The organism is Methylobacillus gramineus (assembly GCF_020532675.1).
Taxonomy (GTDB): Bacteria; Pseudomonadota; Gammaproteobacteria; order Burkholderiales; family Methylophilaceae; genus Methylobacillus; species Methylobacillus gramineus.
In genome coordinates this window covers 865,072-980,414 of sequence record NZ_JAJAVE010000001.1, presented here as the reverse complement: position 1 = coordinate 980,414, position 115,343 = coordinate 865,072, and the positions used below count along the sequence as shown (strand labels likewise).

Annotated in this window: 109 protein-coding genes, 5 tRNA genes and 1 pseudogene (2 of these 115 only partly in view); 70 read left to right on the top strand and 45 right to left on the bottom strand. The window is 48.4% G+C overall.

From position 1 onward, the window contains the following. From LG201_RS04560 to LG201_RS04545, 4 genes are all read right to left on the bottom strand, one after another. A protein-coding gene (locus LG201_RS04560) for an efflux RND transporter permease subunit (protein WP_226770977.1) crosses the window boundary here: on the bottom strand, nucleotides 1-2,238 show its 5' portion. Its footprint begins 882 nt before the window's first position; only the first 2,238 of its 3,120 coding nucleotides appear in the window; the start codon lies at nucleotides 2,236-2,238; its stop codon lies beyond the left edge, outside the window. Nucleotides 2,239-2,256: 18 nt separating this feature from the next. Further along, nucleotides 2,257-3,315: an efflux RND transporter periplasmic adaptor subunit gene (locus LG201_RS04555; protein WP_226770976.1), complete on the bottom strand. Its 1,059-nt coding sequence runs from the start codon at nucleotides 3,313-3,315 to the stop codon at nucleotides 2,257-2,259. Continuing rightward, the gene (locus tag LG201_RS04550; RefSeq protein WP_226770975.1) at nucleotides 3,308-4,630 is read right to left on the bottom strand and encodes a TolC family protein; all 1,323 of its coding nucleotides are present in this window, start codon (nucleotides 4,628-4,630) and stop codon (nucleotides 3,308-3,310) included. The genes LG201_RS04555 and LG201_RS04550 overlap by 8 nt, the downstream gene beginning before the upstream one ends. A 423-nt stretch (nucleotides 4,631-5,053) precedes the next feature. After that, on the bottom strand, nucleotides 5,054-5,302 hold the full coding sequence (locus tag LG201_RS04545; RefSeq protein WP_226770974.1) for a hypothetical protein: 249 nt from the start codon (nucleotides 5,300-5,302) through the stop codon (nucleotides 5,054-5,056). Between the two features lie 578 nt (nucleotides 5,303-5,880). On the opposite strand from LG201_RS04545, the gene LG201_RS04540 reads away from it, so the two are divergent. Beyond that, nucleotides 5,881-6,687, top strand: a complete 807-nt coding sequence (locus tag LG201_RS04540; protein ID WP_226770973.1) for a PEP-CTERM sorting domain-containing protein — start codon at nucleotides 5,881-5,883, stop codon at nucleotides 6,685-6,687. 317 nt (nucleotides 6,688-7,004) lie between these two features. Here the strand turns inward: LG201_RS04540 and LG201_RS04535 are convergent, their stop codons facing one another. The 12 genes and pseudogenes from LG201_RS04535 to glgX all read right to left on the bottom strand — a co-directional run bounded on the left by LG201_RS04535 (nucleotide 7,005) and on the right by glgX (nucleotide 14,448). Continuing rightward, nucleotides 7,005-7,178 (bottom strand): hypothetical protein, encoded by a 174-nt coding sequence (locus LG201_RS04535; RefSeq protein WP_226770972.1) that lies wholly within the window; start codon nucleotides 7,176-7,178, stop codon nucleotides 7,005-7,007. Between the two features lie 431 nt (nucleotides 7,179-7,609). Beyond that, nucleotides 7,610-7,738 (bottom strand): hypothetical protein, encoded by a 129-nt coding sequence (locus LG201_RS14360; RefSeq protein WP_264193264.1) that lies wholly within the window; start codon nucleotides 7,736-7,738, stop codon nucleotides 7,610-7,612. After that, nucleotides 7,726-8,097: pseudogene (locus tag LG201_RS04530) on the bottom strand (glycoside hydrolase family protein); the annotation flags it as partial. The pseudogene LG201_RS04530 and the gene LG201_RS14360, both read right to left, overlap by 13 nt. A gap of 73 nt (nucleotides 8,098-8,170) precedes the next feature. Continuing rightward, nucleotides 8,171-8,503, bottom strand: a complete 333-nt coding sequence (locus LG201_RS04525) for a hypothetical protein (RefSeq protein WP_226770971.1) — start codon at nucleotides 8,501-8,503, stop codon at nucleotides 8,171-8,173. Between the two features lie 86 nt (nucleotides 8,504-8,589). After that, on the bottom strand, nucleotides 8,590-9,159 hold the full coding sequence (locus LG201_RS04520; protein WP_226770970.1) for a PEP-CTERM sorting domain-containing protein: 570 nt from the start codon (nucleotides 9,157-9,159) through the stop codon (nucleotides 8,590-8,592). Nucleotides 9,160-9,163: 4 nt separating this feature from the next. Then, nucleotides 9,164-9,694 carry a PEP-CTERM sorting domain-containing protein gene (locus tag LG201_RS04515; protein ID WP_226770969.1) on the bottom strand — a complete coding sequence of 177 codons (531 nt, stop codon included), beginning with the start codon at nucleotides 9,692-9,694 and terminating at the stop codon, nucleotides 9,164-9,166. Between the two features lie 14 nt (nucleotides 9,695-9,708). Further along, nucleotides 9,709-9,810, bottom strand: a complete 102-nt coding sequence (locus LG201_RS14470) for a PEP-CTERM sorting domain-containing protein (RefSeq protein WP_226771924.1) — start codon at nucleotides 9,808-9,810, stop codon at nucleotides 9,709-9,711. A gap of 733 nt (nucleotides 9,811-10,543) precedes the next feature. Continuing rightward, nucleotides 10,544-11,119: a hypothetical protein gene (locus LG201_RS04505; protein WP_226770968.1), complete on the bottom strand. Its 576-nt coding sequence runs from the start codon at nucleotides 11,117-11,119 to the stop codon at nucleotides 10,544-10,546. 219 nt (nucleotides 11,120-11,338) lie between these two features. Continuing rightward, nucleotides 11,339-11,497: a hypothetical protein gene (locus tag LG201_RS04500; protein WP_226770967.1), complete on the bottom strand. Its 159-nt coding sequence runs from the start codon at nucleotides 11,495-11,497 to the stop codon at nucleotides 11,339-11,341. A 180-nt stretch (nucleotides 11,498-11,677) separates the two neighbouring features. Beyond that, a tRNA-Leu gene (locus LG201_RS04495) sits at nucleotides 11,678-11,762 on the bottom strand. A gap of 224 nt (nucleotides 11,763-11,986) precedes the next feature. Further along, nucleotides 11,987-12,283 carry a hypothetical protein gene (locus LG201_RS04490; protein ID WP_226770966.1) on the bottom strand — a complete coding sequence of 99 codons (297 nt, stop codon included), beginning with the start codon at nucleotides 12,281-12,283 and terminating at the stop codon, nucleotides 11,987-11,989. A gap of 98 nt (nucleotides 12,284-12,381) precedes the next feature. After that, the gene (gene glgX / locus LG201_RS04485) at nucleotides 12,382-14,448 is read right to left on the bottom strand and encodes a glycogen debranching protein GlgX (protein ID WP_226770965.1); all 2,067 of its coding nucleotides are present in this window, start codon (nucleotides 14,446-14,448) and stop codon (nucleotides 12,382-12,384) included. Between the two features lie 250 nt (nucleotides 14,449-14,698). Here glgX and LG201_RS04480 point away from each other — a divergent pair, with 250 nt between their 5' ends. The 10 genes from LG201_RS04480 to LG201_RS04435 all read left to right on the top strand — a co-directional run bounded on the left by LG201_RS04480 (nucleotide 14,699) and on the right by LG201_RS04435 (nucleotide 24,271). Next, nucleotides 14,699-14,983: a hypothetical protein gene (locus LG201_RS04480; protein WP_226770964.1), complete on the top strand. Its 285-nt coding sequence runs from the start codon at nucleotides 14,699-14,701 to the stop codon at nucleotides 14,981-14,983. A 134-nt stretch (nucleotides 14,984-15,117) separates the two neighbouring features. Then, nucleotides 15,118-15,321: a cold-shock protein gene (locus tag LG201_RS04475; protein WP_226770963.1), complete on the top strand. Its 204-nt coding sequence runs from the start codon at nucleotides 15,118-15,120 to the stop codon at nucleotides 15,319-15,321. A gap of 395 nt (nucleotides 15,322-15,716) precedes the next feature. Further along, complete coding sequence (gene tig, locus LG201_RS04470; RefSeq protein ID WP_226770962.1) at nucleotides 15,717-17,021, top strand: trigger factor; 1,305 nt, start codon at nucleotides 15,717-15,719, stop codon at nucleotides 17,019-17,021. Continuing rightward, nucleotides 17,021-17,665, top strand: a complete 645-nt coding sequence (clpP, locus tag LG201_RS04465) for an ATP-dependent Clp endopeptidase proteolytic subunit ClpP (protein ID WP_226770961.1) — start codon at nucleotides 17,021-17,023, stop codon at nucleotides 17,663-17,665. The genes tig and clpP overlap by 1 nt, the downstream gene beginning before the upstream one ends. A 40-nt stretch (nucleotides 17,666-17,705) precedes the next feature. Next, on the top strand, nucleotides 17,706-18,971 hold the full coding sequence (gene clpX, locus LG201_RS04460) for an ATP-dependent Clp protease ATP-binding subunit ClpX (protein ID WP_226770960.1): 1,266 nt from the start codon (nucleotides 17,706-17,708) through the stop codon (nucleotides 18,969-18,971). Nucleotides 18,972-19,111: 140 nt separating this feature from the next. Beyond that, a complete protein-coding gene (gene lon, locus LG201_RS04455) occupies nucleotides 19,112-21,550 on the top strand; it encodes an endopeptidase La (RefSeq protein WP_226770959.1) in 2,439 nt (812 codons plus the stop codon). 118 nt (nucleotides 21,551-21,668) lie between these two features. Beyond that, nucleotides 21,669-21,941 (top strand): HU family DNA-binding protein, encoded by a 273-nt coding sequence (locus LG201_RS04450; protein ID WP_226770958.1) that lies wholly within the window; start codon nucleotides 21,669-21,671, stop codon nucleotides 21,939-21,941. Nucleotides 21,942-21,961: 20 nt separating this feature from the next. After that, a tRNA-Val gene (locus LG201_RS04445) sits at nucleotides 21,962-22,037 on the top strand. Nucleotides 22,038-22,086: 49 nt separating this feature from the next. Continuing rightward, nucleotides 22,087-22,163 (top strand) — tRNA-Asp (locus LG201_RS04440). Nucleotides 22,164-22,378: 215 nt separating this feature from the next. Beyond that, a complete protein-coding gene (locus LG201_RS04435) occupies nucleotides 22,379-24,271 on the top strand; it encodes a SurA N-terminal domain-containing protein (protein WP_226770957.1) in 1,893 nt (630 codons plus the stop codon). Nucleotides 24,272-24,393: 122 nt separating this feature from the next. Here the strand turns inward: LG201_RS04435 and LG201_RS04430 are convergent, their stop codons facing one another. The 6 genes from LG201_RS04430 to gloB all read right to left on the bottom strand — a co-directional run bounded on the left by LG201_RS04430 (nucleotide 24,394) and on the right by gloB (nucleotide 31,223). After that, the gene (locus LG201_RS04430; protein ID WP_226770956.1) at nucleotides 24,394-25,179 is read right to left on the bottom strand and encodes an enoyl-ACP reductase FabI; all 786 of its coding nucleotides are present in this window, start codon (nucleotides 25,177-25,179) and stop codon (nucleotides 24,394-24,396) included. Between the two features lie 62 nt (nucleotides 25,180-25,241). Next, nucleotides 25,242-26,066, bottom strand: coding sequence for an ABC transporter permease (locus tag LG201_RS04425; protein WP_226770955.1), 825 nt, complete (start codon nucleotides 26,064-26,066; stop codon nucleotides 25,242-25,244). Continuing rightward, on the bottom strand, nucleotides 26,063-27,082 hold the full coding sequence (locus LG201_RS04420) for an ABC transporter permease (protein WP_226770954.1): 1,020 nt from the start codon (nucleotides 27,080-27,082) through the stop codon (nucleotides 26,063-26,065). Before LG201_RS04420 ends, LG201_RS04425 begins: the two co-directional genes overlap by 4 nt. A 5-nt stretch (nucleotides 27,083-27,087) precedes the next feature. Further along, nucleotides 27,088-28,743, bottom strand: a complete 1,656-nt coding sequence (locus LG201_RS04415; protein WP_226771923.1) for a peptide-binding protein — start codon at nucleotides 28,741-28,743, stop codon at nucleotides 27,088-27,090. 11 nt (nucleotides 28,744-28,754) lie between these two features. Continuing rightward, entirely contained in the window at nucleotides 28,755-30,353 is a 1,599-nt protein-coding gene (locus LG201_RS04410) for a lytic transglycosylase (RefSeq protein WP_226770953.1), read from the bottom strand. A 114-nt stretch (nucleotides 30,354-30,467) separates the two neighbouring features. Continuing rightward, the gene (gene gloB, locus LG201_RS04405; protein ID WP_226770952.1) at nucleotides 30,468-31,223 is read right to left on the bottom strand and encodes a hydroxyacylglutathione hydrolase; all 756 of its coding nucleotides are present in this window, start codon (nucleotides 31,221-31,223) and stop codon (nucleotides 30,468-30,470) included. Nucleotides 31,224-31,284: 61 nt separating this feature from the next. Here gloB and LG201_RS04400 point away from each other — a divergent pair, with 61 nt between their 5' ends. Genes LG201_RS04400 through dnaQ form a run of 3 tightly spaced genes read left to right on the top strand, consistent with a single transcriptional unit; the run spans nucleotide 31,285 to nucleotide 33,157 of the window. Beyond that, on the top strand, nucleotides 31,285-32,010 hold the full coding sequence (locus LG201_RS04400; RefSeq protein ID WP_226770951.1) for a class I SAM-dependent methyltransferase: 726 nt from the start codon (nucleotides 31,285-31,287) through the stop codon (nucleotides 32,008-32,010). After that, nucleotides 32,000-32,455 (top strand): ribonuclease HI, encoded by a 456-nt coding sequence (gene rnhA / locus LG201_RS04395; RefSeq protein ID WP_226770950.1) that lies wholly within the window; start codon nucleotides 32,000-32,002, stop codon nucleotides 32,453-32,455. The genes LG201_RS04400 and rnhA overlap by 11 nt, the downstream gene beginning before the upstream one ends. Nucleotides 32,456-32,464: 9 nt before the next feature. Then, the gene (dnaQ, locus tag LG201_RS04390) at nucleotides 32,465-33,157 is read left to right on the top strand and encodes a DNA polymerase III subunit epsilon (protein ID WP_226770949.1); all 693 of its coding nucleotides are present in this window, start codon (nucleotides 32,465-32,467) and stop codon (nucleotides 33,155-33,157) included. Nucleotides 33,158-33,185: 28 nt separating this feature from the next. On the opposite strand, the gene queD is transcribed toward dnaQ, so the two are convergent. Genes queD through LG201_RS04370 form a run of 4 tightly spaced genes read right to left on the bottom strand, consistent with a single transcriptional unit; the run spans nucleotide 33,186 to nucleotide 36,720 of the window. Beyond that, a complete protein-coding gene (queD, locus tag LG201_RS04385) occupies nucleotides 33,186-33,626 on the bottom strand; it encodes a 6-carboxytetrahydropterin synthase QueD (protein ID WP_226770948.1) in 441 nt (146 codons plus the stop codon). Nucleotides 33,627-33,671: 45 nt separating this feature from the next. Then, a complete protein-coding gene (locus tag LG201_RS04380; RefSeq protein WP_226770947.1) occupies nucleotides 33,672-34,595 on the bottom strand; it encodes a histone deacetylase family protein in 924 nt (307 codons plus the stop codon). Further along, nucleotides 34,592-35,464, bottom strand: a complete 873-nt coding sequence (rsgA, locus tag LG201_RS04375; protein ID WP_264193263.1) for a ribosome small subunit-dependent GTPase A — start codon at nucleotides 35,462-35,464, stop codon at nucleotides 34,592-34,594. The genes LG201_RS04380 and rsgA overlap by 4 nt, the downstream gene beginning before the upstream one ends. A gap of 2 nt (nucleotides 35,465-35,466) precedes the next feature. After that, the gene (locus tag LG201_RS04370; protein WP_226771921.1) at nucleotides 35,467-36,720 is read right to left on the bottom strand and encodes a M48 family metallopeptidase; all 1,254 of its coding nucleotides are present in this window, start codon (nucleotides 36,718-36,720) and stop codon (nucleotides 35,467-35,469) included. A 103-nt stretch (nucleotides 36,721-36,823) separates the two neighbouring features. Between LG201_RS04370 and orn the strand changes: the two genes are divergently transcribed. Then, nucleotides 36,824-37,372, top strand: a complete 549-nt coding sequence (gene orn / locus LG201_RS04365; RefSeq protein ID WP_226770946.1) for an oligoribonuclease — start codon at nucleotides 36,824-36,826, stop codon at nucleotides 37,370-37,372. Between the two features lie 309 nt (nucleotides 37,373-37,681). Here orn and glgA read toward each other — a convergent pair whose 3' ends face one another. Further along, nucleotides 37,682-39,133, bottom strand: a complete 1,452-nt coding sequence (gene glgA, locus LG201_RS04360) for a glycogen synthase GlgA (protein ID WP_226770945.1) — start codon at nucleotides 39,131-39,133, stop codon at nucleotides 37,682-37,684. 169 nt (nucleotides 39,134-39,302) lie between these two features. Between glgA and crcB the strand changes: the two genes are divergently transcribed. Continuing rightward, nucleotides 39,303-39,686 (top strand): fluoride efflux transporter CrcB, encoded by a 384-nt coding sequence (crcB, locus tag LG201_RS04355; RefSeq protein ID WP_226770944.1) that lies wholly within the window; start codon nucleotides 39,303-39,305, stop codon nucleotides 39,684-39,686. On the opposite strand, the gene LG201_RS04350 is transcribed toward crcB, so the two are convergent. Genes LG201_RS04350 through hpnC form a run of 4 tightly spaced genes read right to left on the bottom strand, consistent with a single transcriptional unit; the run spans nucleotide 39,683 to nucleotide 43,117 of the window. Beyond that, entirely contained in the window at nucleotides 39,683-40,096 is a 414-nt protein-coding gene (locus LG201_RS04350) for a phage holin family protein (RefSeq protein ID WP_226770943.1), read from the bottom strand. The genes crcB and LG201_RS04350 overlap by 4 nt on opposite strands. 17 nt (nucleotides 40,097-40,113) lie before the next feature. Then, the gene (gene hpnE / locus LG201_RS04345; protein ID WP_226770942.1) at nucleotides 40,114-41,430 is read right to left on the bottom strand and encodes a hydroxysqualene dehydroxylase HpnE; all 1,317 of its coding nucleotides are present in this window, start codon (nucleotides 41,428-41,430) and stop codon (nucleotides 40,114-40,116) included. Further along, nucleotides 41,415-42,251, bottom strand: coding sequence for a presqualene diphosphate synthase HpnD (gene hpnD, locus LG201_RS04340; RefSeq protein ID WP_226770941.1), 837 nt, complete (start codon nucleotides 42,249-42,251; stop codon nucleotides 41,415-41,417). Before hpnD ends, hpnE begins: the two co-directional genes overlap by 16 nt. Next, the gene (hpnC, locus tag LG201_RS04335; RefSeq protein ID WP_226770940.1) at nucleotides 42,248-43,117 is read right to left on the bottom strand and encodes a squalene synthase HpnC; all 870 of its coding nucleotides are present in this window, start codon (nucleotides 43,115-43,117) and stop codon (nucleotides 42,248-42,250) included. Before hpnC ends, hpnD begins: the two co-directional genes overlap by 4 nt. A gap of 99 nt (nucleotides 43,118-43,216) precedes the next feature. Here hpnC and LG201_RS04330 point away from each other — a divergent pair, with 99 nt between their 5' ends. The 12 genes from LG201_RS04330 (at nucleotide 43,217) to LG201_RS04275 (ending at nucleotide 54,826) form a co-directional block, all read left to right on the top strand. After that, on the top strand, nucleotides 43,217-43,963 hold the full coding sequence (locus tag LG201_RS04330) for an S-methyl-5'-thioinosine phosphorylase (protein WP_226770939.1): 747 nt from the start codon (nucleotides 43,217-43,219) through the stop codon (nucleotides 43,961-43,963). Beyond that, nucleotides 43,953-44,486, top strand: coding sequence for a peptide deformylase (gene def / locus LG201_RS04325; protein WP_226770938.1), 534 nt, complete (start codon nucleotides 43,953-43,955; stop codon nucleotides 44,484-44,486). The genes LG201_RS04330 and def overlap by 11 nt, the downstream gene beginning before the upstream one ends. A gap of 54 nt (nucleotides 44,487-44,540) precedes the next feature. Continuing rightward, a tRNA-Ser gene (locus tag LG201_RS04320) sits at nucleotides 44,541-44,628 on the top strand. A 206-nt stretch (nucleotides 44,629-44,834) separates the two neighbouring features. After that, nucleotides 44,835-46,115 carry a tyrosine-type recombinase/integrase gene (locus tag LG201_RS04315; RefSeq protein WP_226770937.1) on the top strand — a complete coding sequence of 427 codons (1,281 nt, stop codon included), beginning with the start codon at nucleotides 44,835-44,837 and terminating at the stop codon, nucleotides 46,113-46,115. A 242-nt stretch (nucleotides 46,116-46,357) separates the two neighbouring features. Beyond that, on the top strand, nucleotides 46,358-46,714 hold the full coding sequence (locus tag LG201_RS04310) for a helix-turn-helix domain-containing protein (protein WP_226770936.1): 357 nt from the start codon (nucleotides 46,358-46,360) through the stop codon (nucleotides 46,712-46,714). A 36-nt stretch (nucleotides 46,715-46,750) separates the two neighbouring features. Continuing rightward, a complete protein-coding gene (locus tag LG201_RS04305) occupies nucleotides 46,751-47,224 on the top strand; it encodes a BRCT domain-containing protein (RefSeq protein WP_226770935.1) in 474 nt (157 codons plus the stop codon). Between the two features lie 96 nt (nucleotides 47,225-47,320). Further along, nucleotides 47,321-48,583 (top strand): hypothetical protein, encoded by a 1,263-nt coding sequence (locus tag LG201_RS04300; protein WP_226770934.1) that lies wholly within the window; start codon nucleotides 47,321-47,323, stop codon nucleotides 48,581-48,583. 126 nt (nucleotides 48,584-48,709) lie between these two features. Beyond that, nucleotides 48,710-49,150: a hypothetical protein gene (locus tag LG201_RS04295; RefSeq protein ID WP_226770933.1), complete on the top strand. Its 441-nt coding sequence runs from the start codon at nucleotides 48,710-48,712 to the stop codon at nucleotides 49,148-49,150. Between the two features lie 104 nt (nucleotides 49,151-49,254). Continuing rightward, nucleotides 49,255-50,298 (top strand): nucleoid-associated protein, encoded by a 1,044-nt coding sequence (locus tag LG201_RS04290; protein ID WP_226770932.1) that lies wholly within the window; start codon nucleotides 49,255-49,257, stop codon nucleotides 50,296-50,298. 5 nt (nucleotides 50,299-50,303) lie between these two features. After that, complete coding sequence (locus LG201_RS04285) at nucleotides 50,304-51,476, top strand: hypothetical protein (RefSeq protein ID WP_226770931.1); 1,173 nt, start codon at nucleotides 50,304-50,306, stop codon at nucleotides 51,474-51,476. 219 nt (nucleotides 51,477-51,695) lie between these two features. Then, nucleotides 51,696-53,378, top strand: a complete 1,683-nt coding sequence (locus LG201_RS04280) for a glycoside hydrolase family protein (RefSeq protein ID WP_226770930.1) — start codon at nucleotides 51,696-51,698, stop codon at nucleotides 53,376-53,378. A gap of 1,055 nt (nucleotides 53,379-54,433) precedes the next feature. After that, nucleotides 54,434-54,826: a hypothetical protein gene (locus LG201_RS04275; protein ID WP_226770929.1), complete on the top strand. Its 393-nt coding sequence runs from the start codon at nucleotides 54,434-54,436 to the stop codon at nucleotides 54,824-54,826. A gap of 30 nt (nucleotides 54,827-54,856) precedes the next feature. Here LG201_RS04275 and LG201_RS04270 read toward each other — a convergent pair whose 3' ends face one another. After that, complete coding sequence (locus LG201_RS04270; RefSeq protein WP_226770928.1) at nucleotides 54,857-55,390, bottom strand: acyloxyacyl hydrolase; 534 nt, start codon at nucleotides 55,388-55,390, stop codon at nucleotides 54,857-54,859. 156 nt (nucleotides 55,391-55,546) lie between these two features. After that, the gene (locus LG201_RS04265; protein WP_226770927.1) at nucleotides 55,547-55,882 is read right to left on the bottom strand and encodes a hypothetical protein; all 336 of its coding nucleotides are present in this window, start codon (nucleotides 55,880-55,882) and stop codon (nucleotides 55,547-55,549) included. Nucleotides 55,883-56,198: 316 nt separating this feature from the next. On the opposite strand from LG201_RS04265, the gene LG201_RS04260 reads away from it, so the two are divergent. Beyond that, nucleotides 56,199-56,750 (top strand): NAD(P)H-dependent oxidoreductase, encoded by a 552-nt coding sequence (locus tag LG201_RS04260; RefSeq protein WP_226770926.1) that lies wholly within the window; start codon nucleotides 56,199-56,201, stop codon nucleotides 56,748-56,750. 57 nt (nucleotides 56,751-56,807) lie between these two features. On the opposite strand, the gene LG201_RS04255 is transcribed toward LG201_RS04260, so the two are convergent. Beyond that, entirely contained in the window at nucleotides 56,808-57,944 is a 1,137-nt protein-coding gene (locus LG201_RS04255; protein WP_226770925.1) for a sigma-54 interaction domain-containing protein, read from the bottom strand. Nucleotides 57,945-58,374: 430 nt separating this feature from the next. Between LG201_RS04255 and LG201_RS04250 the strand changes: the two genes are divergently transcribed. The 12 genes from LG201_RS04250 (at nucleotide 58,375) to LG201_RS04195 (ending at nucleotide 71,073) form a co-directional block, all read left to right on the top strand. Further along, a complete protein-coding gene (locus LG201_RS04250) occupies nucleotides 58,375-59,106 on the top strand; it encodes a class II aldolase/adducin family protein (RefSeq protein ID WP_226771920.1) in 732 nt (243 codons plus the stop codon). 13 nt (nucleotides 59,107-59,119) lie between these two features. Continuing rightward, the gene (locus LG201_RS04245; protein ID WP_226770924.1) at nucleotides 59,120-60,181 is read left to right on the top strand and encodes an ABC transporter substrate-binding protein; all 1,062 of its coding nucleotides are present in this window, start codon (nucleotides 59,120-59,122) and stop codon (nucleotides 60,179-60,181) included. Nucleotides 60,182-60,359: 178 nt separating this feature from the next. Further along, a complete protein-coding gene (locus LG201_RS04240) occupies nucleotides 60,360-61,433 on the top strand; it encodes an ABC transporter substrate-binding protein (RefSeq protein WP_226770923.1) in 1,074 nt (357 codons plus the stop codon). A 1-nt stretch (nucleotide 61,434) separates the two neighbouring features. Further along, nucleotides 61,435-62,481, top strand: a complete 1,047-nt coding sequence (locus LG201_RS04235; RefSeq protein WP_226770922.1) for an ABC transporter substrate-binding protein — start codon at nucleotides 61,435-61,437, stop codon at nucleotides 62,479-62,481. 331 nt (nucleotides 62,482-62,812) lie between these two features. Then, nucleotides 62,813-63,652 carry an ABC transporter ATP-binding protein gene (locus LG201_RS04230; protein WP_226770921.1) on the top strand — a complete coding sequence of 280 codons (840 nt, stop codon included), beginning with the start codon at nucleotides 62,813-62,815 and terminating at the stop codon, nucleotides 63,650-63,652. A 37-nt stretch (nucleotides 63,653-63,689) separates the two neighbouring features. Beyond that, a complete protein-coding gene (locus LG201_RS04225) occupies nucleotides 63,690-64,508 on the top strand; it encodes an energy transducer TonB (RefSeq protein ID WP_226770920.1) in 819 nt (272 codons plus the stop codon). A 46-nt stretch (nucleotides 64,509-64,554) separates the two neighbouring features. After that, nucleotides 64,555-65,292: a MotA/TolQ/ExbB proton channel family protein gene (locus LG201_RS04220; RefSeq protein WP_226770919.1), complete on the top strand. Its 738-nt coding sequence runs from the start codon at nucleotides 64,555-64,557 to the stop codon at nucleotides 65,290-65,292. Further along, the gene (locus tag LG201_RS04215; RefSeq protein WP_226770918.1) at nucleotides 65,292-65,699 is read left to right on the top strand and encodes an ExbD/TolR family protein; all 408 of its coding nucleotides are present in this window, start codon (nucleotides 65,292-65,294) and stop codon (nucleotides 65,697-65,699) included. The genes LG201_RS04220 and LG201_RS04215 overlap by 1 nt, the downstream gene beginning before the upstream one ends. A 54-nt stretch (nucleotides 65,700-65,753) precedes the next feature. Continuing rightward, on the top strand, nucleotides 65,754-66,563 hold the full coding sequence (locus LG201_RS04210; RefSeq protein WP_226770917.1) for an ABC transporter permease: 810 nt from the start codon (nucleotides 65,754-65,756) through the stop codon (nucleotides 66,561-66,563). A gap of 5 nt (nucleotides 66,564-66,568) precedes the next feature. Then, the gene (locus LG201_RS04205) at nucleotides 66,569-67,351 is read left to right on the top strand and encodes an ABC transporter permease (RefSeq protein WP_226770916.1); all 783 of its coding nucleotides are present in this window, start codon (nucleotides 66,569-66,571) and stop codon (nucleotides 67,349-67,351) included. Between the two features lie 109 nt (nucleotides 67,352-67,460). Continuing rightward, nucleotides 67,461-69,245: an ABC transporter ATP-binding protein gene (locus LG201_RS04200; RefSeq protein WP_226770915.1), complete on the top strand. Its 1,785-nt coding sequence runs from the start codon at nucleotides 67,461-67,463 to the stop codon at nucleotides 69,243-69,245. Next, the gene (locus tag LG201_RS04195; protein WP_226770914.1) at nucleotides 69,232-71,073 is read left to right on the top strand and encodes an ABC transporter ATP-binding protein; all 1,842 of its coding nucleotides are present in this window, start codon (nucleotides 69,232-69,234) and stop codon (nucleotides 71,071-71,073) included. Before LG201_RS04200 ends, LG201_RS04195 begins: the two co-directional genes overlap by 14 nt. A gap of 15 nt (nucleotides 71,074-71,088) precedes the next feature. Here LG201_RS04195 and LG201_RS04190 read toward each other — a convergent pair whose 3' ends face one another. Next, entirely contained in the window at nucleotides 71,089-72,477 is a 1,389-nt protein-coding gene (locus tag LG201_RS04190) for an exonuclease domain-containing protein (RefSeq protein WP_226770913.1), read from the bottom strand. 275 nt (nucleotides 72,478-72,752) lie between these two features. On the opposite strand from LG201_RS04190, the gene LG201_RS04185 reads away from it, so the two are divergent. Then, a tRNA-Asn gene (locus tag LG201_RS04185) sits at nucleotides 72,753-72,828 on the top strand. 546 nt (nucleotides 72,829-73,374) lie between these two features. On the opposite strand, the gene LG201_RS04180 is transcribed toward LG201_RS04185, so the two are convergent. The 5 genes from LG201_RS04180 to LG201_RS04160 all read right to left on the bottom strand — a co-directional run bounded on the left by LG201_RS04180 (nucleotide 73,375) and on the right by LG201_RS04160 (nucleotide 81,547). Further along, nucleotides 73,375-74,016 carry a peroxiredoxin gene (locus LG201_RS04180; protein ID WP_226770912.1) on the bottom strand — a complete coding sequence of 214 codons (642 nt, stop codon included), beginning with the start codon at nucleotides 74,014-74,016 and terminating at the stop codon, nucleotides 73,375-73,377. A gap of 141 nt (nucleotides 74,017-74,157) precedes the next feature. After that, nucleotides 74,158-75,189 (bottom strand): ABC transporter substrate-binding protein, encoded by a 1,032-nt coding sequence (locus LG201_RS04175; protein ID WP_226770911.1) that lies wholly within the window; start codon nucleotides 75,187-75,189, stop codon nucleotides 74,158-74,160. A gap of 253 nt (nucleotides 75,190-75,442) precedes the next feature. Then, a complete protein-coding gene (locus LG201_RS04170) occupies nucleotides 75,443-77,293 on the bottom strand; it encodes an ABC transporter ATP-binding protein (RefSeq protein ID WP_226770910.1) in 1,851 nt (616 codons plus the stop codon). Then, nucleotides 77,283-79,067, bottom strand: a complete 1,785-nt coding sequence (locus tag LG201_RS04165; RefSeq protein ID WP_226770909.1) for an ABC transporter ATP-binding protein — start codon at nucleotides 79,065-79,067, stop codon at nucleotides 77,283-77,285. The genes LG201_RS04170 and LG201_RS04165 overlap by 11 nt, the downstream gene beginning before the upstream one ends. Nucleotides 79,068-79,168: 101 nt before the next feature. Then, entirely contained in the window at nucleotides 79,169-81,547 is a 2,379-nt protein-coding gene (locus LG201_RS04160) for a TonB-dependent receptor (RefSeq protein WP_226770908.1), read from the bottom strand. 61 nt (nucleotides 81,548-81,608) lie between these two features. On the opposite strand from LG201_RS04160, the gene LG201_RS04155 reads away from it, so the two are divergent. The 9 genes from LG201_RS04155 (at nucleotide 81,609) to LG201_RS04115 (ending at nucleotide 91,561) form a co-directional block, all read left to right on the top strand. Beyond that, nucleotides 81,609-81,788, top strand: a complete 180-nt coding sequence (locus LG201_RS04155; RefSeq protein WP_226770907.1) for a hypothetical protein — start codon at nucleotides 81,609-81,611, stop codon at nucleotides 81,786-81,788. A 377-nt stretch (nucleotides 81,789-82,165) separates the two neighbouring features. Next, complete coding sequence (locus LG201_RS04150; RefSeq protein WP_226770906.1) at nucleotides 82,166-82,855, top strand: class II aldolase/adducin family protein; 690 nt, start codon at nucleotides 82,166-82,168, stop codon at nucleotides 82,853-82,855. Nucleotides 82,856-82,918: 63 nt separating this feature from the next. Next, the gene (locus tag LG201_RS04145) at nucleotides 82,919-84,244 is read left to right on the top strand and encodes an LLM class flavin-dependent oxidoreductase (RefSeq protein ID WP_226770905.1); all 1,326 of its coding nucleotides are present in this window, start codon (nucleotides 82,919-82,921) and stop codon (nucleotides 84,242-84,244) included. Nucleotides 84,245-84,255: 11 nt separating this feature from the next. Further along, the gene (locus LG201_RS04140; RefSeq protein ID WP_226770904.1) at nucleotides 84,256-84,897 is read left to right on the top strand and encodes an HAD family hydrolase; all 642 of its coding nucleotides are present in this window, start codon (nucleotides 84,256-84,258) and stop codon (nucleotides 84,895-84,897) included. A 337-nt stretch (nucleotides 84,898-85,234) separates the two neighbouring features. Continuing rightward, nucleotides 85,235-85,846: a nitroreductase family protein gene (locus tag LG201_RS04135; protein WP_226770903.1), complete on the top strand. Its 612-nt coding sequence runs from the start codon at nucleotides 85,235-85,237 to the stop codon at nucleotides 85,844-85,846. 479 nt (nucleotides 85,847-86,325) lie between these two features. Continuing rightward, nucleotides 86,326-87,387, top strand: a complete 1,062-nt coding sequence (locus LG201_RS04130; RefSeq protein WP_226770902.1) for an LLM class flavin-dependent oxidoreductase — start codon at nucleotides 86,326-86,328, stop codon at nucleotides 87,385-87,387. Nucleotides 87,388-87,404: 17 nt separating this feature from the next. Further along, on the top strand, nucleotides 87,405-88,574 hold the full coding sequence (locus tag LG201_RS04125; RefSeq protein ID WP_226770901.1) for an LLM class flavin-dependent oxidoreductase: 1,170 nt from the start codon (nucleotides 87,405-87,407) through the stop codon (nucleotides 88,572-88,574). Between the two features lie 157 nt (nucleotides 88,575-88,731). Then, a complete protein-coding gene (locus LG201_RS04120; protein WP_226770900.1) occupies nucleotides 88,732-90,537 on the top strand; it encodes an ABC transporter ATP-binding protein in 1,806 nt (601 codons plus the stop codon). A 1-nt stretch (nucleotide 90,538) separates the two neighbouring features. Continuing rightward, nucleotides 90,539-91,561 carry a D-alanine--D-alanine ligase family protein gene (locus tag LG201_RS04115; RefSeq protein ID WP_226770899.1) on the top strand — a complete coding sequence of 341 codons (1,023 nt, stop codon included), beginning with the start codon at nucleotides 90,539-90,541 and terminating at the stop codon, nucleotides 91,559-91,561. A 131-nt stretch (nucleotides 91,562-91,692) separates the two neighbouring features. Here the strand turns inward: LG201_RS04115 and LG201_RS04110 are convergent, their stop codons facing one another. Next, the gene (locus tag LG201_RS04110) at nucleotides 91,693-93,957 is read right to left on the bottom strand and encodes a TonB-dependent receptor (protein WP_226770898.1); all 2,265 of its coding nucleotides are present in this window, start codon (nucleotides 93,955-93,957) and stop codon (nucleotides 91,693-91,695) included. A 421-nt stretch (nucleotides 93,958-94,378) separates the two neighbouring features. Between LG201_RS04110 and LG201_RS04105 the strand changes: the two genes are divergently transcribed. Together LG201_RS04105 and LG201_RS04100 are read left to right on the top strand one after the other, a co-directional pair. Then, complete coding sequence (locus tag LG201_RS04105) at nucleotides 94,379-94,834, top strand: hypothetical protein (protein ID WP_226771959.1); 456 nt, start codon at nucleotides 94,379-94,381, stop codon at nucleotides 94,832-94,834. Continuing rightward, nucleotides 94,729-95,595 (top strand): alpha/beta fold hydrolase, encoded by an 867-nt coding sequence (locus tag LG201_RS04100; protein ID WP_226771919.1) that lies wholly within the window; start codon nucleotides 94,729-94,731, stop codon nucleotides 95,593-95,595. The genes LG201_RS04105 and LG201_RS04100 overlap by 106 nt, the downstream gene beginning before the upstream one ends. Before the next feature lie 84 nt (nucleotides 95,596-95,679). Here the strand turns inward: LG201_RS04100 and LG201_RS04095 are convergent, their stop codons facing one another. Together LG201_RS04095 and LG201_RS04090 are read right to left on the bottom strand one after the other, a co-directional pair. Then, nucleotides 95,680-96,423 carry a dienelactone hydrolase family protein gene (locus LG201_RS04095; protein WP_226770897.1) on the bottom strand — a complete coding sequence of 248 codons (744 nt, stop codon included), beginning with the start codon at nucleotides 96,421-96,423 and terminating at the stop codon, nucleotides 95,680-95,682. After that, nucleotides 96,424-97,077, bottom strand: a complete 654-nt coding sequence (locus LG201_RS04090; RefSeq protein ID WP_226770896.1) for a glutathione S-transferase family protein — start codon at nucleotides 97,075-97,077, stop codon at nucleotides 96,424-96,426. Nucleotides 97,078-97,340: 263 nt separating this feature from the next. Between LG201_RS04090 and LG201_RS04085 the strand changes: the two genes are divergently transcribed. Beyond that, a complete protein-coding gene (locus LG201_RS04085; protein WP_226770895.1) occupies nucleotides 97,341-97,616 on the top strand; it encodes a cupin domain-containing protein in 276 nt (91 codons plus the stop codon). Between the two features lie 114 nt (nucleotides 97,617-97,730). Here LG201_RS04085 and LG201_RS04080 read toward each other — a convergent pair whose 3' ends face one another. Both LG201_RS04080 and map read right to left on the bottom strand, forming a co-directional pair. Next, nucleotides 97,731-100,313, bottom strand: coding sequence for a [protein-PII] uridylyltransferase (locus LG201_RS04080; protein ID WP_226770894.1), 2,583 nt, complete (start codon nucleotides 100,311-100,313; stop codon nucleotides 97,731-97,733). Nucleotides 100,314-100,320: 7 nt separating this feature from the next. Next, a complete protein-coding gene (map, locus tag LG201_RS04075; RefSeq protein ID WP_226770893.1) occupies nucleotides 100,321-101,133 on the bottom strand; it encodes a type I methionyl aminopeptidase in 813 nt (270 codons plus the stop codon). Nucleotides 101,134-101,185: 52 nt separating this feature from the next. Between map and LG201_RS04070 the strand changes: the two genes are divergently transcribed. The 16 genes from LG201_RS04070 to rnhB form a co-directional block, all read left to right on the top strand. Continuing rightward, on the top strand, nucleotides 101,186-101,335 hold the full coding sequence (locus LG201_RS04070) for a hypothetical protein (RefSeq protein ID WP_226770892.1): 150 nt from the start codon (nucleotides 101,186-101,188) through the stop codon (nucleotides 101,333-101,335). 19 nt (nucleotides 101,336-101,354) lie between these two features. After that, nucleotides 101,355-102,104 carry a 30S ribosomal protein S2 gene (rpsB, locus tag LG201_RS04065; RefSeq protein WP_226770891.1) on the top strand — a complete coding sequence of 250 codons (750 nt, stop codon included), beginning with the start codon at nucleotides 101,355-101,357 and terminating at the stop codon, nucleotides 102,102-102,104. 86 nt (nucleotides 102,105-102,190) lie between these two features. Then, on the top strand, nucleotides 102,191-103,066 hold the full coding sequence (tsf, locus tag LG201_RS04060; RefSeq protein ID WP_226770890.1) for a translation elongation factor Ts: 876 nt from the start codon (nucleotides 102,191-102,193) through the stop codon (nucleotides 103,064-103,066). A 102-nt stretch (nucleotides 103,067-103,168) separates the two neighbouring features. Next, entirely contained in the window at nucleotides 103,169-103,885 is a 717-nt protein-coding gene (pyrH, locus tag LG201_RS04055) for a UMP kinase (protein ID WP_226770889.1), read from the top strand. Between the two features lie 32 nt (nucleotides 103,886-103,917). Beyond that, on the top strand, nucleotides 103,918-104,475 hold the full coding sequence (gene frr, locus LG201_RS04050; RefSeq protein ID WP_226770888.1) for a ribosome recycling factor: 558 nt from the start codon (nucleotides 103,918-103,920) through the stop codon (nucleotides 104,473-104,475). 57 nt (nucleotides 104,476-104,532) lie between these two features. Further along, entirely contained in the window at nucleotides 104,533-105,285 is a 753-nt protein-coding gene (locus LG201_RS04045; protein ID WP_226770887.1) for an isoprenyl transferase, read from the top strand. Between the two features lie 2 nt (nucleotides 105,286-105,287). Beyond that, on the top strand, nucleotides 105,288-106,115 hold the full coding sequence (locus LG201_RS04040) for a phosphatidate cytidylyltransferase (protein ID WP_226770886.1): 828 nt from the start codon (nucleotides 105,288-105,290) through the stop codon (nucleotides 106,113-106,115). A gap of 8 nt (nucleotides 106,116-106,123) precedes the next feature. Further along, nucleotides 106,124-107,302: a 1-deoxy-D-xylulose-5-phosphate reductoisomerase gene (gene ispC / locus LG201_RS04035; RefSeq protein WP_226771918.1), complete on the top strand. Its 1,179-nt coding sequence runs from the start codon at nucleotides 106,124-106,126 to the stop codon at nucleotides 107,300-107,302. Then, complete coding sequence (rseP, locus tag LG201_RS04030; protein ID WP_226770885.1) at nucleotides 107,296-108,669, top strand: RIP metalloprotease RseP; 1,374 nt, start codon at nucleotides 107,296-107,298, stop codon at nucleotides 108,667-108,669. The genes ispC and rseP overlap by 7 nt, the downstream gene beginning before the upstream one ends. Before the next feature lie 17 nt (nucleotides 108,670-108,686). Next, nucleotides 108,687-111,017: an outer membrane protein assembly factor BamA gene (gene bamA / locus LG201_RS04025; protein ID WP_404809710.1), complete on the top strand. Its 2,331-nt coding sequence runs from the start codon at nucleotides 108,687-108,689 to the stop codon at nucleotides 111,015-111,017. Nucleotides 111,018-111,079: 62 nt separating this feature from the next. Beyond that, entirely contained in the window at nucleotides 111,080-111,583 is a 504-nt protein-coding gene (locus tag LG201_RS04020; RefSeq protein WP_226770883.1) for an OmpH family outer membrane protein, read from the top strand. 22 nt (nucleotides 111,584-111,605) lie between these two features. Beyond that, nucleotides 111,606-112,679 (top strand): UDP-3-O-(3-hydroxymyristoyl)glucosamine N-acyltransferase, encoded by a 1,074-nt coding sequence (gene lpxD, locus LG201_RS04015; RefSeq protein ID WP_226770882.1) that lies wholly within the window; start codon nucleotides 111,606-111,608, stop codon nucleotides 112,677-112,679. Between the two features lie 25 nt (nucleotides 112,680-112,704). Then, on the top strand, nucleotides 112,705-113,166 hold the full coding sequence (fabZ, locus tag LG201_RS04010; RefSeq protein WP_226770881.1) for a 3-hydroxyacyl-ACP dehydratase FabZ: 462 nt from the start codon (nucleotides 112,705-112,707) through the stop codon (nucleotides 113,164-113,166). Between the two features lie 2 nt (nucleotides 113,167-113,168). Then, nucleotides 113,169-113,951 (top strand): acyl-ACP--UDP-N-acetylglucosamine O-acyltransferase, encoded by a 783-nt coding sequence (gene lpxA, locus LG201_RS04005; protein WP_226770880.1) that lies wholly within the window; start codon nucleotides 113,169-113,171, stop codon nucleotides 113,949-113,951. A 14-nt stretch (nucleotides 113,952-113,965) separates the two neighbouring features. After that, the gene (gene lpxB / locus LG201_RS04000) at nucleotides 113,966-115,102 is read left to right on the top strand and encodes a lipid-A-disaccharide synthase (RefSeq protein WP_226770879.1); all 1,137 of its coding nucleotides are present in this window, start codon (nucleotides 113,966-113,968) and stop codon (nucleotides 115,100-115,102) included. After that, on the top strand, nucleotides 115,099-115,343 hold the beginning of the coding sequence (gene rnhB, locus LG201_RS03995; RefSeq protein ID WP_226770878.1) for a ribonuclease HII. It continues 331 nt past the right edge of the window; the window shows 245 of its 576 coding nt (coding positions 1-245); it begins with the start codon at nucleotides 115,099-115,101; the stop codon falls past the right edge of the window. The genes lpxB and rnhB overlap by 4 nt, the downstream gene beginning before the upstream one ends.

Below are 115,343 nucleotides of genomic sequence, written 5' to 3'. Positions count from 1 at the left end.
ATCCAGCACATCCGTCGGATGCAGGCCAAATTGCAGCATGCGTTCTGGCAGTAGCCGGATCACCAGTTGTGGTGTGCCTGGGGGTGATTGCACCGTGACATCGGTTGCGCCATTCGTGCCAGCCAGCACAGCGGCAATCGCCTGCGCATCTTTATTCAGCCCATCCATGTCCCGTCCATAAATATTGATGACCAGGGAGGCGGCGTATCCGGAGATCGTCTCTTCTATGCGTTCGGTGAGGAAGGTGTTGATAGCAAAGTTGACACCGACGAATCCAGGATAGCCGGGGCCATCGTCATCCATGCCAGACAGCTTTTCCCGGATTTCCTCCAGGATACGTCGTTGTTCAGCGCCTGGCAGGGTGCCTGTCTCGATTTCAAACTCGCTGTAATGTGTGCCAAACGTATCAGCGCCATTGGGAGCTCGGCCTACCCATTGAGCGACTGAGCGAACGCCATCTATGCTGCGGATGACTTCAGTCACTTTTTTGCCGATACGCAGTGACTCCTGCTCCGATGTTCCAGGGACAGCGGTCATATGCATGATGTAATGACCTTCATACAGGCTGGGGATGAACTGCGTCTTGAAGAGTGGGATGGTGGTCAGTCCCAGCGCAATCAGCAGCATGGTAAGTCCGAGGATGATCTTGAAATGGGATTCAATCTTGCGCAGGCAGCGTACATAGTGGCGTTTGATAAAATGGATCAACGGGGAGTCTGCCGTTTTAAGGCTGCTGGATGCGCCAAGTAACAGGTGGCAGAGTGCAGGTGTTAATGTCAGGGCGACGACCAGTGATGCCATGATGGCACTGATATAGGCAATCCCGAGCGGGGCAAACAGTTTGCCAGCCACTCCGCTGATGCTGAGTAGGGGCAGGAATACCAGTACAACGATAAACGTGGCATATACCACCGAGCTGCGAACCTCTAATGAGGCCTCAATGACGACCTGATGCAAAGGTTTGGGGTAGGCGGATGTGCGATTTTCCCTGATACGCCGGAAAATGTTTTCTGAGTCGATGATGGCGTCATCGACTACCTCTCCCAATGCAATCGCAAGCCCGCCCAGCACCATGATGTTGAGACCCATGCCAAAGTACTGCAGTACCAGGATGGCGGAAAGTAATGATAGCGGGATAGCCGTCACCGAAATCAATGCTGCCCGTGCGTTAAACAGGAACAGGAACAATACGGCAATCACTAGCACTGAACCAATCAGGATATCGGTCTGAACACTATTGATGGCAGTTTCAATAAAGTTGGAGGGGCGGAAAAGCTGTGGATGCAGCTTGATTTCCTTGGCATCCAGTATGGGCCCCAATTCTTTCAGTGCCGCTTCCACTGCCTGGGTCACGCCGTCAGTATTGGCGCCGAGCTGGGATTGCACAGACAGGTAGATACCGGTTTTTCCATTAATGGCAGCAGCGCTGATGGAAGGCGCTGCACCTTCCACCACGCGGCCTATGTCAGACAGGCGCAAGGTCTGGCCTTGTGCGTGCAAGAGGGTGGTACGCTCAAGCTGTGCTGGTGTCAGCGACTGGCCTTCCGTATTAATAATAATGCGCTGGTTATTGTTTTCAATAAAACCACCACCACGAATGCCGGTGTCGCGACTGACAGCATCCACCACCTGTTGCAAGGACAGGTTGTATCTGACCAGCTTGGCCGGATCAACCTGTACCTGCAGCTGGCGCACTTCGCCACCGAATACATTGACATCTGCGACCCCTTGTACTGCCATCAAGTGAGGCTTGATTGACCAATCCACCAGCGTGCGCAGCTCTTTCAATGTACGCACTTCTGAGGTCAGCCCAATGCCTAATACAGTGCTGGCAGAGGAGGTGAGCGGGGTGATATTGGGCACAATCCCAGCAGGAAGCTGGCTAGCCAGGGTCGTCAGGCGTTCGGCCACCACCTGGCGATTACGGTAGACATCGCTGCCCTGATCAAACACCACCGTAATGACAGATAACCCCGGGATAGATTGGGAGCGGATGGTATCAATGCCGATGGTGCCTGCAATGCTGTTTTCTATGGGCTGGGTTACCAGGGACTCGACCAGTTCTGCAGACAGCCCGGGGGATTCGGTCTGGATTACCAGTTGTGTTGGGGCAAATTCAGGGAACACATCCAGATGACTGTGTTCGACCTTATACAAGCCATAGATGACAATAACGCAGGCGAGGGCAATGATGACCCCGCTGAAACGCACAGAAAAACGGATCAGGCCTTCCATCATGACTGACTACTCCCGGCCCTAATCATCGTTTTCATTCTTGATCTGGTACTTGAATTCCTCTGAGAGCAGGAGTTGGGCGCCATTGGTCACGATAGTGCTGCCGACTGTGGGGCTATGCTGGTTAAACCAACCATTGCCACTCTCGATGTCGGTGCTGATGGGCTCACGCACAAAGTGGTCTGCACCTGCTTTGCGGTATACCCAGGCCTTGCCGCCATACCAGACAACAGCGCTCTGCGGCACAATCACTCCACTCCTTGTGCCCGTGGTCTTCAGGCTTTGGATACTTAAACGCATACCCGCCCGCAAATGCGTGGCACCGGCACTATAGAAATAGGTTTTGCCTTGCAGGGTGGGGTCTGCTTGCGGTGAGATGGCAATAAAAGAGGCATTGACAGGTGCTAAGCCACTCCCAATAGGGGACACTTGTAATGTCTCACCGGTGTGCGGATCTGGCTGATCAAAGGGCAGGGTGATACGTAGTAACACCTGTTTATAATCAAGTAGCTGTTTCACTGCTTCAGAGGGTGTACGTTCACTGGCTTCCTTGCTCAGTGCCTCACCCCACTGTTGGCGCATGGTGTACTTGAGATTGCTGACATTGGTCTCAGCTGCCAGTAATTTTGCTTGGTCAGTTTTATAGCTGGCCTCTGCTGCAATCAGCATTCGATCCGAAATATTGTGGTCATCCTCATTCAGCTTTGCCAGGCGCTGATAATCATTTTGACTGTTTGCCAGCGCTGCCTGAGCCACCGCAACCTCGCTCAATGCGGCCATATAGCGCGTGCGCAGGTCAATCAAGCTATCTATGCTGATCACCGTGCCTAATCCTTCCAGGCTGCCCTGATGTTTAACCTGGGTGAGGACTTGGGTGTGGATATCACTTTGCTGCTGGGTTTCTGCACTCACGGTAATAGTCGTGGCGCCATTGTCTGTGTGCACCCTGACTGGGCTTTCAATTTCTTCTTCACGATTGTGTTCATCAAATTCGTCCTTGCTGAACAGCACCAATAGCCAGAGCAGCACGACAATGATGCAGGCCTGGATAATGATGACGGCGGTGGTCTTTTTATTCATTGCGCGATGCTCTCCCTGAGGCATGTTTTCTGGCTGCCTGCTCTAAATCGGCAGGCATGCTGTCCAGGTTTTCCAGCGGTAGCTGCATACTATCCTCCAGTGCTGCGGCAGCGCGTTGAACCTGATACTCGGATGCAAGCAGGTTCTGGAGAGCCAGTACACTTTCCAGTTGATTGGTGGTGAACTCAAGCCGGTCCGCAAAGCCATTTTCAAAGCGTTTTTTTGTCTGGGCTGCTTGTGTGAGTTGATCGTTATAAAGCCGTCTTGCCTGCTCCAATGCATTGATCGATGTGTCATACCGCGTTCTGGCGCTGTCCATATTGGCTATCACCTTTGCCTGCAAAGCCTCGAATTGCGCTGCTTCGGTGTCACGCAATGCTTGTGCCTGGGCAATCGGGCCTTGATTCCTATGCATCACGCTGAGAATCGAGGAAATGCCCAGCGACCAGATATGGAAGCCTTCTTCATAGCTGTAAGAGGGAATCAGGTTGATATCGGGATATTGCTTGGCTATTTCCAGGCGCACCCGGGCTTCACTGGCAGAATAGCGTGCCAGTGAAGCCCGGATGTCGAGCCGGTTAAGCAGTGCAGCATCCTGTATTTGTGTATCCCGCATGCTGGCGGTATCAAGAGGATGAGCCGCCAGTAGCAGTGATTGCTGGTTTTCTATCTGCAAGGGAAGTTGTTCAAATTTATCCAGCGGCAGCCCCACATTGCTCGCAAGCGCGGACATTAATTCGCGGATACGGCCTTGCTCCGTAACGAGGACTTGCTGCGATTTTTGCCACTGTAAGCGTGCATTGCTTAATTCAACACTGGAGATCATGCCCGCATCCAGCCGTTGCTTGAGCATGGCCACAATTGCATCGCGCAGCTTTGTTTCTTCTTGCAGCGTCGATAAGGTCTGTATGGCTGCGTTGTAGTCAATCCAGCTGAGGAATAGACGCGAACGTATATTCCAGATGGATTGACCGATACTGATTTTTGCAGCTTCGGACAGATTGTTCGCCTGGTCTAGCCTGGCTTGTCTTTTACCTGCGGTTTCGATGGGAATGCTGAGGCTTAAGCTGTAAACATTGCGTCCTTCAGGATCTTCACTGCGCCCCAGACTGCCAGAGGCACCAGGGTTGGGGCGTTGACCTGCAGTCGTGATGTCGGCCATGGCCTGACCAAGTTGGGCTCTGGCCACATCCAGCTCAGGATGAAAATAGAAGGAGCCTAGGGTTAACTCTCGCAAACCCCATTGTCTGATGGGATGCTCGTAACCCTGGGCATACAGATATTCCCGAAATTGGCTGCTATCAGGATTATGCATCCTGAAATTGACAACTCCTTCTTGAGCAGCCAAGGGCTGGGGACGATAAGTCTGATAGCCGCATCCCGTAGCAATAACGCTACAACAGGCAACATACATCCACAGCGCGGGCATTAATTTTTTTGTTTGCATTCCGCCGCCATAATTCACTCCATCCGCGATAGTACAGCCAGCCATGGTTGTCAGCAATCATCCTGAATACATGGATGAAGCGGATCTACCTGCTAGCGGAGGGATCCGCTAAAGAGTAGAAATAGATCGAAAACTGGGACGCTATGAGGGAGTAATTGTTAGATGCGATAAACGACCATATTTTGGCAATAAGGGCCGTCTAATCAAGGTGTATGCAGAACCTGAAAATTAATTCAGTTGAGATCTGATCCAGCAATTAAATCAATGTAAGAGGTATTGCTTGATCAGGATTTAGTTGGCAATAACGGCTTGCACTGAGTCCAGTGCATCCTGCAGGGTTTCTTCTGAGAGTGCATTGATGCTGCTTGCCAATAACTCGGCGGCTTGCTCAGTGCCGGCAGGCAAGGCATGACTGTCAAGTTCTGCAATCAGTCCTGTCGCTGCTCCAGTCACCTTAAGCAGTGCATAACGCTCCCGCATCAGAATTTCCACTTCAGAGCGCAACATGTTGATTTCGTCCTGATTGATCGTGCTGTGCATAATGACTTTCTTAATTAAGCTTGGAATACGTAATGCATATTGGCCATGTTCGATGGCTGTGTCAAATACGTGTAGCGATGATGATTGCTTATCAAAGCACCAAGTACTTATAAAAATATTTGGTGCGAAAGGAGAGACACAATACACCAGTAAGCATGCATCTGAAATAGATTATTCGCGTAAAAAAATATGAATATCAATGGTTTTGGCAGAGTATTCTGCCACTCTCAAGCAATCAGGTTGCTTGGATGATGCCCATTATAGTGCATTGATCAAGCAATGAAATAAACGTTTGAAAATCCTTTCTGTAATTAGAAAACACACATCCCCCTACAATGACTCATTCTTACTGATCAGCGCTTTGTGCTTGTGTTGGTTGCTTCGCTGTTGAAGGCTTCTGTTGTGGTTGCTTGGACATATTGAGTGGACTACTTATCTTGAGTCTCCAGCCTGTCTAAAAATTGGTGATTTTTATTGCTTCATTAGTCTATTCGGACTACATCAGACAGATATTAATCTATTGATTTAAAGAACATAATTATCGTGCAATACATCTAAAACCCCCTTGGGAGATAATTATGAAAATGCATCAATTAGCATTGGCTCCATTACTTCTTTCTTCGTCTTTAGTAATGGCAGCGCCCTCGACCTTCAACTCCACCAATGTCGATATCACATTCGATATTGATAATTTCGTTTTTGAAGTTGAAGCGCCTTACTTAACGACCCTGCCCAGCACCATCGCAACCGTCAACAGCATCAATAATGGTTTGGAATTAGATTTTGGGTACAACTTCCAAGTGTCGGCAAGCGGTGGCAATTTTTACACGGAAACGCACAACGGTTATTTCAGTGTCCCTTTCAGCTTCACTGCACAAGCCGGATACAAGATCGAAAGTTATACCATCACCTATTCAGGAACGTACTCGCTTTCTAATGTGGGTAGTGTCCAAGCCGGGGATTCAGGAAACTCGTTTTACATGAGTGAGTACCTTGGCCCAGGTGCATACAATCAAACATTTTCTGTGCCTGGCAATGTAGACGGTGAATTTTTACCCGGTGTTTTTGGAAATATCGCGGCAACTGGTGATTACACCTATATTCAAGTGCAAGTAGGTACTGAATTACAGTTCTCGCATTATGAAGACATCCTGATTGGCTGTGATTCAGAAGGTAATAACTGTGAGTATTATCAAGCGCCGGTATATGTAGAGGTGCCCATTTATATGGATCAAGGCGTCGTTGGAGAAGCAAGCCTGACTTTAAGCTCGATCAAAGTAGTCGCCAATGTTACTGCAGTACCTGAAGCAGATACTTACGCATTACTGCTTGCAGGTTTGGGCGTGATTGGTGTGATGGCCAGACGTCGCAGAATTATCAACTAAAGAAGTGTTCATCAGTTCAAGAACCCGCTCCGGCGGGTTTTTTATTGCCTGCTACTTCAGCTAAAGATATATCTTAATATGAATGAACTATTGTTACATTGGCCCTATTACTGTGTAATTGAACCACTGCTTCATTTGAGGTAGGTGTTAAGGTTATATCAACACGAGATTTACCTTCAGCGCTATCCTCCTGGGTGGCGCTTTTTCTTTACCTGCTTTCCTGGCGCATCAGAAGGCATGAACAAGGACTGGCAAATGTGCCGAGCTTTCAAGAGTCTTAACTACCCCACTAAATGAGCTGCTCAATCAGTAAATTATTACTCTTCTACATATCCAATTTGAAGTTGGAGCTCATCTGCCTCTTGCCCTTCTTCTCTGGAAAGCAATATTGATGCGACTTTAGTCCCAGACTTATTTTCATAGTCTTTGATCAGTGCTCTTAGTTTGTCGTGGAACTCAAAAGCTGGATTTTGTGAGTTACTTTCAGACATATCCTAAATCCTCAGTAGTAATATCAAACAGAGTTTATCTCATATTAGTCACAAACACACATCTCCCCTGCAGCGACTCAACCTTATCAATCAGCGCATTATGCTTGATGCTGTTGGCATTTCAGGTTTCGTAGTTTGTTGCTGCGTTGTTGAGGACTTCTGTTGTTGTGACTTCGACGGGTTGAGCGGTGTAAGCTTCTCTGGTCTTTCCAGCAGGCTCTGATCTATATAAATCGGCACCCGCGATTGCATCGTTCCACACGCGCACAGCATTGTCGTCAAAACACACGCGATGATCATGCGCATCATTGATCCTTTCTCTTATGGTCCGGTAAACAATCCTGGTCTGCTGCAGCTGCTCTTGTTTCTTGGTCTCGATTTTGACGAATTCTACAGTGAGCTTCTGAGCGGTTTTTAAATCAGTCTTGATGCTACGCTTCCTGACTTATAGTTTTCCAGCCACGCACCTGCCAGCCACTGGCGAACCCAGCGGCATAAAACACCAGGCTAGCTATCGCCCATACTTTCCATGAGGTAGCAAACTGAATCAGCTTAGACATAACTGCCTTTCTGCCTCAAGACGATTGGTCAAGCCCGGCAGCTCAACATACCCCCCCGCAATCTTGGATTTATTCCAGCGTGGTAATTGATTGCAGGCCGCAATGATATTTCCCGCCTTCAGGTGACGGGCCGCAGTGGATTGTTTGGTGTTGCAGGCAATGGTTGGCCCCATGTTGTAAACCGCATCAGCAAATGCAGCCAGTGGTCGTTCAGGCAAACTAGGTATGCAACGATCCACCTGTTCAATCGCGGCCATCATGTCCCGGTCTAACCGAAACTTGCATTCTTCTAGGGTGTAATAGCGTGCCGTCCTCACGTCGGTGGTGCTGCCATAACAGACCGTGAGTATCCCGGGTGGGTCGTAATAGGCTTAATGACGTAAGCCCTCAGCTGGAATGGCTAGACTGACAGCCAGGATTAAAGCTCTATTTTTAAGATTCATAGGGAGCCTCCATCACTTTTAATTCAGGCGATGGATAAAAGTAGGGATGCTGCCCCTCTGCCGCTTGACGTCGATACTTCTGCCGATCAGCAATTTCACTTAACTCAGCCTCAAGCTTTTGCACCACCAAGGCATGTTCCCTGCGCTTAAGGACTGCGCCAAATATCCCACCCCCGACGCCCAAAGCAATACCAACAATTACCCCCCAATCATTGAGTGTCAGGCCTGTGAAAAATGATATAAACGATCCCAGTACGGTGGATATTTCACTAGCTTTCTTAACTGTTTCTGGGTTTGCCAGATGCTCCGTCAAACTACTCATGCTTCCCCCGAAAGTGAAAAACCCGCCGAAGCGGGCAATAAAAAAGCCACCCGAAGGTGGCTTGATCTCAGTACTTCATAAAATTTTTAGCTAGTCTTGCGGCGGCGACTGGCTGCATATCCCAGAACACCTAAACCTAGGCCGAGCATGGCGTAAGTTGAGGGTTCTGGGACTGCAACTGTTATCCTTTCCCAACGCCCTCCAATTGAATCTTCAATGATCGGCCCATAGTAATCTTGATATGTTCTAAAATTTGATGGACTTATAGACCAACCTACAACCTCACCATCTAAAAAATCCCAATAGTTATCTTTGTTCCAAAATGCAATGTACCACTCATCCCATGTAAAGTTTTCATGACGCTGAGGATTGATATATGTCATTCCAGAGGAAGGATAAAGACCATCCCAATAACCAACTCCACCAATGATGATATTGCTTGGAACTGGAGTGTAAGCACCATAAAGGTAATCAAAACGATCTCGTGTCATCATTGTGCCTGTGAAATCACTTGGAATAATGCCTATACTTAAATAGGGTGAGATGCGAATTCCAGTACCAGGGTCAGGAATGTAACGCCAGAATTCCTTCGCCTGTGAAATTGTGCTCGTGCATAACATTGCCATAAGAATTATTACTTGGATTAATGACTTCATTTTGCTAGTCCCTTGTAGATGAATTCCTAGACAATCTCAGTCCCATCAGGCCCAAGCCTAAACCCAGCATTGCATAAGATGATGGCTCTGGTACTTGTGCTATGACCCAAGAACCACCTATAGAAGAGTCAAATTTCACACCATAGGATGTTTTATAATCCCAAGCATAAACAGACCAGTTCACTATTTCACCACCAACAAAATCCCAATAGTTATCAGCACCCCACAAGACCACATTGTTATAAGAAATTTGAATGCTAATATTTGATGCAGGATTGATGTATTTGAAGTTTTCCCAATTTGAAGCATGGGCTACATCGCCAACTGCGACTCCTTCAGGAGGAGTAGTACCAAATAATTCATAGGCGCCATATAACTCATAAAGCCTTCCGGTAAAATTCTCAGGTGCCCGAATACTTATGTTTGATATCTCTATTCCACTACCATGTGGGGCAACATAACTATAAAGCGCAGCAGAGGCATTAAAAGAGATGGCTAACATGGCCATTACAAGTAATAATTTTAGAAATTTCATATTATGTCCATGAGTTATTTGATTGGTTTTTTTCTAACGGAGAAAGCAGTAAAGATTAGCCCCAGCCCGAGTAGGGCGTACTCTGAAGGCTCAGGTACAGCAACAGGAACCCACATGCCATTGTCGAGGTTTTCGCCCATCGTTGATATAACACCCCACCATGTCTGCTGAAAGCGTTTACGCGCCAATACTCCAAAACACCATCTGTGAACCAAAAGAACGTTTCCTCCCATCCAACTATAATATCCTCGGCAGAAATACTTACATAGTAACCTCCGGGCGCAAGATCTTCATAAGTTAAGCCTGATGATGACCATATAGGAGTTACGAAGATATCCGATGGAACCGGAAGACCGTTGTAGTGCCGGTTTATATAATATTGATCAACTATTCCACCAGTATAGTTGTCAGGGACCTTGAAGGTGATTGTTCCAATGATAGAGAGTAAAGGATTGGTCGAAACAAATTGAAAATTTGTCGCAAATGCTGAGGAACTGATTGAGCTCTCCAGCACTATAGTCCATATAGAATAGCCTTCATGATTCCTCCCAAAATTATTAATAGGTATGTTCTGAGAACATAAAATTATTAACATTGATAGTGCATCTTTATTCTATTCCGCATTTCATAAAAACACTTTAGTCCATTCGCCCTAATAAATGTTTGAATTAATTAGATAACTAGAGACCTTGCGCCCACCTACGCCAAAGTTTTACATCAAGATTCCCCGCTTCTCGCTCTTGAGCCAAGGTGTCGATGAGCTGACGCCAGAACGCTTGAGGTGGCGTGGTTGCACTTGATGAAACTGAATGCCCGTAGGTAAATGCTGCATCACTCCTGACTTTTAGTTTACCGATGACGGTGGCTACTGCAGATGCCCCCGACCACAGGTAAAGTCAAGAGTAAATCCGGTGGCAAAGGCGTGCCCTGTGCTAACGTTGTAAGCAGTAAGGTATTAGGAGTGAACGTCGCTCCACCACCTCCCCATACGCCCTGAGTTGAGCGTCCAGAAATATATCCAAGCTCCTCGCGGTAAGCCCTTGCCACCCGCATGTTGGCACGGTCAGTTAGCCAGAATGTGTCTTGATTCCACACATTCAGCCTCGCTGAACGCCTGTCCCACTTACCCCATTTGGAGATATTGGCAGCAATAGTTGCCGACCCTTCAGTCAGACAGCCTGCTACAGTAGTCCGGGAACCAGTCCCGACTTGCCCAGCATCACGGTTAGCCAATTCGAAAAGACCCGTATCCAACATTTTGGTAAGCTGGGCCGTTGTCATTTTCCCCACCCCACCTATGTCACCTGGTGTCACGTGTGAACGTAGCAGGAATTTGATGATACTGAAGCAGAGGGAAAAGCTCTGTGTAGTATCTAAACCGTCGAAAGTCAAGATGGAAGTTGGGCGCGCCTTCTGATTAAGCATCACATCGCTTAGTGTAATTGCCGTTCCGGTTTGCCCAGCGGCATTACGCCATAGGATACGAAGATGGGTAATCCCGCTCCAATCTCCCGGAGAAGTGCCTATGACGGCCCAATCATCTCCAGCCGGATTAAGGTTATGGAGGCCAGTTCGACGTAACGACAGGTTGGCAGAGGCCGCCGATATCAGGTATTGAAAATTCCAACAATTGGCCTACAGTTTTTAAGGGGCATCCTTCTTGCCAGAAGCCAAATCACGGGTGATATCCATGCTCCAGGCTTGGGCTTCAGCTTTGCTGGTGAAGGCCTTGGACTTGCGCTTGTATTCCACCATGACTTCAGCGCGCCATGTGCCTTCTTTGGTTTTTCTTATGGATGCCACCGTGCCCCCTGATTCATATTTTCAGCATAAATAAACGCGTAATTCTGCGTAACACGATGTGGTATAACACACCGGAGCCGCATGAAATCAGGACACTTGGAAAGGCCGATTCGCCCCCGTTTTTTTTGGTTTAAGCCTTGATTCTATTGGGATTTATTGCGATTTTTGCACCAAATAGTATGGTGCGAAAGGAGAGACTCGAACTCTCACGCCTTGCGGCGCTGGAACCTAAATCCAGTGCGTCTACCAATTCCGCCACTTTCGCTTTACCACTCTCTGGCGAGAGCTGCTCCAAAACAGTTGCTGTTCGGGAAAGGTGCGCATTATAGCCCACTCCTTACCCCTACGAAAAGCCTATTTGAGAAACTTTTAGTAAATTACCTAATAGCGGATTTGTAAGTCATTTAGACAGCCAAGGCTCGTGTAGGGTAGGCCAGTGGTCATTTTAAGATACAGTCTATTGCCAGACTGTTTTGATAAGTGCTTTTACTAATATGAAGACGGCTGGGTGTGGTCAAAATCAGGCTCAGTGCTGGCGTTGTGCAATAACAGCAGCTTTTTCCCCAGATCAGTCAGCCGCAGCATTGACACCTTTTCGATTTGTGATGGATGGTTGCCAGATGTGCTCACTATAAACCATGGCTGGCTGATGAGGCCCTGTTTATGGGCTTGTTGCAGGCAGATGACATCTACCTGGAATTGGACCATGTCTGCATCAATATTGCGTGGTTGAAATGTGGTTTCGCCTTTATCGATTCTTTGCAGGATTTCTAATATTTTTTGCATGTTTAACTCCAATCTGTGGCTTTCAACGCCATTTGATTTGCTACCTTGATATGGATGGCTAGGTTTCTTACTGGTGTGTGCGGTTAGATCAGGGTCCATCATGGGATCAGGTTTCCCTCATACACATAGACTGACCTGGGTTCAAGCTGGAGGGTGTCATGCTCGATATTGGGCAGTGGGTTGAGTGAGGTGTTGATCAGGAGTTTCCAGTCATAGGTGTCGCAATAGGGAATTTTCGCCGGAATAGGTACATGTGAGGCGTTGAGAAATACCAATACGGCTGCCTCATTCTTGTTTGGAGGTACGAACTTCACGGCCATGGCTTTGTTGCTAGGGTTGTTCCATTCTTCATTGGTCATGTTGTCGCCATTGGCATTGAACCAGGCCACATCAGAATTTCCATGCTCATTGAGCTTCCCGGTGAGAAACTCTGCGCGCGCGATAGCGTTATGGCTTTTTCGCAGGTTGGCCAACATGCCGACAAACTCGATCAGTGAATCATCCGCCTTTTCCCAGTTAACCCAGCCAAGTGGGTTGTCCTGGCAATAGGTATTGTTGTTCCCTTGCTGAGTGTTGTTCAGCTCATCACCGGCCAGCAGCATGGGAATGCCTTGTGATAGAAAAAGGGTGGCAAGGAAATTCCTTTTTTGCTGAGCTCGCAAGGCAATGATGTCTTCATCATCGGTTTCTCCTTCATGGCCACAATTCCAGCTGCGATTATCGTTGGCACCATCCTCACTGTTTTCGCCATTGGCTTCGTTATGTTTCTCGTTGAATGACACCAGGTCGTGCAAAGTAAATCCGTCATGCGCCGTTACAAAGTTGACACTGGACCACGGGCGTCGATGTTGTTCGTTAAAAAGGTCACTGGAGGCGGCAAAGCGGCTGGCAAATGTTGATAGCATGCCGTCCTTTCCTGCCCAGAAGTCACGTGTCACATCCCGATAGTCCCCATTCCATTCAGAAAATCCGGGCGGGAATGAGCCCAGCTGAAATCCACCAGGGCCAACATCCCAAGGCTCCGCAATCAACTTGCACCGTGTGAGTACTGGATCCTGCAACATGGCATGGAAGAGGGAGTGGTCGCGGTTAAAACCGTGTTCGTTTCTGCCCAATGTCAATGCCAGATCAAAGCGGAAGCCATCAATCCCATAGACAGAGGCCCACAAACGCAAGCTGTCCATAATCATTTGCAATACTTTGGGGTGCGAAGTGTTGAGCGCGTTGCCACAACCGGTCAGATTGTCGTAATAGCGAGGATTTCCCGGTAGCTCTTTGTAGTAACTGAGATTATCTATGCCTTTCCAGCAAATGGTTGGTCCCAGATGGTTACCTTCACAGGTGTGGTTGTAGACCACGTCGAGAATCACCTCTATCCCGGCTGCATGTAGCGTATCCACCGTTTTGGCAATTTCTTCAAGCTCACCAGAGCACAGGTATCCTGGTTCTGGTGCAAAATAGGAAAGGGTATTGTAGCCCCAGTAGTTGGAAAGGTTTTTTTCCAGCAAGTGCCTATCCTGGGTAAACGCATGAATAGGCATGAGTTCTATCGCGGTGATGCCAATTTTCTGTAAATGACTAATCAGCGCAGAGTCACTCAATGCTGCAAATGTGCCTCGGATGTCGTTGGGAATCAACGGATGCTGCATAGTCAGCCCTTTGACGTGGGCCTCGTAGATAATGGTTTTGGGCCAGCGAATATCGGGCTTTGCAAGCTTGACTAGCGTTTCTGGTGCCACCACAACAGCTTTTGGCATGAATTGGGCGCTGTCTCGTTCATCCATATGAAGGTCGGCATCTGGAGAGTCACTAATGGTATAGCCATACAGTGCGTCATTCCAGTTAATGGAGCCCGACAGCTTTCTGGCGTAAGGATCTAACAGTAATTTGTGGGCATTAAATCGCTGCCCTTCTTCCGGAGCCCATAGCCCATCAACCCGGTATCCATAAAGTTGCCCGGGTTTTACTGTCCCCACATAACCATGCCAGACCCCATTAGTACATTCTCGCAATTGAATGCGATCAGTTTCCGAGGTGCCATGCTGATCAAACAAGCAAAGCGTGACACTGGCAGCATGGTCTGAGAACAGCGCAAAGTTGGTCCCCTTGCCATCAAAATAGGCCCCTCTTGGATATGGTCTACCTTCTTTCAGGATATGGGTCATATCAGAACTCTTTTACTGTTAAGCATGAGTACGAATTTAGTTAAAAACTTACTGAGCTCCTATCAGTGGCAACAGATTTTTAATGTAAGAGGGCACTGACAGTTTCTTCTTGAAATCATATTAATGTTGATGAGATTCAGAGCGAAAGAAGGGATTTCCTACAGTAATTTCAATTGATTACCTACATCTGACCAGGAAAAAGTCACTTACTGTAAGGGTTCGCTTTCTAATATTTTTAAAGGAGAAAGTTATGCCTAAGTTTGTTCTTATTCTTACCGGTGCCTTGCTGGCAGGAGCATCAACCTGCATTTTTGCTGACCCTGTTGCAGATGCGCCTCCAGCACACAAGCAGAAGACACAGGTGCCAGATTCTACTTCTAATGGCAACTACCTTGAGCCTCAGGAAAAAGGGGCTGATTCTAAGCATGATAAAAAACATGAAAAGGATGTTGGAACGACACCATCCAATAGTCAAAAGGGAGAGCGTTTCAAGAAAGAGCCCAATGACGGTGGCACTGATCTTAAACAGAAGTAATGATTAGCCTATTGCTTGCGGCAATCCTTTGATGAGGTTGCTTGCAGGCTGTAGTGCATGACATTGCCCCAGAATTCTAATTGATGATGACATGGGTTGCGATTAACTGATTAGATTAATGAAGGAGAGTGGAAATGGCCTTAGGCACAGTGAAGTGGTTCAATGATTCAAAAGGATTTGGGTTTATCTCTCCCGATGATGGCAGTGATGATTTGTTTGCCCATTTTTCTGAGATTCAATCTGAAGGATATAAAAGCTTGAATGAAAATGATCGTGTCAACTTTGAAATTACCACCACGCCAAAAGGCAAGCAGGCATCAAATATACAAAAGGCCTGAACTCACGCTCTGCATTGCCTGGGGAATTGTTTATTCCCCAGGTTCTATCTCTAATTTATCCTCAGTTCCGCCTTTCTTCCAAGGGCTTATTTACACCCTGTCATCGCTTTAGCTATCAGAAATTGAATCAATTTTTATTTCAAGATGAGGCGATCGTCATCATGGGCTTGTTTTGCCGATTATTTTTTGCATCAGCTATGATAAAATCATCTACTAATATTCAAGATGACAATCTGAACCTTTAACGAGGGGGTTGGATCGAATGGTGGCAGGAAATTTAGTTGGATTTCCATAACCTGTTAATTTTCAATAACTTGATGTTGGGATGCTCCATGTTGTTTATGCTTGGAGTCGCTGGATCCCCATCAATATTCACGATTTAAGGACTACAGCAGATGCAAGCAACCGTTGAAACCATCAGCAATCTTGAGCGCCGTATGACGGTTTCAGTACCAGTGCAATCACTGGAAGAAGAAGTGGCTCAACGCATTAACCGCATGGCACGCACAGTCAAGTTGCCAGGCTTCCGTCCAGGTAAAGTGCCTTTGGGCATGGTGCGCCAACAATATGGCGCCCAGGTGCGTAACGAAGTATTGTCTGATGCGGTTGAGCGTAGCTTTAATGATGCGGTAGAGCAAAATAAGCTACGGGTAGCGGGTTATCCTAATATTGAGCACAAACCATATGCTGAAGCGGATGACAAGATTGAGTATATTGCAACATTCGAAGTGTTCCCTGAGGTTGCTATCGCTGATCTGAGTAAAATCAAGATCGAGCGTCCAGTACTTGAACTCGGTGAAGCTGATGTCAAGAAGACTATCGATGTATTGTTGCGTCAGCGCGCTACATTCGAAGCTGTGAAGCGTGCTTCCAAAAAGGGTGACAAACTCAATATCAGTCTGATTGCCTCTATTGATGGTGCTGAAGTTGAGCGTACTGATGCGAATGGTTTGGACCTAGTGATCGGCGAAGGTGGTCGTTTCCCTGCGTTTGAGGATGAGTTGACAGGTAACAAGGTTGGCAGCAACAAGGTATTTGAGGTTGCTTACCCTGAAGGCCATAAACCAGAGCAGTTGGCTGGAAAAACCGTCAGCTATGATGTGACTTTCAATACGGTTGAGCAGGCAAAACTGCCAGAATTTGACGCTGATTTTGCACGTGGTTTAGGCGTGGAAGACGGTGATGTTGAGAAAATGCGTGAGGAAATCAAGGGTAGCCTCAAGCAGGAAGTAGAAAAACGCGTACGAGCCAAGCTCAAAGAGCAGGCATTCCAGGCATTGCTGGATAACAGCACGCTCGACGTGCCAAAAGCATTTATCAATGCAGAAATTGGCCGCCTTATCCAAGCAACAGAAAACAACCTGAAACAGCGTGGCGTGGACCTGTCCAATGTCAATCTGGAGCCAGCATTGTTTGAAGAGCAAGCCCAGCGCAACGCGAGTTTGCGCCTGATTCTATCTGAGCTGGTGAATGCCAATGACTTGCAAGCAAATGCACAGCAAGTACGTGCCATGGTAGATGTGTTTGCCCAAAGCTTTGAGCGCCCAGCTGATGTGGTGACTTGGTATTACGCAGATGTAAAACGTCTGGATGAGCCAGCAGCGCTGGCAACCGAAGAAAATATTGTGGAATGGGTACTGAAGTCTGCGAAGGTTGCAGACAAGAAAGTCAAATTCGACGACCTGATGGGAAATGCCTAATGATCATAAATAGCCATGCTACTGCACAAAGCCAGTTCGAGCCCCAGGGTCTTGGATATATCCCCATGGTGGTCGAGCAGAGCGGCCGTGGTGAACGCTCTTATGATATTTATTCGCGTTTGCTTAAAGAGCGCATCATTTTCCTGGTAGGCCCAGTCAATGATGCCACTGCCAATCTGGTCGTAGCCCAGTTGTTGTTCTTGGAAGCGGAAAATCCAGACAAGGATATCTCTTTCTACATCAACTCTCCTGGCGGTTCAGTGACTGCAGGTATGGCTATTTATGACACCATGCAGTTCATTAAGTCGGATGTCAGTACATTGTGCATAGGTCAGGCTGCGAGCATGGGCGCGCTGTTGCTAACCGCAGGCGCAAAGGGCAAGCGGTTCTGCCTCCCCAACTCCCGCGTCATGATTCATCAACCACTTGGTGGATTCCAGGGCCAGGCTTCGGATATCGAGATTCATGCCAAGGAAATCCTATATCTGCGTGAAAAGCTTAATCTCATTTTGGCCAGCCATACCGGTCAGTCTGTAGATAAAATCGCCAATGATACAGACCGTGATAACTTCATGAGCGCTGAGCAGTCGGTTGCTTATGGTTTGGTCGATAAGCTTATTGCCAGACATGGCGATGCCGCATAAGATAGTACGCACAGACTTAGTTAATATTTAGGATAGCTTGATGACTACAAAAGCCGAGGGCGAAAAACTACTGTATTGCTCGTTTTGCGGCAAAAGTCAGCATGAAGTCAGGAAGCTGATTGCTGGCCCATCCGTCTTTATTTGCGATGAGTGCGTTGATTTATGCAATGACATCATTCGTGAAGAAATTCAGGATGAGAATGGCCTTAAACCCAAGAGTGGCAAGTTGCCGACTCCCAAGGAAATTTGCGCTATTCTTGATCAGTATGTGATTGGTCAGACCCAAGCCAAAAAAAACCTGGCAGTCGCTGTCTACAACCATTACAAACGTCTGGATCAAAGCACCAATAAGGACGATGTTGAAATCGCCAAGAGTAATATTCTGGTAATTGGCCCGACTGGTTCAGGCAAGACATTGCTGGCCCAGACCCTGGCGCGATTACTGGATGTGCCTTTTGTCATGGCAGATGCCACGACGCTGACAGAAGCTGGATACGTAGGTGAGGACGTCGAGAACATCATGCAGAAATTGCTGCAGAAGTGCGACTATGACGTAGAAAAAGCACAGCGTGGCATTGTCTATATTGATGAAATCGACAAGATATCCCGCAAGTCTGACAATCCTTCCATTACTCGAGATGTATCGGGTGAAGGTGTGCAGCAGGCCTTGCTCAAATTGATTGAGGGGACTGTCGCCTCGGTGCCGCCTCAGGGTGGTCGCAAGCACCCCAATCAAGAGTTTGTGCAGTTGGATACGACCAATATCCTCTTTATTTGTGGTGGTGCATTTGATGGCCTGGACAGGGTTATTCGTCGCCGCTCAGAGAAGGGTGGGATTGGTTTCGGTGCTGAGGTCAAGAGTAAGGATGATGCGCGGGCGATTGGTGAGGTGTTGCGAGATGTTGAGCCAGAAGATCTGATCAAGTTTGGCCTGATCCCTGAATTCGTTGGTCGTTTGCCAGCTATTGCGACGCTTGAGTCCTTGGATGAAGCTGCGCTGGTGACTATTCTGGTCCAGCCAAAAAATGCACTGACAAAGCAATACACCAAGCTGTTCAAGATGGAAGGTGTGGATCTTGAGTTTAGAGAAGCCGCCTTGAATCTGATCGCGAAAAAAGCACTTGAGCGTAAAACGGGTGCGCGTGGTCTAAGATCCATCATGGAGCATTCCTTGCTGGACATTATGTATGATTTGCCGTCATTACCTAATCTGAGCAAGGTGGTCGTCGATGAAGGTGTCATTCGTGGCGACGCGCCTCCGTTATTGATTTATGCAGATGAGCCCAGGCTCGAAACTGCAAGCTAAATCAAATTAAAAAAGGCTGCTTTGCAGCCTTTTTTATGTGAGAATTTATCCACTGGTACTTGAAGCGCCAGTGGGTAGTCCCCATAGATATAGAAAGCATTTGGCATGTTGCCAGCTGCTGCCAACCTTAAGGTTTTTCCATGACAGAACAATCTCTACCGGCTTTCTCCCAGGAATCTGGCTTGTTGCCATTATTACCTTTGCGAGATGTAGTGGTTTATCCGCATCTTGTTATTCCTTTGTTTGTCGGTCGCGAAAAATCAGTTAAAGCTCTGGAGCTTGCCTCCGAGCAGGACAAGCAAATCTTGCTGGTGGCGCAGAAGTCTCCTAACAAGGATGAGCCCGACGCAGAGGATTTGTACGATGTAGGTACTGTGGCGACTGTGTTGCAAATGTTGAAGCTGCCAGATGGCACGGTTAAAGTGCTGGTGGAAGGCTTGCATCGCGCCAGGGTCTTGGAGTTTGTTGAAACTGAAGAGTGTTTCGCAGCAAAATCGGAAAAAATTGATAGTCCTGCCGGTGACGATAGCCAGACGCAGGCTTTGATGCGTACTGTGTTCACCCAGTTTGACCAGTACGTTAAACTGAATAAAAAAATTCCACCAGAGATCCTCACTTCTTTGGCGACCATCGATGATGCTGGCCGTCTGGCCGATACCATCACTGCGCACCTCACATTAAAGCTGGAAGAAAAGCAGAAAATTCTGGAAATGTTCAGCGTTTCCCAACGCCTGGAGCACCTATTAAGCCTGCTTGAAGCCGAGATTGATATCCTGCAGGTAGAGAAGCGCATCCGTGGCAGAGTCAAGCGCCAGATGGAAAAGAGCCAGCGCGAGTATTATCTCAACGAGCAAGTGAAGGCGATCCAGAAAGAGCTCGGCGAGCAAGATGAGAATGCCGATATTGATGAGCTGGAAAAACGTATCAGTGAGGCGCGTATGCCAAAAGATGCACTGGCCAAAGCGCATTCAGAGCTGAAAAAACTCAAGATGATGTCGCCTATGTCAGCTGAAGCGACTGTGGTGCGTAATTACATCGAAACACTGGTGGGTTTGCCTTGGAGAAAAAAGACCAAGATCAGCCGTGATTTGGGCATTGCTGAAGATATTCTGGATGCAGACCATTTTGGTCTTGAAAAGGTGAAGGAGCGGATTGTTGAGTATCTCGCTGTACAACAGCGTGTGGATAAGCTCAAGGCGCCGATCCTTTGTCTGGTGGGCCCTCCTGGCGTAGGCAAGACTTCTCTCGGTCAGAGCATTGCCAAGGCGGTTAACCGCAAGTTTGTGCGTGTGGCGCTTGGTGGCGTGCGCGATGAATCTGAAATCAGAGGTCATCGCCGCACTTATATCGGTTCCATGCCAGGCAAGATATTGCAAAGCATGAATAAGGTTGGCGTTAGAAATCCTTTGTTCCTGCTTGATGAGGTCGACAAAATGGGACAGGATTTCCGCGGTGATCCTTCTTCCGCGCTGCTGGAGGTGTTGGACCCAGAGCAAAACCATACTTTTGTCGATCATTATGTCGAGGTTGAGTATGATTTGTCGGATGTGATGTTTGTGGCAACTGCTAATTCGCTGAATATCCCAGGCCCTTTACTGGATCGTATGGAGGTGATTCGTCTGGCTGGATACACCGAAGACGAAAAGGTGAATATTGCCATGCGGTATTTGCTGCCTAAGCAGTTGAAAACGCATGGCTTGAAAGAGACAGAAATCAGCATCACCGAGGCAACGATTCGGGATGTGGTGCGCTATTACACGCGTGAAGCCGGTGTGCGTAGTCTTGATCGGGAAATTTCCAAGATCTGCCGCAAAGTGGTGAAGGAAATTCTAACGACTAAGGCGAAGTCAGCCACGGCCTCTGCGCGTAAAATTACCGTAGCGCCCAAGAATCTGGATAAGTACCTAGGGGTACAACGCTTTGATTACGGCGTTGCAGCCAAGGATAACCAGGTGGGGCAGGTGACTGGCCTGGCTTGGACTGAGGTGGGTGGAGAGTTGTTGACGATTGAGTCTGTATTGTTGCCTGGCAAGGGTAAGGTTATTACAACTGGTAAGCTTGGTGAAGTGATGCAGGAATCGATACAGGCTGCCATGAGTGTCGTACGTAGCCGAGCCAAGCGCTTGGGGATTGTCGAAGACTTCTACGAAAAGAATGATATCCATATCCACTTGCCAGAGGGGGCTACGCCTAAAGATGGTCCAAGTGCGGGTATTGCCATTTCGACCGCCTTGGTCTCTGTGTTGAGTAATATCCCTGTACGCTCAGATGTGGCGATGACCGGTGAAATTACATTGCGTGGAGAAGTCTTGCCTATCGGTGGCCTGAAAGAGAAGTTATTGGCAGCTCATCGCGGTGGAATCAAGACCGTGTTAATCCCTGAGCAAAACGTGAAAGACCTGACAGATATCCCGGAAAATATCAAAAATCACCTTGATATTCATCCTGTTAAGTGGATAGATGACGTGTTGGAGCTTGCGTTAGAACGCATGCCAAAAGCCGACGATGGAGAGGTTGCGGTGGCCGAAGTTGAACCCAAGGCTAAAACGACTAAATCCTCATCTGTGACTAAACATTGAGTTAGATCGCTTCAGCTAGGCGGGAAAAGCTTGACATGAGCTTTTCCCGCTTGATATAAAGCAGAGCACAGGGTCTTTTCGCCCCTGTTTCTAAAACAATGTCGAAAGGGGATTACAGGTGAACAAGTCTGAATTGATTGATCAAATTGCTAAAGCTGCTGGTATTTCCAAAGCTGCTGCAGGTCGTTCTTTAGATGCAACAACTGCTGCAATCACTAAAGCTCTGAAAAAGGGTGATCTTGTCACTCTGATTGGCTTTGGTACCTTTTATGTCGGTAAGCGTGCTGCACGTAATGGTCGTAATCCTCGCACTGGCGCCACTATCAAGATCAAGGCTGCCAATTCTCCTAAATTTAGGGCTGGTAAAGCGCTCAAGGATGCTGTAAACTAGCGGTCTTCGTTGGTTAGGCAGGGTGCTTAGCTCAGTTGGTAGAGCGTCGCCCTTACAAGGCGAATGTCGGCGGTTCGACCCCGTCAGCACCCACCAAATTGCCAGCGAAAGTCGTTGAGTTTTGGAGAAAGCAACGCGAAGTTTAGGAGTGGTAGTTCAGTTGGTTAGAATACCGGCCTGTCACGCCGGGGGTCGCGGGTTCGAGTCCCGTCCACTCCGCCAAGAAAAAAGCGAACCTCAGGGTTCGCTTTTTTGCTTTTAGCGATCAATTTCTGCAGTTACCCAAAAAAATCCCTTATTTTAATTGAATACCTGTTTCAATAGGATGCCTTGGTATGTCGTCGATTGTGAATATGGTATATTCAAGGGTTAGGTTTACTCATTATTGAGTGACTGGTAGATTTTCCCGATATTGAAAATAAATAAGGCTTATCGTTATGTTGGAAGCAATTCGTGATCGTTCAAAAGGGTGGCTGGCGAAGGTAATCTTGGCTGCTATCACTGTCCCCTTTGCACTGGTAGGCGTTGACAGCTATTTGCGGGATGCAGGCTCTAACGTTGCCGTGGCAACCGTCAATGGTGACTCGATTACCGTACAGGAATATGGCAATGCGCTACAAAACCTGCGTAATCGTCTGCAAAGCCAAGGTAAAGTGGATCCATCAGTGATTGATGGTCCTGAAATCAAGCAGGCAGTGGTTGACCAGCTGATTGCAGATCGATTGCTTGCTGCGGAAATAAAGCGTGCCAACTTTGTGGTGAGTGATGAACAGCTTGCCCATACGATTACCAGCGAACCCGAGTTCCAGCAGGATGGCAAATTTTCCCAGCAGCTTTACGATCAGTTCCTGGCCGAGCGCCGTCGTACCCCTTCACAGTTTGAGGGCGATATCCGCAACGATCTGTTGAGCTTGCAAGCACGTGAAGGGCTGTCTGTATTGGCATTCGTGCCTACTGCAGTGGTGAATCATGCGATTGAGGTGGAGCATCAATCTCGCGAAGTCAGCGTTTCTGAAATCAAAACAGCAGATTTTATTGCGCAGGCTAGTGTGACGCCTGAAGAGGTTAAAGCCTATTACACCGAGCATCAGGATAAGTTCAAGGTGCCTGCGCAGGTGAAGTTGGACTTTGTATTGTTATCTGCCAATGCATTGATCTCAGGCCAGCAAGTCTCTGATGATGAGGCCAAGGATTACTATGCGCAGAATGCTGCGCAGTTCCAGGGTGATGAACAGCGCCGTGCCAGCCATATCCTGATTGGCTTTGGCGTGAGTCCTACACCAGAAGCCAAGCAACAAGCCAAAGCTAAGGCGGCTGAGGTATTAGCCTTGGTGAAGAAAAATCCTGAGCAGTTTGAAGCATTGGCTAAACAGTATTCACAAGATCCTAGCTCCAAAGATAAAGGGGGCGATCTTGGCCTGTTTGGTCCTGGTGCCATGGTAAAGCCATTTGAAGATGCCGTCTTTTCTATGAAGCCAGGCACGATCACTGATTTGGTCGAGTCAGACTTTGGTTATCACATTATCAAGCTGACAGAAATTAAAGGCAGTGGACAATCTTTTGATGAGGTTAAAGGCCAGATTCGCGCCGAATTGCTCTATCAAAAAGCGCTGGCAAAATTTTCTGAGCAGGCGGAAAACTTCAGCAATATGGTGTACGAACAGGCTGATAGCCTGGAGCCTGCAGCCAAGGCATTTGGTATGCAAGTGCAAACCAGTGGCTGGTTAAGTCGTGCAGATGGTGCCAAGTTCTTCAAGAACGATAAATTGATGGACATGGTGTTCAGTGATGAGGTGCTGAAGGACAAGCGCAATACTGAAGCCATTGAAGTTTCACCTAACAATTTGTTATCAGCACGTGTTGCAGAATATAAACCTGCTGCTGCTCGTACTTTTGATGAGGTGAAGGCTGCGATTGAGGATTTTCTCAAGCAGGAAAAAGGTACCAAGCTGGCGCGTGAAAAGGGCGAAGCTGCGCTTGCAAGTTTGCGGGAAGGCAAAGCCATTACATTGGATTGGACTCCACCTGTGACGGTTGACCGTAAGAACCCACAAAGCCTGACCGATCTTTCAGTGTCTACAGCATTTAAGGCAAATGCTAGCAAGTTGCCTGCTTATGCTGGTGTGTCAGACAAGAATGGTTATTTAGTGGTCAAAGTCAGTGCTGTAAATGCGGTTGCTGATAGTGATGAAGCAAAAGCCAGTGCCAAGGCTGACCTTCAAGCTGCGATGACGGCTGAATATAGAAGTGCCTATATCAAATCGCTTAAGCAGAAGAGCAAAATCAAGATCAACAACCAGTTGCTGGATGCCGACCAGGCAAATCCCTAATCAAGGATTTAGCTCCCGTCATCATTAAGCGGCGGTGTGATTGATAAAAAAGGCAGTTGGAATTTCCAACTGCCTTTTTATTTGCTTACGAACATCTCAATCAGAAGTCTGCGGCTTGAATGCTAGTCTATGGTGCCCACTGCGGTGATATTCATGCCGCCATCCACATAAGTGATTTCCCCAGTGATGCCTGAGGCCAAGTCACTGCAAAGAAAAGCGGCGGCATTCCCGACTTCTTCAATCGAGACATTTCTGCGTAGTGGGGCATGTTTTTCGTTAAAGCGCATCAGGTCGTCGAAGCCGGTAATTCCAGAGGCTGCCAAGGTGCGGATGGGACCCGCTGATACAGCATTGACACGTATGCCTTTAGGTCCCAGGCTTTGCGCCATATAGCGTAGATTAGCTTCCAGGCTGGCTTTGGCAACTCCCATGACGTTGTAGTTGGGCAGGGTACGTTCTGCCCCTAGGTAACTGACGGTGAGCAAGCTGGCATTGCGTCCTGCTAGCATTGGCACGGCAGCCTTGGCCAAGGCTGCAAAACTGTAGGAACTAATATCATGGGCAATGTGAAAATTTTCGCGCGTGACGCTCTCTAGGTAGTCTCCTGCCAGTGCGGCCTTAGGTACAAACGCGACCGAGTGTACCAAGACGTCGAAGCTATTCCAGTGTTGCGCCAATGAAGTGAATAGGGTGGCAATCTGATCATCGCTGCCAACATCGCAAGGCAGGACTATCTTGGAGCCAAGATTTGCAGCCAGGCTGCTAATCCTGTCCTGCAGTTTCTCTTTCTGGAAGGTAAAAGCGAGCTCAGCTCCTTCACGCTTCATGGCGGCGGCAATGCCATAGGCAATTGAATGCTCACTGAGCATGCCGACAATCAATGCACGTTTGCCAGAAAGAAATCCCATAGGTTTTTTCCTTACACGTTAAAAGTTTGAGCTGGGCTTACGCGTTTAGTAGGCTTGGCGGATTATCGATTGCGCGATGAGCGCGGATCAAAGACATCTCTCAGCCCCTCGCCAAATAGATTGTATCCTAGTACCGTAATCAGGATTGCCAAGCCAGGAAACAGGGATAGCCACCAGGCAAATTGAATATATTCCTTGCCATCAGTCAGGATATTGCCCCACGATGCCTGGGGTGCTTGTACGCCCAAGCCAAGAAAGCTGAGGCCTGACTCTATCAATACCGCACTCGCGACACCCAGTACTGAGCTGACAATAATGGGCGTCATGCTGTTAGGTAATAGGTGTTTGAAAATCAGTCGATTGTCATTGGCTCCCAGTGTTTCTGAAGCCATGACGAATTCACGATTACGTAAACTGAGGAACTCCGCACGTACCAGCCGTGTGACGCCCATCCACGAAGTGAGGCCAATGACGATCATGATGTTCAAGATAGACGGCGTGAGGAATGCAATGACCGCCAGGATCAGGAAGAAAGTGGGAATGGACAGCATGACGTCTACTGTGCGCATAATCACCATATCCACCCAGCCACGGTAATAGCCTGATATTGCCCCGAGTATGATGCCGATAAATGTGGCAATCCCTACAGCCACCAGTCCTACCAGCAAGGAAATACGGGCGCCGTAAAGCATGCGTGAAAAAACGTCGCGACCCAGTCCATCGGTGCCCATCAGATGGGCGGCGCTAGGCTCCAGCAAAATGGCTTTAACGTCTATCGCATCAGGATCGAAAGGTGCGATCAATGGCGCAAACAATGCCAACAGGAAAATCAGGCTGATGATAATGAATCCTGATAATGCTAATGGGTTGGACAATGCGCGCTTCATTGCATGACTCCACGGCGTACACGCGGATCGGCCCACGCATAAGCCACATCAGCCAGCAGGTTGCCTAACAGTGTTAATGCTGATCCTATGGTGAGTATGCCCATGATGACGGGAAAGTCGCGCATCAGCACCGCGTCGTAAAACAGCTTGCCCATCCCGGGGATAGCAAATATCGATTCTGCGATCACTGAGCCTCCAATCAGGCCTGGAATAGACAGGCCAAGAATGGTGATGAGTGGCAAGAGGGCATTGCGTAGCGCGTGGCCATATACCACGGTATTTTCTGGCAGGCCTTTGGCACGAGCGGTGACGATATAGTCTTGATGTAGCACGTCCAGCATGCCGTTTCGCACAAATAAAGAAATACCGGCTAGACCACTCAATCCGGAAATAAGGACGGGCAGGGTCAAATGTTTCAGAGTATCCAGTGTGTAGGCAAACCAGTTCATGGCATCTGCGCCCTGACTGTGCAGGCCGGAGATCGGCAGCCAGTCATGCACCACCCCTGTCCAGTACATCAGTAATAGTGCTAGCCAAAACCCGGGAATTGCGAACCCTATAAACACAAAGAGGGTGATTGCCCGGTCTGGCGCCCGATTTTGCGTCAACGCGGATATTACGCCCAGTGGTAGAGCAATCACGAGTATGAGAGCCAAGCTCAGTACATTGATGAGCAGAGTGATGGGCAAGGCTTCTTCAATCATGCCTGGCGTCACATTGCCGTCTTTATCCTTGGTTTGCAAAAACACCGGACGTTGATGGGAGGCAAAGGAGGTACCGAAATCCAGTTTGACCATGCGTTCTAGCCATAAGCCATACTGGACAATGACCGGTTTATCCAGATGATAGATTTCACGCAGTTTTTGTCTGGATTCTTCACTGGCTTTGGGATCAAAGCCAGCCTCAGTGGTGGTGATGTCTCCCGGTGCCAGGTGAATGATGAGGAATGAGACCAGGCTGATGCCAATCAGCAGGGGAATCATCCAGAACAGGCGCTTGAGTAAATAGTTAAGCATATCGTTTACTGACTGATCTCTGTGCGTCGCAAGGGTTGGGGAATGTACCAATCCTGAGAATTGTGGCCGATACCTGCAGGCGGCGCAGGATTATCTATGCCTTTGATGCGTTTGTGGATGGCAGGCAGCCCGTAACCGGCAAACAAGTAAACAATCGGGCTTTCTTCCTGCAAAATCTGGGCAAATTCATGATAAATCTTCATGCGTTTGTCAGGGTCAAGTTCCATACGCCCCTTTTCCAGCAGGCGATCCACGCGTGGGTTGTTGTAGCCGATAAAGTTGAACTGACCAGGTGCTTGTTGTGAGGAGTGCCATATGCTGTATTGGTCAGGGTCTATGGCCAGGCTCCAGCCGAGAACGACCATATCGAAGTCACCGGTCTTGATGAAGCGACCAATGAAGCTGGCCCATTCCAGCACGCGAATCCTGACATCGATGCCGACTTCCTTCAGGCGACGCTGGATCAGGACTGCGCTCATTTCACGTTGCTTGTTCTGGTTGGTGAGGATTTCAAACGAGAGCGGTTTGCCATTGCGCTCGAGCACACCATCTCCATTACGAGGCTTAAAGCCAGCCTGACGGAGCAGCTCTTTAGCTTTTCCCGGGTCGTAGGCGTAAGGTGTCAGGTCTGGATTCGTCCAGCGCGTACCTGGTTTGTAGGGAGATGATACCGGTTCACCCAGGCCGAGCAGCACGCCGTCTATCAACTCTTGCTTATTGATCGCATAGTTAATGGCCTTACGCACACGGATATCGTCAAAAGGCTTGTGTTTGAGGTTGAAGCCCAGATAGGTGTAACTATTGCCCAGCTCCTTGTATAAACCAAACTTCTGTTCCAGTTCCGGACGCGCAGGGAAAATGCGGGCATATTGCACCGGGTTGAGCGTCATGGTGTCTATATTGTTGGCCATGAGCTCAAGAAATTGCGAGGCTTCATCTGGAATAAAACGACTGACCAGGCGTTCTATCCTGGCAGGCCCTTGGGATGAAAGGGAGTTACGGACGAGAGATATCTGCTCACCACTGCGCCATTTCTCCAGCTTGTAGTAATGACTCCCGGTCGGGTTGCGTGCAAACGGCGTGTTATTGATGTCTTGACCTTGCAGTAAATGCTTGGGAAGTATTTGCAGGCCTGCCCAGGAGTTGATGGCTGGCGCATATGGCTCGGCATAGCTGACCTTGAAGGTGCGGGCATCAGGTGTTTCCGCACGTATCACTAATTTGTAGTCTGAGCCATAAGGGGTGCGGGTTTTATCATCGGTCACCAGCTTCCAGGTAAACAGGATATCAGCACTGGTCAATGGCTTGCCATCAGCCCACTTGAGGTTGGGTTTTAGTTTGAAGGTAATGGTTTTCTGGTCCGGGGACACCTGCCAGGACTCCGCCAACTCCCCTTCAAACTCCAGGTTCTTGTCAAAACGCAGCAGGCTGCTGAAAATGTTCTGAGCCACTGCTGAAGCAGCGGCTTCTCCTGCAATCATGGTGATCAGTCCACTCGGTTCTCCGCGAGTGGCATCTATCATGGTGCCGCCATCCTCTGGTGGGTATTCAGCGTTAAAGTCTACAGTGTTACCAGAGGGAGTTTTGCTGCATGCTGCCAGCAGAGCACTGACCAGCAGTAAGGAATGGAACAGTGCGGATTGTTTGATTAAATTGTGCATCATTGAGGATCTTAAGCCTCGTCAGGCGATGAGACCGTCAATTTGTTGCCAGGCGTGATATGTGTGCCTGTCAGTTTATTCCAGCGCTTCAGGTCCTTGCTCTGCACGTCAAATTTGCGTGCAATGCTGTCCAGTGTGTCGCCGCGCTTCACGACATAATGATTTTTTACGGTTTTCTTGCTGTTCGTGGAGCTTGAGCTTGCTAGCTTCGGGTTGTTAGAACTATTAATCACTAGCGTCTGGCCTGCTTTTAGTGTGCTGGATTTCAAGCCGTTGACGGCCATGAGTTGTTGCGCTGTCAGGCCATAGCGCTTGGCAATCAAGTAGATGCTCTCACCACTTTTGACCGTATATTTGATGTTGCTGGCTGTGGCTGTGGACGGACTGGTTAAGTCGATTTGTCTATGGTCGGCGACGGCAATCACCGCATCCGTGTCAGCATCTAGCTTGACAGGAACCAGGATGGGCATATTGCTCTTAATGACCTGTTTGCTGGCTGTCAGCCCATTAATATCGACTAATTTAGTTTGATCTATACCAAACCTGCGCGCGATGTTATCCATGCGCTCGCCGCGTTTGGCATGATAGGTTTGCCAGCTGACCAACGGTTTGTCATAGACCGACAAGTTACTATTGAAGGTTTCAGCGGCGGAAATCGGCAATAGAATTTCATGCACGCTGCCTGAGGCTGTGAGGACAGGCCGGTTGTATTCAGGGTTGAGCGAGGTGAACTCTTCGTATGAGACTTCGGCAAGTTCAGCCGCCACTCTGGCATCTATCTGTTGAGGCGCTGTGACTTTTGTGAAGTAAGGCCGGTTGGGAATGGTCTGGATGTTCAGTCCATAACGCTGCGGATTGGTCATGATGTTCTTCACGGCCTGCAGCTTGGGCACATAGTTACGGGTTTCGTCAGAGAGTTCCAGACTTTGGTAATCCGTGGGCAAGCCACGCGCACGATTGCGCTCAATAGCGCGACCAACAGTGCCTTCCCCGGCATTATAGGCAGCAAGGGCAAGATCCCAGGTACCGAACATCACATACAGTTTTTGCAGATAGTTGAGTGCGGCGTTGGTGGCGGCGCGGACATCACGGCGATTGTCTGTCCACCAATCCTGCTTTAAACCAAAATTTTTGCCAGTCGAAGGAATGAATTGCCAGATGCCGGACGCGCTGCTGCGAGAGAGCGCCTGCGGATTGAAAGCGCTTTCAATCATTGGCAGCAGGGCGATCTCGGTTGGCATGCCACGCTTCTGTACTTCCTCAACAATATGGTAGAGATAGCGCTGGCTACGATCGACCATGCGCTTCATGTAGTCAGGGCGGGAGGAGTACCAGGCTTCGTGGGTACTGGTATATGGCGATTGCAATTCCTGCATGCCATAACCATCCTTGATGCGATGCCACAGGTCAAAAGCAACCAGTTCAGGATCGTTCGCAGGTCGGTTGCCTATGGCGATGCTGTCAGGCAAGTAGTGGGCGACAGCGTCGCTGGGATAATCTCCGAGAATGACGATTTCATCGCCGGCCACATTGGTGTCGGCAAGCACTGCGGGAGTGGCAAAAACAGGGGAGGCCAGCAATACCAGCTTCAGCAGGGACTTCACAGTCATTCGTACTTCTCGGATGGCTTTACAGTGCTAGGATAGTAGCGAATCAATGAACAGAGCGTCAAGTCTATGACCTAAATAAAGACGTCACTTGAAATAGTGTGACTATATAAATGATTAAAAATGATTTCTCATTTGACGAATGGCGCTGAATACTGCGACAGGATCCTGGCTTAGGCTAGCGGATGCTAACTGAATTTGCGGCTGGTTGCAGCGTAAAAATGGGTTGGTTGCCAGTTCCAGTGCCAGGGTGGATGGCACTGTGGGCTGGCCTTGTGTCCTGGTTTCCGCGGCCTCAAGCTGTCGTTTGACCAATGCCGCATTGTCAGGCTCTAGTGTCATGGCGAATTTAAGATTGTGTTCGGTATATTCATGCGCGCAATACACTTTGGTTTCAATGGGTAAGCTGGCCAGTTTTTGCAACGAGGTATACATCTGTTGAGGACTCCCTTCAAATAGCCGGCCACAGCCTGCACCAAACAAAGTATCACCACAAAACAGCACGTGCTGAGCATAATAAGCTACATGACCCAGGGTGTGTCCCGGCACTTCGATCACCTCTAACTGCAGGCCAAGCGTACTGAGGGTCACGATATCTCCGGCTTTTACCGCCTGGTGATGAAAGTGATACTGTTCCTTGGCGGGAGCATAGACCTTGGCATTAGGGGCATATTCCAAGAGTGCCTCAACCCCGCCTATATGATCTGCATGATGATGCGTGATCAGGATGGCATCTAACTGGAGCGAGACTGATGAGAGGGCTGTAATCACTGGTGCTGCATCACCAGGATCCACCACTGCTGCATGATGGTTATGATGCAGCAGCCATAGATAGTTGTCCTCAAAGGCAGGAATAGGGATAATTTCTAGCATGCTAATATCTATTCGGCGTTTTCTTTGTTTATCTGAAGAATCATTTGTTTTTGAGGTCTGAATGTCAATAGACAATCTACAGCAATGGCTGACGACTCCACTGGGAATATACCTTCAGGAGCAGGAGCAGGTATTATTTGATCAGGCAGTGCATGATATTTTTGGATTTAATGCCATGCAGTTTGGCATGCTCGAAATGAATTTACTGCATAACTCCCGTATTCCCTATAAATTCAATGCGGGCATATCAGCGGGTGCCCTGCAATGCGAATCCCATAAACTGCCCTTGCCTGAGAGCACGCTGGATTTGATTCTCATGCCTCATACGCTGGATTTTAGCGAACATCCCCATCAGACCTTGCGCGAGGCGGCACGTGTGATGGTGCCTGAGGGACATATCATTATCAGTGGGTTTAATCCCTTGAGTAGCTGGGGCATCAGGCGCTTGGCCAGTGAAAGCGGTACTTATCCATGGGACGCCAATTTCTTGAGTCTGATGCGCGTCAAAGATTGGCTGGCATTGCTGGATTTTGAAATCGTGGATTCGAGCATGACCTGCCATATGCCTCCTTTTAAAAGCGCTTCTTGGTTGGGGCGCTATAGCATGGTGGAGCGGCTGGGTGCAAGATTGTGGCCCATGATGGGAGGAGTATACTTCGTCGTCGCTAAAAAACGCGTGCTGGGCATGCGCTTGATCAAGCCCGCCTGGAAGGGATCTCGGCTTAAGGCCAATCTGCTGCCCACACCGACACAAAGAACGGATACACAAAAACAGCATGAACAATAGTTATATCGAGATATACGCCGATGGGGCATGTAAAGGTAACCCAGGCCCTGGTGGCTGGGGAGCATGGCTGGCTTTTGACGGACATGAAAAAGAACTGTTCGGTGGTGAGTTACTGACCACGAATAATCGGATGGAGTTAACGGCTGTCATACGTGCACTCGAAGCGCTCAAACGCCAGTGTGATGTCAAGATTTTCACCGATTCAGTGTATGTGCAAAAAGGCATTACAGAGTGGGTACATGGCTGGAAAACCCGTGGCTGGCGTACCAGCGATAAAAAACCAGTGAAAAATGTGGATTTATGGCAGCAATTGGACACCCTGGTGCAACAGCACAAGATTGAATGGATATGGGTCAAGGGCCATGCTGGAAATGCAGGAAATGAGCGTGCAGATGGCCTGGCTAATAAAGGCGTGGATCAGGTGCTAGGTAAGGCGATTGTTTAAAGGACAATAATGAGGCAGATATTTCTTGATACTGAAACTACCGGGCTTTACCACGCGCAAGGCCATCGCATTATTGAAATTGCCGGGGTGGAGTTAATCAATCGTCGCCTGACGAATAATCATTTCCATATCTATCTGAACCCTGACCGGGAAATTGATGCTGCTGCGCAGGAAGTGCATGGAATTACACTGGAATTTCTGCAGGACAAGCCGCGTTTTTCGGATATTGCAGACGAATTCCTGAGTTTCGTTGATGGCGCTGATCTCATCATCCACAACGCGCCTTTTGATATCGGTTTTCTGAATGCAGAGCTGGGCAGGATAGATCGACGCAATATAGAACATAGCGTACAGGAGATTATTGATACGCTGAAAATGGCCAAGGAAATGCGGCCTGGACAGAGAAACAACCTGGATGCGCTCTGCCGTCACTTTGGCATAGATAACTCCACCCGAACCTTGCACGGTGCCTTGCTCGATGCTGAGCTGCTGGCCGATGTCTATATGGCGATGACCCGTGGCCAGGAAAGCCTGATGATAGACATGCTGGATGGATCAGGGGCGGATATGCAGGGGGGGGAGGTGGTGTTGCAACGCACCAAGCCATTGGTGGTATTGGCTGCGGATCAGGTGGAGCAGGATGCCCATGAGCAGTATCTGCAAGCCCTGACCAAAGGCGGCGCTTGTGTCTGGACGCAATAGCATTAAATTCTCTAGAGCGGTTTCTAAATTAGCCTAATGCATCTGCCCAGCTATTAGGCGTTTCATACAAGCGCACACGTTCCAGCTTGAGGTGAGTGCCATAAGTATCATGGTATTCCGCCTTGAGTATGCGGAATGCTTCTGCTGCCATGTTTTCTGCCGTAGGCACAGTGTTGAAGACCACCGTCTTGTGATCCGGCAGGCTTTGCAAAAATTGCAGTACTTGTGTATCTCCCTGATACACCAGGAAGGCATGATCCCATACTTCCACCACAGCACGCTTGGCGATGGCTTTTACGTCTGAAAAGTCCATGACCATGCCATTATCTGAAGCACCTTCTTGCTGGATGATATCGCCAGACAGGGTAATTTCCATAGCATAGCGATGACCATGCAGGTTACGGCATTGACTCTTGTGACTGGGGATACGATGACCGGCATCGAACTCTAGGCGGGTGGTGATTTGCATGGCGCGATTATATCAGTAAAGCCTCAATGCTTAATCAGGCCTGCTTCAAATGCCTGCAAGGGTAAGGATATGCATGCTGGCACTTTCTGCGAGTGCCGGCAGGTGATAACCACCTTCCAGCAATGACACGACTCGATGCTTTGAGTAGCGACCTGCCGCGTCCATAATAAATTTCGTCATCCAGGCATAGTCTTCTACCGTCAGACCAAGTTTTGCCAGAGGGTCGTTCTGATGGGCATCAAAACCAGCGGAAACAAAGATCAACTCCGGTTTGAAGCGCTTGAGTGCCGGCGCAAAATTCTCTATTACCGCCTGGCGGAAAACGATGCCATCACTATTGGCGGCGATTGGCACATTGATCATGCGATCAGTACGCGTTTCCGCACCTCGATGTGGATAGAACGGGTGCTGGAACGTGGAACACAGCATCACTCTCTCATCATCCTTGAATATATCCTCAGTGCCATCACCGTGATGCACATCAAAGTCAATAATGGCAACGCGTTTCAGTTGATGGGCGGACAGTGCATGAGCAACACCTGCGGCAACATGATTGAATATGCAAAAGCCCGCAGCGTTTGCCTTGCCAGCATGATGCCCGGGAGGGCGCACGCAGCAGAAAGCATTGTCAGCCTTCTTGTCAATGACCAGGTCAGTGGCCAGAATGGCTGCGCCCGTAGCATGCAAGCAGGCCTGGAGTGACATGGGGCCCATAGACGTGTCAGGGTCCAGCCTCACCGTGCCTGCCAACGGGGAAATGTGACGGATATGCTGGATATAAGAGGCGCTATGTACCCGTAGAAGCTGTGCGTCAGTAGCTAACGGGGCTTCATGACGCTGTAGTTTTGGCAGTATGTGCTGATGCGCCAGTGCATTCATTATGGCGGTGATTCTGGCGGGCGACTCTGGGTGTTTCCCATCCATGACGTGAAGCAGGGTATCGGGATGGGATACCAGGGCAGTCTTCACTGCATTTCCAGCCTTAGTTGCTGGTAATAAGCCAAACGACGCGCCGGAATGTGGGTATCTGTGACCGCCTGCTGTAATGCACAATCCGGCTCTTTAAGATGACGGCAGTTGTTGAAGCGGCATTTCCCCAGGAAAGGACGAAATTCGACAAATGCATGTTCCAGTTGGTCTGCATTCAGGTGATGCAGGCCAAACTCTTGTAGCCCTGGTGAATCTATCAGTTGACTATCGGCATCCAGGTGATACAGGTGCGCCGCTGTCGTGGTGTGCTTGCCGCTATCAAGTACCGTGGACACCTCTTGTGTGCGCACTTGCTGATCTGGCAGCAGGGCATTGACGATGGTGGATTTCCCCATGCCAGATTGCCCCACTAATACACTGGTCTGCGCATGTAACCAGGGCTTGAGCGGTGAGATATCCTGTCGCGCTGATAAAGGCTGGATGATATAGCCGAGCTTGGCGTAATCCTGCAAACGCGCTAACACCTCAGAGTTATCGCCAATATCGCATTTATTGAGCACGATCACAGCGCGAATGCCAGCCGCTTCTGCAGCAATCAGGCAGCGGTTGAGCAGCTCTTCATAAAAACTGGGCGTGGTCGCCAGCACAATCACTACCTGCGTGACGTTGGAAGCCAGCATTTTGCTGCGGAAGCTGTTGCTGCGGTACAGCAGGCTTTGTCTGGGCTTGAGTTTCTCCACCACCCCTTCACTGGTATCCGTGAGCTTGATCTCCACACGATCTCCACATGCAAGATCGGTTTTCTTACCGCGTGTTACACAGCTGATCTGTCTGCCATCTTCCAGCTCGACCCCGTAGCGCTTACCGTAGGAAGCAACTACGAGGCCATTTAATAATTGGGTAGACAAAATCAGCGGGCGGTAAATGCGGCTAGCTTGGCAATGCGGATGCTGGCTGGCGGATGTGAATCATAAAATGCCGAGTGCAGCGGATCTGGAGTCAGGGTAGATGCATTATCGCGGTATAGCTTGACCAGGGCCTCCACCAGATAGCGGGCATCTGCGTTCTTGGCGGCATAAGCATCTGCCTCGAATTCATTCTTGCGAGAATAGCCAGCCAATAATGGACGTAGCAGGAACAGGAACACCGGGCTGACGAGAAGGAATAGCAGCAAAGCCATATAGTCACTAGTTTGTGTGACCCCTAGTCCAGCATAAAACCATTCTTGTTGCGCCAACCAGCCCAGGACTGCTAGACCGACAAAGCTCACCAGGAACATGAGGGCTATGCGCTTGATGACGTGCTTGTGTTTGAAATGACCCAGTTCATGAGCAAGTACGGCCTCAATTTCATCGGTATCCAGGCGCTCAAGTAAGGTATCGAAGAATACGACACGCTTGCTGGCACCGAACCCCGTAAAGTAAGCATTGCCATGGCTGCTGCGTGTAGAGCCATCCATGACAAATAATCCTTGAGATTTGAAGCCACATTTTGTCAGCAGGGCTTCTATACGTGATTTCAGTGATTCATCCGCCAATGGGGAAAATTTATTGAATAAAGGCGCAATGAAAGTGGGGTAGATGGCCAGCATCAGCAGATTGAATGCGCTCCATACTATCCAGAGGTAAAGCCACCAGTAATCGCCAGCGCCTTGCATGAGCCACAGTGCGGCGAACAGCAGGGGAGCACCAAGCAGGAAGCCCACAATGCTGTGCTTGATCATATCGAGAAAATACATCGATGGGGTCATCTTGTTAAAGCCGAAATGCTGGTCAACGACAAAAGTACGATAGTAATCAAACGGCAGATCGATCAAGCTGCTGACTAACAGCGCGCTGAGTATGACCAATGCGCCTCGTAGGATGTCGTGTTGTGGCAATACATCGCGCCAGATATCGTCAATCAGTTGCAGGCCTCCCCCTATTGTCAGTGCCGCCAGCAGTAAAGCCTGGACTGCTGTTTCCAGCAAGGCTGTGCGGGTTTTGGCTGAGGAGTAGTCCGCGGCTTTCTTGTGCGCGTCCAGGCTGATGCTGGTACTGAATGCAGGTGGTACCTGGTTGCGATGCGATTGAATGTAACTCACATGGCGACGACCCAGCCAGATACGGATGGCTGTAGTCAGTACGAGTAATGATACAAAGAGGATAGTGAGGTTGGAAGCCATCATTTTGATTGTTTTAAGTTAGAATGTTGTGTTTATTTTGAAGCATTAAGCGGTGGAAGGTTCACCTAACTTTGCATGCAATCACATTTTAATGGAAATCATTATGTCACAACACAACGACAACCTCATATGGCTGGATATGGAAATGAGCGGTTTGCTACCAGATAGTGACCGTATTTTGGAGCTGGCCGTTGTTGTCACCGATGCTGAACTCAATGTTCTGGCAGAGTCACCAGTGCTGGTAGTGCATCAGTCGGATGCGGTGCTAGATGGGATGGATGCCTGGAATAAGGGTACTCATGGTCGTTCAGGCCTAATTGACAAGGTCAAGGCTTCGACATTGGATGAGGCCGCTGCCTCTGCAAAGATGATAGAGTTTCTTAAAGAGTTCGTGCCTTCAGGCAAGTCACCGATGTGTGGTAATTCCATTTGCCAGGATAGACGCTTCATGGCGCGGTATATGCCTGAGCTTGAATCTTATTTCCATTATCGCAATCTGGATGTGAGCGTGTTCAAAGAGCTAGCTAGGCGCTGGCGGCCTACGCTGATTGCAGGCTTCAAGAAGAGCAGCAAACACGAAGCGTTGGCAGATATCTATGAATCCATTGATGAGCTTAAGTATTATCGCGAGCATTTCATCCGTTTGGAGTAAACCTGGTTGGCTGGCTTTTTCAGCTTGAGCCAGCCGATTTTTGCAGGAATTGCAGGCAAAAAAACGGGTGCGATGAACGCACCCATAAGGGAGGAGAAGTATAGCTTTGGAGAAAGCTCGCATATAAATAAGCAGTATTTATGCCATTTATATTCGTTAAGTATCATATTAGGCATCAAGTGTTACTGAATTATTGCTGGAGCCAGAGAAATGGTTAGCAAACTGTTAAAAAAATGTAACAGTTTGCATGCGCAGGGAAATTGATTACGCGAGAAACAGCCAAGTTGAATAACCTGGCTGTTGAGAAGTTTAGTTAATCAGTTGTTGATATAGATTGAGATAGGCCTGGGCGCTGGTGTTCCAGCTCAGGTCACGTCGCATGCCATTACGCTGGATTTTTCTCCACGCCCTGGGATCGTGATAGTACATAAGCGCCCGTTCAACCGCCTGCAACAATGATTGCGGGTTCGCTGACTTCAGCACAAAACCAGTAGAGGTGTTGTTTTTCATGCTGCTGGCGTTGCTGTCATGCACCGAGTCCGCGAGCCCGCCCGTGCGGGTCACGATGGGAGGGGTCCCGTAGCGCAAGCCATACATCTGGTTGAGGCCGCAAGGTTCAAAGCGGGAAGGCATGATAAACATATCAGCGCCTGCCATGATTTGATGCGAGAGGGGCTCTTTGTAGCCTATGGTCACGCTGACCTGGCGTGGGTAGCGCGACGCCAATGAGCGAAAACCTTGTTCCATTTGCGCCTCCCCGTTGCCCAGTACGGCAATCTGGCAGTTCTGTGCCACCAGCTTACCCGCAATTTCCAGAAAAATATCGAGGCCTTTCTGATGGGTCAGCCTACTGACCACGCCTAGTAGCGGCTTGTGGGCAGTGGCTTCCAGCCCCAATTGCACCTGTAATGCCTTTTTGACAATTTTCTTGTCTGCCAAGTGGTCAATATTGTAGGTCTTCGCCAGGTAAGGATCGGTTGCAGGATTCCATTCCTGCATTTCTATTCCGTTTAATATGCCATGGATCTCATGGCCGCGGCTTTCCAGCAGGCCTTGCATGCCAAAGCCGAATTCCTCGGTCTGGATTTCCTCGGCATAGGTGGGACTGACTGTAGTAATGCTGTCAGCGTAATAAATGCCGCCTTTGAGAAATGACATCTGCCCATAGTATTCCAATCCATTGATCTGGTAGCTCACGTCAGGCAAGCCAAGGCGCCTCACCCATTCCGCAGGGTAACTGCCTTGAAAAGCAAGGTTATGGATGCTCATCATGGATTTGGCTTGAGCTGCATCAGAGTGGTGCAGAAATGCGGGGGTAAGCCCACTTTGCCAATCATTACAGTGCACCACATCCGGTATCCAGTCCTGAATAGGGCTATAGCTGCAGCCCAGTATGGCACCCACTTTGGAGAGGATGCCAAAGCGCAGGGGATTATCTTCCCACTCCTGGCCCTGCGTGTTGCTGTAGGGCCCACCAGGGCGATCATACAGGGGCGGGCAGTCGATCGCGATCACTTCAACCCCGGTATCAGGCATGATGCCCAGAATGAGCTTGGCTGTGCCCACTTCTGGCAGATATTGCAAGGTGGTGAGCAGGCGCTTTTCCTGAAGCTTTTGCAATACAGACGGGTAGCCGGGTAATAAGATGCGAATGTCCACATCCAGATCACGCAGGGCAGCAGGCAATGAGCCGCTGACATCGGCCAGTCCCCCAGTCTTGATCAAGGGGTAGGCTTCAGAGCTGACAAAAAGGATACGCAAGGTTGGCGGTCTTTATTGGTTAGGATTGATCAAATGGAGTATTGGTCTTTGTACCATGCGTTGCAAATCACATGCCATCTAAACCAGTAGCTAATATTTGCCTCTGCTTGGCTAGTAAATCATACTCACGGCATTCAGCATATCAAATAACAGTGATACGGAGTATGACATGGCCTGGGGTGGATTTATTGCAGTAGGGCTGGGAGCGGCAATAGGAGCCTGGGCACGCTGGGGGTTGGGTGTACTTATGAATGCGGCATGGCCTTTATTGCCGCTTGGTACCTTGCTGGCCAACCTAATTGGTGGTTATCTGATCGGCCTGGTCATGGGCATTGTGCTCACAGGTACAGTATTGTCACCAGAAGCGCGCCTCTTTCTGGTCACAGGTTTTTTGGGTGGCCTGACGACCTTCTCGACCTTCTCCGCCGAAGCCACTGAGTTATTGTTCCGCGGTGAGTATGGATGGGCCGCTACCCATATATTGACGCACCTGTTTGGCTCATTGCTATTGACTTGGCTGGGAGTGCTGACGGTGCAGTATGTTCGAGGCTAGATGGAAATTGTATTGGGATTGTTGTTAAGCGGGAAGAATTCCAGTGCGATGCCTTGGCTGGGTAACATCCATTCGATCAGAAAGCCGATGATGGCAATCACGATACTGGCAAAAAATGCTGTCCAGAAACCGGAAAGTTCAAAGCCCTTGATCAGTTTGGCAACGAGCATGATCATCAGGGCATTGATAACCAAGGCAAAAAATCCAAAGGTCACCAGGGTTAATGGGAAGGTCAGTATCAGCAACAAGGGCCTGATAATGGCATTCACAAAGCCTAGTGCCAGGGCGGAAAATAATAGAGACAGGCGGGATGAAAATTTGATCCCACTAAATAATAGACTGGTGAGCCAGAGTGAAACACTCATGATGGCCCAGTGTAAAATGAAGTCGTAAATATCGCCTGTAATCATAGGTATATCCATGGTATCTAAAGTGAGTTGATAAATTTTCCTGCCGCAGAAAATCCACTGCGGATAGCGCCTTCAATCGTCGACGGGTAATCCTGTAAGGTATTTCCACTACTCACATAATCACCTGCCAGTAACAACCCTGGGATGCTGGTTAGTTGCGCTGGTCTTTGCAGATTGCTAGTGCAGGCAAAGGTGGCACGTTTCTCTGCAACCACCTTGTGCCATAAGAGATTGTTTAATTGTGGGTAGAGTTGTTCTATTTCCTCTGCGACACCAATTGCCAGCTGTTCCTGTGTCAGGCCCTGGTGGCGCCCTTCGGCGCTGATAACGACGGCGATCAGTCCATGTTGTCCATAAAGCTGGCCACGGTCGAATATCCACTGTCCCAGTTGATGACTCAGCCCTGTCATCGGTTTATCCAGCTTAATGTGGGCAGGGTATTGCAGGTAAATAGTGTAGATAGGCTGATATTTCAGTGCCTGACACTTTTCAACGCTGTCAGCAACGCTGGGAAGATCGGCCAGCAATGGCGCCACGCGGAAAGGTGAAGTGGCCACAATGATGTGCTTATATGCCTTTCGGATGTCTGCGACCTGGAGATACAGTTCCTTATTTTGCTGGCTAATGCATTCTATTGGCGCGCTGAGACTTACTTGCCCGCCATGCGCCAGAATGTAGCTAGCAGCAGGATCTGCCAGCATGGTGCTCAGGTCCAGCCTTGGCAACAGCATGTCACTGTCTGACTTGGCGCGGGCAAAGCTGTCTCGCAGCACATTCAGGAAAATTTGGGCACTGGCAGTGGATACAGGCGTGTTAAGTGCCGCCAGGCATAGCGGTTCCCAGAGCATGGAGATCAGGCGTGCTGGCTGGTCTGCGAGTAAGGCTTGCAGTGGCATATCCTGTTCAAGGGTAAATTTCTGCAGGCGTAGCCTTGCCATCAGCCTGATCGCCGCAAGGCGTTCGGAGAGGCTCAAGCCTTGTGCGCGTAATAGTCCGGCCAGGATATGCAGTGGTGCGGGCAGGTATGAGCTGGCACGTAAAGAAAACTCATCCTGCATGTTCAGTTCAAGTGGCAGTCGCAACAGGGCCTGATCTAGCTGCACCTCACAGGTCTCAAGTAGCTGGAGAGTAGCGCTGTATGCACCCAGGAGTATGTGTTGCCCATTGTCCAGGGTTTGACCTTGCCACTGGATGCCACGCGCCCGCCCGCCCAATTGATGGCTGGATTCAAACAGGTTAACCCTGATGCCAGCTTTACTGAGAGCAACTCCTGCTGCCAGCCCCGCACAGCCGCCGCCTATGACGGCGACATTAGGAGTTAATTGCGTACCCATGTAATCCAGGCCAGCCAAAGCTTGCGCAGAGGAGTCAGTGATACGCGGGCATTGAGTACCACTTGGATGTTATCTGCCTTGATTTCCTTGAGCAGGGTGCGGTAGATGGCGGACATGATCAGCCCGGTGCGTTGAGGCTTGCGATCTTCATCGGGAAGCTCGGCAAAAGCCTTGTCGTAATAACTTTCAGCACGGCTGGCCTGAAACTCAAGCAATTGCCGCATATTGTCGGACTCACGCCCGTGCAGGATGTCATCTTCCGTGACACCAAATTTTTCCAGCTCATCTATAGGCAGGTAAATGCGCCCACGTCTGGCATCTTCTCCCACATCACGCGTGATGTTCGTCAACTGGAAAGCCATGCCTAAATCGAGCGCGTACTGCAACGTTTGAGGCTTGCTATAACCAAAGATGGAGGCGGATAAGAGGCCAACCACGCTGGCAACACGATAGCAGTAGAGCTCCAGTTCCGTAAAATCACGATAGCGGTTTTGTTCCAAATCCATCTGCATGCCGTCAATGATTTCGATCAAGTGCTGTTGTTGCAGTCCATATTGTTTAATAGGGCCTTGCAATGCCTTGCTGACAGGATGTTGTGGTTGGCCAGCATAGAGCCTGGCAATTTCAGTGCGCCACCATTCAAGCTTGGTGCGGGCGACATTGAAATCCTGTACCTCATCTGCAATATCATCGACCTCACGACAAAAGGCATACAGCGCGGTAATGGCTTCGCGTTTTGGCTTAGGAAGAAATAAGAAGCTATAGTAAAAGCTTGAGCCGCTCGCAGCAGCTTTCTTCTGGCAATATTCTTGTGGAGTCATTTTTTGCTCACTGCCCGATAAAGCATGTAAGCCCAGTCTCTTGGAGTAAGTACTGGGCGCTGGTGAAATACATCGCCATGGCTGCGATGAAGTTTGTGCAGAATACGTTCGCCTCCAGCGATAATTGACCGCATTTCCAGCCCGATGCGACCAGGCAAAATCAAGCCGAGTGGGGCCCCGGATTGAAGTAGACGTCGAGTGCGATTGATCTGGAACTCCATAAAGAGGCTCCAGGTACCCGCACTTTTTTTATCCGCAATCTGCCGTGCTATTTGTTCTTCGGTGATTTTGTATTTCAGCATTTCATCTTGCGGGAAATAAATCCTGTCTTTGCGATAATCGATTTCTACATCCTGCAAAAAGTTGATGAGTTGCAGTGAGGTACAAATCGCATCAGACAAGCCGAGGTTTCTTGGCGTGGCTGCCTTGTATAGATGCAGCAGGAGCCTACCCACCGGGTTCGCAGAACGTCTGCAATAGTCTATTACCTGGCCAAAGTCGGCATAACGCGCTTTGACAACATCCTGGCTAAAGGCAGAAAGCAGATCATAAAATGGTTCCAATGGTAGCTGGCGCTCTTTTATCATGGCCTGCAATGCCTTGAAAAGTTCGGTGTCAGGCGATTGCTCATGTTTAATCTTGTCTAGTTGCAGACGAAATGCTTGCAGCATTTCAAGCCGTTGTTCAGGGCTAAAGTCTCCCTCATCAGCAAAATCATCTGCTTGGCGTGCAAATGAATAAATCAGGCCGATAGGCTCACGCAGATGCTTGGGTAGCAGAAAGGAGGCGACCGGAAAGTTTTCATAATGCGATTTGGCCAGGGCCATGCTTGCATCAATGGCGGCTTGGGGGTTTGAAGTAGTCATAAGCGGGCTAAAGTATGCCATAAAACACTTGTAGCCGTGCTTTGTGGCAAGCGAAGATTGTTGCGCTACAATGTGGCGGTTAGAAACAGTGGAGTTTTCATGCTAGGCATTATTGGTGGTACAGGGCTGACCAAGCTGGCCAATCTGAAGATCAAGCGGAGGCAAATTATCCGCACCCCTTATGGCGAGCCTTCGGGCCCGCTCATCTTTGGCGATATTTGTGGCCATGAGATTATTTTTCTGCCACGGCATGGTCATGGACATACCATCCCGCCACATGTGGTGAACTATCGTGCCAACATCTGGGCCCTACACTCAGAGGGCGTGCGCGACATTGTTTCAGTGGCGACTGTAGGCGGTATCCATGCTGATCTTGGCCCCGGTACTATCGTGGTGCCAGATCAGATCATTGATTACACACAGGCCAGAAAGAATACCTTTTACGATGGCGGGGACTTGCCGGTCAAGCATATCGACTTCACTGAGCCCTATAGCGCCAAATTACGTTCTTTATGTCTTGATGCGGGAAAACAGACAGAGGAACCGTTGTTCGATGGTGGTGTATACGCTTGCGTACAAGGACCAAGGCTGGAAACCGCCGCCGAGATTAACCGCCTGGAACGTGATGGCGCCACAATCGTCGGAATGACCGGTATGCCTGAAGCTGCACTGGCAAGAGAGTTGGATCTCAGCTATGCCGCGATTTGCCCGGTTGCCAACCATGCTGCTGGGCGTGGGTCCAGCCAGCATGGTATACGCTATGAAGAGATGGGTGAAGTGCTCAATGAAACCATGCAACGTGTACGTAACTTGATAGAAAGGGTGGTGGTGGGACATGCCTGTTAGACCCGTCTTGAAAATGGGTGACCCGATATTGCTGCAAAAAGCAGCGCCCGTCACAGAGTTTGATAGCCCTGAGCTGCATGCCCTCATCCAGGACATGGAGGACACCATGGCCCATATGAATGGTGCAGGGATTGCAGCACCGCAAATTGGGGTCAGCCTGAGGGTGGTCATTTTTGGCGTAGGTAAAAATCCACGGTATCCCGATGCCGATCAGGTGCCTTACACCGTGTTGATCAATCCTACACTTACTCCTGTGGGTGAAAATCTGGAGGATGGCTGGGAAGGTTGCCTATCCGTGCCAGGCATGCGGGGCGTAGTGCCACGATATGAGCGGCTACATTACACAGGGTTTGATCAGTACGGACAGCCGATTGATAGATTAGTCAGTGGCTTCCATGCGAGAGTCGTGCAACACGAGTGTGATCATCTAGATGGCGTACTTTATCCCATGCGTATCCGTGACTTAGCTCAATTTGGCTTCACGGATGTATTATTTCCTGGCATGGTAGTGGAAGATGATTAATTTCTTGTGCTAGAATGTCGTCCTTTCGGTGATCTGAAGCCGAAAGTTCTGAACGGAAGTGTGGCCGAGTGGTTGAAGGCACCAGTCTTGAAAACTGGCGATCCGAAAGGGTTCGTGAGTTCGAATCTCACCGCTTCCGCCAAATACATGTTCGTAGGCGTTCGTCTAGGTCCAAAAATCCCCCAGTTGGTTACACAAGTTATTAATCCCATGTATATTTTTGCCTTGGCGCGTCTGTAGCCGTTCGCAGGCGTTCGGGACAAACCGGGTGCAAAGTGGGGTATAAAAAACGACATTTACCCCACCCTTGGGTATTTTTTACCCCACCCATCAATAAAGAATAACAAAATGGGTAAGGTATTAACTGATGTTGTCTGTCGCACTGCAACCAGCAACGACAGGCCACTTCGTAAGATTGCAGATGGGGGAGGGTTGTTTCTGTGGGTGTATGCCAACGGTAACAAGAGCTTTCGCTTTCGCTATAAATTCCACGGAAAAGAAAAGTCACTGACTATTGGGACATACCCCGGTGTCACGTTGTTGGCAGCGCGGCGCAAGACGCTGGAGGCCGCTGAAAAACTAGCTGAAGGTATAGATCCATCCGCAGCTAAAAAACTCGCCTCAATTGAGCGCAAGATCGAATCGCTCAATACATTTGAGCTGGTTGCCTGGGAATGGTATGAAAAACAGGTGGCGAGCTGGGCGCCTTCTCATGGGACTGACGTACGGCGCAGGATCCAGACCAATATCATTCCATTCATTGGCGATCGTCCGATCGCACAGATCACCGGTCCTGAACTGCTGGCCATGATCAGTAAAATGGAAAAGCGCGGCGCATTTGACCTGGCGCATCGGGTTTTGGGTGTATGTGGTCAGATTTTCCGCTATGGCATTGCAACCGGTCGATGTGCTTTTGACCTGTCAGCAGCTCTTAAGGGGGCTTTGACACCCCACACCGCCAAGAATCAGAATGCAATCCGCCCGCAGCGGGTGCCAATCTTGATGCAGAGCATTGCCAAATATCACCTCACTGGAGATTACAAGACACAGCTGGGCCTGCAATTACTCGCTCATACATTCTTGCGCACCACGGAATTGCTTGCTGGGGAGTGGTCGGAGATCGATTTCGATAGGAATATATGGTCTATTCCAGCAGAGCGGATGAAAGCCAACCAGGATCACCTGGTGCCGATGTCCAAACAAGTGATACAGATCATGGTCGAGCTTAAAAAACTGTCAGGTCTGAGCAAGTACATATTGCCGGGCAGGAATATCATGGTACCTGTCAGCAACAACACCTTGCTGTTTGCCCTCTACCGCATGGGGTATAAAGGCAAGATGACCGGCCATGGTTTCAGGTCAGTGGCATCAACGATATTGAATGAATCTGGCTTCAAATCCGATGTGATCGAAAAGCAGCTTGCACATACCGAGAAAAACAAAGTGAGGCGGGCTTATAACCGGGCTGAGTATTGGCCTGAGAGGCAGGTGATGATGCAATGGTGGTCGGATTACCTGGAGGCAGCTGAAAAAAGAGAAAGGCTAGACTGTTTTCACGGCCGAGGAATAAAAAGAGGTGCCGCTCGGGGAGGATACGGCACCTTGAGGATCAGCAAGGGAGGACGCTGATTTAAGGGACTTCATAACAAGGGGGAGACCCGCCTTATATGCAGAATAGGCGAGGGCTGAATTGGTTAAATCATGCTTACTACAAATGGCCTCATGGTGCTGAAGTTCAGCAGCAGGTAACCGCAGACCGATTTGTCTGCGCACCACACCATTTGCATTACGTTTGCGCCTTGCAGTCATCGCCTATATTCTTCTAGTTGGTTACACAATGAGTGCATTATGAAAACAATTATTTATTTTCTATGTCAACTATTAAAGACAACTTTTATTTGCGGTTGCGCGAAGAGCGTGGGCGATTATCTTTTTCTCAAGCCCTTATTGCCGAAAAATGTCTAGTAAGCCGTGTAATTTGGGGAAAGTATGAAAGTGGTACCTCATTACCTGGCGCAGACGTACTAATGAAATTGGCTGAAGTAGGGGCGGATATCGTCTATTTGCTGACAGGAAGCAGAGCTGATATTGCAAATAAAAGTTATCAAGATGCAATCGGATATGACCGGAGTGATTTAGAAGAACTGTTGGAAGTGTTTGCTCATACAAATGATGAAGGCAGGCAAACATTATTGAGTCTGGCGCGGTATATAAAAAAATCCACATAGCAAACTAACTGCTTAGTGAATTCATTGGGGGGAGCAATGAAGTTCATCTACAAGAAAAACGGCGCTATTGAAGCCCGTGTTGTACATATGAGTCCGGGGTGGGTAGAAGACGGCCAATATCTCTGTGGCCGCGAAGTGGGTGACACCACCCATAAAACCTTCCTAAAATACAAAATATCCGAATACATCGACGGCTCCGAAAAAGAGTTGATCGATCCCTTCCCGGAGCCACCACCCAAACCATCCGAATTCAAGCATAAGCCTACAGAAGTCTTGTTTACCGGTTTTGCCAGTGCTCGCAAGGATGAACTCATTGACATTGCCCTGAACAAGGGAATGCATGTACCTAAGAACGTTACTACTGGTTTGAGATATTTATGTGTAGGGTCAAATGCTGGCCATGCGAAAGTAGGCAAGGCACGTTCGCAGAATGTGCTAATCCTCCAAGAGAAGCAGTTTTTGTTGATGCTTGAGACAGGTGAAATACCAGAGTTGAATTTGGGATTTTAATAAACAAAGTTATGCAACTGATGATGAGAAAGAATTATAGATTTACATCTGAAATTTTAAATATAAAGTTAAATTTAGAAAAAGAGAGGGATAGTCATGAATGGTGAGCTCTTAAACCTTAAAAATTCTTTAACATCATTGCATTCTACAATACCGGATAGTGCTGCTTTACCTGGATGGAATTTAATACAATTTTCGCAATCTGGGATGAAGTATGAAATAACAAAAATCATGAGTTTGATTGACGCAGTTGATCCTGAAATTGAATTAAGTAGTTCGGATTTGAATGTGATTTCTGAAATAATACAAGGCATAGGTCAATTTACTGCAACAACTGTTAGTCAGTGGATTGCTAACTCAGGACATGGACCTGATTCTTTAGCAGCCATTGCTGTCACTTTGCAAAGAATAAGATTTTTATTGAATGATATTAATCCTATATTTGTTAATGTGGATGATTCACAAGCCTTACCAACAAAGCTTGCAAGAAGAGTAAAGTTAGTTTCTTCAAGACTTGCACAAATTGAGCCTGAGATAGATGCTATTAGTTACAAGCTTGATATATTGGCTAAAGCTGAAAAAATTAATGATGAGTTACCAATTGAAATTGAAGATTTAAAGCAAGTAAAATCAAATTTAGATAAAATAATTAATGATTCAAATATTGAATTTAACAAGATAGTTACGAATAAAAATGACAGCAAAACTCTTCTTGATCAAATAGAGAGGTTAAGAAAAGAGTCCAAAGATTTTACCGATCAATTGAGTGACTTGCACAGAATTGGCACATCTACCGCATTGGGATCTTCATTTAATAAAAGAGCAGATGAGTTGCATTCCTCAATGAAGTGGTGGGTATTCATCTTGATTGTTTCACTTATTACAGGTCTGCTTATTGGTTCTTCAAGGCTGGAAGCATTAAATAATTTATTGAGCATGAATTCGGAGCCATATAAAATTATCATTACAGTTATCTTTTCTTTTATAGGAATCGGAGGTCCTATCTGGATTGCTTTAATTGCAACTAAGCAAATTGGACAAAGATTCAAACTTGCAGAGGATTACTATTACAAAGCTTCTATATCTAATGCTTATGAAGGGTATCGAAGGGAGGCTGAAAGTTTTGATAATGAAATATTTGAAGCAAAATTATTTGGCTCAGCCTTAAATAGGTTTGATGAAATTCCTTTAAGATTGATTGAAAAAGATACTTATGGAAGTCCTTTGCAGGAGTTTATTAATTCACCTATTTTTCAAAGACAACTTGAATCTTCAGAAGATTTTAAAAAATCATTTATAGCCTTTATTAAAAGGATAACGTCAAAATTTCCTGGCTCATCTGAACCTAAAGAACCTTGATGCGAGTTGAGTATAAAATTTTAGATTGGGTTAGGTTGTGTTTCTTACCTAATCGGTCATAGTTGTATTGATTTTCATATGGTTTGTTGCTGACAGGACTTTGCGTCAAGGCATAAAAGAGAAAAAGTGAAAATTGAGTTGAATAATTTCATAAAGGGGTATGCAATGGATGAAGCAGAACGTTTAATTGACGAAGCATGGCACCACATTGAACAGGACATGACACTCAACACTCCCGATGAACGATCAAATGTCACATTTACAATTATTGAAGTAAATGCCAACGGGGTGGTAATTCTCACAGAGAGCGCTCAGACGGAAATCCCTATTAATCGCGCTTCATTCATAGAAGCGATTCGCTATCTACAGGCTAATGCTCACGATGAGTCTAACCCTTGTGAGATCACTGCGCGAAAAGAAGATCATGCAGCAGGTCCGTTTTGCAGAGCCATAAGAATCCCAAATGGCCGAAGGACCATGATTAGCAGTTACCTGGTGCCAATTCTTGAACATATTGGGGTAGTGGGCATGGGAAGAGCCCAACCGAACACTGTATGGATTATTTAACTGCAGAGTTTAAAGATGCAGTTATGAATATTTTTAAACGTTCAGGTGTAGATAAGCCTTAAATAATAATCGGGAATTTATTTTCAATAGGTGGGGAGAAAGTAATGACTATTAAGAGTTTTGTAATTCACGAAGTCCAACGCGAAAGAGATAAAGGTGAAGTTAAGGCAACTTATAGGGAGGAATTAGATGATCCTAAAGTGCTGACTCCAAAATTGACTGAAAGACTAATCTCACTCTTTTCCAATGCAAGTCTTAGTCTTGGTGGTTTTGGGGTTGATGGTGATTTTGATGTTGAGCCACCTTATGAGCAATATATTGCTACTTACTTCGCCGACAAGAATGAGGATTCATTTTTAACTCTAACTGTCAATATGGCAAAGAAATTTGAAGCTGTACTTAACGATAAATCTAAAACTACTGTCAAGGGTGGTTTTTTGATATTTTATGAATATGAATATCGTGCAGAAAATTGGTTAGCTATAGCTATCCTACAAATGACTGAAGGCTTAGATATTGATGAAGCATTGAAAGTGATTGCCTCTAAAACTTTTGATTTGGATAAATTACATCTAGGCGCGACTGTGAATTTGTCAAGATGGGAGGCTAAGCAAGGTGAACGTTACATTCGTTTCAAAACAGGGCTTGCAGGTGAGTTGAGAAATTACTTCCAAGATTATATCGGTTGCACGCGAGATAAAAAAGCTCTTGTTATAGAAACAAAAATTCTTAAGGCATCTATAGAGAAATACGCCAAAGAAGAGTTAAAGGTAGAGCCCGATCATATACAAGATTATTTGGATTATGCGCACGGATATATCTCATCTAAACTGAGAGCAGATGAGCCAGTTTTATTGTCTGAATTAAGTAATGCTACTTTTTCTGATAATCCTTTAGGGTTTATCAATTATATTAATGAGAAACAACAATTGGGGGAAGAGCTATCTATTGATAGGCGAGAGTTGAGAAGGTTTGAGAAATTTTCAGGTACATGGAAAGGTATCAATGTAAGTTTCGATAGAAAACATCTTGGCTCAACTGTACATTATAATAACGGTCAATTAACAATTACTGGCATTCCAGAAAGTTTGACAAAAGAGCTGGAAGAAGAGATAGCTGCAAGAAAGAAGATCCAAAAAAATGAATGATTGCAATGCCTAATACAATCTTAAAAACATATCAAGAAATCAAAGCGGAGCTCACAGCAGTAGAGAGTCGCTTGTCTAACGATCGTGTTGGTACATTGAGGTTGAATGCAGCTAATATTGAATCATTAAAAATGTTAGCTATAAATGGACTTCTGGATAGACAGATTAATCATCCAGGAGATCTTTTAGATGTTGTTAGCGTTAGTGAACTCAATGAAACTCATTTTGATAAATACTATGAGGTTACTTTAAAAGGCTCTTGCATTAATGACGATTTATTTTTGGGTGAAAATTGGGTTGAATTTCTTTCACATAACAAATATTTGTTGAATCCACCAAAAGATATATATCTCAATGAAATAGATTTGCTTGTGGATTCTGAACATATTGATTTGAAGTTTGAGGGCTTTAAATCAATATCTTGTCTTGCAAATATCATAAACGGAATTCGTGATTACTCTGAATCTACTCATTGGGGAATTATTTATGGGGTTAAGATTGAAATTGATAAGGTATTTGATCTTGAATTATTAGAGAAGCCTATTGATTTAAAGTTAATTAATAGTATATCGCTAGGTGATAACCATAAAGAAGTTAAAGAAAACCTTCTTAAAAAAACTCTTGTTTCATTCTTGTCAGGATGTGATAAAGCCACTAGATTAAATTATTTGATTCAGAATTTTCAAAAGTTTGTTTCGGATTTTTTACTTAATTTTGAAACATATATTTCTAATTATAGTTTTGATAAAGTTCGACGTGAGCATGAAGAGAAACGTACTGAGTATATCGGAAAAGTTAATAATGTTTTTCAAGAAATTTCGACTAAACTTATAATACTACCAGCTCCAATTTGGTTGGCTATAACTCAAGTACATTCAACAAGTGATTCCAAATCGATTCTGAAAGGAATAGCAGTAATTATTATTACAATATTTGTAACTGCATTTTTAACTGCAAGTATTTGGGGACAACTGAATTTTCTTGAATCTTTAAAGAATGAATATGAAAAGCTTTTTACAAGATTGTCCAATGAATACCAAAGTTTGATTGATTGTGAACAGCCCCCTAACGAGTTAGAGGATAGGCGAACTATTGTATGGATTCAATTATGGATAGGGCTAGTATCCACATGGGTAATTTGTGGGATTTCAATTGTGATAATCTGTGTCAATTGGTGATTTTTATAAATAATCTTAAATATTTCTCATTTCCAAATCCACCGCAGTAGTAAACCCTGAGTTTGAAAGACTGTGAACCGTTCGGGCCACCTCCCAATCCGTACTATCTATTGATGGCTCCCATCCACTCACCGTCACTGGAAGTTTTAGGATAGTTCGGTCATCTATTAATGTTGAAGATGGCAACAGTGATTAAAAAAATACGCTAACTAAGGACCTATGATGCAATTATCTCTAGTAAATGGAACTTTACAAAATGAAGCTATCTTTTTTGATAATCAGCAGGTTTATGATGTTCGTAGGTCTGGTGTTGTCCCTGGCGAAGGTATTGATAATACCGAGGCATTAAGAAATGCACTAACCCAAGCTGCTGCATTGGGATTGCCAGTTAAGCTACCTGAGGGGGTCATTGAGTATTCCCCAGCGACAGTCAATGATATGTTAATAACTACAACATCAATCATAGGCAGCGGAAAAAGTACGGTGTTACGTTGTACAAATGAAAATGGAAATAGAAGTTTAATTCTAATTAATGGTTCAAATATTACTATTTCAAATTTTAGTTTTGAATCTTCATTTCTTACAGGTAATCGACCTGAAAATAATACCGCTTTTAAGGTTGAACCCCCAGTAGGTAGTGAAACAGTTTGGGAAAATATTGAATTTAGCAATCTATGGTTTAAGAATTTTAGTGGGGGTAATATATTGCTCAAGCATGTTGCTAAGTCTAGAGTTTACAATATTTACTCTCATACTTCAGGAGCGGACATAGTTCATGTAACAGGTAATAGTAAAGATATCACTGTCGATAGTGTCTATTCTGTTATGGCCGGAGATGACACCGTTGCAGTAATCGGTTATACCGCTGGCAATGTTCAAGGGCAACCACAAAATATTAAAATATCTAATGTTACTGTTGTAGATTCCTGGCATGGTAGAGGTGTAACAGTAGTTGGTGGCAAGAACGTACAAATAACTGATGTATTGGTTGATGGTTGTGATGGTGCTGGAATCTTAATTTCATCTGAAGCCGGCACTTATAATACCTTTGGAAATTCAAACATTCTCATTAGTAATGCTACCCTTATAAGGGCTGGAAAAGGTGGAGCTTCCGGCGCTTTGCATGTTTTAGGAAGGGCAGGATACATAACTGAAAACATTCAAATCCAGAATGTAAAAATTATTTCTAGCAATTGGAGGGGATTATCTCTATCGGGGACTATTTACGCTAAAAATATTTCTGTGGAAAATTTGGAAGTTGATGGGACTCCAAGTAGTCAAGGTATATTGATAAATTCCACTAATACAAGGCTTAAGAATATAACAGTAGCGAACACGGCTGGAATTGGGATTGCTTATGAACCCGCGGTTTCAGGATACTTAGAGATAGATGGTTTATATGGCAGGAATGTAAATCTTGCTTCTGAATCTGGTACTGGCTTACTACTTAACATTGCCAATAATGCTTCCTCACCGCTTACAAGGCTGAGCCTTGATAATATGCATTTAGTAGAGCAATCTGTTGGTGCAGCCAGAGAGACTTTTCAAATACCTTCTAATTTGGCACCGAAAACAAAATTTGGCTCCAATCTCACAACTGTTGTTCCAGGGCCTACGGATTTGGGCTATGAATCGTTTAACTTAGGATTGCCATTTTATAATATTAATCTTACAACTATAACAACCAGTCCTTGGATATATCAAAACACCTCTGGATATGAGCAGTGGGTCTATTTAAGAGCAGGGACTCTCAGTGATATTGAAATATCACATAATGGTACAGATTTTTACTCTGTTGGCAGTGCGAAAAGAAACATAGCATTAAAGAATGGCTATTCAATTCGAGTTACTTTCTCAGTTAAACCAACAGAAATTAAGATCAAACCAGTGTCTTTAATTTAAGTTATTTAAATCTATTCACGCATTACTTTTCAGCCTTTATCTCAAGGTCAAGTGTTGTTGTAAGCCCAGTATTAGATAGTGAGTGTATTACTCTGGTAATGATCCATTCACTACTATCAATGGATGGCTTCCAACCGCTCACCGTCACTGGCAATTCCGGGATGAGTTCTGACATCCCAATTGCCAGGCTGATGCTGAAAGTGGCAACGCCGCGCACCATGCGGCGATAACCAAGGCAAGCCGAATATTGTTGCACCGTCTCCAACGCCCCACGGATAAACCTTATGCAAATTTATGCGCGCAACTTATGCACTTCATTCATAAGGTAAATGAGGGGAGCGTGAATGGTGAAAAATAAGATGGCATCGGGAAAAACGTAACATATGTAATTTTTAAAACAATAATTTATTAAGTGACTGATTTGTATTGATTATTTTGATTACAAATCAGTGTAACTTTATGTAATATTTTATGCAACTTACTCGTAAGTGACTGATTTATATATAAGTAATAATAACAATATATTACATATTATTATGTAACCTGATTACATCAAGGTTACTTAAATGTTACGTTTCTTAAATTTACTAATTCCTTTGTCCTGCAAGGCTTTCAAGCCGATTTAATACTTTATGTTACGTATGTTACATATTTCCCGAGGCCAACTTTATTTTTTAAATAAGTGAATTAAAAGCCTTACATGCCATCAATATCTTGGTTCCCACGAAAATTTTTAGCGGTGGGGTAAGAGGATATGGGGTATTTTTAATCGTTATGCTTATCAGTGTGTTAGGTAATAAATATGAAGGACACCGCTTCCGCCAATAGAAGCCGGTCACTACAGGCTTTCAAGCCCTCCCAGTTTTTCTTGGGGCATATTCAATTTATTGATACTCTGCGGTTTATTGACTTAGCTGGTATTTGATATCTATAATTTGCAATTTGCAACTTTCAAGTATTTTCCTAACATCTAGCGCTGCTGCTTCTTTAAAATTGCTTTTTTACTCAATAATTGAGTTTAATAAGGGATTAATTCCATCGTTTCGGAGTGTTTTATGTACAGCAAGATTATCGTGCTATTTACCCTGGCCTTAATATCTATGAGTGTCCTGGCGGCCAAGTCTGCGAGCGAGTTAGCAAAAGAGACTTTTGTTTTTGTACAAGAGCATGAAGCCATGTTGGGGCAAATTGCTGTTTCTGCCACCAAAGCAGAGTTCAAGAAAGCTATTGATAGGCCGACAACTCGAAAATTTGAGGAGTGGCCACGATTTGGTAAAGATGGGTATGAGAAATATACGGATTGCAGGATGCTGCTAGACTCGTTCAAGCTTTATTCTGCCGCTCAATTCCAGGCAAAGGGCAGGCTGTCAGATACTGATAATATCAGTAAGCTTTATTTTAGTGATAAGCGTTCATGTGAAGGGCTACTCATCGAGCTTCGAGAGTAAATTGGATTCGAACCACTTGAATGCCTGGATTTAGAAGTGGTAAGTCAGTCGTATCTGGTTGAAATTGATACCTGGATTCTCTGTAGTAATGCCTGCATTAGAGTAATGTTGGAATCGATAGTTAATATCGTATTGCTGTCTCTCGCCAAATTTTAAGCCTAGCCCGATATGGTCACTAAATTCAAACCGTGACCCCATACGTGTATCACCATTGACCTGTTTGCCTGAAAATTGGTTAATGCCAATGCCAGCTTCGATGTAAGGAGCAATGCCATGGATTGGTTGCCGTTCAAAACGGAAAACCGGTGTAAAGCCTATTCCATAGATTTCTTTTTTGGGTGAAGGGCTATCACCTTTCCAAATCGAAGCACCAAGTTCCCAGTATCCGCTCAAGAACCAGTCACCCTTAGTAAACCAGCGCTTGTCCCAATTCCAGTGTATTGCAATGTTCGCCATATCAGCATCAGAATCACTGCCAGCAGTAAGGGATATGCCATCAAATGCCCAGCCTTGAGTGGCTTGAAGACCACCGATGACTGCTAACATGCTAACGATTTTTTTCATTGGTTAACCTTTTCTTATCACAAGTGTGGATAGCAACAATGGTGATAAGCATAAAGCTGAGGGAATGCTGAGCTTTATAGGAAGGCAGAAGATTGTATTGTAGGAGTAGGACGACAAATCAGGAAATGCAGACAACTTTCTGTCCGCATTTTAAGTTTATTCAGTGTCAGCGCAATACAGCTCATATTGCTCTTGGTCTTCATTGAATACAGCGTTCTTATCCACCACTTTGGCGGAGAATTTTTTATAGCCGACATATTCACCAGTCTGGCCTTTGACGTCAAACTGGCCGCAAACGATTGTCAGGCCTTCATACTTCACTTTGCGTAGATCCTTGAATTCCACACTTTCAGCATTGGGGATTGCTCGGAGTACCGCAGCTTTGCCATTGAGAATGTCGCGATCAAGATAGTTGGGTAACTGGTTAAATGCCAGCCAGATTGCGATAATCACTAAAACAACAATCAGCAGCATTTTTAGCGTCTTATTCATGATGGATCCTGTGATTAACTTGATAGGTATGACTCAGGGCCGGGAGTAGAGTTTCTTGATGTCGATATTCTTAACTCTGTATACGTTTATTCAAGTGTTGATTTAGAAGCACATGGGGTAATGTCTGCTGATTAATCAGCAGTAAATCAGCAGTGGAGTTGCCAAGCCAGCACTAACCCTTAATGGATGGAGGGGGCTTTATTGTTTGCAATTGATTTATAATGATAATTCGAGGCTGGCACTTTTATTGCTAATCTAAATATAGAGAGCATGCCACGGCGTGGAGTGAATTGATCAATAGATTGTAGGAGTATGTATGGCAAGGATAGTTGGTATCTCAGGAAGTTTGACGCAACCATCAAGAACAAAAGCCCTGGTTGAAGAAATTGCAGCAAATGCATCGCATAAACTGCATTCTCCGGTAGAGATTATAGATATCGCCCAGATTGCAACAGTGCTGGGAAGTACGATTTCATACGGTGATTTTCCAGAAGTCCTGGCTGCTGCGTATAAAAAGCTGCAGGAAGCGGATCTGATTATTATCGCCAGTCCGGTTTATAAGGCGTCTTATACCGGTCTGCTCAAGCATTTTTTTGATTTGCTTGATCCCAAAGTGCTTGCTGGCAAGGTGGCTATTTTGGCTGCGACAGGAGGCAGCGATCAGCATGCATTGGTTGTGGATTATCAACTGCGTACCTTGGCCAGCTTCTTCAATATATACACCACTCCAACCGCGATTTATGCCAAGGATGCCGAATTCACTGATTATCAGCTCACTAGCGAATCGATTCGTAACCGCGTGAATGTCGCTGTTGATCAGGCTTTGTTCTTATTGAAGCAAGAAGTGCCACAGTCATTAGTGGCGTGAAGGAGCAATCAAAAGAGGCTTAAAAAAAGCCACTTTTGATTATTTAGGCGTATTTATTTAGGCAATCAAGTTAAGTTCTTTTAATCTTGCACGCAGGATGTTACGACTAATCCCTAATAACTTAGCTGTATGAACCTGATTTTTATTGCTAAATTCATAAGCTTTTTTGACCAATACTGAATTGACAAGCTCGAAAAGATTAGGGGGGGGCGATTCAAATAATTGATTAAATACACGCTCCAGTTGATATGTTTCTATTGTGGAGGACGCTGAAAATTCAACATTTCCCTTATTGCCATGAACGGATTGGAGCGCCGGTCGATGCTCTTGTTTGTTGATGTTTGCAGTAATCAGAGACAGGCCCAAGTCCTTGGGCGACAATGTCCCCGATGTGGAAATGAGCAATGCGCGATGTATTACGTTTTCTAGTTCGCGAATATTGCCTGGCCATGGGTATTCCAGCAACTGTTGTATAGTTTCTGGGGCAAGTTTAGGAATATCTGTGTGGAGGCGGTTTTTGTATACTCCTAGAAAGTGCTCTACCAATGGCAGGATATCACCTGGCCTATCTCTTAGAGGAGGCAGGTCAACAGGCACTACCTTGATTCTGTAGTATAAGTCTTCCCGGAAACGTCCTGCTCTAACGGCTTCTTCTAAATCTACATTGGTTGCAGCAATTAAGCGTACATCAATGGGTGTTGGCTTGCGCGAGCCCAGTTTTACTACTTCACGTTCTTGCAAGACTCGCAGTAGTTTTACCTGTGTGGATTGTGGTAAATCGCCAATTTCATCTAAAAAGAGAGTGCCGCCATTGGCTGATTCAAACCAGCCAATTTTTGAACTGATTGCACCAGTAAAGGCACCACGCTCATAACCAAACAACTCACTTTCCACTAAAGTTTCCGAAAAGGCGCCACAATTAATTGCCTGGAAAGGTCCCTCTCTACGATTGCTTAATGCGTGTATATGGCGAGCAATCAATTCTTTGCCTGTGCCCGTTTCTCCAATAATGAGAGCTGTAGCATTGCTGGCTGCAATTTTTTCGATGAGATTAAGTAGTGCCTGAGACTGTGGGTCACTAAATACCAATGCACTTGCGCGAACTGACAAACTAACAGCCGTTGGATTCGGGTGAGTAATAACATGATCCGCACTTTCAAACGCGCGCTCGTAATTCCATAGTTCTGCATGCATTAGGCAGACTTTCCTTGTATATAGTCCTGCAAATATACTTAAGTTTCTTTAGTCAGTCTAAAACTATATTTTTATATCCATATTCATTTATAGAATATAGGGGATTTCTATTATTGGGCCTGCTTGCATCATTAGATGCAGGTTTAATGTCTCTTTCCTGCACTGTTTGATTTGTAGATGTTTTTGTGGCAACAGAGCAAAAGGTTTGTCTGTCTGTATTTAAGCAGTTGTTGTTTTTTGAACAGTTGGAGTTTTCTGAAACTCTTTGAGTTATACATATTTAACTGGCTGATAAATATATAAAAAAAATATAACCACACGTTCTTCTGCCCCTGGCACGGGATTTGCCATATTTATCTTTATCTAAGCCTGACTATTTCAGGATATTAAGGCGGGATTACTCCCCATGATAACGATATAGAGGTTGAATATGACAGTTACAGCTATTGAAACAGAAAATGATTTAGAGGCTTTTGCTGCTCAAGTGCTACTGGATGCAAAGATTGCATTTGATGCATTCCGTAAGGCAGGTACCGTCACCGCGAACGGCACAGTGGGGTTCGTAGAGCGTGTGCCTGGTGAAGATAAGTTAGTGATCGTCAATGATCTCGGCCCTTTTAATTGGGAGGGTAGAGAGGTTGAGGCCGTAGTGGTGGATTTTGATGGCAATCTGATATTAGGAAATGCTAGCGGTGTCGCAGGCTCGGGTCGTTATACAAAGCTGTTCAAAGAGCATCCAGATGTGACAACGATTTCTCACGTACATTCTCCATACCTGGGTGCCTGGGCACAAACACATCGAACTCTGCCTATACGCTATGTACCAGTGCAGCGCTTCAAACTTATTCGCGAGATACCTATATATATAGATCGTCGTCAGCAGGAAGTAGATTTCATTCTTGATCAGATCAAGCTCAACCCACACAACACCGCTATTTTGGAGGCTAATGGAGGCTCTACTGTATGGGGTAAGCAAGGTTTGCGTAAGACTGCTGAGTTTATACAGATACTGGAAGAGGGCGCTCTCATCCAAACTTTGGCTGATGCATTAGGAGGTTCTCGTGATTTTGGTCCTGGTGTGCTGACTCAGCAGTGGAAAATGGCAAAAATTTATGATCAGGCAAAAGCATTGAATCTGTTGCCTGCTACTGATTTGATCTAATTGAGGCTGTGTCATGACAGATAGCTATCAGCCTCTGAGCCAGATATGGTTCACACGTTGTCCAGTGCCAACTGCAACCGGTCTTGCTTACCAATTGGGGTGGCTTACGGAGGAGTTTGCCAAAGATAACATCAAGGTTTCCACTCTACAGGAAGGTCCGCGAGAATATAACCGCCATCATTACGATCATCAGCTACCGACATTGATCCGAGAAGGTGGAAGTCTGCTCGCAATTGCGGCTCGTGCTCAGTTTTCTCCTACTCGGCTTATCGGACTGACATGGATAGATGAGTGGCAAGCCATACTGGTTAGGCCTGGCTCGGGAATTAACAAGCCTGAGGATCTCAAGGGTAAACGTTTGGCGCTACCCGCTTTTGTAGATCATCCTATCAGGGATCATGTGCGTGGCAGCAGTATAGCTCGTGGTATGAGTTTGCATGGTTACAAGGGGGCGCTTGGTTTGGCGGGGCTGACTTTGGATGATGCAGATTTGGTAGAGGTCGCTGCAGGTCGTGGTCGTGGAGATGCTAGACGCAGCCGAGAGGTCTTAGGTGGGTTGTGGGCAGGGTTGGATGATCTTATTACAGGTAATGTGGATGCTGTTTACGTTAAGGGTGCCTCTGCCGTCGAGGCCGCCAAACGAGTGGGAGCTGTCGTAGGTATCGATCTGGATAGTTATGCTGAGCTGGGATCGCGCGTTAATAACGGTACTCCCCGGCCTATTACCGTACATGAAGACTTGTTGGAAAACCATTTTGATTTAGTAGTGCGCTTTATGTATCAAACCCTACGTGCTGCGGACTGGGCCAAGAATAATCTCAATAGCTTACGCACAATTCTGCAGGATGAAACCTTTGCTGGTGCGGATGGGGTTAGCACGGCTTATCGTAATGATTTTCATCTTCACCTTGAGCCCTCGCTATCCCCTGAACGCATAGCGTTGTTTCGCAAGCAGAAGAATTTTATGTGGATACACGGATTACTGGATCGAGATTTTGATCTAGACGCTTGGGTAGATCAACGGCCATTGCTGGAGGCGCAGAAGTGGTTGAATGAAAAACGCCAGGTTGCATAACCCATTGCGTATTGGCTACAGGTTTAAGCAGTCGCATTACAAGAAGAACTGTCTCACATTCAGCGTGTTTTACCCGTCAACGGGCGAATACGCTGTTTTTATTTTCAGCGATTAAATAGTGTTCAGATACCCCATGTCGGATTCTGAATGATCTGTTGACCAGTTTTTGGAGTAATGAATGCTAAAGAAGATATTGCCGATTTTGGCTATCGCACTTCCTATATTATCTGCCGGAAAAACGTTTGCCGAGGATTTGCCTAAAGTAGTACGTATTGCTGCTGTGGTTTACAACATTGCAGGTAAAACTACTTATTTGAATGGACAGGTTGTACTGACTGAAGGCGGGCTGGAGCAAACTCTGAAAGATAAAGGCGTGCGCATCGAGTGGGTGCCTGCTTCACATTCTGCAGTTGGCCCTATCATTAATGAAGGTTTTGCCAGTGGCAAAGTGGATTTTGCCTCTTATGGAGATCTTCCTCCCATTATCCTCAATGCGTCCAAGCCTGCGGTGCAACTTGTTGCTCCCTGGGGAAGAAGTGGAAATTCCTATCTGGTTGTGCCCATTAAATCTACTGCAGCTAGTTTGGAAGATCTTAAAGGAAAACGTATTGCTCTGCATCGTGGTCGTCCCTGGGAGATTGCATTTGCCAATCTAGTGGAATCCAAAGGACTGAGCTTTAAGGATTTCAAGATAGTCAATGTCAACCCTCAAGTCGGTGCTTCTGCATTAGCGAGTGGCTCTGTAGACGCATTTTTTGGCCTGAATGACGCTCATCTTCTGGAAGACCGCAAGGTAGGACGCATTATATGGTCCACAAAAAACTCTCCACCAGATTGGAAATTGATGGGTGGATTGTGGGCGAGTAATGATTTCGTTAAGAGATATCCAGAGCTTACTCAAGTGATAGTGACAGCGTATGTGAAGAGTAATTATTGGACATCGCAAGACAAGAATAAGGACAAATATATCAAGCAGTATGGCACCAATGCATTACCGGAAAGTGTTGTGCGTCGTGATTACGACAACGATATTGTTTCTTGGAAAGACCGTTGGTCGCCAATGTATGACCAAGCTCTATATGAACATTATCGTAGAGCTATCAGTTATGCCAGAGAGGCTAGTTTGATTAGGAGCGAGGTCAATATTGATCAACTTTTAAATCCACATTTTGTTGAGCAAGCACTTAAGCAACTTGATCTTGAGCATTATTGGCAGGGTAGTGCGTTGAAGGCTGAACGTAAAGGGGTATGAGATGAGAGTTAAAAAAATTCTAGGGATGACAGCAGGATTATTGATTGCTTTTAGTACGGCACTTCAAGCTCAAGAAGAGTTGAAAGTAGTTCGTATTGCCTCAGTAGCGACGAATGTGGCTGGGAAGACCGTATATACCGGTAGCGCAGCACTCGTGGTTAATGGGCCTTTCTCTGAGGAGTTAAGAAAGCAAGGTATAAAAGTTGAATGGGTACCTGCTGCTATTTCTGCGGTGGGCCCAGTCATTAACGAAGGGTTTGCCAGTGGCAAGATAGATTTTGGCATTTATGGTGACCTTCCTCCTATCATTCTTAACTCGAATAAACCTGTTGTACAGCTTGTAGCTCCTTGGGGAACTACTGCCAACTCTTACCTCGTGGTACCTAAAGGGTCTACTGCCAAAACGATTAAAGATTTGAAAGGAAAGCGAATTGCGTTGCATCGTGGTCGACCATGGGAGATTGCTTTCGCAAACTTACTTGAAGCCAATGGTTTAACGTTTAAGGATTTTAAAATCGTCAATGTTAACCCCCAGGTAGGGGCTGCGGCTTTAGCCAGTGGTACCGTAGATGGATTTTTCAGTCTGTTTGATTCTTATATCCTGGAGGATAGAGGGGTGGGGAAAATTATTTGGTCCACCAAAAATGCCCCCATAGACTGGAAGCTGATGGGGGGCGTCTGGGCTCGAAATGATTTTGTACAGAAAAACTCTGAAGTGACCCAAGCTATTGTCACTGCCTATTTGAGAAGAGTTCATTGGGTAGCTCAAGAGCAAAATAAAGAAACTTATATCCGTGACTATTCCAACAAGATATATCCCGAGAGCGTTAATCGTCGCGAGTATGAGCAGGATAATGTGAGCTGGAAGCAGCGATGGTCACCTTTATATGATGCTGCGCTCAAAGAGCATTATCGTCGTGTTATTGATTATGCGAAGGTTTCTGGCTTAACACGTGGTACTGCTGATATCAATCAGTTACTTAACCCTGTATTCGTAAGCCATAGCCTTAAAGAGCTTAAGCTGGAAAGCTTCTGGACACCTAATTAATATTTTTCCATGGCTGTCTTAAATACAACAACTTTAGCCAGAGGGCTGTTGTATTTGAGGCAGCCATTTCTGTTTGTTAAGCAACATTTGTCCTTGTAGTGATGATTTTTAAACAGTTGCGCGCTAAGGGTGGCTGGCTGTATTTAATTAACGTAATGAATTTAAATGGTAATTTAATTTTACGCCAACTTTGGCATGATGGTTGCATATATAACCAAGTAATCGGTTGTTTCTGGTTCCATATATTTTTATATATAAATATATAGCCAAAAGTTATTTTCTGACTTGGTTTGCTAACAGTAGACTTGGAAGGAACTGGAGAAAGAAAAATATGAGTTCATTGAATGCAGTACTTAGTTTCAAGCGAGACAAAGTACTGGCGGTTCAGCCTAGTTCACAAGATATTTCAGCAATTGGCAAGGCATTAAGTCCTGTCACGCTGGAAATTAAAAATGTAGAGAAGTCTTATCAGTTAACTGGTGAGCGCTTGCAGGTACTTACCGGAATCAATCTGGATGTCAGGGCAGGCGAGTTCATCTCGATTGTGGGCGCTAGTGGTTGTGGCAAATCTACATTGTTGCGATTGGTAGCTGGCTTGGATGCTGGGTATGGTGGCGATATTGTCTATCAGGGATCCCGTATTACTGGGACAGATCTCAATCGCGGCATCGTGTTTCAGGAGCACAGGTTGTTCCCCTGGCTAACGGTTGAAGCCAATATTTTACTCGCATTTTCTGCCACGGAGATTCCTAAGGCAGAGCAAAAGAAGCGGGTGCAGGCACAGATTGATTTGGTGGGCTTAAGCGGATTTGAAAAAGCCTATCCGCATCAGATATCTGGCGGTATGTCCCAGCGTGTGGCTATAGCCCGAGCCCTGGTTTTGCGCCCCCAGTTATTATTATTGGACGAGCCATTTGCTGCACTGGATGCATTAACTAGGCTCAAACTGCAGCAAGAACTGCAACGTCTCTGGGAGCATGAGGGATTAACAACAATTCTCGTGACTCATGATGTCGAAGAGGCTGTATTTTTAGGGGATCGGGTAGTGGTGATGGAATCACATCCTGGTCGTATCAAGCGCATACTTCCTGTTGATCTACCGCGACCTCGTGTGCGTTCAACTTTAGAGTTCCAGCGTATTAAAGATGACGTGCTAACAGATTTTTCCTAGCACCCATCAATGGATTAAAGTTAAAAGGAGAATACACGTGTCTACTTCTGCCTTGAAGCCTTCCGGTCTGCTTAACTCAACTGATTTTCTTCCTGATAGGGACTCGGTTGCGAAGAGGATTTCGGAAGCAACCAAGCGCATTGACCACTCATTTGTTTTCAGGCAAAAACAGCTAGAAAATGAAGCAGCCAGTGGTGGTTCTGGCAGGAATTATCTTGCTCTCGGCGTGATAGTGATTGCGGCCCATGTCCTCGGTGCCTATGTCTATATCAACACAAGCCATGAACCTATTGTGCAGCCTAAACGAGTGGAAATTGAGATTATCAAGCCGGTGATTGAGCCGCCGCCTGAGGTTAAGCCGCCACCACCTCCGCCACCACCGCCTCCCAAGAAAGTGCAGCCGCCGCAGCCTAAACCTCAGCCTGCGTTGAAGACGCCTGAAGCGGAGCCGGACATTAAGCCGGACGATATTGTAGTTCAAGAGAATACAACAGCTCAGAAGACTACAGCCCCAGTGGAAGCAGCACCGCCAGCGCCACCTGCACCACCTGCACCTCCTAAAGAGGAGCCAATTACTGAGGCAACAGGTTATGCGGGTTACCTGAATAATCCGGCACCGAAGTATCCGTCATTCGCGCAACGTCAGGGATGGCAGGGTACAGTGACTTTGCGTGTCAGGGTATTGGCAAATGGACGCGTTGAAAATGTGGAAGTGAAAAAATCAAGCGGCCGTAAAACGTTGGACGATGCTGCCATTGAAGCCGTCAAAGGGTGGGAGTTTGCACCATCAAAACGTGGGAATACACCTATTGATGGATGGGCAACTGTACCTATCGAGTTCAAGTTGGCTTCATAAAGCCTTTAGATTAAAAAATAGTCACTAGTTATTTAAGGAATAAATTATGTTTGATATTGAAAATTCGAAGTCTTTGATCGTTGATGGCGTTTTGTATTCACTGATTGCTTTTTCTGTGGTGACATGGACTTTGTTATTGGTAAAAGGCTTTCAACATTGGCGTGCTAGCAGTCAAACTAAGCGTTATAAAAAAGAGTTTTGGAGCGCTCCTAATATCCTGGCTGCTGCTGAGATTCAGGATGTAGATGGCCCAGCTGCTCGTGTAGCTAATGCTGGCTTTCATACCTTGCGCGATGTGGACACACATGTTTCTAATGATCTGGAACATACGGGCGATCGCCAAGATCTGCTGGAGCGTTCATTACGTCAACAAATCCTGAAAGAGCGTCGTAGTTTGGATAGTGGTTTGGCTATTTTGGCAAGTATCGGTAGTACATCTCCTTTTGTGGGATTGTTTGGTACCGTCTGGGGCATTATGAATGCGCTGACTAATATTGGTGCACTTGGATCCGCAAGCTTGGAAGTAGTTGCTGGCCCTATCGGCGAGGCATTGGTGGCTACAGGTCTCGGTATCGCGGTAGCTGTACCTGCAGTATTGGCCTATAACTTCTTTACTCGTCGTCTGAAACTGATCAGTGGTGATCTTGATGATTTTGCTGCCGATCTTATTCGTTTATCAAGGAAGGTTAATTTTAGCGGCAAGGCTATTGACCTATCTGCTTCTAAACAAAGCACAGACACCAATTCATCTGTTGTGAACCTTAAAAATGAGGCGTTTGCATAATGGCATTTTCATCTAGCACTGAAGGCGATGAAGTACTAAGCGAAATCAATATCACTCCATTAGTGGATGTGATGTTGGTATTGTTGGTAGCTTTTATCGTGACAATTCCAGTACTCAATAATGCAATTACCGTGAACTTGCCAAAAACTGCAGCAACCCAGCCGCCTGAGCCCAAGAAGCCAGTCACGGTAAGTGTGGATGCGGAGGGTAAGGTCTATGTGGATAAGCAGGAGTTTGCACTTGGGCAGCTGGAATCTGAATTGAAGAGCCGACATACGGCCAATCCTGAACTGGCATTACATTTGAGCTCAGATGAAGCTGTCAATTATGGCGTAGTGGCCAAGGTCATGGCCTCTATAGAGCGCGCAGGTATTACCAAGTTGGCAGTACTGACCCAAGCTGAATAGGTCAAATAAGCGCTCTGGTAATTCAGAGCGCTTATCTGGAGAAAGAGTGATTACATGAGTATAGGAGTCAGGGTCGCACTTGGCATCAACCAGGCCGATCCCACCTTTCGCCGCCGTAGTCGTTTAAGACTGGCGGCATTTATTTCCCCCATTGCTTTCTTGCTACTCTGGACCTGGGTAACGAAGATAGAGTTGTTCTCCCCTCAACTTCTGGTATCGCCCTTCGTTGTTTTGCAAGCTTTTCATGAGTTGCTGGACTCAGGTGAGCTTTGGGAGCATTTGTCCATTAGTTTGTCACGTTTGGGAATAGGTTTCCTGATTGGCGCCAGCTCCGGTTTACTCTTTGGCATTCTCATGGCCTTGTCTAAGCGAGTAGAGGGATTTTTCTCCCCGGTTTTCCAGGCCGTGCGACAAGTACCCAGCATTGCCCTGATTCCTATCTTCATCCTGTTATTTGGCATTGATGAGATATTCAAGATTGCGATTGTGACCAAGGCTGCATTCTTTACCGTTGCTTTGGCTTCGTATGAAGCCACCAAGGGCGTATCCCGCAATTATTTTGAAGTGGCGCAAGCTTACAAGTTACCCACGTATACGCTTTATACCAAAATTGTGATTCCTGCCATCTTGCCTCCGGTATTGACTGGGTTTCGCATTGCATTCTCCCGCTCCTGGACTATCTTGGTCGCGGCTGAGCTGCTGGCTGCAGACAGTGGCCTTGGCCACATGATGCAAATGGGACGGGAGGTATTCCGTATTGATATTGTCATGGTCGGAGTGGTGTTAACCGGCTTGATCGGTTTTGGTATCGACCGCATCTTCAAATGGGGTGAAGCCAACCTTATTCCATGGCGTACAGCGTGAGCATCATGACAACACAAACTTTATCCAGATTCAGTTTTCTTAATTCTGCCCGCGGGTGGCTGATCCCGCTCGCTTTATTGCTCGTGTGGGAAATTATGTCCCGTCAGAGCGCTGAAAATGCCTACGCATTTGCCTCCATTGAGCAGATTTACCACGGCCTGATAGAGGTCATATCAACCGGAGAGTTGCAGCAAGGGATTGCAGCCAGCCTGCAACGTGCTTTCTTTGGCCTACTGATTGGTGGCTTCTTCGGCTTTACTGTTGGCGCTGTCATGGCTCAATGGCGTGTTGCCGATGTCTTGATTGGTCCGCTGTATCATATGCTGCGTCAAGTACCTCTCATGGGGCTGGTGCCTTTGTTCAGCTTGTGGTTGGGGAATGGCGATCCTTCCAAGCTGGTCGTGGTGTGCCTTTCCGCATTTTATCCTCTGGTATTGGCAACTTATGAGAGCCTCCACCAGGTGGAGGGCAAGTACAGGGAAGTGGGCGATGTGCTCAAATTGAGTCGCACCAGGACATTTATCAAGATACTGCTGCCAGCAGCCTTACCTAATATTTTTACTGGCGTATCGTTTGCACTGGCGTTTGCCTGGCTGGCAACGATAGGTAGCGAGATATTATTCAGTGCCGGGGCTGGCTTGGGCAATATCATGATGAATGCACAGGCGGCCTCTCGCATGGATATATTGATTATCCTGACAGCGTTGATTGGTCTGCTGGGTTTTCTCATGAATTACCTGATCAACCAGGTAGGCAAATATCTGTTCCGCTGGCGTAATCTGCGCTAGCCTTTCAATCCATGTGTCCCAAATACGGCAGCATTCAAGCTGCCGTATTAATGGTTAGCGGCTCTTCCCTTGAGATAAGCCATCATCATTTGTCCGAAAGTCATGGTTTGTGAATATCCGCTCCTATCCCTTGTTGCGCTGCCTGTTGCTGTATCGGCGCACCCCCATCCGTTTCTGGATTTCAGCCGCCCTGTTTGCGTTGGCCAATTTCATGCTGGCCTGGCAGCAAGGCATGATAGCCAAGGCCGTTCATGAAGTAGAGCTTGGTCTTGCCGTGGTGGTGGATGCAACAGGGCATGTGGATGTCAGTGTTGCCGTACATTGGTTGCTGGTGATTGTTGGGATTGCCGCAGGGCGTGCTTTACTGATGTATTTTGTTGGCTGGCTTTCATTGGTGATCCAGCAGGATCTGCTCGGACACTTGCGCGAAATGATATTGGTGCAGGTGCAGCGCCTGGATCTGGCGTATCACTGGCTGCATGGAGCAGGGGAGATTGTCACCCGAACCACCCGCGATTCAGACAAGGTACGTGATGCCCTGATCAGCTTCTGGCGCCAGGTAGTGGATACCTCTTTTATTGTCATTGCCGCAGTGGGCTTTCTTTTTTGGTATCACCCTTTGCTGGGCATAGGCCCACTCGTGTTGACGCTTATTGGTTTTTTTATCCTGATTCGCCAGACAGATCACTTGGTAAAGCTTGATCGTGCGGTGGGCAATGCGTTTGACACCGTCAACCAGGATCTGACCGAAGGCGTGAGTGGTGTACGCGTGATCAAGGCATTTGGCCTGGAAGCCTCACGTGTGAACCGTTTTGAAGGGCATGTCCGGTTTTTTGTCAGCCAGGCACTGGAAGCACTGGCCTACTCCAGTTCACGTATTCCCTTACCACAGTTTGTAGTAGGCATTGGGCAGGTTTGGGTGCTGGGGACGGGCGCTTACCTGGTCTCCCAGAATCAACTGAATTTTGGTGAACTGGTCGCCGCCTTGCTGATGTCCACTACCCTGGTGTTCCGGGTAGAAGGCGTGGGCCGCGTGATGCAGGTATTTGCTGATGCGCGATCGTCAGCTGCCCGCATCTGGGAGCTGCTGGATGCCTTGCCTGAAATTGAAAGTGGCCATGCGCCGATCAAGACCAATGCCATAGGCGTGCGTTTGACTGGCATCACCGTGCTGCCACCAGGCGGTGGTAACCCGGTGTTGAATGATTGCAATCTCACATTGAACCCTGGGGAAGTGATTGCCCTGGTGGGTGCAACTGGTTCAGGCAAAAGCACGCTGGCTAATTTACTACCGCGTCTGGTTGATCCGGCAGCCGGGCGGGTGGAAGTCGGCCAGGATGATCAATGGCAGGATTTGCGGGATGTTGTCCTGGATGATGTCAGGCGCAAGATTCATATGGTGCCACAAGAGGGATTCTTGTTTTCCGATACATTGGCTGCTAACTTGCGTCTCGCCGCAGCCGATGCCACGGATGATGAACTGCGCTGGGCAATACATATGGCAGCAGCAGATGAGGTGCTGGCAGGCCTCAGTGAAGGATTGCATACCAAGATCGGTGACAGGGGCATTACCTTGTCCGGCGGGCAGCGTCAGCGTATCTGTCTGGCCAGGGCATTGATCAGCAGGCCAGCCATCCTGGTGCTGGATGATGCCAGCAGTGCACTAGATGCGGTGACCGAGCGCACTGTGTTGCAGAACATACGCCGTCTATCTGATCAACAAGGCCAGGCTATCTCTGTATTCATGATTGCCAGCAAGTTGTCCACCATCCTCCTTGCGGATCGCGTGATGTTACTTTCAGGCGGACAGATCGTGGCTGAAGGCACACATGCCAGCCTCACAGCCAATAATGCGGAATATCGTGAACTGATGGGGATAGATGATGGCCGTTGATAATGCATCCACCCTCAAGGTGATGTCGGATATTGAGCTGGAAGAGATGTTCGCGCAGCAGAAGCTGCAGCGTGGCATGTTCTGGCGCTTGTTACCCTTGCTGCGCCCCGTGCGTCATTTCGTGCTGGGCTCCATCCTGGCTGAAATCCTGCTCGTATCTTTTGTCTTCTTGCGCCCTTATTTTATTGAGCAGGTGATAGATCATGGCATTATCAAGAGTGTCACCGGCGCCTACAGCCTTGATATCCACCTGATTGCCTGGGCTCTGGTCGGTATGACGGTCTCCTGGGCCGGCCGTTTTGGTTTGGCCGGGGTATCTCAATATTTGTCCGGCTCTGCTGCCATTCGCGTGTTGAACAGTTTGCGTGTCAGCGTGTTCAATCATGTGCAACACCTGAGTGTGGGCTATTTTGACCGCACCAAGTCAGGCCGTATCGTGTCACGCATAGATCGTGACGTAGACAGCCTGGAACCGCTGATGATACAAGGCCCGCCCGAGCTGCTGTCTGCCTTGTTGCGTAGCTTCGTTGCCGGTGTGTTGCTGTGGTTGATCTCCCCTGTGCTGTTTCTGAGCCTGGCTTCGATTATCCCGTTGCTACTAGGGGCTACCTGGTTATTCAAGAAGCTGGCACAAAGCAATTACGCGAAAGTAGCAGAAAACCGCGCACGCTTTACCGCCCACTTGGTGGAAACTGTGGCTGGCGTACGCATGATCAAGCAGACCGTGCAGGAAGAAAGCAATCGTGCGCGATATCGATTGCTGATCCAGGACTTCATCCAGTCGTTGATCCGCAATACCCTGATGTCAGGTTGGTTCACCCACTTCACCAGCATTCTGACAACACTGGGCATGATGTTGCTACTCGTATTTGGTGGACGCGAAGTCGCATTGGGCCATATCAGCTTTGGTCAGCTGGCAGCCAGCATGTTTTATGTATTCATGTTCCTGGGCCCGCTGCAAGAGCTGGGTGATCTATTTGAGCGTTATATCAATGGCGTTGCCTCAGCCCAGCGCATCTTCCTGTTGCTGGATACCAAACCGGAAATCCGTGACAAGGAGCAGGTGCTGCCATTTGAACAAGTGAATGGCGATGTTGAGTTCAGGGACGTTGTCTTTTCCTATAACCCATTGGCAGCTACCCCGGTGATCCGTCATCTTGACCTCAAGATTCCTGCAGGTGAGGTACTGGCGATTGTGGGGCCGACAGGTCATGGCAAGAGTACTCTGGTGCAATTGCTGACCCGGTTTTATGAAGTGCAGGGCGGCGCTGTGTTGATTGATGGCAAGGATGTGAAAGACGTTGCCCAGCGAGATCTACGTCGGCATGTAGGCGTGGTGTTACAGGACAACGTACTCTTCAGCGGCACTATTTTCGATAACTTGCAATTGGCTAATCCGCAGGCCAATGAGCAGGATTTCATCCATGCTGCGCAAGCATTGGGCGTGCATGACATCATCAGCCGGCTGCCTCATGGCTACCATACCGAGGTTGGCGCGCTAGGCACTCATCTTAGCCACGGGCAGCGCCAATTGGTGTGTTTGGTGCGGGCCTATCTGGCGGACCCCGCCATCCTGATTCTGGATGAGGCCACATCCGCCGTCGATATCCAGACCGAGCGCAAAATCCAGCATGCCTTAAGGCTTCTGTGTGAGGGCCGCACAGCCATCATCATTGCGCATCGCTTGGCGACTATTCGAGATGCTGATCGGATTGCAGTGATTCGCCAGGGCCAGGTGGTGGAGCAGGGTGCACATGCTGAGCTGATGCAGCAGAGTGGCCATTACGCAGCGCTTTATCATGCGTATGAGCAAGGCCAGGAGTTTTAGGCTTTCTTACTGTGGTTATAGCTGAATAATCTTGATCTTGGCTTTTCCAAGCTCTTTCAGCAGCAGCTTGTAGCTATCCAGGTCAAAGTAAAAGTCGCTCTTGCTTAATAGCAGTTCTGCACATGCTGCTTCATCTTCTGCAGAGCCAAGATAATTCCAGTGCTCAAAGACATGGATCGATGATTTGCCATTGTCGGCATTCGATTCCTTGATGCCGATCTTGCCTGGATAAGGCCAGTATTTTAATTGCTGTGCAATGAGCGCCTGTTTCAGGCGCAGGTAATGAATGTCTGGAGACTCTTTGCCGCAACACACACCCTTGCAACGCTTGAGTTGAAAGGCAAAGCAGGGACCCTGGCCCGGCTCCAGACCCACCCATTGCGGACACAACTGGTGCGCTTCCACAATCTGTCGCAAGGCCGCAACGGCCTGGCGCTTGCTCCGATAAGTGCCGTATGACTGCCCTAATGATGCCGGGGTGATGTCATCGTGATTCACCAGTGTCAGCAATGGTGTCTGCGTGGATGAGTCAGATAGCTGCCATGAGCATAACTGCCGCTCGCGCCTGAGCTGGCGGTTATAGATAGGCTGGCGCTCCTTGATCAGCCGCGATTCAAGCAGCAGTGCGCCAAATTCCCCCGCAGTTTCTATCCATTCAATATGCTTGATCTCCTGTGAGATACGCATGCTTTTTGTACGGGCATGGTCACCACTGAAATGGGAAAGCACGCGGGAACGGATATTGACGCTTTTACCTACGTACAAGGGCAGGGTGTTATCGCCATAAAACAGATAAACCCCAGGGGTCTCCGGCATATCCTCCAGTAACTGAGGGTCTATGCCCGCAGGCAGGGTTTGCCCTTTCAGCAATTGATTGGCAGTCTGCTCCAACTTATAAGCACCATGTTCCAGTTGCGCAATTTCAAGAAACGCTGCCATCACCTCAACATCCCCCATGGCACGGTGCCGTGATGAGCATGCAATGCCGTGCCGCTGAATAATCGCATCCAGGCCATGGCTCTTGTGCTCAGGATATAAAAGCCGCGATAGCTTGACCGTGCACAGCACATTCTGCCGCAATGTAATGCCCAGACGCTTGAACTCACTCTTGAGAAAGCCATGGTCAAAACGCACGTTGTGCGCGCATAACACAGCGCCTTGCAGGTAAGTCATCAAGTCAGCTGCCACATCCTGGAACAAGGGCGCATCCTTCACCATGTCATTATTGATACCGGTAATGCCCTGAATGAAAGATGAGATATGCATTTCCGGGTTCACCAGCGTTTGCCAGCGGCTTACCTCCACGCCACCTTCGTAGCGAATCAGACCGATTTCCGTGATTCTGTCTCTGAGAGGGGTAGCACCGGTGGTTTCAAGGTCAAGCAATACATAGGCTGGAAGCATTTAAGTGAAGGCAATCTTTAATATTGAGTGGATTCTAGAGCGCATCAGCACTCCGTAATAGCCGATGGGCATAAAATTGTGAACAATTTTTTGGATTTGGGGTGCATGACGTATTATTCGGATTTTTATGTGACCCTGCCGGGAAATATTGATTCAAAAAGGAAAAATCACATTCATCAAAATCAGCTTAAATGCAGTCTGGAAAAACTATAAAATAATTGCAGAATATTGTTGACCACACCCCGCCCAGCCAGTATAGTAGCGCCTTCATCGATTCCCCGATAGCTCAGTTGGTAGAGCAACGGACTGTTAATCCGTGTGTCCCTGGTTCGAGCCCAGGTCGGGGAGCCAGATAAGAAAAGGCCTGCAGAAATGCAGGCCTTTTTCATTTCTTCCGCATGGTTTTCTGGCCGTGTTGGATTTACAACACTTTTTATCCGTGTATTTAATCCTCGGTCATTTTGACGGTCTGATGATTTGGCGGCTTCATATCCTCAGACTCATCCCTATCAGTACCAGCCTTGACAAGCAGACTTATAAATTTGAATGTCGTAAACCAGCTACCTACTTGATGTCCGGATTTTGCAGTGTGCTTTGGTAAGCCCTGTTGCGTAATCTGAAATTAGAATTTTTTCATATCATTGATATGTATTTCGAATACCAATACAAATATCCAGGGAATGAAATTTCATCAATCAAAAAATATGAAAATAATGAAACTTGCTATTGTGTAAGAAAAAATTACTAGTTACTCTCGTAAAGTTGACAGGTGACATAACAAATAGACTCCAAGGGCAAATGCTTGGCGTGGATGCTCCCGTTTGGTGAGGAAATAAAAAAGCCTGCAAAAAATGCAGGCTTTTTTATTTCCTAATACTTCAAATTGCTAGCTATCGCTTATTTATTCGGCTGTGGCGTCAAACGCAGGTAAGGTTTAACCGCTTTAAAGCCTTTTGGAAACTTTTGCTTGAGCACTTCAGGATCGGTGATCGATGGGACGATGACGACGTCATCTCCGTCTTCCCAATTGGCTGGAGTGGCTACGCTGTGGTATTCGGTCAGTTGCAGTGAGTCGATCACGCGCAGGAGTTCATTGAAGTTACGGCCAGTGCTGGCAGGGTAAGTCAATGTCAGGCGGATTTTTTTGTTGGGGTCTATGATGAAGACCGAGCGTACAGTGGCTGTGGTGCTGGCGTTCGGGTGTATCAGGTCATAGAGCTCGGAAACCTTGCGATCAGCATCAGCGATGATCGGGAAGTTGACTTCCGTGGATTGGGTTTCGTTGATGTCGGTGATCCATCCCTTGTGAGACTCAACAGGGTCTACAGAGAGGGCAATCGGTTTTACGTTACGTTTCTTGAACTCACCAGCGAGCTTGGCAGTGGCGCCTAGTTCAGTGGTGCACACTGGGGTGTAATCAGCGGGGTGGGAGAAGAGGATGGCCCAGCTATCTCCTAGCCATTCATGGAAGGAAATCGTGCCGATGCTGGAGTCCTGGGTGAAGTCAGGCGCGGTATCGCCTAGTCTTAGTGTTGCCATATAAAGCCTCCTTGATGATTATTGTCTGAAGCAGGCTTGTGAGCCTGCGATATCAATAGAAAATGCAGCCACCATTGTGTAGTGGCTGCATTGCCCATTTAACCATATTAAACAGTGTGTTTATATGGTGAAACCCATTGTTTAAGCGGCTTTTTTGGCTTGTGTGCGTAACACTTCAGCCAGTGGGCTAGGGTCTATCCATGATTTGACATCAAAATCAGCCTTGATGAAGCCCCATTCCAGCAGAAAGTTTTTATAACCTTCCAGTGCTTCTATCGATTCAGGGCTGAGATCGGTGCCTTGGTGCAAGTGGATGTCGTTGCCATAAGCCTTGCGTACGTAGTCATCGGTAGAGCCTGATTCCTTGGCAATATAAGCCACGGTGTCAGCTTCATGGGCAGCTGCCCAGTCGCCCGCTTGCACGATGCGGCTCAGGAAGCGCGCAACGAGATCGGGGCGGGTGCGCAGCAATTCGCCATCCACGGTAATTGGGCGTGGAGCACCGTTATTGGCGCGCACTTTAGGGTCTGGATGATTGCGTACGTCATAGACAATCGTGAGGCCATTGGCTTCAGCCGCTTCATAACCGCGGGCGCCTTTGGTGAAAATGGCATCCACCTTGCCACTCTGGAGTGCTTCCAACTCGGTGGCATAGGCCACGCGTACGCCAGCGCCCCAGCCTTGACCTGCGGGTGCTTGGGGCACTTCAAAATCAATCAGCTCAACATCCTTGTGTGTCAGCCCTGCAGTTTCCAGTGTGACGACGATGCCGCGCAATGCGCTGGCACGTTGATGGTCAATACTGATGCGGTTGAGCGGCACGGCAATTTTCTTGCCCTTGAGGTCTTGTGGTGTCTTGATGCCAGATGCTGGCAGGGCCAGGATCAATTGAGCCTCGTCCACCCAGTTCAAGCCGATGACCTTGGTATCCGTGCCATTCGCACGGGCCCAGATGGCAGGTACATTGCCGCCCTGGCGGAAAGAGTGCGGTAGCTTGTGGTCGTAGTGCGATTCACGCAGAACCGGGTCTGTGGTTTCCTGCAGCGTATTGATGTTGATGCCATCTGGCTGAAACTCCTGCGTGAACCAGTCTTGTCTTGCTGCCAGGCCTAGCGGAGTTGGAACTGGGCAACGGGTGTACCAGAGTGTATCAATCTTTGAATCTTGTGACATGGGTCAAATCTCCTTGATGATTAATCTTGCCGCATGCGAGGGGCTGGGCTTCTGGTATCTATTTCGCATATTCCATGCCAGATTGTTTATCAAGGATTTTTAATTTTTAATATTGATTATTCAATTGGTTATGTTTTTTTACTGAGGTGTTGTGTCAGAGCTGTTTAATGGGAGTGTTGCCATAACAACATAAGGGCTCCTTTCTGTTGTTTTGGCAACACTTTCTTGTGGCATACAGCAGTATGTGTTGTTTTTAGGTTGGAATGGCACCAGAGGTGACTGAGGCTGCTTCGTAGGCCTGATACAGCCTGGAGTAAGAGCCTCCTTGGTGAATCAGTTGGTGGTGGCTGCCTATCTCTGCCAGCTGGCCGTTCCAGATCACGGCAATACGGTCAGCATCCCGAATGGTGGCAAGTCGGTGGGCGATGATGATGGCTGTCCTGCCTTCGCACAGGCGGCGGAAGGCCGCCTGGATGCGGCGTTCTGTATGAATGTCGACTGCGGAGGTCGCCTCATCCAGCACTAGCACAGCAGGGTTGGCCAGATAAGCCCGTACCAGGCATACCAACTGGCGTTGGCCGTGACTGAGGAACGCCCCCAGTGGGCCAACCTCGGTTTGATATCCCTGCGGCAATCGCTCCAGCACTTCATCCGCGCCCAGCTCACGCGCAGCGGCAATCAGGCGCTCATCAGTAGCGGTGGGATCAGCTAGGCGCAGGTTATGCAGCACACTGCCAGAGAACAAGACATTGTCCTGCAGCACTACGCCGACTTTCTTGCGTAAATCCTGCTGCTGATAATCACGTACATCCTGGCCATCAATCAGCACTTGGCCTTGCTGAACCTCATAAAAACGTGTCAGCAGTTGGACCAGGGTACTTTTGCCGTGCCCGGTCGGGCCCACAATCGCTAACACTTCGCCGGGCTGGATTTTGAGATTGAAATCCTGGATAACGGGCAGGGCTGGTGGGGCGTTGTAGCCGAATACCACTTGCCTGAACTCCACTTCCCCTAAATGCTGGGTGGGTGTTTTGGGCTCAGCCGGGTCGTTAATCTCAGGTTCTGTATCCAGCATGAGGAAAATGCGTTGGGCCGATGAAGCTCCTGAGGTGTAGCGCTCAAACAGGTCATTCAGTTCCTGGAGTGGCCCCAGGAACAGCTGGACGTAGAACAAGCTCTGCGCGAGTTGGCCCACAGTCATTTGCTCATCTGCAATGCTGATGCCTCCCGCGATGAGCAGGAATGCCATGCCTACGGTGCTCAATACCTGGGTCAATGGCAGAAACCAGCTGGAACGCATGCTGCCACGTACTAGAATAGAGTTGAAGTCTTCCAGTAAGGCCTTGTACTTTTTCTGGTTAGGTTCTTCATTGACGGTTTGCTTCAGTATGCGGATGCCGGAGACGCTTTCCACTAAATGCGCAGTGAACCTGGCACGCGCTTCTGCCACACGGCCCCAGATTTTTTCCGAGATCCGCTTGAATATCCAGGTGCCAAGTATTAACACAGGCACAATGCTGGCAAGCGCCAGAAACAGTCTTGGGGATATCCACCACAAGGCCACTGAAGCGACTATCAGGCGCAAGATAGCTGAGAACAGCTCGGGTGGACCCTGTATCAGTAAGGGTTCCAGCGTGTCTATGTCACGATCTGCACGCGAGATGATGCGTCCAGCCTTGGTCTGGTCAAAGTAGCGGATGCTCAACGATTGGACATGGCTGAACACCTGGATGCGCAGGTTGTTGAGGATGGTAATGGCGGCTGTTCCGGCCAGATACTGGGATACACCAGCAATACCAAAGCGTATGGCCCAGCTGAGCCCTGTTGACAACGCCATCCAGCTGACAAGGGGAGTATTCAGCACCAAACCCTGCGCGGTTTGAATAAATCCATAGTCAATTACTTCCCGCAGAAACCACGGGCGTATGAAGATGACGCCGACCAGCAGAAGCTCCAACAGGATCACGGCAGCAATACGCCCGCGTACCTGCTTCAGCAAAGGCAAGAGACGCCAAAACATGTTGCGGTCTAGTTGTTTGCGTGCCAGTGATTGCTCCAGCTCGATATCATTGAGTGGCTTGTCGCCGCGGAAATCATTGGCCATGTTCTACTCCTACCAAGTCTCTATAAATATCACTGCTGTCCACTAGATGCTGATGAGTGCCTGCCGCCGCAATACCACCCTGGGCCAGCATGACAACACGGTCCGCCAACAGGATGGTGGATAGTTTGCTGGCAATCAGGATGACGGTGATCTTGTGCCCATTACGATTATGTAACTTGCGGATATTGTCGAGTACGTGTCTTTCCGTGATGGCGTCCAGCGCACTGGTGGAGTCATCCAGGACCAGTATCGAGGGTTCAGCCAGGAAAGCACGTGCCAGGCTGATACGTTGCCTTTGCCCCCCTGAAAGGGTGATGCCACGGTCACCAATACGTGTATTCAGTCCATCACTGAGCCTTTCCAGGACTTCGGTGGCTGAGGCTTGTTCAAGTGCGTCGAGCAGGTCTTGCCTGCTGGCCTCTGGCCTGGCCAGTCTCAGGTTGGCCTCCAGGGTATCCGAGAACAAAAAACTTTCTTGTGGAACTACATGAATTTTTCTTCTTAATTCATTTAATTTAAAAGACTTTATATTCTCCCAGCCAGCCCATGGCGAGCCTATCTGGACTTCGCCACTATCTGCTTCCAGCAAGCGTGGTAGCAACCCTGCCAGGGTACTCTTGCCTGATCCTGTCATTCCAACCACTGCCACTACTTCGCCGGGGGCGACTTCAAAATCACAATCTTTCAGGATGGCATTGCCGTTGCCAGGCGCATTGACGCTGACGTGGCTCAAACGCACACCAAGAGAACTCTCGGTAATTGATTGATTGCCGGATTCGATGGATGGAGTTTCATCCAGTAGTTCCCAGATACGGGCAGCAGATGAGCGGGCATCGGCAAATATTTGGATAACACGCCCGATCCCTTCAATACGAAATACCAGGGTATTGGCTACGAGTACCGAAGCCACCAACTGGCCTATATTGAGGGTGCCTTGTTGAATCAGGTAGGCGCCCAGTGCCAGTATCCATACATGGCTCAATGCCACGACCGTTTGCGGTAATGGGATACGCGATGTGGCATAAGCCAGTGCAGTTCGAGCATGCTGGATAAACGTATGTACACGATCACTAAAAATGGTAATGCGCTGTTGTTCAAGGCCGAATGACTTGATCACGCGTACGCCGTTGACGCCTTCGCTAAGCTCCTGATTCACATGGTCATAGGCATCACCCACTGCGCGATCCAGCACAACCAGCTTCTCGGTCTGTGCCACAAAAATGCTGATACCCGCCAATGTGAACAATAAAGTACCCATGCCCAGCCATGGGTGATACCAGGCGAGCAAAGCTACCGAGACGATGACCCAAAGGCTGGCCTCGAATACCTGACGCCAGAAATTGATCAGGGCATCGCGCACTTTATCTGCATCACGCGTGGTGCGGGTGACCATCTCTCCCATGCCGTGGCGCCAGTGGTACGCAAGATCCAGGCGTTGTACCTGGTGCATGATGCGCTCACGCAGGATAGTCAGCAGATCCTGGCCGATGATGAGCGACATGATGCCGCCGATGTATTGCAGCACGCCACGGGCAAGCGCTACAGCCAACAACAGCCACACCCAATGCAGGGCCTGGCTATATGCCAGGCTGCCATCCGCAAGTCTGGTAATGGCATGGCCGCTTTGAACATCATTGACCGCCTGGCCAACCAGCCATAACTGCCATGCCATTCCTATATTCACTAAAGTAAACAAAGCAGCAGTAAATGAAAATTTCCATGGCATATATCGATACAGTGCCAAGCAGCGTAGTAATGGGTGCTGTTTATTCATAGAAACGCCTAGGACTAGAAAGAAATAAAAGACCTGGCAATAACATACTGCCAGGTCTTTTTTGTCATCATTTCAGGAGGAAATCCTCCTGAAAGAGGGATTTAGAAGCGAACGGTTAAAGATGCGCCTATGGTGCGAGGATTGCCCCAATACACAGTGTTGCCTGTAGAAGCTTGTGGAGGCAGGGAGTGGTAGCGGTATTCCTTATCAAAGAGATTGTTGACGTAACCTGTCAACTCCACTCTGTCTGCCTGCGTGCTGTAAGTTACGCGCGCGTTCACCACGGTATACGATTCTTGGTTTAGCAGGTCGTTATCCTGGTTAGTCACAAAGAAGTGCTGCTTGCCTTGATAGCGAGCATCGGCACCCAGTACAACCTTGCTACCATTAGCGAGAGGGATGCGATAAGTAGCAGCCAGCAGGGAGTTGAACCGCGGCGCACGTACGAACTCGTTACCATCGTAATTACCACCGTTGTTCAGCACATCAAACTTCTCAAACTCAGATTTTAGGAAACCAATATTGGCATTGATGTGCAAATTGTTGGTAGGCAATGCCTCGATTTCAAACTCTGCGCCCTTGATATTGGCTTTTTCCACATTTTGCAGGTAGGAGATGGTTTGACCCTGATAAGTCCCCACCACATTGACCTGTACATTACTGTAGTCATAGTAGAAAGCATTGGCGTTGAAGTTCAGGCGACCATTCAGCCACTCTGACTTGTAGCCAATCTCGTAGGCATTGAGCTCCTCAGGCTTGAGGGTGTTCAGTGCCAAGGGACTAGTTGCTGCGGTATTGAAGCCGCCGGACTTGATACCACGTGAGAACTTGAAATAGGTACGTTGATTGTCCGCCAATTTGTAGGAAGGCGTAATGTCATAGGTAAAGGCATTCCAGCGCTTGGACTGGCCAGCATCAAAGGTTGTAGTGCCACCGATAGCGCCAGTGTAGGAGTTCCACCATTGACCATAACTTGACCAACTGGTATCCGTACCTGCGCCACCACCACTGGTTAATGCATTGCTGATGCGGTTGAGGTCATACTTCTTTTCTTCGGTCGTCCAGCGTGCTCCGACCGTAGTATCGAACCTGTCGGTGATATTGTAGGTGGTGCTGCCAAAAATAGCGTAACTCTCGGTTTCGTGGGCAAGATCGGTGGAGTTGAACGTACGTGCTTGTGAGGAGCCAGCAAGTTCCGGAACTGCACCATCAGGCAGCCGGGCATTGGCAGAAAGCGAATTGATATCTTCCTTGAAGTAGAAGAAACCAGTCAGCCAGTTCCAACGATCTTCACGCGGGGATGCCAGGCGTAATTCCTGAGTCCACTGGCGGCTCTTGGCATCGGTATAACTGCGGCCAATTTCCAGCGGCGTATTGTCGGTGTCCATCAGTGTTTCCTGCTTGAAGTCGGCAAAACCGGTGATGGAGGTTAGGGTCAGCTTACCCAGTTGCCAGTTCACATTCAGGGAAATACCATTCTGCGTGACATCGCTGGTGTGCTCAGCATTGCTGCTCACATGATTAATGTCTTTGCTGGGAATATAACCGTTACGGAATACTCCACTTGCTACACTGCTTTTAACCGTGCCGATATTACCGTCGGTCTTGTATTTGCGATGGTAAACATTGAGCAGGGCATCAAGGTCAGGGGTCAGTGCGAACAGTAACTGGCCACGGATAACGGAGTCTTCCACTGACCCGGAAGTCTTGCCAGTAAACTGATCCTTGAAGCGGCCATCCAAGTCCTGGTTATAGAATGAAATTCGGCCAGCAATCCGCTCATCGACGATAGTGCCGCCTACAGCACCCTGGATCACCTTGTCACCAAAGCTGCCGTAATCTGCCTTGACATATCCCTCCGGCTTGTCGGAGAAAGTAGGTTTTTTGGAGACGATATTGACTGCACCACCAGTAGTATTCTTGCCCCAGAGCGTGCCTTGTGGACCACGCAGGACTTCCACGCGCTCAATGTCGAAAATAGGTAAGCCTGTTGCGCTGGCATTGCTGATAAATACATCATCAATATAGAAGCCAATCGGGTTAGGGAAGTCAAGTTGTTGCTGACCAGCACCCACGCCACGGATCCACCACCGTGGGCGGCCATTCTGGATGGTACCTGCAGATGAGTTGGGCACGCTGTTTAGTATTTCGCCCGCTGTACGGCCTACGCCTCTGTCTTGCAGTTCCTTGCCACTGAGTACGGAGATCGCGGTAGCGACCTCCTGTGCGTTCTCTTCACGACGTTGTGCAGTTACTACGATGCTACCTAGTGAAGACTCAACATCTTTCTCAGGCTGTAGAGCTGCGTCTGCGGTCGTAGTTTCCAATACCTTTTCTTCATTACCTGTTTTGGTGACTGGAGTTTCTTCTGCAGAAAATGCAGGGCTAATGAATAAGCTACCTGCCAATGCGCCGAGCACAGCAATTGCGAGGGGTTTCTTGATGAAAGTCGATGTAGGGTGTTGCTGATTTTGAGACATTAGGGCTCCCTGCTTTAAGAATTAATGCTATCTCGTCTACAAAAACGAGGAATGATCTTGTATGGCAGGAACCATGCCAGTGGGAGGTGTTGTATGTATGTATTTGATAAGTAAGGTAGTTTATATTTTTATAGTTGTGGGTATGGGGTTTTATGCTGAAAAACAAACAGTTTTACCTGTTGATATAGCAACAAGTGTTGTTTTTAGTTCACTTAATTGCTGGGTTGGGCAATTTTTTTGAATTTTTAGGGGATTTCATAATATTTTATGAATATATGTTTCCATATGAACAGTTTGGTGTGGTTGGGAGAGTGAAGTGTTTATTTTTAAACAGTAGTCGTTTGAGGGATATCAAACTAAATCATTAATTAACTTAAGATAAATATAGAGATTTTTTTTAAATAAATATTAAAATCAATAGATTGTTGATGGTATATGAAATTTTTATCAACATATTATTAATATTCGACTCCCTCACTCTTTTGCTTGGCATGCAGATTGCATTTTCTGAACCTAGGCAATTTTCTAATCCAGATTGAAGGTCTCGACACCCAGGTAGATATGGGATGTCGCTACCAAGATAAGTCTGTATCTCCAACTCTGAAAAGGATGACCGACATGAGTGACAACCTCTCTGAAATCGACTTAATATCATATGTAGATGAAGCCAAGGCTGATGCTATCCATGCGTTCAATGTGCTGCGCGAAAACCGGACATTGTCCGCAAGCCTTACTTTCCATATTACGCATCGTGTGCCAGGGCATGACAAGTTGCTGCATATCCGATTCCCGGGTGGTTTGGCTCGAGATCACACCCCGACCATCAACTTGACCAAGTTCTCTGATGAGAAGAATCACATCCTGAATGAATCCCGTTTGGATGCGGATACTGCCATCCACATTCATACCAACTATTTATCCGCATGGTCATTGGCTCACAAGCCTTTCCCGATTCTGTATGTGGCGGCGGCTCGCCATTTACTGGCGCGTGAAATCCCCAATCACCTTGATCGCACACGCAGTGTTCTGGATGTGATTAAAGAGCGGCTGGATAAATATCCGGATCTGGCGCCACCACCAGCCTTGCTGGAATCTAATGGCGGTGTGAATTTCTGGGGTAAGGGCATTATCCGTACCTCAGAACTGATCCTGTTTGTTGAGGAAGCCGCACGGTATCAGGCGATCGCCGAGCAGATTGGCGGAGCCCAGGTATATACGCCTGGCGCACTGGAGCTTCAATGGAAGCGCACTGGCTTGCTGGATAAAGCGCAGGCCTACAGCGGCCGCTATCTGGAAGATATTGTTTAACTTAAATTGAAATATCAAAAGTCGGGCTTATGCCCGACTTTTTTATGTGTGAAAGAATGATCCATGGCAAATAAACAACGCGAGCTCATCCTGAATGTGTTCCTGCTCAGGTATGGTCACCATCCTGCGGGATGGTTGCATCCTACCTGGAAAGAAAATGGTCGGCCTGATCTCAATTGGTGGGTTAAAGCGGCACAGATAGCTGAGGCTGCCAAGTTTCATACATTTTTTGTGGCTGATTTCATTGGACGTTCAAGCGAGTTGACGCCGCAAGCTGCCAAGAATCCATCCAATTTTCATTTTGAACCGTTTACATTGCTGTCGGCGATTGCCACGCAAACCAAGCACATAGGCCTTGTGGCTACGGTCAATACCAATTTTTCTGAACCATATAATGTGGCCAGGCAGTTCACCTCTCTGGATCACCTGAGTGGAGGGCGGGCAGGCTGGAATGTGGTGTCATCGCTCAATCCGGCCACAGTAGGTAATTTTGGACATCATGACGGCCGTACCCATGAGCAACGGTATGAACGGGCAGAAGAGTTTGTGCAACTTGCCAAGGCATTATGGGATAGCTGGGATGATGATGCTTTTGATCATCCTGACCGTGAATCAGGCGTGTTCTTTGACACTGCAGCTGCACATCCAGTGAGCTTTCATGGCAAATATTACAACTCAGATGGCTTGCTGGATTATCCTAGGCCAATACAGGGCTACCCAGTATTTGTGCAGGCCGGTAATTCTGAAACAGGGCGAGAGTTTGCCGCCCGCGTTGCCGAGATGACCTATAGCTCCGCCACATCCCTCAAGGTTGCGCAGGATTACTATGCTGACGTTAAATCACGCATGGCCAAGTATGGGCGTACTGAGGATCAATTGAAGATTACACCTGGGCTTAATGTGGTGGTGGCTGAAACTGATCAGGAGGCACAGGATAAGTACGCGGAGTTGCAAGATCTTGTGGATTTCAGCGAGATTGAATTTGGCGGTTTTGATCTCACACAATATCCCTTGGATGGACCACTGCCTGATTTACCGTATGACCCAGGTGAAAATGGGCGCGGTCGCTTCCAGCAGCAATTGGAACTTGCAAGACGAGAAAACCTTACCATCCGTCAGTTGGTACTCAAATTCCGTGTGGCGCGTGGGCATCTGCAAGCCATAGGCTCAGTGAAGACTGTGGCTGATCTCATTGAGCAGTGGTTTGTGGAAAAGGGTGCAGATGGATTCAATGTTGTGCCACCATATTCTGTTAAAGGCCTGGAAGATTTCGCTCGCTTGGTGGTTCCTGAGTTGCAACGGCGTGGTATCTTCCGTAAGGAATACAGCGGTGCTACCTACCGGGAAAGCCTGGGGTTGGATCGACCGAGAAATCCCAATACAGATTAAAGGAAGCTGCGTTGTCGAGATATAAGTTGGTGATTTTTGATTGTGACGGAGTACTTGTTGATAGTGAAACTATTACCAACCGAATATTTGCCGATATGCTAAATGAGGCGGGTATTCCCGCGTCCATGCAGGATATGCAGACTTATTTTGTTGGTAACTCCTTGCCGCAATGCGGGCAGATTGTGTTTGATTTGTATGGCAAGGTGTTGGATGCAGGTTTTATCGAGCAATACAAACCACGACGCGATCAGGCGTTGAAGTCTCAGCTACAGGCGGTAGCTGGCGTGAAAGAGCTGCTTGCCGCATTGCGCTTGCCTTGCTGTGTGGCTTCCAACAGCGATGGTGACAAGGTACGTGAAATGTTGACGCTGTGTGACCTGATCCAGTATTTTGATCAACGCATCTTCAGTGCAGCCGACCTTGGCAAACCTAAACCGGCACCAGATGTATATCTCTATGCAGCTGCCACAATGGGGTTTGAGCCAGCAGATTGCCTGGTGATTGAGGATACTCACATTGGTGTAAGTGCAGCTGTTGCAGCGGGTATCACTGTCATTGGCTATAGCGGCACTATGCCTGCTGAGCGATTAATGAATGCGGGAGCTAGCCAGGTTATCAGCCATATGTCAGAAGTATCTGGATTATTGAGCTGAGAGAGGGAAAGTACATTCCGTGTGAATCAAGGGTTTCGATTTAAGGCGAAATGCTTATCTTCAAACACTTCTTGAGATTCAGTGTTGATTCAGTAGCAATCACTGCATAATGGGTATGGATTAACTTCAACACTTTTATTTAATAAATTGTTTTTAAATGGGTAAATAATAAATCCAACTTGACCTGTTTTTGTCAGCTTAGCTGGTATGAATACTGCTGTAAAAGTGAGACTGATGATATCCCTACTGATATTTTGGAGGAATCCATCATGGTCATGGCAATCACAATACATTGCTGTGTGAGCCGCTTTTCATACCTTTTAAATCTGGAACAAACATGAGTAATGTACACGCGCTATCGGCGCGTAAAGCCGATTACGACATCCATCCTTTATTCACTGGCCGCTGGTCTCCACGCTCTTTTCGCAATCAGCCAATAGAAGACGCGGCCTTATTCAGCTTGTTTGAGGCTGCTCGCTGGGCACCATCTGCCAACAATTCCCAGCCTTGGCGCTTTATCTATGCCAAGAATGGCTCCCAGACTTGGTCTAGCTTGCTGGGTCTTGCCAATGAAAACAACCAGCGTTGGGCGACAAACGCCAGTGTGTTAATTGTCTTGGTATCCAAAACCAGTCATGTCCGTAATGGCGACAGCGAACCCAGCCCCTTACGTAATCATTCGCTGGATGCCGGTGCAGCTTGGACAAACCTTGCCTTGCAAGCAACTCATGCCGGCTTGATTACCCATGCCATTGGTGGTTTTGACCGAGAGAAGGCAAGGGAGGTGCTGGCTATTCCTGAGGGTTTCCATATAGAGATACTGATTGCGGTTGGCTATCAGGGGGAGCGTTCAGCACTACCGGAAGATATCCAATTACGTGAGCAGCCTACACCACGAAAAGCATTGGCAGGATTTTATGCCGAAGGCCGTTTTAACTTCAGCGAATAAGGTGTGATAGAACAAGTGTTCCATGGCTGATATTACTGGGTATTGACAGGGCATAGCGATCCCCTCGAAAGGATCGCATCCGTCGCAGTACTGTGAGGCTAAGGATCACGCAGGGAACTGCAAGCAGAAAACCTACGCTATTTCCTCAATAATCCCATGGAGATTGCTGATTTAGCAGCTTATCCATGCATCTAGGGTCTGATGTTTTATTGGATGCGAAATGGGATGCTGGTTTTTGAACAGTAGCTGCAAATTCAACACTTAATGCATTGCAACTGTTTTAAACTAAACAGTTTGTAAGGAGGGCTGCAAGCGTTCGATAAACATATGCTTCCTCTAGAGTGTTATTAATTTTAATTAAACAAACATAATCAAATACTTGAATTTAACCTTATAAAATTTGTGGAAATAAGCCCGGCATGGCATGTTTTCTGCGATACCTCATAGATTCAAGAGGCAAAAATTGCAGGAGAGCACGCATGAGTATCAAGTTTTTTTGGCAAATACCGACCTCGGGTGATGGTCGGTATGCTGATGCACACAAGCGCATACGTGGTGAGCGCAGTGACAGCAAGCCATATTTTCTCCCTGGCGTGACTGACCCCCGTGGCAGGCGCTTTAACTATTTTGACCATCTGCACCAGGTTGCAAAGGCGGTTGAACTCGCCAAGTTTGATGGCCTTCAGGTGCGCAATGATCCACAGGGTGATGAGTCGTGGATTGTGGCGGGATATCTGAGCCGTGCCACCCGCGATCTTATAGTACTTGCTGAGTTTGACGCAGCGCGTGGGTCGGCTGTCTATGCCGCCAAGAATGCTGTCAGTTACCAGCGCTTCAGTGGCGGTCGTTTTGCCTGGCAGATCAGCACAGAAGCCGATGAAGCACAACGCAGACGCAATGGTGATTATGTGGCGGCAGAAGATCTGAATACGCGTATAGAAGAGTTTGTGATCGTCGCACGCCATGTCATCACTGAAACTGATTACGATTTCAAGGGTCGTTTTTTCGAAGTTCTTAAAGGTGGGTTCCAAGGCCCACTTTCCGGGCAGAAAGTGCCTCCAGTTTATTTATCAGGCAATGATGAAGATGCCTATGCATTATCTGCGCGTGTAGCGGATGTACACGTGCTGGATGCACAGCCGCTGGCTGACATTCGGGCACAGATAGAACGTCTACATGAATTGGCCAGTGCTACGGGCCGACCGTTAGAAGTCGGGATTCGTCTGGATGTACTGGCCCGTGAAACTGAAGAAGAGGCGATATATGATGCCAAGCGCTATGCCGAGCAAAGCGGGCAGAGCAAAGGCGTGGCTGGTGGAGCATTGTGGAGAGGGCTGACTAAAGATAGCACAGGAGCATCTGCTGTATTGGTCGGCAGCTACCAGCAGGTTAGCGAAGGTTTAGCCGCTTATGCCGCCGTTGGCGTGCATCACTTTATCCTGGGTGCCGTACCCAGCCTGGAAGAAGCTTATCGCATTGGTGAGAATGTCTTGCCCCAGGTGCGTTCCCTTGTCGCTGGCACCAGCCAGCGTGCAGCCTGATTGAGGAGTTGAGTATTATGGCAATTGATGTTTTCTGGAGAATTCCAACCCATGGTGAGCCAAGCTCACTACGCAATAAACTGCATCATCGCGGTGATTGGTCGCAACAGCATGGCGATCATGTTGTGCATAAAGGCCTGAGCGGCGGGCACGATGATGGATTTACCAACCTTGACTATATTGCCGAGGTGGCACGTGCAGCGGAAATATCGGGTTTTCAGGGAGGATTGATTCCATCTTTTCCGATGACTGATGAGCCTTGGGCTATTTCTTCCTTTCTGGCGCGTGAAACCAGTACTTTCCGTTTCATGATTGCGTTCCAGCCAGGGTTTCTTAACCCGGTAGTCGCCGCGCGTATGACTGCAAGCTTGCAGCGAGCTACAGGTGGACGTGCCCTGTATAACGTGATTACCGGTGGCGGTGGCCCTTCACAGCTGTGGTGGGGTGATGTGGCCCCGCATGATGATCGATACGCCCGAACTACCGAGTTTCTGGATGTGCTGCGTGGTGTGTGGCAGGGTGAGAAGTTCTCGTATCAAGGCAAGTTCTATCAAGTAGAGGATGCTGCTTTACCAGCGCAGTTATTGGGGCAAGAGTTTCCTGAAATCTATTTCTCAGGATCCTCTGATGCTGCACTGGCCTCAGCCTCCAAGCATGCCGAATATTATCTTTCATGGCTGGAGCCTTTCGACCAGTTGCGCGAAAAGTTTGACCGTGTCAAAGAACGCACTGATGCCCTGGGTCGCAAGATCAAATGCGCTGTAAGGGTAGACATTATTGCGCGTCGTACTGAGGAGGAGGCATGGCGGGAAGTGCGTCGTGGGTTTGAGAACCTGGACGATGCTGCGCGTGAGCGGTACAAGCGTTTTACTGAGCAGGGGGGTGATTCAGTAGGTGCCAGCCGCCAGCGTAGTCATGCTCCCAAGGAGTTGACTGACTACCGGGATTTCATCATTCACCCTAATGTCTGGTCTGGTCTCAGCCTGCTACGTGGTGGACAGACCCAGGGCATTGTCGGGAGTTATGAACAAGTTGCAGAACGCCTGGATGACTTGGTACAGCTAGGTGCGGATGCATTTATCCTGGCCAGCACGCCACATCTGGAAGAAGCCTACCGGGTGGGTGAGGAGGTTCTGCCTCTTGTGCGCGGTCACGACAATGCACCAGCATTGCGGGTAGTGCGCTAATTAGTCATTAGTTATCGCCTCAAGCTCCCTGTCTGGTCTTGTCCAGGCAAGGAGTTTTGACATGATATCTGCCATTCCCGTAGTCATAACGTGGCTGAAATTACTGCACAGCCCCAGTAGAATGTTTCTTTAGCCTTGTTACCAAGATCGTTTCCTCATGCATCCTTTACACCGTCTATTCAACCATGCTCGCCAGTACCGGAAAGATGCCTGGATTGCCTCGCTTTATTCCCTGCTCAACAAGATTTTCGATGTTCTGCCCGAGATTCTGATTGGCGTTGCGGTCGATGTAGTGGTGAATCGCAAAGAGTCCTTCCTGGCAGGGATGGGAGTGCCTGAACCCAGGGATCAATTGATATTGCTGGCCTTGCTGACCGTGATTATCTGGGTAGGCGAGTCGCTCTTTCAGTATTTGTATGATGTGCGCTGGCGTAATCTGGCGCAAAACCTACAGCATGATTTGCGCATGGAGGCCTATCAGCATGTGCAGAAGCTGGAGCTAGCCTATTTTGAACGTAATCGTACCGGTAACCTGCTGGCTATCCTGAATGAAGATATCAACCAGATGGAACGCTTCTTCAATGGCGGTTTCAATAGTTTGATCCAGGTGTTTTTTGGCTCACTGATGGTTGGTGGCGTGTTCTTTTTCCTGACCAAGGAGTTGGCATTCCTGGCATTGATCCCGGTGCCGTTTATCCTGTACGGCGCTTTCTGGTTCCAGTCACGGCTGGCTTCTCGCTATACCTCAGTACGCGAGGCAGCAGGTGCCCTGGCTACGCGGCTGAATAATAATCTGCAAGGCATTGCAACCGTTAAGGCCTATGCTGCTGAAGATATTGAGGTGCAACATATCAGTGATGCGTCCAATGTCTATCGCCACAACAATGCTGAAGCCATCCGTCTTTCCGCGGCCATTACTCCGGTCATCCGCATGGCTATTCTGGCAGGCTTTACCGTGACCTTGCTCTATGGTGGTTTCATGACACTGAAGGGTGAGTTGGGCGTTGGCAGCTACTCAGCCCTGGTCTACTTGACGCAGCGACTGCTTTGGCCTCTGACGGGGTTGGCTGAGTTGACCGACCTTTACCAGCGCTCCATGGCTTCAATCCAACGTGTAATGAATCTGTTGGACACGCGCGTGAGCATTGAATATGCCGGGCAGGCACTGCCTATTGATCAGGTGAAAGGCGATATCCGCTTTGAAAATATAGATTTTTCTTATGAAAATAGCGGCATCAATCCTGCCTTGCAGCAATTTAACCTTCATATTGCCGCTGGCAGCAATATTGCCTTTGTCGGCACGACTGGGGGAGGTAAAAGTACCATTACCAAATTGTTGCTGAGATTTTATGAGCCGCAGGGCGGTGAAATCCGCCTGGATGGCGCCAATATCAACGGGTTGAACCTGCAGGAGCTAAGACGCGCCATAGGGTATGTTGCTCAGGACACATTCCTCGCGGATGCCAGCATTGCCGAGAATATTTCCTACGGACAATTAAACGCCAAAATGGAAGATATCATTGCCGCTGCGAAGGCGGCAGAGGCACATGAGTTTATCGAAAATCTGCCCAATGGGTATTTAACCCAGGTAGGAGAGCGTGGCATGAAGCTATCCGGTGGTCAGCGCCAACGTCTTGCACTGGCGCGTGCCATCCTCAAAAACCCACCTATCCTGATCCTGGATGAAGCGACCTCCGCGGTCGACAATGAAACCGAAGCCGCGATCCAGCGCTCCCTGGAAAAGCTGGTAGTGGGGCGAACCAGCATCATCATTGCGCATCGCTTGTCTACCGTGCGGCATGCGGATTGCATCAATGTGCTGGAGCGTGGTCGCATCATCGAATCTGGTACGCATGCTGAGCTGCTGTCCAAAGGTGGCGTCTATGCTGATTTGTGGCGGTTGCAGACAGGGGAGCTGGGTGCGCATGTGTCTGCGACTCTGATTGAACCTCCCAATAACTGACATGATTCAATCTCCCCTAAAAGTGATAGTGCTGTACGGTGGTACCAGCGAAGAGCGTGATGTATCTATTGCCAGTGCGGCTCAAGTTATTCCTGCTTTGCGCGCAGCAGGGCACGATGTATTGGCTTTAGACACTGTGGCAGGTTTGCTGAGTGAAACAGATGAGCATCACATGCTAAATGCTAAAGTGCACACATCACCAGCGGATGTGCAGTCTTTATCTGGAAATACCTTGCTAAGCAGCACCTTCTTGCACAACACGCCTTCTGTCATGGATGCCGATGTTGTATTTCTGGCGCTTCATGGTGGCACCGGTGAGGATGGCACCATACAAGCGTTGCTCGATATGGCTGGCATGACGTATACAGGGAGTGGTCATCTTGCCAGCGCAGTTGCGATGGACAAAGATCTCTCCAAGCGACTTTTCGTGGCAGCCGGAATTGCCACACCCGCCTGGCAAATGCTCCCGCCTGCAGGAGAGGCATTTCATCTGGTATTGGAATATCCATTAGTTGTCAAACCAAACCGGCAGGGGTCTACCGTCGGGTTGTCCGTTGTACATCGGCCATCTGAGCTACATGAGGCGATTGCCTTGGCACGTCAATATGACAACGAGATCATGCTTGAGCAATATATTGCCGGGCGTGAACTGACTGTTGGGGTGCTGGGTGACCAGGCATTGGCTGTCGGAGAGGTGATACTGGAAGCACGGCAAATTTTTGATTATCAGGATAAGTATCAATCTGGTGCTGTGCGAGAGGTATTTCCTGCAGAACTCTCTCCAGAACTAATCTCGGAAGCGCAGGTGAAAGCAGTTAAGGCGCATCAGGCTTTGAAGCTAGATGATTATAGTCGCGCAGATTTCCGCCTTGATCCCGATGGCCAATTATGGTGCCTGGAAGTCAATACTTTGCCAGGCATGACCGCTACTAGCTTGCTACCGCAATCAGCCGCCGCAGTGGGTATTTCATTTGTGAGCTTATGTGACCGTATTTGCCGGATGGCGCTAACACGCAGACGGTAACTAAATAAAGAAACTGACAGGCGGCCTGTTAATGCGGGACTTTGACTATTTAAAACCAGAGGTAGAGCCCACTGCTAAATAAAAAAAGGGGGCAAAAGCCCCCTTGGTTTTATTGATAACTGATCGTTAGCTTACCAATCGTACTGCAGTGAGGCACCTATCGTCCGCGGTGCGGCCATGGCACGACCCACCGTGTTGTTGGCACCATTTTGGGTAGCCTGCCAGTAATCCTTGTCAGTAGCATTATCGACAAAGGCGGTCAGCTTGATGCGCTCATCTGGGAAGATATAGCTGGCGCGCAGGTTGACCAGGGTGTAACCCGCATGCTGTTGCAGGGGGTTATAGGCTTGAGGGGTAGAGAAGTGGAAATTGCTGCGAGTGTTGATATCCCCTCCCAGTACCAATGAGCCCTTGGGTAATGCAATTTTGTAACTTCCACCCAGCACGGCACTGATGCTTGGCGCCCGTGCAAACGACCTGCCCGAGAGGTCACCCGCCTGAGCATCGAAATAGTCTTTATATTCGGTGCTGAGCAAGCCCAGTGAGAAATGTAATTTCAGGTTATCTACTGGAACCGCTTGTACACTAAACTCAGCGCCTTTGACGCTGGCATCACCCGCATTTTGCATACGGGAAATGGCGGCATTTTGCTGTACATTCCACTGGTAGAGATTGGTCTGAAAATCATCATAGTCATAGTAGAACACTGCGCCATTCACTAGCAGTCGGCCATCGAGCCATTCCGATTTCAGGCCTGCCTCATAAGACAAGATAAATTCAGGATCGAAAGATCCGGTGTCATTGCTTGACGTAGGTGTTGTAATGTAGCCACCCCCGCGGAAGCCCTTGGCAATACGCAGGTAGCCGCGCAGATTGTCATTGAATTTATATTCAGGGGTGACATCCCAAGTGACTTCACGCCAGGTACGGTCATTATCGTAATTCACCTTATCTTCAAACGGGCCAGGTGCGGCTGATGGATTCCACCAGTGACCACTGCCATAAGAACGCAAGCTGCCATAGAAGCGGTGGAGGTCTATATCCTTGCTTTCTTTATTCCACCGTACGCCACCAGTTAAGACAAAGCGATCAGTGAAGTTATAGGTGGCGCTGGCAAAGATACCCAGGCTATCTGTCTCTCCCGACCATGTGGTGTTGTAATATCCTGGCGGATTGGCGCTGGTGCCGTTGAAATTGTTGGCTATGGATTCGGAATTTAAATGCGACTTGTAATAGTGCAAGCCAGTGATCCAGTTGAATTTGTCCTCTCTAGGCGAAGCCAGGCGCAACTCTTGTGAAAACTGTCTCGCACCTTGTTTGGCGACGCTACGGTTATCCAGAGTCACACCGTTATCCCCATCCGATTGAGCAAACGTCTGTACCTGTTCAAAGCCGGTCATGGAGGTAAGGGCATATCCCGCAATATCCCAGTTCAATGTCAATACAGCACCGCTTTGTTCGTGTTTATTTTCTGATGGGCCATTGAATGTATAACCGCGAGAGGGGAACTGTAATCCCCCTGTGCCGGGACGATTGTAGAAAATATAAGAGGTCTGCTCATCTTGGGTGTATTTGCGATAGTGCACACTGAGCAAGGCTTCGAGGTTATCAGTCAATTGGCCTAGCAGTTGCCAGCGTATGGATTGGTCTTCCAGTTCGCCACGCCTGCCCTTGGTAATGTTCTTAGTCCATTGGTCACGGTTTTCCTGACTGAAGGAAATGCGTGTGGCCAGCTTGTCTTCAACCAATTGCGCATTGATGGCACCTTGTACCAGCTGCTGGTTAAAACTGCCTACGGTGGCTTTTACCCAACCGCTGTTATTGAACTCAGGCCTACGGCTGACCACGCTGATGGCGCCTCCAGGGCTGTTTTTGCCCCAGAGCGTACCCTGTGGACCAGGCAGCACTTCTACTCGGGCCACATCAAACAAGGGACCACCGCTCATGATAATGGGGCCGAGATAGACTTCATCGACGTAGTAGCCTATGGGGCTGACGTTATCCAGGCTGGGCTGGCCTGTACCTATGCCACGCAGGAACCAGCGCGGGAAACCGTGATTATCCAGAGTGGCGGCCGAGGCATTCGGGATAAAACGGGTAATCTCACCTGCTGTCAGGCCAGCATTGGCATCAAGCAATGTTTGGCCGTCAATGGCGTTGACGGTGATGGGGACTTCCTGAATTGATTCTTCGCGCTTCTGCGCGGTGACTACCACGGACTGCAACAGCGATGCCTTGCTGTCACGTTCAGCTTGGCTATTTCGCTCTGCTTTGCCGTCGCGTTCCGCGTTATCGGTAGTGACTGTCTCCTCAGCAGCCAGTACCGGGGTCAGGCAGCCGCTGAGAGCGAGTGCCACGCTGGTATTTAAGGTTAGTCTTTTTAAGTTTAATTGCATTGTGTAATTCCCATGCTGATGGATGAGCTGGCATTAATGCCGCATGGAAAATGGCAAGTACCATGCCATGGACTGCCAGGAAAACACGGGATAATAAAATCCAAATTAAGTGATTGTTAGTTAAGGTAAAAAATAATTTTGGCACAAATACTTGCCCAGGTTTTGATGATTAAAATTTGCTGCATATGCAGCAGAAATATTGTGCTTTTGTTGCCACAGCCACAATGCTGGCCTGTATTCAGGTTCGATGTGTCAGGCTCAGCATCAACCCAGATGGCAGCAGCACAGGGGCTGCATAAGAATTGCCCGCTTATTCATGCGGGGTGGAACAGCTTTTGCTGATTAGCCTGCCGGGACGGCCTAGGGTCGTTAACCGTCATTAAACAGGAGAAGCAAAATACAGATTTACAAAACCAGGACCTTGGACAGCTGCACGGCCCTGCTGGCGCTATGGGCGAGCACTGATTTACAGGCCACAGGCGTGCCAGCGCCTGATCCATTACAAGGTGATGGCCGGGTGTTAGACTTCTATCACTGGAAGCAAGAGATTCCCAGTCAGCCAGGCAAATGGCTACGTAGCGAGCCGCTGGAAGCAACGCTGGGGTTGGCGCATGCGCAACAGCAATATCGTGTGTTGTTTTCATCTACTGATGGTGTGGAAGGCAAGGCACCCATCGTGGTTCCGGTGCTGTATTTATCCCCAAAGGGCAAGCTCCCAAGGGCGGCTGGCCGGTGGTGTCCTGGGGGCATGGCACTTTTGGCGGGGCTGATATCTGCGCCCACTCCTGGCATGCACGCTCTTATCGTGATGTGCGTTACCTCAATAACTGGCTGCAGAAAGGGTTTGCCGTGGCGGCATCGGATTACCAGGGCATAGGCGTGCCGGGCTTCAACCCGCAATTCAACAATTGCTCCAATGCATACACTATGCTGGATATCACGCGTGCAGCATTGGGACACTTTAAGGGGCTCAACAATCAGGTGGTGTTGGTGGGTCAATCCCAAGGTGGCTCTGCCGTGGTTGCAGCGGGGGGATATGCGCCGCAATATGCGCCTGACCTGAAAGTACGTGCCATTGTCGGTACGGGTATCGTCTATACCTCTCCCAACCAGCCTCCTCGTGCTCCCAATCCTGAACGCGATAACATCGCGGATCCGACCATTGCCTATAATTTCTACCACGTACTGGCGGCTCAGGCGCTGGATCCCAGCCTAGACCCGGCCAGGATATACACTGAGCGAGCCTTGCCATTGCTTGAACAGGCGCGTACCAGTTGCCTCGCCGAACTTTCTGCTGATGTGGCAGGTGTTGGACTGACACGCGCCAATACTTATAAGCCCGGTTACGAGGAGGTGCTGGCCAAGGCTACTCAACGCTATGGTGATGACGTACAGCGTACTTTCCCCACGGTGAAGCTCAAAATCCCCTTGTTTATCGGGGTGGGCGAAAAGGATGCTCTACTGGCGCCAGGCAAGCTGCTGGCACAAGATGCCTGCGCGGCTGGCAGCACCGTGGAAATCCATGTCTATGAGGAAAAAGATCATAGTGGGGCAGTCAACCAGTCCCTGCAGCATTCACTACCTTTCGTACGTAAGGCCTTGGCAGGGGAGGTTATAGCGCCCATCTGCATACCATAGCCCTCAGAGTAACGCACCCAGGAATTTCAATGGGATGAGCTCAGATTGCAGAGTCTAAATTGATAAGCCTGGGTGCGGTAGTTTCTATTTGCCAGTCACCGTGGCAACAAAGCGGCTGGTAATGCGTGCTGCCAGCTCCAGGGTGGAACTGGCGGCAGGTTGCTTTTCCTCCAATGCAAGAATATGGTTGCCATCGACCACACTGATACGCGCTTGGTTAGCTTGCCGTCCAAGGTAGCTGTACAACGTGTTAGTGGCGCAGACCGGGTCACGGTCACCAAGTAACCACAGGCTGGGCCGCGTTTCTTGTGGCGCATTAACGTATTGCACATCGATGCCCGGCGGTGTCCGGCATACCGGCGTCAGCAGGATGGCGGCCTTGATATCAGGGTCGGCAGAAAATACGCGCCAGCTGATGATGGAGCCTAATGACTTGCCTGCAGCGACGATCTGCTTGCTATCGACCCAGGCTTGCTTACGGGCGTAGGCCAGAACGGTCTGCATATCCTCGATTTCATTCAGTCTGTCATCTGAAGGTTTACCCTGGGCGCTATGCTGCACCTGATAAGCCCAGTTGAAGCGCAGCGTAGCAAAGCCTTCGCTCAGCAGCTGTCTTGCAAGTTGTTCTTGCAGGGGTTGGCGTGCATCATAACTTGAACCCGACGCGAGTATCACCACTGGATAAGGGCCTGCACCTACGGGCTTGTCCTCGAGCACCTCGATGTTCAAACCCCTGGGTGTGACGAGCTTGAAGCTTTGTTCTGCATGAGCGCTGCTGACGACCAGCAATCCAGCCAGGATTGAAATACTAATGGGAGAGCGATTCATTTAAGCGGACAGCTTTTGTGCGCTATCGTTATTTCGCAACTGGGTCTCGGCAGCGAGCGCGGCCTGTACGGCAGGGTGGGAGATATAACGCTTTTGGTAGGCATGGATGGCCGGATACTTGGACTCGGCATCAATATCGGCACGCGGTAGCCAGCCGAGAAATACTCCAATATAGGCATCAGCGATGGTGAAATTCTCACCTACTAGCCACTGCCCGACGGGCAAACGCCGCTCGACATGTCCCAGCAAGGTATGCAGGCGCTCTAGGCCTTTCTTGCGTACCTGCTGTTGTGCTTCGGGTTGATCGACGAACAATTCTGGTCGCGTTACGGGCCTGAAAGCCGGATGAAGATCAGAATTTGCAAAACCTATCCACTCCTGTATGCGCGCTCGTTGCAGGCTGCCGATCGGCGCAAACAGCTTGGCTTCAGGTTTTAGATCGCCGAGAAAAGGCAGGATAGCGGCGTTCTCGGTAATGATGTCGCCATTGTCTAGCTGTAGCGTTGGTACACGGCCTAATGGATTGATTTCGTAGATTAGTGAGCCGGGCTGACGTAATGCCACACGTACCAGTTGATGGGGAATGCCCAGCGCCTTGAGTGTGACGATGGCACCAAGCGAGCAGGCGCCAGGTGAAACGTAGAGTGTGGTCATGTATATTCCTTTGATAATCATTTAAGTGCATAGGAATAGGCAGAAAATATGCCAGCGCTAAGTGATTGATGTGCGGTGAGTTAGGTGTTGAATTTTACGCTTTTCTGTTGCCATGTAAGCAGTAAATGGTTTGGCTGCATCGATAATCACAGTCTTGCCGTGCTGGTATGCCAGAGCAGGGGGCCGTGCTAGAATCGCGTTATGCCGGAATACAGGCTGTTTGTTTTTTCAAGCTTTATTATCCATATATCAAGGACGTTTAAATGAGCCAAATTACTGTTGAACATAACCCAAGTGAAGAAAAACTGAAGCAACTAGGTGTTTCTAGCTGGTCCATCTGGGAAAAGGAAGTATCTAAGTTCCCACTGGATTTCGGTATCAAGGAAACTGCATACGTACTTGAAGGTGAAATCATTGTGACCCCTAAGGGTGGCGAGCCAGTTCGTATCGTTCCTGGTGACTTGGTAGTGTTCCCAGCTGGTCTGGACACTAACTGGGAAGTGGTCAAGCCACTGCGCAAGCACTACAAGCACGGTTAATTCCTGCGCAATGCGCTTAGCCGCATTGCAATAAAAAAGCCTCGTCACGTGACGAGGCTTTTTTATTGTTGCTCACTTGTTTTGAGTGCAGTGCTTTATATTAATCAAGCTAGATTAAAGCTGTTCTCGCAGACTGTTTTCTATATGTTGCAGGGTTTCCTTATTGAGGCGTTGACCAGACTGTGCCGAGATGAGGAAGGTATCTTCGGCGCGATTGCCTAAGGTGTTGATCTTGGCGGTATGCAAGCGGATATGTTGTTGCAATAAGGTGTGCGCAATCCTTGAAAGCAGCCCAGGTCTATCATTGGTGGCAATATCCAAAAGAGTGTTATTGCCGGTGGGCTCGGGTGTGAGCGCCAGTTCCGGCTTGATGGGCATATGCTTGACCTGGCGGCTGAGGCGACCTTGCAGGGGTGGATCTGGCGGTTCCTTGCTAATGAGCTTCTGCGTTAACTCATATTCGATATAATTTAATAAGTCACGATAACTTATCTTTTTATCTGTTTGATCTAGAACCAGGAAATTGTCCAGGGCGTAACCATTCTGTGCGGTGTAAACCTTGGCTTCGACAATGCTGTAGCCCAGCCGCTCAAAGAAGCTGCAGATACGGGCAAAAATATCGGCCTGGTCTGGCATGTAAATCATGGTCTGAATGCCATCACCCGCAGGACTTAGGCGGGCACGGACTACGGGTTTCTCGCTATTTAGATGCGTGAGCAGCAGGCGGGTGTTCCAGGCAATTTGCTGGCCGTCGTGACGTAAGAAATAGGCGCTGCCTAATTCCTTCCATAGTGGCAGGTAATCTTTTTCAACTACGCCGTAGTGACTGAGTATTTCCGTTGCTTGTTGCTGTCGGGCACTCAGTTCATCATTCAGATTGCTGCTACTGCCCCGCAGTATGCGCTGTGTGGCACGAAACAGGTTCTCCAGTAAGGCTGCTTTCCATGCGTTCCATACCTTGGGACTGGTGCCACGGATATCAGCGACTGTCAGCAAGTAGAGTGCTACCAGACGATATTCACTGCCTACAACCTGGGCAAATTTTTCCACTACAGAATGATCAGAGAGGTCTGATTTTTGTGCGGTGCTGGACATTACCAGATGCGCCTCTACCAGCCATGAAACAAGTTCACCGTCTTCTTTAGGTAGGTTGTGCTGCTTGCAAAATCGTCGAGCATCTACTGCACCAAGAGTGGAGTGATCGCCGCCTCTCCCCTTGGCGATATCGTGGAACAAGGCGCCCAGGTAAAGCAGCCAGGGTTTGGCGAATTCACCGAACAATCGACTACACAGGGGAAACTCATGTGCATACTGCGGCAAGGCAAAGCGACGCAAGTTACCCAGTACGTTGAGAATGTGTTCGTCCACCGTGTAGACGTGAAACAGGTCATGCTGCATTTGCCCCGACACCCTGCCGAATGCCGGGATGTAACGCCCTAGAATGCCGTAGCGGTTCATGCGTTTGAGTGCGCGCGTGATTCCTGCGGGCTGGTTAAATATCTCCAGGAAGAGGCGCTTGTTCTCGGGTGAGTGACGGAATTTCGGGGTAATCTGGCTCTTTGTGCGGTGAAGTGCACGCAGCAGTTCTGCGCCCATGCCCTTGAGTTCTGGATGTTGTTGCAATAACAGGAAGCTTTCCAGAATGGCGGTGGGCTCGTCATAGAGTAGTGTAGGGCTCTTGCTTTCCAGCAAGTCATTCACGGCCTCAAATCTATCATTGATGCTGACCACAGTATGCTGCGTCGGGTAAATATGCTCGCGTAGCCCTTGCAGCACAATCTCGTTGATCAGGCTGACAAACTTGGCGCTCTGGTAAAAGCTGTGCATGAGCTGTTCACTTGCGCGTTTACGCTTGGTGGTGACATAGCCCATCTGGCTTGCCAGTTCATTTTGAAAGTCAAACAGCAGGCGGTCTTCACGGCGTTTTGCCAGGTAGTGCAGGCGAGTGCGCAGCATTTGCAGATTACGCTCATGCCGACGTGTCTGTTGTGCAGCCTGTTTGGAAATCACACGGTTTTTGACCAGGTCGCTCCAGGTGCTGCCCAGGTTGCGCGCACGTGCAATCCAGATGATGTTGTGCAGGTCACGCAAGCCGCCCGGACTTTCCTTGATGTTGGGCTCAAGATTGTAAGTGGTGTCATTAAAGCGGGCGTGGCGTTTCTGTTGCTCCAGGATTTTGGCTTCGAAAAAAGCCTCTACCTGCATAGCGGTTGATATCTGCTGCTGGAACGTATCATATAGTGCCGGTGTGCCAGATAAATGCCTGGCTTCAAGCAAGTTGGTCTGTACGGTGACATCGTTACGGGCCTCATTCAAGCACTCATCCAGCGTGCGTACACTATGACCTATCGCCAGCCCGATATCCCAGAAGATGCCGATCAGTTCTTCTATGCTTCGATTGACTGTCTCATTCGCATCGTTGTTCAGCAGAATCAGGATATCAATATCGGAATACGGAAACAGTTCACCACGACCATATCCACCCACCGCAATCAGGCAGGCATGCTCCTTTAACTCAAATTCTTCCCACAGGTTTTGTAAGGTGCGATCTGCCAGTTGAGCCTGCTTTTTCAGCAGCAGGCTCACATTGGGCTTGGTTTCAAAAGCGCGCTGCAATGTCTGCTGTTGCTCCAGCAGATGCTGGCGCCAATGCTTGGCAATAGATTCGCGCTCACTGAAAACGGGTGTCGCCTTCATCTTGATATTAAGCGTTTGCCTGTTTGATGAAAGAAGGCGTGGCTGGCGTGCCTGCAGATACGGTGAGCACCTCGTATCCTTGCTCTGTGACCAGTACGGTGTGTTCCCATTGCGCGGACAGACTGTGATCTTTGGTGACGATGGTCCATCCATCACCCAGTTGCTTGATATCGCGCTTGCCAGCGTTGATCATGGGTTCTACAGTGAAAATCATCCCCGCTTTAAGCGTGGCCCCTTTGCCGGGCTGTCCGTAATGCAGTACTTGAGGGTCTTCATGAAAGTTCTTGCCGATGCCATGCCCGCAGAATTCACGAACTACACTAAAGCCGTTTTTCTCTGCATAGGTCTGGATGGCGTGGCCAATATCGCCCAAGGTTGCACCAGGCTTGATTTGGTCTATACCCAGCCACATGCATTCATAGGTGATATCTGACAGACGCTTGGCTTGTATGGAGATGTCGCCAACATGGAACATGCGGCTGGTATCACCATAATAGCCATCCTTGATCACGGTGATATCGATGTTGAGTACATCCCCAGCCTTCAATACTTTCTCGCCCGGAATGCCATGGCAAATCTGGTGATTGACCGAAGTGCAGATGGATTTGGGGTAAGGGGTGTGTCCATGTGGCGCGTAGTTAAGCGGGGCTGGGATGGTTTTTTGTACATTGACCATATAGTCGTGGCAAAGCTCATCCAGTTTGCCAGTGGTCACGCCCGGCTTGATGTGCGGCGTGATAAAATCCAGAACTTCAGCCGCGAGCTTGCAAGCTACGCGCATTTTTTCAATATCTTTTTCGGTTTTAATGGTAATTGCCATGTGCTATTGGAGGGCTTGAGCCCAGGTTTTCCTTGAGTTCGTACAGGTGCTTATGGTAGCATACCGCACCCGTTTGGCAGGAGTGTTCCTGTTGGGCGGTGTGAGTAGTCTGTCGAATGGTCGGCAGACTAAACAAATCTGCACACATGCCCCGTACAGGGTGTCCGCCACGGTGGATGTTGTTGGGCGTGTGGAAGCATAACCCTTACTGGAGAATTAACATGTCCGTTACCATGCGTCAAATGCTGGAAGCCGGTGTCCACTTTGGTCACCAAACCCGTTACTGGAATCCCAAGATGGCTGAGTACATCTTTGGTGATCGTAACAAAATCCATATCGTCAACCTTGAAAAAACCCTGCCGCTGTTTGAAGATGCATTGAAGTATGTGCGCCAACTGGCTGCAAACAAGGGTCGTATCATGTTCGTTGGCACCAAGCGTCAAGCGCGTGACATCGTGAAAGAAGAAGCGCAGCGTGCTAATTGTGCTTATGTGAATCACCGCTGGTTGGGTGGCATGCTGACTAACTTCAAGACAGTCAAGCAATCCATCAAGCGCCTGCATGAGTATGAAGTGCTGCTGCAAGAAGGCGGCCTGGGCAAGTTTGGTAAAAAAGAAGCATTGGGCTACAAGCGTGAAGTTGAGAAGCTTGAGCGTTCTATTGGTGGTATCAAGGAAATGGGCGGCTTGCCAGACGCGATTTTCATTATCGACGTTGGTCACGAGAGTGGTGCCGTTACTGAAGCTGCCAAGCTTGGTATCCCTGTTATTGGTGTTGTTGATACTAACAACTCCCCTGATGGCGTAGCGTACGTTATCCCTGGTAACGATGACTCCAGCCGTGCAATCCGCTTGTATGCTCGCGGTATTGCTGATGCGGTTCTGGAAGGTCGTAGCCATAGCATTAATGAAATCGTAAAGGCAGCGTCTGAAGAAGAGTTTGTCGAGGTTGAAGAAGCCGCGGCAGAGTAAGACCCTGTTGAAAGGGGGCTCTGGCCCCCTTTTTTTGTACCTGATTTCGGCCGACGGCCGGAAAATCAATGATTAAGGAGTAGGAAATGGCTGAAATTACCGCAAGCATGGTAAAGGAATTGCGTGAGCGTACTGATGCGCCAATGATGGACTGTAAAAAGGCGCTGACTGAAGCTGAAGGCGATCTGGCGCGTGCAGAAGAAATTCTGCGTGTACGTTTTGGTAACAAGGCGAGCAAGGCCGCTGGTCGTGTAGCTGCTGAAGGCATCATCGCTGTGAGTATCGACTCTGATGGCAAGTCTGGCGCGATTGTTGAGGTGAACTCCGAAACTGATTTCTGTGCAAAAAATGCGGACTTCCTGACATTCACCAATAATGTAGCCGATGTGATTGCCAAGCAAAATCCAGCGGATGTTGCAGCGTTGGCTAACCTCGCGATTGATGGTGGCACTGTAGAAGATGTACGCACGCAACTCGTGGGCAAGATTGGTGAAAACATCAGCGTACGTCGCTTTGTCAGCGGCGCTGCAAAGGGTAAGCTGGTAAGCTATGTTCATGGTGGCAAGATTGGTGTTCTGGTTGATGTGGTTGGTGGTGATGACAATCTGGGCAAGGATATTGCCATGCATATTGCTGCAGCCAAGCCAAAGTCTCTTGATGCCAGTGGTATTGATCCAGCGCTGATTGAAGCTGAACGCCGTGTTGCTATCGAGAAAGCCAAGGAAGCTGGTAAGCCAGAAGCAATGCTGGAGAAGATTGCTGACGGTACCGTGCAGAAGTTCCTGAAGGAAGTCACACTGTTAAGCCAGCCTTTCGTCAAGGATGACAAGCAGACTATTGAGCAGTTGCTGAAGTCACAAAATGCGAGCGTTGCTGCTTTCACAATGTATACAGTAGGTGAAGGCATTGAGAAGGTTGTGACAGATTTCGCTGCTGAAGTAGCTGCTGCTGCCAAAGGTTAAAGTATTGCATCGCACTGGTTGCGAACATGCTTGAAATAACAGGAACGTGAATTATCACTGCAATGGTAATTCACGTTTTGCACAACTAGAATAAGGAGCCCCATGAGCACCCCCGCCTATAAACGTATTTTATTGAAGCTTTCCGGTGAAGCCCTGATGGGTGACGATAGCTACGGTATCAACCGCGCCACTATTTCCCGTATTGTTGAGGAAATCAAGGAAGTGGTAGATCTGGGTGTGCAGGTTGGTGTGGTGATTGGTGGCGGCAATATTTTTCGCGGCGTAGCGCCAGCGGCCGAAGGCATGGATAGAGCGACTGCCGATTACATGGGTATGTTGGCTACCGTCATGAATGCGCTTGCCTTGCAGGACGCTATGCGTCATATCGGATTGGTGAGCCGGGTGCAGTCTGCATTGAATATTGAGCAGGTGGCAGAGCCTTATATCCGCGGCAAAGCAATTCGCTATCTTGAAGAAGGGCGTGTGGTAATTTTTGGTGCCGGTACCGGCAATCCATTTTTTACTACCGATACCGCAGCTGCGTTGCGTGGAATGGAAATCAATGCGGAGATCGTATTGAAGGCCACCAAGGTTGATGGCGTGTACACCGATGATCCAAAAACCAATCCTGAAGCGATGCGCTACAAGACATTGAGTTTTGATGAGGCGATTATCAAAAACCTGAAAGTCATGGACGCCACGGCGTTGACTTTATGCAGGGATCAGAAGTTACCAATATCCGTATTCAGCATCTTCCGTCAGGGAGCGCTGAAGCGAGTCGTAATGGGCGAGGACGAGGGTACCAAGGTTTTACCTTAACCCTAACTATTCGCAACAGGCAGGAGAAAACAATGATACAAGACGTAAAAAATACTGCAGACCAGAAAATGCAGAAATCGATTGAAGCCCTCAAGACTGACTTGAGCAAGGTACGTACTGGCCGCGCACATACCGGTCTTCTGGACCATGTGATGGTTGAGTATTATGGCTCTATGGTGGCCGTGAACCAGGTTGCCAATGTCAGCCTGGGTGATGCGCGCACATTGAACGTGCAGGCCTATGAAAAGACCATGATTGCCAAGGTGGAAAAGGCTATTCGTGATTCCGATCTTGGACTGAACCCTGCCACCAATGGCGACATGATTCGTGTGCCTATGCCTATGCTGACTGAAGAGCGCAGACGTGATCTGATCAAAGTGGTACGTGGCGAAAGTGAAAACGCTAAAGTGGCCGTGCGCAATGTACGTCGCGATGCTAACGATACCTTGAAAAAGCTGGTGAAGGACAAGGAAGCCAGTGAGGATGATGAGCGCCGTGCACAGGATGAAGTGCAGAAGCTCACAGATAAATATGTGGCAGAGATCGACAAGCTGCTGCAAACCAAAGAAGCAGAATTAATGGCGGTTTGATGGCGGCTTTTGTTGCCATCTGTTTTTCATTATCGTAATCATCTCACGGAGCATTGAGTGGCACTTTTTTCCAGCTCCACCCAGACTATACCTGTGACGGGTGAGATCCCCCAGCACATTGCCGTCATTATGGATGGCAATGGCCGCTGGGCAAAAAAACGCTTCCTTCCTCGCGTTGCCGGACATAAACGGGGCGTTGAGGTGGTACGTGAAGTCGTCAAACTGTGTGCCAACAGTGGGGTGAAATATCTCACGCTGTTTGCATTCAGCAGTGAAAACTGGCGACGTCCCAGTGATGAAGTGAGTTTTCTCATGGGGCTGTTCATGGAAGCCCTACAACAGGAAGTGGGCAAGCTCGCCGAAAATAATATCCGCTTGATCATGATAGGCGATCGTTCACGTTTTGACCCTGCGCTCACTGCCAAGATTGATGAGGCTGAAGCGGAGACAAGAGACAATGACGGTCTGACACTGACCATTGCAGCAAATTATGGTGGTCGCTGGGATGTGATGCAGGCGTTGAAGCGCTTGTTGCAAGATCAGCCACATTTGGTCAACAGCTTTACGGAAGAAGACCTGTCCGCCTATCTCAGCATGCATTACGCGCCCGAGCCTGATCTGTTTATCCGCACAGGTGGCGAGCAGCGCATCAGTAATTTCCTGCTATGGCAATTAGCCTATAGTGAACTCTACTTCACTGAAACGCTGTGGCCTGATTTTGATGCGGCTGCTTTCAAGCTGGCGATTGAGTCCTATCAGCAGCGTGAACGTCGTTTTGGTCGTACCAGCGAACAGTTGGTGAGTAACTAGCTATGTTGAAAACTCGTCTGCTGACAGCGGCTGTCCTGATCCCGCTTTTTCTTGCCGTATTATTTCTCCTTCCTGATCCTTATTGGTCTTTGCTTATGCTGGCTGGTGCAGGAATAGGGTTGTGGGAGTGGTCCGGCATGGCCCAGTTCAAGTTGACAGTCCGTTACCTGTACGTTGCCGCGGCCATGGTAGGCGGAGTGTTCCTTACGTTCTGGCGCGGGCCGGAAAATGCCTTTATGCAGGAATACAGTGTTTACTGGGGGCTGCTCTCTGCCAGCATTTTCTGGGTCATTCTCGTGCCTGTCTGGCTAGCAACCCGTGCGCATATCAAGAATGCCTATCTGATGATGATGGCAGGTTGGCTGATCATCATTCCCTTATGGCTTGCGCTAATTAGTCTACGCGGCATCAGCCCCTGGTTGTTGCTAGGGCTCATGCTGGCGGTATGGATTGCGGACAGTGCTGCCTATTTTGCTGGCAAACGTTTTGGCAAGCGCAAGCTAGCCATCAATATCAGTCCTGGCAAAACCTGGGAAGGGGTGCTAGGGGCGTGGTTAGTGGTGAGTCTTTATGGAGTTGCGCTATGCCTGTCTTTCAACATCAGTTTCTGGCTGATTGTAGGATTGTGGGGGATGACAGTACTTAGCATCATGGGTGACTTGATTGAGTCACTGATAAAGCGCCAGGCGGGAGTCAAGGATAGTGGACACCTATTGCCCGGTCATGGCGGTATCCTGGATCGTGTCGATGGGCTCGCAGCCAGTTTGCCATTGGCCGCATTCTTTATTTATTTTCCACTTTATTATCAAGCATGGATGCATTCCGCGTGATCAAACCCATGCCTAAATATGTCACTATCCTGGGCGCCACAGGCACTATAGGACTGAATACCCTAGACGTGATTTCACGCCACGCTGAGCAGTTTCGCGTATTTGCGCTGACAGCGCACTCGCGTGTTGATGAGCTCGCAGCGCTTTGCCTTAAGTTCAAGCCGCGGTTCGCGGTGATGCTAGACGAGACGGCGGCCGAGAAGTTACATCTAAGGTTGCAAGGCACCGATACCACAGTGTTGTCTGGCCTCGCAGCGCTGGAAGACGTTTCTGCGCATGCTGAGGTGGATATCGTCATGGCGGCGATTGTAGGCGCTGCTGGCCTAAAACCAGCCATGGCGGCTGCCCATGCCGGTAAGCGTATCCTGCTGGCCAACAAGGAAACCCTGGTAATGGCAGGCAGCTTGTTTATGCATGCTGTTGAGCAGGGTGGTGCTACCCTGTTGCCGATAGACAGTGAGCATAATGCTATTTTCCAGGTCATGCCTCCGCAGCGGCTGGCTCACCTTGAGGATGGTGGCGTAAGGCGTATTCTGCTCACTGCCTCTGGCGGGCCGTTTCGTAAAGCCAGCAATGCCGAGCTGCTTGCGGTAACGCCAGCCCAGGCGCTCAACCATCCCAATTGGGTGATGGGCCCCAAGATCACGATTGACTCTGCCACCCTTATGAACAAAGGGCTGGAGGTGATAGAGGCGCACTGGCTATTCAATGCTCCAGCAGAGAAAATCGAAGTAGTGGTACATCCGCAAAGCGTGATTCACTCCATGGTGGAATATGTGGATGGTTCAGTGCTTGCGCAAATGGGCAACCCGGATATGCGTACACCGATTGCCTATGGACTGGGCTATCCCCAACGCCTGGATGGTGGGGTAGCTGCACTAGACTTGTTCAAGGTGGCCAGGCTCGACTTTGAACTGCCAGACACGGCACGTTTTCCCTGTTTAAGGCTGGCGTTTGATGCGCTCAAGCAAGGCGGTACCGCGCCCGCCATACTCAATGCGGCGAATGAAGTGGCAGTCGATGCTTTCCTAAATGGCAATATAGGCTTCCTTGATATTCCGCGCCTGATCGAATCCGTGCTGGGATCAATGAAGATAGAACCAGTCAATTCACTGGAACAACTGGTGGCAGTGGATGAGCTTGCTCGTGCCACTGCAACCGAATGGAGACAACTCGAAGCATGCTGACCGTACTCGCATTTATTGTCACGCTCGGCATATTGATTGCCGTGCATGAGTATGGACACTTCCAGGTGGCGCGTTGGTGTAATGTCAAGGTCCTGAGGTTCTCTCTGGGGTTTGGCAAACCTTTATACAGGAAGCGTTTTGGCAAGGATAACACCGAGTTTGTCATTTCCGTTTTGCCTTTTGGCGGCTACGTCAAAATGCTGGATGAACGTGAGTTGTTGGAAGGCGAGAAGGTCACGATTGATCACGCTGATTTGCCACGCGCTTTCAATCGCCAGTCAGTCTGGAAGCGTATCGCTATTGTCTCTGCCGGGCCAGCAGCTAACCTGTTGCTGGCAATTTTCCTCTATTGGATATTGTTCATGCAGGGTGTGACCGGGATCAAGCCTTTACTTGGCGAGATTCCTGTTGATACACCTGCAGCCAAAGCTGGGTTCCAGGCTGGCCAGTTGATTCAAACTGTCGCTGGCGAACCTGTTGCCAGCTGGCAGGATGTCCGCTGGATATTGCTGCAAGAGGTGATCAAGACGCCGGTGGTCGAGGTACATGTCAAGGATGATGCGCAGCAGGACAGCGTGCATCAGCTGGCACTGGACAGTATAGGCAAGGATGATTTTGAACAGGACTTCCTGACAAAGCTTGGCCTGGCACCTTATCGCCCTGCCATGCCAGCCAAGCTGGGTGATATCTTGAAAGATAGCGCGGCAGAAAAAGCCGGACTCAAGACGGGAGACCTAGTGGTGAGCCTCAATGGCACAGCGATCAGTGAGTGGGAGCAGTTCGTGACCCAGGTGCGCGAGCAGCCTGGCCAGGCCTTAAAGCTGGAATTGCAGCGTGATGGGCAGAATATGCAGTCGACGGTGACGCCGGATACGGTGGATGACGGAGGCAAGAAGATTGGCCGTATTGGGGCTGGTTATGCGATGGATCAGGCTGAAATCAACAGAATGACAGTCTTGGTCAGTTATGGACCTTTACAATCCTTTACCCAGGCTGCCAACAAGACATGGGAAACCTCCATATTCAGTATCAAGATGCTGGCCCGCATGGTGACGGGAGAGGCTTCCTGGAAGGGCGTCAGCGGCCCGGTCACCATTGCAAGCTATGCGGGGCAAAGTGCACATATCGGCTGGAAGTCGTTCATTGGCTTCTTGGCATTGATCAGCATCAGCCTTGGCGTGTTAAATCTGTTGCCTGTGCCAGTGTTGGATGGGGGGCATTTGTTGTATTATGTGATAGAGATTTTCAAGGGCAGTCCGGTTTCCGAGGCCGTAATGGAGGCGGGGCAGCGCATAGGATTGACGATTTTGGCGTTGCTGATGGCAGTGGCTTTTTACAATGACTTTACCAGGTTTATAACAGGTTGATCTTAATGAAGTTTGGCATGAAGCTTAAACATATCCCGCTACTGATTCTCGGACTTTATTCGACTTCAGCTCTGGCCCAGGATCCATTTGTCGTCAAGGATATACGGGTTGAAGGCCTGCAACGTACTGAAGCCGGTACGGTCTTTAACTACCTGCCCGTCCGTGTAGGTGACACCATGACCGATGAGAAAGCCACACAGGCGATTAAATCACTCTATGGCACAGGCTTTTTCAAGGATGTGCGTATTGAGTCGGATAACGGCATCCTGGTGGTGATGGTGCAAGAGCGCTCTGCGATTGCCCAGATCACTTTTAATGGCAATAAATCTTTCCCCAGCGACAAGATGAAAGATGGCCTCAAGCAGATCGGCTTGGCAGAAGGCCTGATTTTTGACCAGTCCATGCTGGATAGGGCTGAACAGGAAATCAAGCGCCAGTATTTGTCTCAAGGTAAGTATGGCGCTTCCGTCAAGACATCCGTCAGCCCGCTAGAACGTAACCGCGTAGGGGTACGTTTTGATATTGAAGAAGGTGCTGTTTCCAAAATTCGCAATATCAATATTGTAGGCAATACTGAATTTACCCAAGAACAGCTGCTGGAAAAACTCACGCTGACCACGCCTAACTGGCTGACGTGGTGGAATAAAAATGATCAATATTCCAAGCAAAAGCTCACTGCTGACTTGGAAGCCTTGCGTTCTTTTTACATGAACCAGGGGTATCTGGAGTTCAATATTGACTCAACCCAGGTATCGATTACTCCTGACAAGCGTGATATCTACATTACGGTCAATGTCACTGAGGGTGAAAAGTATACGGTCACCGACGTCAAGATGGCGGGGGAAATGTTGATCCCTGAAACCGAAGCACGCAACCTGATTTCAGTCGCGCCCGGTGAGATATTCAATCGTCAGCGTGTGACTGAGTCCAGCAAGGCGATTAATGATCGCCTGGGCAATGATGGATATGCTTTTTCAAACGTGAATGCTGTACCGGAAGTCAATAAGGACAACCATACGGTTGCCTTTACTTTCTTTATTGATCCGGGCCGCCGAGTCTATGTACGCCGTATCAACCTGACCGGTAATACCCGCACGCGCGATGAAGTATTGCGTCGTGAAATGCGTCAGCTGGAATCAGCATGGTATGGGGCAGACAAGATAGAGCGCTCCAAACAGCGTCTGGAGCGCTTGCAGTTTTTCTCTGATGTGAATGTGGAAACACCGGCCGTTCCAGGGACGACTGACCAGGTCGACTTGAATATCAACGTGACTGAGCGATCTACTGGTAGCGTCATGTTTGGTGCGGGTCTGTCCAGCTTTGAAGGTGTGGTGCTGGGTGTGACGGTAAACCAGAATAACTTCCTCGGTACCGGTAATCGCGTAGCCGCTCAGGTCAATACCGGCCGTATCAATACCGTGTATTCCTTGAGCTATACCGATCCTTATTTCACGCCGGATGGCGTTAGCCGTGGTTTTAATGTCTACCGCCGTGATGTGGATACCACCCGCTTACGTACTGGTGACTATAAAACTTCATCATATGGTGCAGGTGTCAACTTCGGCATGCCGCTCAATGAGCGTGACTCTGTGAGTGCAGGCCTGACGTTTGACTTTACCGATGTTGAGCTAAGCACGAATAGCCCACCGCAGTTCCGCCGGTATTGCAGCAATTCAGGGGAAAGTTCCGGTTGTAGCAATACTTCATGGTTTGCCACGCTGGGATGGGCACACGATACGCGTGACAATATCATGTTCCCCAATAAGGGCGTGTTCCAGCGCATCAGTACAGAGGTCGGTCTCCCAGGGCTGGATTTGCAATACTATAAGCTGGAATATAAGCACTCATGGTATAAGGACATCAGCAAGAATGTGACCTTTATGCTGAATGGGGAAATTGGCTATGGCAATACCTATGGCGATAAAGATTACCCATTCTTCAAGAATTTCTACGCAGGTGGCGTAAACTCGGTACGTGGCTACGAGCAAAGTTCGATTGGCCCACGGATTTATGATACAACCGGTAGTGGATATCGAGATTTTGCTGCCGGCGGTACCAAGCGTCTTCTGGGGAATGCCGAGTTGTATTTCCCTATTCCAGGCATGAAGGATAACAACGCACTGCGTTTAAGTGCGTTTGTGGATGCAGGCTCGATTGCGGGTGATGGTATCAATGAGTTGGGTCAACCTTACTCTACTAGCTTGAGCGATATTCGCTATTCAACAGGTCTGGGCGTAAGCTGGCTCTCACCTTTTGGCCCGATTAAGCTGGTGTTAGCCAAGCCGCTGAACAAGCAAGAAGAGGATAGGACTCAGGTTCTGCAATTCCAGATGGGTTCCCAGTTCTAAATATTTGTTCTATTAAGTAATTTATATCTAAGCAGCATTGAGTGAATGTCAGGAGAAGTCAATTGAATAAGTTGTTAAAGAGTCTGTTGGTAGCAAGTGTGTTGTCATTGGCTGCAAATACCCAGGCAGCTGAACTGAAGATCGGCTATGTGCAGGTTGACAAGATCTTGCAGGAAGCACCACAAACGGCTGAAAGCGGCAAGAAGCTGGAAAGGGAGTTTGGTCCACGCACAACAGAACTTGATCGTCTGCAGAAGCAGATCAAGGATCTGGAAACCGCACTGGACAAGGATAGCCTGACCATCTCGGAAACTGATCGCCGCAACAAGGAGCGCGATGCGTCCAATCTCAAGATTGAGTTTCAGCGCAAACAGCGTGAGCTGCGTGAAGACGTAAATCTGCGTAAGAACGAAGAACTTGGCGTGTTGCAGGACAGGATCAACAAGGCCGTGACGACAGTGTCTGAAGCAGAAGGCTATGATTTGGTGGTGTACGGTGGTGTGGCTTATGCCAACAAGAAAATTGATATCACCGACAAGGTATTGAAGTCTCTGGGCAAGAAGTAAGCTGTAAAGTTAAGCTGGTTTCATGAGCATGACCTATTCCCTGCGGGAGATCGTGGGCAAGCTAGGAGGGGAAGTGGCTGGTCCGGATGATGTCCTGATTAGCCGTGTCGCCTCGCTGGCTAATGCCCAAGCTGGACATATCAGTTTTCTTACCGATTCCAAATACCAGTCAGTATTGGCAGTGACCAAGGCCAGCGCGGTGATTCTCAAGCAGGAGCATCGTGCTGGTACTGATTTGCCCTGTATCATGACGGATAATCCCTATGCGTACTTTGCCAGGGTATCCGAGTTATTGAATCCAGTACCAGCCTATCAGCCAGGGATAAACGCTTCTGCTGTAATTGATGCGAGTGCCAAGATTCCCGCGAGCTGCACGATTATGGCGAATGTCGTCATTGCCGCAGGTGTGGTATTGGGCGAGAAAGTGGTGGTACACGCGGGCACCGTTATCGGTGAGGGCGTACAGATTGGCGACCACTGCGTATTGCAGGCCAATGTCACCATCTATCATCACTGCCAGATAGGCAATCGCTGTAATATATTTTCCGGTAGCGTGATCGGTGGAGATGGTTTTGGCTATGCCCCGGATAATGGGCGCTGGGTCAAGATACCCCAGGTGGGACGTGTCATCATTGAAGATGATGTGGATATTGGCGCTAACACCAGCATAGATCGTGGTGCGCTGGATGACACCATCATTGAGCAAGGTACCAAGATTGATAACCTGGTGCAGATAGGACATAACTGCCGCATAGGGGCGCATAGCGTCATCGCAGGCTGTGTTGGTATTGCAGGAAGTGCCATATTGGGCAAGCACTGCCGTATTGGCGGTGCAGCCATGATACTGGGGCATCTGGAAATCGCTGATGGCGTGACGGTATCTCCAGGGAGTATGATTACACGCTCCCTGAACAAGGCAGATACCTATACTGCCCTAATGCCATTCCAGGCGCATGACGACTGGCTGAAAACGGCAGCCGGAATTCGTCGATTGGGAGATTTGGCAGACCGTGTCAAGCAGCTGGAAAAACAGCTGTCCACACTGCAACCGGTTTTACTGGATAGCAAGCTAGCAGATCAAGCAAGCAAACAATAATTGATGTTGAGAAACGAGAAAAGCCATGACTGAACAAGCCTCTACGAGCATGGATATTCATGAAATACTGAATTACCTGCCACACCGCTATCCTTTTGTATTGGTGGATCGTGTGCTTTCGCTGGAGTTGAATAAAGAGATTGTGGCAGTCAAGAACGTCACCATCAATGAACCATTTTTTCCAGGCCATTTTCCTTACCATCCAGTCATGCCTGGTGTGCTGATTGTGGAAGCGATGGCGCAGGCAGCGGCTATCCTGTCTTTCAAGACCATGGATACCAAGCCCAATGACAAATCCGTCTACTATTTTGCCGGTATGGACAATGTACGTTTCAAGAAGCCTGTGTCTCCTGGTGATCAGCTTATTCTCAAGGTCAGTATAGATCGCGTTTTGCGCGGTATCTGGAAATATAAGGGGCAAGCATTGGTGGACGATGTTATCGTCGCTGAGGCAGAGATGATGTGTATCTTGAAGGCGATTGATTGAGCATGGCAGAACCAAAGATTCATCCTAGCGCCATTGTAGATGCCAAGGCAGAGCTGGATTCCAGCGTAGAAGTCGGGCCTTTCACCATCATTGGCCCTGGTGTGCGCATTGATGCGGGAACCCGTGTAGCCAGTCATGTGGTGATCAAGGGCCCCACCACCATAGGCAAGAATAATCAGATATTCCAGTATTCATCGCTGGGAGAAGTGCCGCAGGATAAAAAATTCAAGGACGAGCCTACGCTGCTGGAGATTGGCGATGGCAACACCATTCGTGAGTTCTGTACCTTCAATCGCGGTACCGTGCAGGATAAAGGCACGACCAAGATAGGCAATCATAACTGGATCATGGCCTATGTACACATTGCCCATGACTGTCAGGTAGGCAATCACACGATTTTTGCCAATAACTCTTCATTGGCCGGGCACGTGGATGTGCACGATCATGCCATTCTGGGTGGATTTACACTGATACACCAGTTCTGTCAGATAGGCTCGCATGTCATTACGGCAGTGGGCTCCGTGGTATTCAAGGATATCCCGCCTTATGTTACTGCGGCCGGATATGACGCCAAGCCACACGGCATCAATTCTGAAGGCCTTAAACGCCGTGGATTCACTGCAGACAATATCCTGCAGATTAAGCGTGCCTATAAGACCTTGTATCGCAATGGCCTGACGCTGGAAGAAGCCAAGGCTAAGCTGGCAGAGCAGCAAAAAAATGCGCCAGAGCTCGATATTCTGGTTGAATTCCTCAACCATTCCACTCGCGGCATAGTCCGCTAGCGCGCGGTTGCAATATGCCAACCATAGGCATTGTCGCGGGCGAAGCCTCGGGCGATTTACTCGGTAGCCATTTGATTCGGGCGCTCAAGAAGCAGCGCCCTGATCTGAAGTTTGTCGGTATCGCCGGCCCCAAAATGATCTCTGAAGGTGCTGAGTCCCTGTTCCCGATGGAGCGGCTTTCTGTACGCGGCTATGTTGAAGTGCTGCGTCATTTGCCCGGCCTGTTGAAAATACGAAAGCAGGTACTACAGCATTTCCTGAAAAATCCGCCCGATGTCTTCATTGGCATCGATGCGCCAGACTTCAACTTTGCCCTGGAGCGTAAGCTCAAAAAGAACGGGATCCGCACCATACATTATGTCAGCCCATCGATCTGGGCCTGGCGTAGGGGGCGCATGAAGAAGATTCAGCAGGCCGTGTCGCACATGCTGGCATTATTTCCTTTTGAGCCCGAGTTATACCAGGATGCTGGCGTTTCCGTGTCTTATGTCGGGCATCCATTGGCGGATATACTGCCAATGGAACCAGATACCATAGGTGCGCGCGAACATCTCAAGATCAAGCCGGACACCCTGGTGATTGCCATGCTGCCAGGAAGTCGCCAGAGTGAAGTGCAGCAGTTGGCGGATCTTTACGTAAAATCTGCCCAGCTTATTGCCGAGGAAAGGCCAGATGTACAGTTTCTGGTACCACTCATCACCCGAGAAACCCGCGAGATATTTGAAAAAGCGATCTATGCCAATCACGCCTATGAGCTGCCTCTGAAGATATTGTTCGGGCATGCGCATCTGGCGATGGAGGCTGCGGACGCAGTCGTTGTTGCCTCGGGCACCGCGACCCTGGAAGCGGCCCTGCTCAAGCGCCCGATGGTGATTACTTACCGGATGCCCAATTTGAGCTGGCAGATAATGAAGCGTATGAATTATTTGCCCTATGTCGGCTTGCCCAATGTACTGGCTGGTCGTTTCGTCGTGCCGGAGTTACTGCAGCATGACGCCATTCCGGAAAATCTGGCGGCTACCACACTCAAAATGGTCAATGACAAAACCATGATGGCGGATATACGCGCTGAATTTACGCGCATTCATGAAAGTCTGCGCCAGAATACGGAAGAAAAAGCGGCACAAGCCGTCCTGTCTTTCATACGATGAGCACAACGCTGATCATCTGTGGCGTGGATGAGGCAGGGCGCGGCCCTCTGGCTGGTGCTGTCTATGCTGCGGCTGTAATATTGAATCCATCTAAGCCTATTCTTGGCCTGGCTGACTCCAAAGTGATATCAGAGAAAAAGCGGGAGCACTTGGCGATTCAGATCAAGGAAAATGCGCTGGCCTGGGCGATTGCCTCGTGTAGCGCTGTTGAAATTGATGAGATCAATATCCTGCAAGCCAG

Excerpts from the sequence above, each read along its gene's own strand:
- LG201_RS04415 (WP_226771923.1), bottom strand. The coding sequence starts at position 28,743 with ATGCACAATTTAATCAAACAATCCGCACTGTTCCATTCCTTACTGCTG.
- LG201_RS04435 (WP_226770957.1), top strand. The coding sequence starts at position 22,379 with ATGTTGGAAGCAATTCGTGATCGTTCAAAAGGGTGGCTGGCGAAGGTA.
- LG201_RS04555 (WP_226770976.1), bottom strand. The coding sequence starts at position 3,315 with ATGAATAAAAAGACCACCGCCGTCATCATTATCCAGGCCTGCATCATT.
- lpxA (WP_226770880.1), top strand. The coding sequence starts at position 113,169 with ATGGCAGAACCAAAGATTCATCCTAGCGCCATTGTAGATGCCAAGGCA.
- LG201_RS04265 (WP_226770927.1), bottom strand. The coding sequence starts at position 55,882 with ATGAATAAGACGCTAAAAATGCTGCTGATTGTTGTTTTAGTGATTATC.
- LG201_RS04430 (WP_226770956.1), bottom strand. The coding sequence starts at position 25,179 with ATGGGATTTCTTTCTGGCAAACGTGCATTGATTGTCGGCATGCTCAGT.
- rnhA (WP_226770950.1), top strand. The coding sequence starts at position 32,000 with ATGAACAATAGTTATATCGAGATATACGCCGATGGGGCATGTAAAGGT.
- rpsB (WP_226770891.1), top strand. The coding sequence starts at position 101,355 with ATGTCCGTTACCATGCGTCAAATGCTGGAAGCCGGTGTCCACTTTGGT.
- LG201_RS04115 (WP_226770899.1), top strand. The coding sequence starts at position 90,539 with ATGATTCAATCTCCCCTAAAAGTGATAGTGCTGTACGGTGGTACCAGC.
- LG201_RS04290 (WP_226770932.1), top strand. The coding sequence starts at position 49,255 with ATGACTATTAAGAGTTTTGTAATTCACGAAGTCCAACGCGAAAGAGAT.
- LG201_RS04550 (WP_226770975.1), bottom strand. The coding sequence starts at position 4,630 with ATGCATAATCCTGATAGCAGCCAATTTCGGGAATATCTGTATGCCCAG.
- lpxB (WP_226770879.1), top strand. The coding sequence starts at position 113,966 with ATGCCAACCATAGGCATTGTCGCGGGCGAAGCCTCGGGCGATTTACTC.
- glgX (WP_226770965.1), bottom strand. The coding sequence starts at position 14,448 with ATGACCCATATCCTGAAAGAAGGTAGACCATATCCAAGAGGGGCCTAT.
- LG201_RS04285 (WP_226770931.1), top strand. The coding sequence starts at position 50,304 with ATGCCTAATACAATCTTAAAAACATATCAAGAAATCAAAGCGGAGCTC.
- LG201_RS04310 (WP_226770936.1), top strand. The coding sequence starts at position 46,358 with ATGTCAACTATTAAAGACAACTTTTATTTGCGGTTGCGCGAAGAGCGT.
- LG201_RS04155 (WP_226770907.1), top strand. The coding sequence starts at position 81,609 with ATGGCAGGAACCATGCCAGTGGGAGGTGTTGTATGTATGTATTTGATA.
- LG201_RS04300 (WP_226770934.1), top strand. The coding sequence starts at position 47,321 with ATGAATGGTGAGCTCTTAAACCTTAAAAATTCTTTAACATCATTGCAT.
- tsf (WP_226770890.1), top strand. The coding sequence starts at position 102,191 with ATGGCTGAAATTACCGCAAGCATGGTAAAGGAATTGCGTGAGCGTACT.
- LG201_RS04245 (WP_226770924.1), top strand. The coding sequence starts at position 59,120 with ATGACAGATAGCTATCAGCCTCTGAGCCAGATATGGTTCACACGTTGT.
- LG201_RS04230 (WP_226770921.1), top strand. The coding sequence starts at position 62,813 with ATGAGTTCATTGAATGCAGTACTTAGTTTCAAGCGAGACAAAGTACTG.
- LG201_RS04240 (WP_226770923.1), top strand. The coding sequence starts at position 60,360 with ATGCTAAAGAAGATATTGCCGATTTTGGCTATCGCACTTCCTATATTA.
- LG201_RS04425 (WP_226770955.1), bottom strand. The coding sequence starts at position 26,066 with ATGAAGCGCGCATTGTCCAACCCATTAGCATTATCAGGATTCATTATC.
- LG201_RS04085 (WP_226770895.1), top strand. The coding sequence starts at position 97,341 with ATGAGCCAAATTACTGTTGAACATAACCCAAGTGAAGAAAAACTGAAG.
- LG201_RS04095 (WP_226770897.1), bottom strand. The coding sequence starts at position 96,423 with ATGAATCGCTCTCCCATTAGTATTTCAATCCTGGCTGGATTGCTGGTC.
- lon (WP_226770959.1), top strand. The coding sequence starts at position 19,112 with ATGACAGAACAATCTCTACCGGCTTTCTCCCAGGAATCTGGCTTGTTG.
- dnaQ (WP_226770949.1), top strand. The coding sequence starts at position 32,465 with ATGAGGCAGATATTTCTTGATACTGAAACTACCGGGCTTTACCACGCG.
- orn (WP_226770946.1), top strand. The coding sequence starts at position 36,824 with ATGTCACAACACAACGACAACCTCATATGGCTGGATATGGAAATGAGC.
- LG201_RS04205 (WP_226770916.1), top strand. The coding sequence starts at position 66,569 with ATGACAACACAAACTTTATCCAGATTCAGTTTTCTTAATTCTGCCCGC.
- LG201_RS04315 (WP_226770937.1), top strand. The coding sequence starts at position 44,835 with ATGGGTAAGGTATTAACTGATGTTGTCTGTCGCACTGCAACCAGCAAC.
- LG201_RS04090 (WP_226770896.1), bottom strand. The coding sequence starts at position 97,077 with ATGACCACACTCTACGTTTCACCTGGCGCCTGCTCGCTTGGTGCCATC.
- LG201_RS04125 (WP_226770901.1), top strand. The coding sequence starts at position 87,405 with ATGGCAATTGATGTTTTCTGGAGAATTCCAACCCATGGTGAGCCAAGC.
- bamA (WP_404809710.1), top strand. The coding sequence starts at position 108,687 with ATGAAGCTTAAACATATCCCGCTACTGATTCTCGGACTTTATTCGACT.
- LG201_RS04410 (WP_226770953.1), bottom strand. The coding sequence starts at position 30,353 with ATGACTGTGAAGTCCCTGCTGAAGCTGGTATTGCTGGCCTCCCCTGTT.
- frr (WP_226770888.1), top strand. The coding sequence starts at position 103,918 with ATGATACAAGACGTAAAAAATACTGCAGACCAGAAAATGCAGAAATCG.
- LG201_RS04040 (WP_226770886.1), top strand. The coding sequence starts at position 105,288 with ATGTTGAAAACTCGTCTGCTGACAGCGGCTGTCCTGATCCCGCTTTTT.
- LG201_RS04165 (WP_226770909.1), bottom strand. The coding sequence starts at position 79,067 with ATGAATAAACAGCACCCATTACTACGCTGCTTGGCACTGTATCGATAT.
- LG201_RS04180 (WP_226770912.1), bottom strand. The coding sequence starts at position 74,016 with ATGGCAACACTAAGACTAGGCGATACCGCGCCTGACTTCACCCAGGAC.
- LG201_RS04250 (WP_226771920.1), top strand. The coding sequence starts at position 58,375 with ATGACAGTTACAGCTATTGAAACAGAAAATGATTTAGAGGCTTTTGCT.
- LG201_RS04540 (WP_226770973.1), top strand. The coding sequence starts at position 5,881 with ATGAAAATGCATCAATTAGCATTGGCTCCATTACTTCTTTCTTCGTCT.
- LG201_RS04505 (WP_226770968.1), bottom strand. The coding sequence starts at position 11,119 with ATGCTTAATCAGAAGGCGCGCCCAACTTCCATCTTGACTTTCGACGGT.
- LG201_RS04150 (WP_226770906.1), top strand. The coding sequence starts at position 82,166 with ATGAGTGACAACCTCTCTGAAATCGACTTAATATCATATGTAGATGAA.
- hpnC (WP_226770940.1), bottom strand. The coding sequence starts at position 43,117 with ATGACTACTTCAAACCCCCAAGCCGCCATTGATGCAAGCATGGCCCTG.
- LG201_RS04120 (WP_226770900.1), top strand. The coding sequence starts at position 88,732 with ATGCATCCTTTACACCGTCTATTCAACCATGCTCGCCAGTACCGGAAA.
- def (WP_226770938.1), top strand. The coding sequence starts at position 43,953 with ATGCCTGTTAGACCCGTCTTGAAAATGGGTGACCCGATATTGCTGCAA.
- LG201_RS04195 (WP_226770914.1), top strand. The coding sequence starts at position 69,232 with ATGATGGCCGTTGATAATGCATCCACCCTCAAGGTGATGTCGGATATT.
- crcB (WP_226770944.1), top strand. The coding sequence starts at position 39,303 with ATGGCCTGGGGTGGATTTATTGCAGTAGGGCTGGGAGCGGCAATAGGA.
- LG201_RS04110 (WP_226770898.1), bottom strand. The coding sequence starts at position 93,957 with ATGCAATTAAACTTAAAAAGACTAACCTTAAATACCAGCGTGGCACTC.
- LG201_RS04480 (WP_226770964.1), top strand. The coding sequence starts at position 14,699 with ATGCCTAAGTTTGTTCTTATTCTTACCGGTGCCTTGCTGGCAGGAGCA.
- hpnE (WP_226770942.1), bottom strand. The coding sequence starts at position 41,430 with ATGGGTACGCAATTAACTCCTAATGTCGCCGTCATAGGCGGCGGCTGT.
- LG201_RS04145 (WP_226770905.1), top strand. The coding sequence starts at position 82,919 with ATGGCAAATAAACAACGCGAGCTCATCCTGAATGTGTTCCTGCTCAGG.
- LG201_RS04490 (WP_226770966.1), bottom strand. The coding sequence starts at position 12,283 with ATGCAAAAAATATTAGAAATCCTGCAAAGAATCGATAAAGGCGAAACC.
- LG201_RS04535 (WP_226770972.1), bottom strand. The coding sequence starts at position 7,178 with ATGTCTGAAAGTAACTCACAAAATCCAGCTTTTGAGTTCCACGACAAA.
- LG201_RS04170 (WP_226770910.1), bottom strand. The coding sequence starts at position 77,293 with ATGGCCAATGATTTCCGCGGCGACAAGCCACTCAATGATATCGAGCTG.
- gloB (WP_226770952.1), bottom strand. The coding sequence starts at position 31,223 with ATGCTAGAAATTATCCCTATTCCTGCCTTTGAGGACAACTATCTATGG.
- rseP (WP_226770885.1), top strand. The coding sequence starts at position 107,296 with ATGCTGACCGTACTCGCATTTATTGTCACGCTCGGCATATTGATTGCC.
- LG201_RS04520 (WP_226770970.1), bottom strand. The coding sequence starts at position 9,159 with ATGAAGTCATTAATCCAAGTAATAATTCTTATGGCAATGTTATGCACG.
- lpxD (WP_226770882.1), top strand. The coding sequence starts at position 111,606 with ATGAGCATGACCTATTCCCTGCGGGAGATCGTGGGCAAGCTAGGAGGG.
- LG201_RS04275 (WP_226770929.1), top strand. The coding sequence starts at position 54,434 with ATGTACAGCAAGATTATCGTGCTATTTACCCTGGCCTTAATATCTATG.
- queD (WP_226770948.1), bottom strand. The coding sequence starts at position 33,626 with ATGCAAATCACCACCCGCCTAGAGTTCGATGCCGGTCATCGTATCCCC.
- LG201_RS04160 (WP_226770908.1), bottom strand. The coding sequence starts at position 81,547 with ATGTCTCAAAATCAGCAACACCCTACATCGACTTTCATCAAGAAACCC.
- map (WP_226770893.1), bottom strand. The coding sequence starts at position 101,133 with ATGGCAATTACCATTAAAACCGAAAAAGATATTGAAAAAATGCGCGTA.
- LG201_RS04400 (WP_226770951.1), top strand. The coding sequence starts at position 31,285 with ATGTCAATAGACAATCTACAGCAATGGCTGACGACTCCACTGGGAATA.
- LG201_RS04135 (WP_226770903.1), top strand. The coding sequence starts at position 85,235 with ATGAGTAATGTACACGCGCTATCGGCGCGTAAAGCCGATTACGACATC.
- ispC (WP_226771918.1), top strand. The coding sequence starts at position 106,124 with ATGCCTAAATATGTCACTATCCTGGGCGCCACAGGCACTATAGGACTG.
- LG201_RS04260 (WP_226770926.1), top strand. The coding sequence starts at position 56,199 with ATGGCAAGGATAGTTGGTATCTCAGGAAGTTTGACGCAACCATCAAGA.
- LG201_RS04525 (WP_226770971.1), bottom strand. The coding sequence starts at position 8,503 with ATGAGTAGTTTGACGGAGCATCTGGCAAACCCAGAAACAGTTAAGAAA.
- LG201_RS04130 (WP_226770902.1), top strand. The coding sequence starts at position 86,326 with ATGAGTATCAAGTTTTTTTGGCAAATACCGACCTCGGGTGATGGTCGG.
- LG201_RS14360 (WP_264193264.1), bottom strand. The coding sequence starts at position 7,738 with ATGTCTAAGCTGATTCAGTTTGCTACCTCATGGAAAGTATGGGCGATA.
- LG201_RS04330 (WP_226770939.1), top strand. The coding sequence starts at position 43,217 with ATGCTAGGCATTATTGGTGGTACAGGGCTGACCAAGCTGGCCAATCTG.
- LG201_RS04080 (WP_226770894.1), bottom strand. The coding sequence starts at position 100,313 with ATGAAGGCGACACCCGTTTTCAGTGAGCGCGAATCTATTGCCAAGCAT.
- LG201_RS14470 (WP_226771924.1), bottom strand. The coding sequence starts at position 9,810 with ATGTGGGTTCCTGTTGCTGTACCTGAGCCTTCAGAGTACGCCCTACTC.
- LG201_RS04215 (WP_226770918.1), top strand. The coding sequence starts at position 65,292 with ATGGCATTTTCATCTAGCACTGAAGGCGATGAAGTACTAAGCGAAATC.
- LG201_RS04545 (WP_226770974.1), bottom strand. The coding sequence starts at position 5,302 with ATGCACAGCACGATCAATCAGGACGAAATCAACATGTTGCGCTCTGAA.
- LG201_RS04220 (WP_226770919.1), top strand. The coding sequence starts at position 64,555 with ATGTTTGATATTGAAAATTCGAAGTCTTTGATCGTTGATGGCGTTTTG.
- LG201_RS04350 (WP_226770943.1), bottom strand. The coding sequence starts at position 40,096 with ATGATTACAGGCGATATTTACGACTTCATTTTACACTGGGCCATCATG.
- LG201_RS04270 (WP_226770928.1), bottom strand. The coding sequence starts at position 55,390 with ATGAAAAAAATCGTTAGCATGTTAGCAGTCATCGGTGGTCTTCAAGCC.
- fabZ (WP_226770881.1), top strand. The coding sequence starts at position 112,705 with ATGACTGAACAAGCCTCTACGAGCATGGATATTCATGAAATACTGAAT.
- hpnD (WP_226770941.1), bottom strand. The coding sequence starts at position 42,251 with ATGACTCCACAAGAATATTGCCAGAAGAAAGCTGCTGCGAGCGGCTCA.
- LG201_RS04280 (WP_226770930.1), top strand. The coding sequence starts at position 51,696 with ATGATGCAATTATCTCTAGTAAATGGAACTTTACAAAATGAAGCTATC.
- LG201_RS04420 (WP_226770954.1), bottom strand. The coding sequence starts at position 27,082 with ATGCTTAACTATTTACTCAAGCGCCTGTTCTGGATGATTCCCCTGCTG.
- LG201_RS04070 (WP_226770892.1), top strand. The coding sequence starts at position 101,186 with ATGGTAGCATACCGCACCCGTTTGGCAGGAGTGTTCCTGTTGGGCGGT.
- LG201_RS04370 (WP_226771921.1), bottom strand. The coding sequence starts at position 36,720 with ATGGCTTCCAACCTCACTATCCTCTTTGTATCATTACTCGTACTGACT.
- clpP (WP_226770961.1), top strand. The coding sequence starts at position 17,021 with ATGATCATAAATAGCCATGCTACTGCACAAAGCCAGTTCGAGCCCCAG.
- LG201_RS04515 (WP_226770969.1), bottom strand. The coding sequence starts at position 9,694 with ATGAAATTTCTAAAATTATTACTTGTAATGGCCATGTTAGCCATCTCT.
- LG201_RS04190 (WP_226770913.1), bottom strand. The coding sequence starts at position 72,477 with ATGCTTCCAGCCTATGTATTGCTTGACCTTGAAACCACCGGTGCTACC.
- LG201_RS04235 (WP_226770922.1), top strand. The coding sequence starts at position 61,435 with ATGAGAGTTAAAAAAATTCTAGGGATGACAGCAGGATTATTGATTGCT.
- pyrH (WP_226770889.1), top strand. The coding sequence starts at position 103,169 with ATGAGCACCCCCGCCTATAAACGTATTTTATTGAAGCTTTCCGGTGAA.
- LG201_RS04305 (WP_226770935.1), top strand. The coding sequence starts at position 46,751 with ATGAAGTTCATCTACAAGAAAAACGGCGCTATTGAAGCCCGTGTTGTA.
- LG201_RS04210 (WP_226770917.1), top strand. The coding sequence starts at position 65,754 with ATGAGTATAGGAGTCAGGGTCGCACTTGGCATCAACCAGGCCGATCCC.
- LG201_RS04175 (WP_226770911.1), bottom strand. The coding sequence starts at position 75,189 with ATGTCACAAGATTCAAAGATTGATACACTCTGGTACACCCGTTGCCCA.
- LG201_RS04255 (WP_226770925.1), bottom strand. The coding sequence starts at position 57,944 with ATGCATGCAGAACTATGGAATTACGAGCGCGCGTTTGAAAGTGCGGAT.
- tig (WP_226770962.1), top strand. The coding sequence starts at position 15,717 with ATGCAAGCAACCGTTGAAACCATCAGCAATCTTGAGCGCCGTATGACG.
- clpX (WP_226770960.1), top strand. The coding sequence starts at position 17,706 with ATGACTACAAAAGCCGAGGGCGAAAAACTACTGTATTGCTCGTTTTGC.
- LG201_RS04475 (WP_226770963.1), top strand. The coding sequence starts at position 15,118 with ATGGCCTTAGGCACAGTGAAGTGGTTCAATGATTCAAAAGGATTTGGG.